This is a genomic window from Myroides odoratus, from assembly GCF_001549985.1.
GTDB classification, from domain to species: domain Bacteria; phylum Bacteroidota; class Bacteroidia; order Flavobacteriales; family Flavobacteriaceae; genus Flavobacterium; species Flavobacterium odoratum_A.
Genome location: NZ_LROZ01000007.1, coordinates 57,672 through 173,014, shown reverse-complemented (window position 1 = coordinate 173,014; position 115,343 = coordinate 57,672). Strand labels below are relative to the sequence as shown.

Genomic DNA, 115,343 nt, shown 5'->3' with positions numbered 1-115,343 from the left:
GAGGAGAACAGTCGTATAGTACGAATTTAGGATTAGCTATTATCAAGCGTTTAGAAGAACAAGAACAGGAAATTACAGTGGAAACGTGGGATTTGGTTCAACATCCACCACCGTTATATACCCCTGAGATGATTCAGAGCTTTTATATTGCCCCAGACCAACCTGCATATGATTCGATTCCAACATTAGCCTATGCCAATCGAGTAGTGGACAAGATCAAGCAAACAGATATCCTGGTGATAAGTACACCCACGTATAATTTTACTGTTTCGGCTCATTTAAAAGCGTGGTTAGATCAATTGGTTCGTGTAGGAGTAACGTATACGTATGACGAGGAGGGAAATCGAGTAGGACTGATTACACAGAAAAAGGTCTATTTGGCCATAGCGTCTGGGGGAATACAGCCAACAGGAATCGTTCCGGATTATTTAGCGGATTATTTGAAAGCTGTTTTGAAGATTTATGTTGGCATTACAGCTGTAGTGACCTACCGAATAGAAGGAACCGCTTTTCCTAATTTTACACCTGATTATACAGCCCTAGTAGAAAATTTTCAATAGGATAGGAGTACAAAAATAAGAGCTATTGCCTTTATGGGCGTAGCTCTTGTTTATTTTTTATTTTGGTGTTGAGTTAGTTCCGCTATCTTTTTGTGTACTACATTTTGCTCTGCAAGTGATTGGGGAAATTCCAATGCTTTTTGATACAAGTGAATTGCTTTGCTTGGATTAACTGTTGTATAGAGATACCCCAACAGCTCATAATAAAAACGGTTGTTGAGAAGTCCCAGTTTTTCAGCTTCTTTTATTCCTGCTGCAGCCCCGTATACTTGGGCAAAAGCAAAGGTGCGATTTAAGGCCGTTATAGGAGAGTATTCCACTAAGATTAATTGATTATATAACCCTAAGATAGAAGTCCATTTTGCAGGATTTTGCGTCGTATGCCAATAGGCAATAGCCGCTTCCAAATGGTATTTTGATGTTTCCTCTTGATTGGTCGCTTGTACGAGATAATAATTCCCTTTGTCTATTAGTGCTGTGTCCCAATCTGCTATTCGTTGTTGGTCAAATAAAACAAGTTCGCCCTGATGATTTATTCTTGCATCCAATCGCGAACTTTGATAGCAAAGTAAAGCAAGTAAAGCGTTGGTTTCTGCCGTATTAGTACTGTCATTTGCTGTAAGCATGACCGTTAATCGAAGGGCTTCATAACAAAGTTCTTTTCTGATAACCTGATTGTGGTTGGTAGAAAAATAACCTTCATTAAAAAAGAGGTATAGGGTTTTATGCACCTGAGGCAACCGCTGGGCAAGTTGAGTCGGTAAAAGCGCTTTAATTTCAAAATTACTGGCTCTTAACTGATTTTTTGCTCTGAAAAGTCGCTTCTTAATTGTTTCTTTTTGGGTCAGTAGTGCATTGGAGATTTCGTCTATACTGAATCCACATAAAATTTGTAGCGCTAAACAAAGCTGCCCTTCAACAGGGATGATGGGATCACAAATAGCAAAAATCATGGCCAATTGACTATCCGTACTAGTCGTTGAATCTAGTTCAATCAGTACATCCTCTTGATTTGTGTTTTGGCTTATCTGGCTTTTTACTTTTTGATCAAAAACAGCCTGATGTTTAAAGTAATCTTTGGTTTTGTTTTTGGCAACGGTATACAGCCAAGCTTCAGGATGTTGAGGTATTCCTTCCGAGGTCCATCGTTCAGTTGCTTTTAAAAAAGTATCACTGACAATATCTTCTGCTATTTCAATATGTGCTAAGCCAAAATGACGGCATAGTACAGCCGTCATCTTTGCATATTGTTCTCGAAATAGATTCGGAAGTAATTCCTGAACTTTTGTTGAATGATTCAAATTAGTTGCGTTTTAAAATTTCTCGTACTTCAATACTTCCTCCAATTTTGAAGATGGGATTTTCTTTAGCAATTTCAACGGCTTCTTCGATTGTTTCCGTTCGGATGACAATATAACCGCTTAAGAACTCTTTAATCTCTGTGTAAGGCCCATCGGATACAACTTGGTTTGCTTGAATGTGCTTTGCACTTTCTTTCGTAGGTAAAAGCGTATTGCCTTGGTCTACCAATTTGTTTTGTGCCGCAATGCTAGCGAGCCAATTCATGCGCTCTTGCACTTGTTCTGGAGAAGGTTTCGCATCAGCCACATCCTGTAATCTGAAAATAAGCATAAAATCTTTCATGGTCTTTTTATTTTAGTATTTACTCTAGGACGATTGAACCTTCCCAAAGGGGACACTAATTTTTATCGAAACACTAATTTAATCAAAAATAGAGGATATGGCGTGTCGCTATAAGGGAAAAATGTTGAAAACAACAACGTATAGCCCGTAGACCATACGTTGTGACAGAAAGCTGTATATTGAAACATCGTCAGTTACCTTAACGTGATTGCAAAAGCTGTAGCTAGTTCCATTCGAATGGCCTCTTGGATTGCATTAATCTCTTCGTTGAGTAACGTTCTTTCGTTTGATCGATAAGCGATACGGTAGGCCAAAGAGGTTTTACCTGTTTGAGTATACGTATCTACTAAGGTGATACTTTCAATTAAATCACGTCCCTTTTCTCGTATAATCTCACAAAGATTGTTGTATTCTATCCAGTTTTCTTCTCGGTTTGTCGCATAATCATGAACCCAGAAAGAGATATCTTTAAATACAGGAGGAAATTTAGAATACGCTTTAAATTTCACCAATCCATTTTTAAATTGAGAGAGGAAACGATCATCTTCGCTCCAGAAATAACGGATGTCGGGAATACCGCAGAAAGACATGACTAAACGATCCAAGCCTAAACCAAAAGCCCAACCTGTAGCCTCAATGTTACACTGCTTTAAAATATCGGCGTGTATGACTCCTGCGCCAAGTACTTCCATCCATTCCCCATCTTCCATAACTTCTATTTGTAAAGAAGGGGAGGTAAAAGGGAAGTAATCGTCCAAGAAGCGATAGGCTTTTCCAGGATATAAAAATTGAATTAACCCCAGTAGGGTTTGTTTTAAATCGACTAAAGCATCCGTTCCATGAGGGAGTATTTTTACCACTTCCATCTGGTGAAAGACAGGGTAATGTGTTTTATCAATGGTGTCTTTTCGATATACATCCCCAGTCACAATGAATTGATGATGTCCTTGCGTTAACAGCTGGTTCTGATGTGCTGAAGTTTGGGTGCGCAGGACAAAATTTTCATTGACGTAATAGGTATCATGGGGAGAACGCGCCGGATGATCCAGTGGAACCAATAGTTTATCAAAATTATCCTGTATAGATACAACCTCTTCCAAGTGATCAAACACGGTAAAATCGCTAAAGAAAGACTGAATCTTTTTCTTTAATAAATAAATGGGATGCGACGGATTGTTGTGAAGTTTTTTTCTTCTTTTTTCGTGAATTGGGTTCGAAATGTTGTTCATATGCATTGAATTTGAGTTTCAAATACAGGAATACTGCATTTGCTATTACAAGACACAAAAGTAGGTGCATTGAAACGATTATCTTGTTCATTTAGTTGACTGTTGTATTCATTTTTTACGATTTTAAATCCAAATTAAAGTGTTTCTCGTATTTTATGTTCTTTTATTTAGATATTTGTGTATGACATTATTCTTAAGTTTAGATCAACTTTACGCGTTACATGAGCTAGATTCATCCTTACAAGGAGAGGGGATGTTCCTGGTAGACCATACCGATGTACCCGTTAACCAATATGCCTATAGCAGACATCAATTTGAAGGTCTGTTGCTCGGTTTTGTATTAAAAGGAAGCATGAGGACACAAGTTCACTTTTCAGAATATGAAGTGAATCAAGGGGATGTCATACTCGCCTTGCCTCATGTAATGATTGACGTCAAAGCAGAAAGTGAAGATATTGAGATTATTACGATTGGGTTATCGATTAATTTGATTAGTTCCATTCCTCAGTTATGGGAATTTGTCAATAGTGATAAAGTGCGTTCCAATCCTTTACTTCATTTTCATTCAGAGCAACAAGAAGTACAAAGGGAGTTTCTGTTGTATCTACAGCGATTTTATCACGCTACTGCTAGTACCCAAAAGAATACCATTATCAGGTATCATCTGCTTGCGTTGATGCATATGATTATGGAAGCTCATGAAGGGCTAAGTAGCAGAGTAAATGCAATAAAAGATCGCAGTACAACGATTATAGATGAGTTTTACACATTGATTTCTAAACAGGCGATAGCACATCGAGATATCCATTTTTATGCAGAAAAATTGAACTTAACACCCTCTTATTTAACTACTTTATTGCGTAAAAAGACGGGTAAATCCGCATTGAAATGGATCAATCATATTGTCGTACTACAAGCAAAATCGTTATTAAGAACAACAGATTTATCAGTGAAAGAAGTAAGTAATCAGCTTAATTTTCAGGATCCCAGTTTGTTTTGTCGGTATTTTAAACAACATACAGGACTATCGCCTAATGGCTTTAGAAAGCAAGGATAGTTGTAGTGTTTACTAGAAAGTAGTAAGAGTTCAAGACTAAAAAAGAAGTTTGACTATTAGAGAGAAAAGTAAGAAGATGAGGTAGATTGCTGTACCCTATTTGAACCTAAAATAGGATACAGTCTAACTACGTATTGCTATATACCTCACCTGACATCATCGTTTTATAGTAGTGCGATTCCGTTCGTTTAAAACTTTCATAACTTCGAAAGCCACTAGCCAAAATAATATCCACTTCATTTAAGTTACTCTGGTCCAAGGTTTCTTTTAAATCCAAATACTCTTTAAATCTGCATTTATTGATAAATTGAGAGAAATTCATTTGATAGGTGGTATTGATAAAGGAAGACAGATAGGTTCTATTCGTCATTAAATCAGGCAACAGATCTGTAATTTTTAATTGAGGATTTAAAAATGGTTTTTCAGTAAAAAGATACTGTTCAAAGGTTGCTTTATCTATGACAACTTCTTTGTATTTTTTGGTTTCTACCTCATCAGAATCAAGGATAATATCTTCATAAACGAGATTGAAATTTTGGCTGAAAATATTGTAACATAAACTAATATTAAAAAACATAAATAGAAAGTTGGGAATCAATTGACCAAATAGCAAGCTGTTCTTCATATCGGGAATCAAGTAGAACAAAATAGGACCAGGGTATATCAAAATACTGATTAATAATATATTATACATCCAAGTCAAGGAGTTTTGACTGGTGTCTGAAGAATAATTACTAATGTGTTTTCGATATCTAAGGAGCCTGTAAAGCGCTAAAGACAAATACACTGTATTGTATATAATTCGAGTGATGATTCTACCATCATCAAAAAATAAGGCATTTTTGAGATTGATTTCATTCCCAGGTACTAAAGGCGTGTGAGGCATTACCCTAGAATAGATGATATAAGAGATACCAATCAAAAAGCAAATGACATAGTGGTAGTAACTAAATTTCTCATCTTTTTTCAATCTTGATAATTTAAATACAATATGATAAAAAATAATAGGCAGTAATAAAACGGATTGAAAATTCAAGCCTTTAAACCACCAGTATAGTTTTAAATCAAAGACATAAAAAAAGATAGTAACAAAGAAAATGATACTAACGATGTAAAAAGACATCAACGCGATGGATAATCTTTTCGTGAAAAAGTCTAACGAATGATCGTATACTTTTAGCGTAATCAAGACCAAACAAAATAAGGCCGAAAAAATCGATGCCGAAAAAGAAATCACTAAGAATAAGTATTCGAAATCCATAATTTTATTGATTTAGGTCTATTTTATTTTGATGAATGATTTGTTTGGATCTTTGGTAATGCCTATAGTTGGAAAAACCAGCGAGAAGGACTATTTCCTCAAGACCTAATTCAGGCTTGGTTTGAAGCAATTCTTCCACTTCTTTTAATCGCCATTGATTGATAAATTGGCTCACATTGGTATGAAACGTTACATTGATGAATTTGGAAATATACGTTCGATTAATACTAAAATGTTTGACCAAGTCATCCAGTTTAAAACTTTTGTTTAAATAGGGTTTATCTTTTGAAAAATAAGTGAGTATATCTTCTTGTGTCAGCAAGCTAGTTGCTTCTACGTAAGTATTGTCATAGGCAGATTCAACAGGTAAATTATCTATAGCTCCTTTGTTGTCAACTGTTACAATTTGTCCCGAAGGCAACATAACATTGGTTCGGTATTGACTAACTAATTTATTGACGATGTTTTTTTGTAATAGGTTATAGGTTACGACAATATGTTGTAACGGAATTAATAGGATAATGGCAATGTCAATAGATAGGATTTTATGATTATTGAATGTGAATAGGATGGAAAAGATGGTTCTCAAAACCAATAATAAATGAATCCAATTCAATTGGTTCGCATGAAACATCAAACCAAACTTTTCTCTGTTGTATTGATATAATCTCAACCAACATAAGCTAGTATAATAGATCATCGTTAAGGAGGTATAGATATAGAGGTAACGATAAAAGAAAGAGTACAGGTCTAAATCTTTATATCCTTTTGTAGAAAGCAATACATAGACCAAAATAATAGACATGATAAAGATGGCTAATGTTAGTTTATAGTGAAAGCGATTAAACGCTTCTTTACTTGGTAATATATAGCATATAAAATGATAGAATACAACTTGTGTAAGGTGAATCAACAAGAAAAAAACAGGCACAAGAAATAACCTACCTTTATAATGTTCTAAAGATATATTGGTGAGTAACCACATAAAAATCATCAAGAGATAGTATCCGCCGAGTGTCCAGCGAATTTTATTCTCTGTAGCAGATAAACTCTTGTGAAAAACAATGATAAAAATGATGCCGCAAGTCATTGCGGAAATCATGGGGATCGAAATCAATAAGTATTTTAGAAGATCCATCGTTTTAATATGATTAATCATTTAAATTAGTTCTAATTTAATAATTTATCGCCGTATAGGCAAGTAATTATGTAGGTTCTACAATAGTCTTTTTGGGGTCAAAATGCCATTGTTTTTCAATGAAATAAGATTGAAAAACAATGGTTCATCTGGTTGAATACAAGATGAGGAAGCCTGTTCTACAAACCGAAAGCGGGTAGAAAAGGTTAGGTGCTAACCCACAGATGCTATGGAGTTAGTGAAAAATTAAAATAAGGGGTGTTTTTTTATTGGATGGGATGGTATAATCCTTTACAGTGGAATATCTCAATAACGTCTTTAGCAGCAACTTTTAGTTTACTTGTTGGTGTAAGCTTCAATACCAAGTGATTTGCAGTAGGATCAAGGTGTACTAATTCGCTATGAACAAACCCTTTATCCTTGATAATCATGATATACGGTTGATTGAGCACTAAATTACTTCCCTCCACTTTTTTGCAAAAATAAAAACTCAACTTACTTTCTAGCTTAATTATATTGGCTTTAGGAAGTTGAATGATAATATCAAAATCAACATGCTGCGGAAAATAAACCTGAGGTAGATTGTTCCATTGAAAAGTAGGATTAAAATAGTATTCCCAATGATTGGTAAGATAAAGAAGAGGAATTTCTTTCAAATCTTCTTTTACGTTGAAGGTGTGGTAATTGTCATAAAATATTTCATTTAAATCAAGCTGATATTGTTCACACAAGCGTAATATTCTTTCGTATGGGATAGAATTGCGCATTTTCCAACTCGATAACGTATTGGCCTTGACATTAAATGCCTCGGCTAACTCCATTCCTTTTTTTATCCCTAATCGCAATTTGAGCTTTTCTAGTATGTTCTCTGTCGTAGTCAGTTCAAAAATCTTTTTCATAATCATCACTATATTAGAAACACAGGCTAAGCAGGTGTTTGATTCTACACAGCAAAAAAACACGCTATTTGAGAATAAAATACGTCAAAGCGTAAAAACCTATTTTCTTATTGTATATGCTGTTTTTAGCATCGTTCAAATCGGGGTAAATAAGTAAATTTTACTTTTTTTACATTTATTTAATTGATTTTAAATCAGTGTATTGGGTGTTAAAAATGGTAAATATTTAAACGTACCTGCTACAAAAGGATGACTGGATTTTTTTTGGATTTTGTCTGAATATGACGAACATTCAAGACTAGTTTTAGCGATTTTAAAGGATGGTTAGCTTTAGTATATGTGATTTTTTTTACACCTGGTCATCCTACTATAGGATAGCATGATTTTGGAGGTATTGGTTTATCCTGCTGTTGCTTGATTTTTGTTTGAACTAGTTTCTGTTCGGTTGTAAAAATGAAGATTATAAATTCGCATTTTTTCATTTCAAGAAGTTAGAGAAGGTGCTTAGAGTTCAATATTTGCCTTAATTGGCTCAATCCGGAATAAAAATTATTGTTTGTAAAACAGGTCAAATTCCCAGTGTTTAATGGAGACAAAATAATTTTACCTTTTATTATATCATCTGTCTGTTTGTTTTTACACTTTGTAAATCAATTCTTTAGGAGCCAACCTACATTTGCACTAGTCCAATACAGGAAATGCTAATAAGACATGGGTTTTGGATATCATTTTTTAATAATTAAAATATAAAATGTATGAAAAAAGTAACGGTAATGCTTGCTTTAGTAGGCTCTGTTTATGTAGTTAACGCACAAGTGGGAATAGGAACACCGAGACCTGCAGATGCATCACAATTAGAGATTAAAGCAGCAGATAAAGGAGTATTAATACCGAGAATAGCATTAACCTCTACTGCCGAATTTAGTCCTATTCAAGGAGCTGAGGTAGAGAGTCTTTTAGTATACAATACCAATACGACAACGGGTGAAAATGGTGTTGAACCAGGATTTTATTTTTGGGTAGAAAAAAGAGTAGGCGCTACTCCTGTTGAGGCTCATTGGGAGCGAATTGTAGATCAAATGACTTTGGATGAAGCTATTGGTAGTATTACGAATATACAAGGAGATATAACCAAAGTAATTGAATTGCTAACCAAAGTCTATCCTTCTAATAATTTAGTTGATCCAGCAGTAAGTGATGATACCTTAGGTGGAGGACTGATTTATACGCCTGGTCAAGAAGCAAATGGTGAAAATCCAGCAGTAGCACCTAAAATAGAATATGTATACTACGATGGGACCAACTATAGAACCAAAGATATTACCTCAGATTTGGTTACATTAATCAATGGGCATGAATCAAAAACAACTATTTTAGAATATCCTGCAAATGCCGCTAAATTCTACTATATAGCAGAAGAAACTATTATTGCAAACGGTGGAATAGTGCCAACTACACCTTTTGAAACAGATGGTACTACTTTGCGACCAGGTGTTGTATTTATTGATGTACCTGAATCAGTCATCCAAAATATTGAAACAATATTGGATGGAACGACAACGATACTAAAACCAGGGACAACTAATGAATATTATACGGTTGAAGAGATTATTAAACTAATAGCTTCAGAAGTTGAAGGAAATGTTATCTATAAAAATATTGGTGATGATACAGATCCAAATTGGGTTTTCCAATATTTCGATGGTACGCAATATGTGACTATTAATTTAGCCGATGTATTAGAAGCCTTAGAAACGAAAACACAAATAAAAAGAGCCGTTGCTGTAGCTGATAGAGATGATCTTAGTTATGAAGATAGCAGAACAGCACCTATAAAAGCTGACATTAAAAAGGGAGAAATTTACTATCAATATAGCGCAGAAGGTGGAGCTGTTGATTATATCAATGTAACAGCAGATATTTTGACTTCCATTACCAATAACGAAGAAATTCGCAATGAAATCAACGAGATTATAAATAACATCATTCGCCAAGGAGGAAACGTTTATTTTACTGAGACGGCTATTGCAGCGGCAGATAATGAGGGCGTTGAAGTTCCAGCAAATAGTTTATTTGTATTAAAAGAAGTAGGAGGAGTAGAAGTTAAAACACCGATTGATATTTCAGGAACTGTATTTCAAGTTATTGTCGACAATAGTGTGGCCATCAAAAAGATCTTAGGTGATAAAATTGTAAACAATACAGTAATTAATACAGGAAATCAAGAAAATGGAAAAGATATCTACCTCTATAAAGGAACAACTGATATTGAAGCAAATACTGCGGTAACTTCAGGAGTTACGATTGAAAATTTCCTTGATGGAATGACACAAGTTAGCGATATTATTAGCATTCGATTGGCTAAAAATGGAAACTATATTACAAGTAATGTAACCGATCTCACAATTAGTGGTGCTCAAGTCGATTTTTATATTGGAACGGGTAGTATGTATCATGCACTACCTGGTGGAACGTATCAAGTGGTGATTGAATTTACAGCTCAATAGGAACAACACCCATACATTTGCCTGTTTCTCATCAAGAGCAGGCAAGTGTTTAAACTAGAATGAATACGAACACGCTAATGCATCGATGATGAGGAAGTAATACTTCATTTGCATGCATTAGGGAAAAATAGAAAAGTATGCTAAATAGATGGTTACATTTGGTTTGCATTCTTTCTTCCTCTTGTGTCTTGGGACAAGTAGTCAATCAAGGCAGTTTATACATTTTACCTCATACAGAACTGTCCACGTATTTCAGCTTTGAAAACTTGCCTACGGCTCAGACTTTCAATAATGGTGTCTTTGTTGTACATCAGGATTTCATTAATCACGGACTGTATGACTATTTGAATGAGGGGAAAGAATTTGGAAAAACGATTTTTACTTCTGCTCAAAGACAACAGATAAAAGGAGCGGTTATCCCTAAATTTTATGATGTCGTTTTTGATAATACCTACCAAGGGATTGCCTTTGAGGTTTCATCTGGGCTGATTGCACAGGGAACGGTTGATTTTAATCGAGGAATTGTACGGCTGATGTCTTTGGATCAATCTTTTGTATTTGAAGATGGCGCTCAAGCTCAAAAGATGAGCAACCATAGTTATGTGGAAGGATATGTAGATAAAATAGGAAATACCCCCTTTGTGTTTCCTATTGGAGATCAGGGATTCTATAGAAATAGTACCATTTCTGGGCCCAAAAATAAGAAGGATGTGATTGCAAGTAGATATGTACGATCTGATTTGGGTTTTTTTACTACTCATCACCAAAAATCAGAGGAAATAGAAAGACTAAATACGCAAGAATATTGGGAGCTTCAAGGAAATAAAGGAACACAAAGTGATATCATTCTCTCCTTGGAGTGGAATGAGGATACAACACCACTGGAGATTATTCAAACAGCAGAAGAGAATTTAAGTATCCTACGTTGGGATATAAAAGAACAAGCCTGGGTAGATGAAGGCGGTGTAGTTGATATGGCAAACAAGCGCGTGACGACACCAACTAGGATTCGAGATTTCGGGTTCTTTACTTTAGGGACGGTCAAAAAAGATTGGATACTAGGAGGAGATGTAGTCATTTACAATCTCGTTACGCCTAATGGCGATGGGAAGAATGATTATTTTATCATTGAGAATATTCACCGCTATCCTAACAATAAAGTTGAGATTTTCAATCGTTGGGGAACTCGTGTTTATGAAGCAAAAGGATATGATCCCAAAGGCGACGGCAGTACCCAAGTATTTAGAGGGTATTCCGAAGGTAAGGCTACGCTAGATAGAGGCAGTAAATTACCAAGTGGTACGTACTACTATATTGTTACCTATGAACAGGTAGATGAGAAGGGCAGTCGTCTCATTAAAAAAGCAGCCAATCTGCACTTGGAGAACAATTAAAATTGCACAAATGAAAAGAAAAAAAATGCGAATAGGATCGATACTTCTTGTTTTAGGTCTACTCAACCTATCTCAAGCTGTTGCTCAACAAGATCCTCTTTATACCCAATATATGTATAATCCAGCCATTGTCAATCCAGCTTATGCAGCAAGTGTGAATCACTTGCAATTCTTCGGTTCTTATCGTACTCAATGGGTTGGACTTGATGGGGCACCTAAGACAGCTTATATATCAGCAACCACCCCATTAAATGATTCCGGTTTAGGAATGGGATTCCATTTCAAAAATGATCATTTAGGCGTGATGGATGAGAATCAATTAGCGATTGATGTAGCGTATACCGTGCAGGTAAATCAGGAATATAAATTAGCTTTTGGATTAAAGGGAAGTGGAGCTCTTTTGGATGTGAATTACGATAAACTAAGGATATACGATGGAACAGATCCTATGACAGCCACTAATATCTCTAGTGCGTTTGCTGGTAATGTAGGAGCAGGGGTATACTTCTATTCCGATATTGCTTATTTGGGATTATCCGTACCTAGGATTGTCTCAAGTAAAAAATACGATGACAATGCGTACCGCGTCTACAACGAAAAAGCTCATTTCTACTTGATGGGAGGTTATGTTTTTGATTTGAATTATTTTATCCAATTTAAGCCTGCCGCTTTGGTGAAGGTAAATCCATCTTCACCCCTACAAGTCGATCTGACCGCCAACTTTTGGTTCCATGAGAAATTTACGTTCGGTGCAGCCTATCGTTGGGATTCTTCTATCAGTGGTTTGGTTGGATTTCAGCTGAATAAAGGGCTATTTATCGGTTATACCTATGATGCAGATACTCGTTCACTATCCAACTATCACTCGGGTTCTCATGAAATTTTCATGAAGTTCGAATTATTTACTAACAATAGAAGAAAAGTAGCCCCTCGATTTTTCTAAATACAAACAATTATGGTTCAATATTTATATAAAAGTGTTTTGCTTTGTTTGTGTTTGACCAGTCTAAATAGCTTGGGACAAACGCGAAAGGAAAGAAAAGCAGATCACAATTTTGATACCTATGCTTATATAGAAGCCATCAAAGTTTATGAGAATATAGCAAATAAGGGATTTATAAATACCTCAATCTTAAGTAAACTAGGGGATTCTTACTATTTCAATGGCAAGTTGGTTGAAGCACATCAATGGTATGCTAAACTCTTCGAGGATGATTATCCAGCTAAAGACTTGGCTACGTTAGATAAAGAATATTATTATCGCTATGCTCAAACGCTCAAAGCTATTGGAGAGCCCGAGAAGGCAGATGCAATCTTACAAGAATTTGCATCAGTTGCAACGGCTGATTCACGCTCTATATTATTGCTCACCCATACGGAATTAGAACAGCAAACGATATCAGCCTCCCGTTTTGCAATGGCGAATCTAACAATCAATAGTCCATATTCAGATTATGGTGCTACGCTTTTAGATGATCAATTGATATTTACTTCTTCTCGTCCAAATGAAGAAGTACCGAGTAAAGTACATCCTTGGACTAACGAGCCATACACCCAATTGTATGCCACAACCCTAACAGCAGATGGAACTTTCACACCCCCCATAGTCTTTGCAAAAGAAATCGCTTCTAGCGAGCTAAATAGAGGAAGTGCTGTATTTATGCAAGAAGGAAAGCGGATGTATTTTACGAGTAATAATGGATTAATGACGGGAAGTAAACGCGCAAAATACGACAAAGAGGATACTGCTCTAGTAAAAATTTACCAAGCAACGAAACAGGCTAATGGGCATTGGGGTAATGTAGAAGAATTGCCTTTTAATATGGAAGGATACAATACCGCTCATCCTGCATTGACTCCAGATGGCAAGTGGATGTATTTTGTTTCAGATCGACCAGGGAGTGTAGGAGCATCGGATTTATTTCGCGTGGCTATATATGAATCAAATCGGTTTGGGGCTGTTGAGCATTTAGGAGATGCAATTAATACTGCAGGACGTGAAACGTTCCCCTTTATTTCAAAGGAATATAACTTGTATTTTTCAAGCGATGGACACCCTGGGTTTGGCGGATTGGATGTATACAAAGCAAAAATCAACCACGATGGACGTTTGGGTGTAGTTGTAAATGTAGGACCAGATCTCAATAGTTCGTTTGATGATTTTGGATTTTACATTGACAATGCATCAAACAAGGGTTTTGTATCTTCCAATAAAGAAGGAGGACAAGGAGGAGATGATGTGTATCTCATTGTAGAGAAACCGTGTATTCAACTTGTGATGGGAATTGTCTCAGATTTGGATACACAACAAGCCTTAGAAAAAGCAGAGGTACAGGTAATGGATACCATGCAACAACAAGTGAATCAGGTTAATACTGATGAAGAAGGCTATTATCGTTTGAATCAACTCCGCTGTGGGCAACACTATCGTATTCGCATAAGTAAAGCAGGCTATTTTACGAAAGAACTAACGCTAACAATAGATCGAAATCAACAACGACGCCTTGATATTGCATTGGAATCCAGTAATATAACAGTAGAATCAGGAGATGATTTATTCAAAAAATTAAAGTTAGAACCGATTTACTTCGATTTTGCTCAATTTGCTATTCGTCCAGATGCTCAAATAGAATTGATGAAAGTGGTAGACGTCTTGCAACAATTTCCCAACTTACATATTGAGATTCGCTCCCATACAGATAGTAGAGGAGATGATACGTATAATTTGATGTTATCCGAACGTCGAGCTCAAGCAACTAGACAATGGATTATAAAACAGGGAATTGACGCTACTCGATTGAAAGCTAAAGGTTATGGCGAAAGTCAATTGCTCAATGAGTGCAGCAATGGAATTCCTTGCGAGGAAAGTCAGCATCAACTCAACAGACGAAGTGAGTTTATTGTTGGGGAGTAAGGAGTACTGAAGAATAAAATAAATTTAAAAGAAAGAACACAATGAAAACGAAATATTGCACTATACCTCTAGTTGTACTACTCTTAGGAGTATCAACTACGTTGTTTGCACAAACGGGGATTAACACCAAGAAACCTTATGGCGTGTTTCATATTGATGGAGCGTCTAGCGTAGAAACTACTAATCCATTACAGGCCAAACCAACGATTCTGCAACAATCAGATGATTTTATTGTATTGGAATCTGGAAGTGTAGGCGTAGGAACGATTGAACCTCACGCGTCTGCTCTTTTGGAATTAAAATCGGATAAAAAAGGAATTTTAATTCCCAAAGTGACTTTGACTAATGCCACAGATGTTGAGACCGTCAAAGACCCAGAAAAAGGGTTGATGGTCTACAATAAAAAAACAACAAATGGCTTACAATATGAAGGTTTTGTGTATTGGGATGGAGCACAATGGAAAACTTTAGCAAATGACGTTTTAGCCCCACCAAAAGTGGCTACTTTACATTGTAATGAAGCAGTGTTATCACCTGCGGTATTGAAATCAGGAGTGCCTTATGTTGGGTATTTAACAATTCCTTATTCGCAGGGAAATGGAGCCACGTATGAAGAGGGAAGTCCATTGAGTTCTTTTGGAAATGGAGGGCTAGTGGCAACTTTAGAATCAGGGAAATTGGCTCAGGGAAATGGAAAACTAACGTATAAAGTAGTGGGAACTCCTACCAATGACGGCGGAGAAACAGGTAAGGCAATTTTTAGTCTTGATTTTGGTGAACAGCATTGTGTGGCATTAGTGGGAGAAGCTCCTGCTGGAAACGCAGGGGTTAAAACAGAAAAAATAGTTTATTCCGGTTCTCAGCCTGATCAGAATCAAGTAGTAACAATTGGACGATTCCAATTTCGATACGCTACTAGTAGCAACAACACCAGTGGTTGGGGACCACAAATTGCCTTAGCTAATTCTGTTTCTATGGGAGAAACGTATGAAATAGGGGTTGATAAACGTCAAGGGAATAGTGTTAATGTTAGTTTTTATACCAAAGAAGTTACTTTAACTAATAGAAATGATTTTAAATTCATGGGAACTAGTATGGGAGCAGGGGATGTTACAGGAGTATTTACGTATTATATTGGCGATATCGCCAATAAAACATTGTATAAAATAACCTTTTATCATACAGGACCTCGAGGTCGAGGAGGTGTATATGCTATTCTAGCTGAACAATATTATTAATTGATTCCCTTTTTTTCTTTTTCAAAAAGCATCAAATCATTTTGGTTTGATGCTTTTACTAATGGTACGAAAAGCCAAAAGATAAATGTCTTTTTTTACGAAATGCCCTGTTGTTTTTATCTTTTTTTAGGCTGAAAAACACAGACTTAATCAACTTTGTAGACTAAATAGTAGAAAAGAAGTTATGAAAAAAACACAATACATCGTTCAAGTAGTTCTATACCTATTTTTCGTTAGTAGCTATGCCCAAATAGGGATTAATACTCCTGCTCCAGATTTGTCTGCTGCATTGGATATTACGGCTACAGACAAAGGTTTTTTACCCCCAAGAATCGCCTTAAAAGGAATAAAGGATACTATAACCATTGTAAAACCTGCATCGGGTTTGTTCATTTATAATATAGCAACAACAACGAATGGGCAAGAGGCTGTAAACCCAGGATATTACTATTTTTCAGGTACTACATGGGTTAGAATTGGAAATACGGAAAATACGTGGAGTACACAAGGTAATTCAGGTATTAATGCTAGTAATCAATTTATAGGTACGCTAGATGATGCGGATCTTGTTTTTAAGCGAAATAAAATCAACATGGGGTTTCTGGCATCTGAAAATATAGCTTTTGGGCGTGAGGCACTTATGGCTTTAACAACAGGGAGACATAATGTTAGCCTTGGATCTTCTACCTTGACTAAAAATACAACCGGCTCATTCAATACTGCTGTAGGAAGTGGAACCTTAAGCCAAAATTTAACGTCTTATAATACCGCTATTGGTAATAATGCTTTACTGAGTCTTTCTTCTGGAGATGCGAATACCGCTGTGGGAAATGGAGCGGCTCAAAATTCGAGAAATGGTCGAATGAATACCTCCATGGGGCATAATGCCTATTATCATGGATATGCAGGCGGACACAATACCATGTTGGGCAGTTATGCCGGATTTAATAATTATTATGGCAATTACAATACCGTAGTAGGAGCAGAAGCAATGTACAACAATCAACACGGAAACTACAATGCCGTTTTAGGAAAAGGAGCTCTGTATCAACTAAAGCCATCAGCAGCCAATCAAGGAGATGCTAATGTGGCGGTAGGAAATGATGCTGGACTTAATTTAACTAAGGGGAATCAAAATATCTTTCTTGGTGCTCAAACGATAGCTAGTGATCCAGCAGGAGATAATCAATTGAACATCGGAAATAGTATTTATGGGGTAGATATCAATAAAGGCAATACGGCAAGGATTGGAGTCAATACGGCTCAACCGAATGAATCCGCTATTCTCGATTTAAGTAGCACAAATCGCGGATTTTTACCTCCTCGAATTGCTCTTAAAGGAACAGATGATCTAACGACGATTAAAACACCTGCTCAAGGCCTATTGATTTACAATACCGCACAAGTAGAGAAAGGAACATTTTCTGTTTCGGCAGGATACTATTATTTCGATGGACTTCATTGGGTTCCTTTTCGTTCAGAACAACAAGGGTGGGGAACGAGAGGAAATTCGGATACTGATGCAGAACAGGATTTTATGGGGACAGTTGACAATCAGGATGTTGTATTCAAAAGAGGCAATGTAAGAGCGGGATTATTGAGTTCGATTAATACCTATAATACCTCTTTTGGAGTCAACACCTATAAAGGAACGCCCAAAGGAAGTTATGTGGGGCGATGGAATACGGCTATCGGGTATGGTGCTTTATCTGGAAACAATGATGGAGGAAGGGTTACGGGACATGATAATACCGCAGTGGGAGCAAATAGTTTAAGTATAAATGATAATGGTAGAAATAATACCGCCGTTGGTTCGGAAGTGTTGAAATCAAATATGACAGGTAGTGACAATACAGCTCTTGGTTTTCAAGCGATGATTTCCAACCGCATTGGAGAGGAAAATGTGGCAGTAGGGCGAAGTGCTTTAAGTGGAAATAGCGAAGGGAGCCAAAATACTGCGGTAGGGTTTCACGCGTTGAATCAGAATATTTCAGGGAAGTTTAATACCGCAGTTGGGTATTTGTCAGGTGTAGAAAATGGCTATGGAATTATATATAATACAACAGCAATAGGAAGTCGAGCTAAAGTATACCGTTCCAATGTTATTCGCTTGGGCGATAAAGAAATTACCAGTATTTACGGTCAAGTGCCTTTTGGGAGTATTGCTGATGCTAGATCCATGAGCGAAAGCCAACCGTTGGAGTTAGGATTAAATTTCATTGAGCAATTAGAACCCTTAGAATACATCCGATTGACTAATAGAACAAGGAAAAAAGAATGGGGAGTTTTAGCGCAAGATATACAAGCCGTTTTAGAAACAATGGGGTATACCAATGCTGCACTCATCGAATCTGAGGGAAGTCAAGAGCAGCTTTTGCTCCTGCGATACAGTGAGTTAATAGCCCCCATGATTAAAGCTATTCAAGAACTCTCGGAAGAAAATAAAGAATTAACGAGACGATTGGAAGTCTTAGAAACACAACACTGATTCTTTAGTCGTACATGGAGTGATTTTTGTTGTAAGGAGTGAGACTATTCTTAAAAAAGAGGGGGAGAATGTAAATTTGCATTGTTTACTGTAGGCATAAAAATAGCGCTAAAGTATTTTAACTTTAGCGCTATTTATACTTCTAAAAGATAGGGGGCATCTTTTATTCTTCCGCATGTAAACCTATTTTATTTCCTTCACTATCTAAAATCATCGCGATATAGCCTACAGGGCCAAATAGCTGTTTGGGCTCTATAATTTGACCTCCAGCAGCTTCTACCTTATCGAGTACAAGTTGAATACTTGGGCTCGCATTGAGGTAGACAATTGTTCCGTGTTGTGAAGGTAGTGTAGTGGATTTTGCTAATACTCCCGTTACTCTTCCAGACGTAGCTTGGACAACGGTTGGATTAAAAGGAAAGAAAACACCTTCATTAGCTCCATCCCCTTGTTTGATCATGTCTATAGCCAAAATGGTTTCATAGAATTGTTGTGCTCGATCAAGATCTGTAACTGGAATTTCAAACCAAGTCAGTACATTGGTTTGTGAGTCAATTTTTTTTAGTTTCTGCATGTTGAATCATTTTTCAACAAAATAATACCATAGAAAGGAGATATACCTGTGACTAATGTCACATAATTCTGCGTTTTCTTATACGACTTAATGTTTCTCTTTTTACACCTAAAAAAGAAGCAAGTTGAGAGAGAGGGACTCGTTTTAAAAGCTCGGGTTTGGTCCTTTCTAAGTAAGCTAATCGCTCTTCAGTGGAATACAATTGGAAAACAGTAGATAATTCTTCTTGCTTGATGGCATACAAACGAATACAACATCTTCCTAGGGCTTCAATGGCTAAGGAATGTTTGGCAATGTCAAACAATTTTTCTTTATCAAAAATGATTGCGGTTAAGGGCTCAGTAGCAATAATATTAAAATTTGATTTTTGACCTGAGCCGAAACTACTGAGGTTGGTTGCTATTTCATCTTCAAAGTAAAAGAAGGTGTTTTTAATTTCCCCATCAATTTCATAATAGCTTTTGCATGAACCACTTTCAATATAAAATAAAGAATTACATACTTCTTCTTCTTTTAATAAGAATTCATTTTTCTTAAATACCTTTTTACTTAATGCAGGTTGAAGTAATTCCCAGTTTTCAGCAGTAAAGGGAGTTAGTGAACGAATGAAAGTTAAAATCTTAAGCATGGGGTTGTTTTTATTAGAGAGAAACAAATGTCTTTTATTTATTTTAGTAATCAAGCGTTTGCTTTCTCTTTTTTAAAATAAGTTCAATTTCCTGATGTATAGAGGAGATTTAAATCGTTGTTCAACGATTCATTATAGTATTGTTTTATACCTTTTATTCGTGGATATATAGGAAAAATAATAAAAGACCTAATTATCTTTGTTAGTGAGAACAAGTAAATAAATTATTTATTTACTTGTTTGAATTCTTTTTTGAAAGAATAAAGTCGCATTTGGTACGAGATAAATAGTGGGGACTACTAATAATGAAATTTCATTTTCAGTATTAGCAAAAAATCTTAAAAACGCGATGGCTCTATAGCATCAAAAAAGAAAACAACAAATAATTATTTTTATTCCTGCTGTTAGATGTACAATCAAACAGCAAACAAGTAGCTCAAAAGGCGCTCTTTAAAAAAAGAGTGCTTTTTGCATTCCTAAGGGATGTTAAGGAATGGTATAAGAAGGAAAATGCTGTGTGTGGATTGCGAAAAAAAGCAAGGTGATTTTTTGTGTTGACTAAAAAATCACCCTATTTTCTATCCTAGTAAAAGAGAGAAAAGCTATTCTGCCTTTAATTTGGCTAGTACTTCTTCCTTCTCATTTTTAAGTAGTAACGTAGTTGATTTAATTTCAAAAGAGGCACTATGGTTTAGTACATCAATAAACTTTTGTTCGATTTCAAGGTTTGGACATGCCATTTGTGTAGAAACTATTTGGCTAATAGTAAGCGTGTTATTCTTGCTTTCATAGCTTGCTCCAAATCCATTACATCCTAAATTTCCATTTACACTATGATCTGGATTAAACGTTAATTGAGGCTCCTTAGGAAAATCTTTATCTAATGTGATAGCCTGGTTGTTTAATTCCGTTAGTTTCCAAACAGTTCCTACAAGTGCAGTAGGGGTAACAGCAACTTGTTCTGTAGCCGTTTGATCTTGTGGTGTAGCTGTTTCTTTTTTACTGTTACAAGACACAGTAGCGATTGCCAAAGCAACGATTAAAGTGATTTTTTTCATATTTTTTTTACTAATGTACATATAATCGAGATTATTTAAGAATTATATGTGTTATTTTGACTGCAAAATTCATAAAAAAACACCTAGTCAAACAATGTATATATGCGAATTTTTATTACATATTAGGTGTGAGGGGGTGTGTGCTTTTCTATCTGTATTTAAAATTTTGTTGTATTTTTTCTTTTATTATGCTAATTGTTGTGTGTTATTACTACTTTTTTAGTGTTATTTTTGTATTTTAGTAATTTGTAAATTGAAAGAGTTACTACCATTTTATAAATTACGCTTTGTAATAGATTCGGTAAGAGAAAATTAGATGTTTTTGTGAATATGGATAAATTAATAGTAGAAGAATTTCACCATCGTGCGAATACTAGTTTATACATTAATTGTAGGAATCTTCATGAATTAATAGAAGAAAGGACAGCTACTATTTTTAGCCCTCATAAATTAAATTTCTTTTGTATTCAGTTGTATGTACAAGGAGAGGGAACATATGCCGTTGATTTTAATCCAATAGCAATTGGTGCCAAAAAGGCATTAGTAATTGCCAAAAATCAAATGGGACAATTTATCAAACCCGTAGACTATGAGGCTAAAGTGCTCATATTTACCGAAGACTTTTTTTGTATCGATGAACTTCACTTTCAATTTTTTTACACCACGAATCTCTTCACTTTATCGGAACGCTTAGCCTTGTTAGATGTAAACGAACATTTCAATGAATTAGTGTTGTTGTTTGATTTGATTCGAAGTGAATTAGATAAAAAGGATTATTTGAAAAAGCAACAAGTACTCAATAATTACCTATTTAATATTCTGTTACTTCTTGAAGAATGTATGGATCAGATGGAAGTAGAAAAACTGACGATCTCGAATGAAAGATACATTGTATCCACATTTAAAGCCTTAGTAAATAAAAAGTTAGATAAGAGCATGAGCGTAAAGGACTATGCCGCTGAGCTCAATTTAAATGTGAGAACCATCCAATATGCTTTTAAACATGTAGAAAACAGAACGCCTTATGATTGGATCTGCGAGCGAATAGTAATGGAAATAAAGCGATGCTTGCTCTATAAAAACATAACAGTCAATGAGATCTCCATTTTTTTAGGATTTAAAGAACCCAATCACTTAACGGTATTTTTTAAAAAACAAACGGGTACAACGCCCATCAAGTTTAAGAACAATTTCAAAAATTAGTTTTGATATTTTGTAGAAATAAGGGGTGTTTTCATAGAGATACTGACATACAATACTTCCAAGTTTCATTTTTTTTAGCCTTAAAGTGGAACAGATCTTTTTTTAATTCCTGCTTTTATAGTTCGATTTTTTCAATGCGATAGAAGTGAAAAAGCATGGAATTTACCCCATCTATTCTTTTGTTAATGATGGGTTCATTATAGGGTCATATGGCCTTTCGGTATCCAAAAAATCGTAATGATTCCCTAACAATTCAATAACCTTAAATTCTAGGTGTAAAATCAATTATTTCACTCCTTTACTAAACCAAACTTCTGATTAGTTTTGAGTGAACAAGAATTAAATAAGCGCCGATGTATTCAGTATCTGACTAGAGAATATACTGAAGAAGAACGAATTACTTTCGAAATAGATGTACTGTTTGATGAAGAGCTAAAAAGCACCTATGAAACATACAGTTTGTTGTGGAAAGCTTACCCGACCAATCGTGAAATTTGGCAGGAAGCCAAAGAGCAATCACAAAGAAAAAAACAGGTGAACTCTTGGTATATCCGAGTTGCTTGTACGATTTTGGTGCTGATTAGCAGTTTTATGATGACGTATTTACTGGTTCAACCTACTGTAAATCCAGCAGATGCTGAATATCGTATTTACACTAATGTTCCAGGAGTGCGTAAACAAATAACATTAGAAGATGGCAGCGTCGTTGTGCTTAATGGACAGGCGCGTTTGCAATACACACAAAATGACTCAATGCGCTTAGCTTGGTTAGAAGGCGAAGCCTTTTTTGATGTCGTTAAAAATGTAAATAAAAAATTCGTGGTTAAACACGAAGACTTAGCGATTGAAGTCGTGGGGACGCAATTCAGTGTCAATACCTTGGGGCAAGAGAAATGCGTAGCCTTGCTTTCTGGAAAAGTATTGGCCAAATTAGGCAATGGAGAACAACTATACCTCAAACCCAATGAGCAATTAGTATGGAATACAAGCCTAGGGGAAGTCAAGCGATTCAAAACCAATGCAGCACAACAAATGAGCTGGCGCAATGAAACGCTAATCTTTGACAATACCCCTTTAGCACAAGCCTTAATTCAAATCAATCAGTTTTACGGAGTCACTTTTGTGATTCAAGATCCTGTTTTTGCACAAAAGCGAATCACAGGAGTATTCGATCAAGTAACCCTAGAAGAATTCATACAAGCGCTAGCTTTTGTGGCCAACTGCACCATCACTTTAAACAATACCAACTATTTAATCGAACCTTATGCCCAATATCCTCTATCAAAAAAGCAGCCCTAAGCCAGAAGATGATCTGGTGTTGTTTCAAGAAATAGCGCAGGGAAATAGACTCGCTTTTGAACGGTTTTATGTTAAGTATTACCAGTATTTATGTCGTTTTGCTTTGAGTTATGAGAAAGACCTATACCTCGTTGAAGAAAAAGTATCAGATGTTTTTTACTATATCTGGCAAAAGAAAGAAGAGTTAAGTAAGATTGAAAATCCCAAAGTCTATGTTTTTACTATGACGAAGAATATGCTGTTTCAACAGAAGAAAATCACTAGAAAAACAATGCTAGACTTGGAATTTGAAACCGTAGAACACAAACATTATGTCTCCACGATTGAAGACGATATCATACAGTCTGAACAAGAGGCCGACTTGCGACAGGCGCTCCTGCATATCATAGATAAGATTCCGCCTAAATCAAGACGCATCTTTGAGATGAGTCGAATTGACGGATTGAAATACCAACAGATTGCAGATATTTTAGATCTATCCGTTAAGACCATTGAGAACCATATGCACATTGCTCTTAAGACAATCGCCCTGGCACTAACCCAAACAAATAAAACTAAATAACCTACACCATGATGAAAAAAAGCGTCTTGCTAGCCACCTTAACTTTAGCTAGTATAGCAACACAAGCCTCCTCTTTATCTGCCGTCCCAAACGAGCAATTACAGGGACAAGTAAAGAAAACGTCTAAATTAAAATTAACCCAAAATCAGGCAACGCTCAAACAAGTATTTGACCAAATAGAAGCGCAAACGCAGCAACACTTTGTCTATATTGCGGCTGATATTCCAGTAAGTAAAAGCTATGAATTTACAACAGAATATGATTCGCTAGAAACGTTACTTCATTATATTGAAGCAAAGGCCCAGGTATCTTTTCAGACGCAAGGGAATCAGATACTTGTGAAACCCAATACCCAAGTGCAAGAGCGAATCCTAGAATTTAAAGGAAAAGTAGTCGATCAAGATGGGCTTCCAATTATTGGCGCCAATGTACGCGATAAAGACAATGAATTCATCGCAGTAACAGATATAGATGGACAGTTTACGCTGACCGTAACTAAAGCGCCCATTACACTTTCTTTCTCCTTTATGGGATATAAAACCAAGGATTTGAGCTTTTCAAAAAACAACCTGAATATCTTAGTGAAGTTGGAAGAAGACAATCAAATGTTAAGCGAGATTGTTGTTACTGGACAAGGAGCCGATGTACAGAAAAAGCGCTTGGCAAATAATGTAACCGTAATCAAAGCGAGTGAATTAGAAAAAATCCCTGCACAACGGGTAGATCAATTACTCGCAACCAAGTTACCCAATGCACAAATCAACCTTACAGGTGGACAAGCGGGATCTACTTCGTTGATTCGTTCACGTGGTGTGAACTCTGCCTTTTTAAGTAGTACACCTATCATTTATGTGGATGGAGTACGCTTGGATAACAACAATACACGTGCTGCTCTTGGTGGTAGTGCACAAGGGGCTTCAATGAGTTCTATTGCGGATATCCCCATGGATAACATTGAGAAAATAGAGTTTATCAATGGAGGAGCAGCGACGACGTTATACGGATCGGATGCAGCCAATGGTGTTATTCAAATTTTTACCAAAAAGAGAGGAATGCCAGGAACCTATGTCAATGTATTTACAGAAATGGGGGTGGAAACACCAACGACAGATTTCTTGTATTTTGATCGTACGAAAGACTTGTTGTTTGAAAATGGATTTTATCAAAAATATCGCTTAAACCTCAATGGAGAATCAGATAGCGGCTTTGGTTATAATTTCTCAACAAGCTATCAAAATTCATCAGGAGTACAGATACACAAGCAAAATGAAAATCAAAAATTTGATTTAAGTTCAGGGTTTCATGCGAAGCTTTCAGATGATGTAACCTATGAAAGTTCATTCATGTATGTACACAACGCCTATAAACGAAATAGAAACGGAAACCAAGGAGGATATACAGGATTGTGGTTTGCAGAAGATGGAGCCTCTAAAATAACAGGACCTGGTTTTAAAAATCGCCTAAATGAACTGACAGAGGAGGAATTTGCAGTGATGAAAGAATTTGTGAATAATGCAGAGCGATTGCAAGACAACAACATTGTAGTGAATCGATTTACAACTTCTCAGCAATTCAAATATAATCCTTTAGAAAATCTATCTTTTAAATTAGTAGGAGGATTGGATTATCGTATTCAAGATCAAGAGAATATTGAAACCAATGAATACTTGACAGCAACGAAAGGGCAGTTGATTAAAGATCAAGGAAGTATTCAGAAAATACAGCGCAAATATCTAGGATTGACTGTGGAGTTCAATGGACAGCACAACATCAATGTTGGGGATTTCTCTTTCATTACAACAGTAGGAGGACAATTATTTAGAAATTCTGATAATCAAACGTTGATTGAAGGACGAAATATTCGAGATGGAGCCTATTCAATTTCAGAAGCGGCTATTCGCACTAGTGATGAATACATCAGTGAAGTATTAAACTATGGATTTTATCTTTCGGAAAACGTAGGATATAAAGATAAGTTGTTTTTGGATGTGGGGGTACGTGGGGACCGTAACCCTTCATTCGGAAAGAATATCGGGGTACAATACTATCCTAAAGTAGGGGTATCGTATATGATGTCACAAGAAAATTGGTTTGCCAATCCGGTTGTGAATACACTGCGCTTGAGAGGAAGTTATGGAGTAGCTGGTAATTTACCACCTGCTTATGCCAATGAAAAAACAGTTGCTTTTGATGGATACCTCGGTGAACAAGCCACGCGTTTTAGCCAACCTGGTAATGATGATTTACGCCCAGAGAAAACACATACGTGGGAAACAGGAGTTGACGCTTCATTTTGGAATAACCGCTTGACTTTATCTGTGGGGTATTATTACTCTAAAACCAAAGACGCCTTGTTCTATGTACCACCAGCACCTTCTAGTGGATATACGAAAAGTCAGTTGTACAATATAGGTGAGATTGAAAACAAAGGATTTGAGATGAACTTTGCGTTGGAAGTTGTGCAGACCCAAGACTGGAACGTTTCGCTTACAGGATCTGTCAATACCTTGAAAAACAAAGTATTAAGTACGGGTGGAGCACCTGCTTTTAATATCAATGGATTCAGTTCTAGAACATTACAAACAGTCGTAGAAGAGGGAAGACCAGTTGGATTTATCCGTGGAAACTATGGAGTAATAGGAGAGGATGGAACGTTAAAAGAAACTATTCCACAAGCGTATTTAGGAAGTACAATTCCAGAAGTATTTGGTAATATCGGCTTGAATTTACGCTATAAAAACTGGAGCTTATTTGCAAATGCCAATTACCAAACTGGAGGATATGCAGCCAATTGGGATGCCCAATTTAGATATAACTATGGAGCATCGGATGATTTTGTACCAAAAGAAGAAATCGATAAAAACGGAAGAACCAATTGGTTGAACCTAACCAATCGCTTTGTAGAAAAAACAGATTACCTCAAAATTAGAACCATTGGATTATCGTACTATTTAAGACCTTCTAATCCGAGTTTATATCAGTCTATCACCTTTGGATTTACTGTTGCGAATCCATTCAATTTTACTGCTTCATCTTTTGATCCTGAAGCGACAATCAGTGGTGCTGCTCAAGGTCAAGGAGGAGCATCAACAGGAGGAATTGCCTATGCAACGTACTCTGCACCAAGACAATTTTTAGGATCTATTAAAATTAATTTCTAAGTCGACCATCATGAAAAAAATAAGTATCGCTTTAAGTGTTGTTTTTACCTTAGCCCTAACAACAGTAAGTTGTGTGGATAATCCGTATGTAACCGAAGACAATTATTTGAATAAACCCAATGCAGGCCATAGCTGGATAATTGGATTGCAAAAACAAATGGCCTTAACGACCAATATTATTGTCATTAATGCCGAAATCACCTCTGACAATTACTTCAATAATTATACGCAATATTCGAAAGTATTTGATCAACCTCAAATTGATTATTTTGATCCCGATGTCAATAATTTACAAGCGAGTATCCAAGCATTGCGCGAAATGGCTACGTATGGTTTAGAAGTTGTTTTACCCAAAGATCCAACTTTGACCGAAACGGATATTGCCTTTATGAACTTCTGTAAAGGATATGCAAATCTATTAGGTGGAGAGCTGTTTTTGGGTTTACCTGAATCCAATTTAGGCCCAGTTATTACGGCTCAAGATATGTTGAAAAAAGCCATTGAACAGTTTACAAAAGCCTATGAATTAGAAACCAAAGCAGACACTAAAAATGCGTATGCTTTGTTTATCGCACGAGCCAATTACCGCTTGGGAAATAAAGCACAAGCGAAACAATATGCAGAGCTGGCTATCGCTACGCCAAATTTATTGTACAACATTCAGTTTGATGGTAAAAATAGCGTGCCTAATGAAATGCAAAATGCAACGTATGATGCATTGCCTAATCGCTTAGCTCCATTGCCTCGCTTAGATTACCTTGATCCGAAATTTTTCTCTGTGGGTACCCCACAAAATGACCAGAAATCATTAGCACTAGCCAAAGGGGAAGAAGGATATCTAATATTAGCCGAAATTGACTTAGCTGCGCAAGATATAGCAGGAAGTAAACACCACCTATATCAGCTTTTAGATTTGGTTGCTTCTCGTCCAACGGAATTAGTGGACGATAAAAGAGAAACGAGAAATGGAGGAATCCGTCCAGATTATCCCCTAAAAGAAGTAAAGGTTCGATTTGATGCCCAGTCGCCTGAAAAAGAAGGATATGTAGTCGATCGTCAAAAAGGAAAAGTATGGGTTAGTAAAGTATCGGGAACCAAAGTAACAAAGACTGACATTGAAGCAATTACTACCTCAGATGAGTTGTTGTATACGATTTATTTGTTGCGCCAAGAAATTTTCATTAGCGAGGGACGTCGTTTAGCTGATTTGGGAATTAAATTTCCTATTTCGCAAATTGAAGCGGGAAATAATGCCCATGTTTCTGCTGAATATACCAAAGCATTAATTCCTGACTTTATTCCTGCAAAGACAGGGATGGATGATTTTACAACGGATGCAACAACTGGAACTGTAACGATGAAATACGATATGAATAAGGTATTGGTTGCGCATAAGAATAGCCCGTATATCTTGCCTTTATTTAAATAATACCTAGACGATGAAGAAAGTAATTTTAAGTATAAGCTTGAGCTGTGTGTGGGTATGCACCAGCTGGGCACAAGAAATAAAACACGTAATCTTAGTGAGTATTGATGGATTCCGTCCTGAATTTTACCAAGAAGAACAATGGGGAACGCCTAATTTAAAACAAATGGCAAAAAAAGGAGTATCGGCGAAGGGAGTGCGCACTATTTTTCCTTCTGTTACCTATCCTTCCCATACGACCTTGTCTACAGGAACACTCCCACATAAGCACGGGGTGTATTACAACACAACAGTAGGTGAAAATGGTCAACCAGGCGAATGGATTTACGACAGTAAAGACATTAAAGTCCCTACAATTTGGGAAAAAGCCAAAGCCAAAGGATTGATTACAGCTTCAGTTTCTTGGCCGATTACGTTACACAATGCGTTTATTGACTACAATTTACCAGAAATATGGGATTTTGAACGCCCAATGGATCGCATTACCCCAACGAAACAATATGCAACACCTAAAGGTTTGTTTGATGAGGTTATGACCCAAGCCTTGGGGCAAATTCACTACAATCAGTTGAATTTGAGTAGTCTGGCAATGGATGAGAACTTAGGGCGTAGTGCTGCGTATCTCATCAAAACGTATAAACCCAATTTGCTAACCCTACATTTACCCAATACAGACGGCGCACAACACAGTGAGGGTAGAGAAGGAGAAGAAGTAGCACGTGCGATTGCAGGCGCAGATAAAGCGATAGGGAATATTTGGGATGCAGTGGTTCAGGCCGGATTAGAGAAGGAAACACTCTTACTTGTAACAGGAGATCACGGATTTGTATCTACAGATTTTAGTATTGCACCCAATATTTGGCTAAAAGAAGCGGGGCTATTGGATCGTGCTTTTTTCTTTTCGACAGGAGGAAGTGCTGTCTTACAAGTGAAAAATTCCAAAGATCAAAAGATTGTGGAAGAGGTGAGTCAACTCATCCACAAACTGCCAGTACGCTATCAAGCCATGTTTGAATGTATTGATGAATCCATGATTCGCGCTAGAGGAGGGGAAACAAAAGCGAAATTGGCCTTATCAGGAAAATTAGGCTATGCGTTTTCGAATCAATCAACGGGAGAAATCGTTACCCCAAGTAAAGGAGGAAAACACGGGTATTACCCTAATTTCCATGAGATTTATACTGGTTTTGTGGCGTATGGCCCAGGATTGAAAGCTGGATTAGTAATTGATCAACTGAATTTAGAAGATATTCCTGTACTAATTAGCAAGGTTTTGCAATTTGAAATGGAAGAAGCTGAAGGAATGTACTTGCCTCTTTTTGAATCAAAAAAATAAGAGAAGTAGTTGTATTTTAACTGGAAAAGAGTGGAGATGTAATCTTCACTCTTTTTTTTACGCGGTTTATATAACCGCGTATGGGGGAATATAAATCTGATACAAGAACGACGGAAAGTATTGGTTATAGATTAGTTGGAAGGTGAAAATGTTTCATCATTTATTTTATACCTTTAGCCTATTCTTATTAAACAAAGCATATGGCACTACAGAAAATTTTAGTGGTCGATGATGAAGAGAAATTGCGCAAGTTATTATCTCGTATTATTGAGTTGGAGGGTTTTGAAGTTTACCAAGCAGATAATCTAAAAGTTGCTGCCAAAAAATTGGCACAACAGCCAATTGATGTGGTATTATGCGATGTAAAGTTACCGGATGGGAATGGTGTTGCTTTTGTTGAACAAGTGAAGGTAAGTTATCCGGCAGTTGAGATTATATTATTAACGGCTTATGGCAATATTCCCGACGGAGTACAAGCAATTAAGAATGGAGCCTTTGATTATATCACCAAAGGCGATGATAACAATAAGATACTTCCCTTGTTGTATCGCGCATTAGAGCGAGTAGCCATCAACCGCAGTTTGGAGCAACATAAAATGGATAGCCTAGAAGAAACCAAAGGATTTGATCAAGTGATTGGCAAATCTCAAGCTTTTATGGCAGCAATGGATTTGGCAAAGCGCGTAGCTCCTACAAATGCAACGGTCTTGTTAACAGGAGAAACAGGCACAGGAAAAGAAGTTTTTGCTCAAGGGATACATCAAGCTAGTACAAGGGCTGCCCATAGTTTTGTAGCCATTAACTGCTCCGCGTTTAGTAAAGATTTATTGGAAAGTGAACTATTTGGACATAAAGCGGGGGCTTTTACCAATGCAATAAAAGATCAAAAAGGACTATTTGAAGAAGCACATCAGGGGACAATCTTCCTAGATGAAATAGGAGAAATACCCATCGAGCTCCAAGCAAAACTACTTCGCGTAGTAGAAACGGGAGAATTTTTAAAAATTGGAGAAACGAAGCCAACGAAAGTAGAGGTACGCATTATTGCAGCGACAAATCGAGACTTAGAGAAAGAAATAAAAGAAGGACACTTTAGAGAAGACCTATACTATCGTATTTCTGTATTTGAAATTGGCCTGCCTGCTTTAAGAGAACGAGTAGAAGATATTCCCTTGTTAGCTCTGCTTTTTTGCAAGCAATTTGCCCTAGCGCAACAAAGTCCAGTGCAGACAATCTCCAACGATGCTTTGGAAGCGATGAAACGGTATACATGGCCAGGTAATATTAGGGAATTGCGTAATGCGATGGAACGCGCCGTTATTTTGTGTATGCATACGGAACTACAAATTGATGATTTGCCTTATGAAGTGCAACAAAAATATCAACCTGCAAGGGAAGGCCTTTCCGCTTTAGATTTAGCTACGGTAGAAAAACTGCATATTCAAAAAGTACTGCAACACACCAACGGCAATAAAACCAAAACAGCTGAACTGTTGGGGATTGCCTTAACGACCTTATACCGAAAAATGACAGAATACAAACTGATTTAAGATTGAAATGATACTAGAAAAGCTCCCAATACGGGGGCTTTTTTTATTTATACTCGACTTTATTCTATCAAAACGATAGGGTGGAGCTACATAAACCCTATCGTTTTGATAGGGTTTCTTTTAATTGAATAACTGTTGTTTTTTGTAATAAATTGATTGTTAGTGTGTTGCATTGTTTTTTTGAAAGTTGGTATAACATTCGCATATACTTAGGCAAAATAATACATCATGAAAGCACTATATCCAGTACAACGCAGGCGTAGCCAAAAGACATTACATCATAAAGAGTGCGTACTTCACGCAATCATCCACAAGCTTATTTTAACTTAAAAACAAAACTATGAACATTTTAGCGTGTATCATTTTAGGCGTTGCGTGCTTTGTCTTGTTTTACAAAGCCATTCAGTTTTTAGATAATCTATAATTTACTAGACACATGAGTTTATTATTCATTATTGCTTTGGCAGTATTTGCCTATTTGTGTTATGTCCTACTCAAGCCGGAAAAGTTTTAAAAACTCCTTGAAAGAAGTAGGTCTAACACTACTCGTTTTTACGATGGTATACGGGATTGTATACCTCATTCATCAAATTTTATTATTAATTGATTAAGTAAAATGAATACAGAAATAATCGGAATCCTTGTCACCTTTTTGGTGGCCATTGGAATCTCAATTCCCTTAGGAAAATATATAGCAAAAGTTTATGTAGGCCAGCCTACTTTTTTAGATCGAATGATGTCACCCTTAGAGCGGTTTTTTTATTCGAGTAGTCGGATTAAACCAGAGGAGAACATGAATTGGAAGCAGCATTTAGTAGTCTTATTGACACTAAATGCTGTGTGGTTTGTCATAGCATTTGTTTTGTTGCTGACTCAAGGATCATTACCCCTCAACCCAGACCATAACCCTAGTATGTCGCCTGATTTAGCGTTTAATACAACCATCTCTTTCCTAGTAAACTGTAACTTACAACACTATGCAGGAGAAACAGGAGTAACGTATCTGGCTCAACTAGCGTTGATGTTCTTACAATTTGTAAGTGCAGCCACAGGTATGGCAGCTGCTGTAGTTGTATTTGAGGCATTTAGAAATAAAACAACAACCCTGTTGGGGAATTTCTATGTGTACTTTGTCAAATCAATTACGCGTATTTTATTGCCTTTGAGTGTTGTTGTGGCCGCTATCTTGATTTTTCAAGGTACTCCTATGACGTTTGAAGGTAAAGATACAATCACAACTTTAGAAGGACAACAGGTAGAAGTATCCCGCGGTCCTGCAGCAGCATTCATCGCTATTAAACACCTGGGAACAAATGGTGGTGGTTTCTTTGGAACGAATTCAGCACACCCTTTTGAGAATCCGACCTATTTGACCAATATGGTTGAGATGATAGCACAGTTGATTATTCCTCTAGCCATGATCTTTGCTTTTGGGTATTACATCAACCGCAAGCGATTTTCTTGGATGATGTTTGGGGTAATGACACTCGGGTTTTTGTGTTTGGCTATTCCAAACGTTTTAATGGAAGCCAATGGAAATCCTAATATTACAGCCATGGGCATCGACAATAGTTTGGGAGCTATGGAAGGAAAAGAAGTGCGAATCGGCGCTGCAGCTTCAGGATTTTGGAGCATTGTAACAACGGTTATTTCTACAGGATCCGTCAACTCCATGCACGATAGTACCATGCCGTTATCGGGAATGAATCAATTGCTAGCCATGATGATTAATGCTTTCTATGGTGGGGTAGGTGTCGGTATCTTAAATTTCTTTGTATTCATTGTATTAGCGGTGTTTATCAGTGGATTAATGGTCGGTAGAACTCCAGAGCTATTCGGTAAAAAGATTGAAGCAAAAGAAATGAAAATTGCGATGATTATCGCTTTAATACATCCATTGTTAATTTTAAGTAGTACCGCTTTAGGTGCGGCTTTTCCTGAATTTACAAAGGACACCTTAAACAACCCTTCCTTTCATGGATTTAGCGAAATACTCTATGAATATACGTCCTCAGCCGCAAACAATGGAAGTGGATTTGAAGGATTAGGAGATAATACACCTTGGTGGAACTTTTCTACGGGAATTATCTTATTGTTGGGGCGTTTCTTACCCATTATTGGACCCGTAGCCCTAGCTGGTTGCTTAGCACAAAAACGCTATGTACCAGAAAGTGCAGGAACACTAGCTACGGATACATCCACATTTGGAATGATTGTATTTACAGTTATTTTAATTGTGGCAGCCCTAGCGTTCTTCCCTGTGTTAACATTAGGTCCTATTGCAGATTATTTTACAATACTAAGTTTATAAAAAATGGCAATTCAACATAATCAAGCTCTTTTTCAAAAAGAGATCATAATAAAAGCTAGTAAAGAAGCTTTTAAGAAGTTAAATCCAAGAACCTTGTTTCGAAATCCAGTGATGTTTACCGTAGAAATCGGAACTATTATTATGCTTGGTGTTTGTATCTGGATTTTATTTGGAGAAGAAAATCAAGGTAGTTTGGGATACAATGTAATTTTATTTCTTTTGTTATTTATCACCCTATTGTTCGCCAATTTTGCAGAAGCAATTGCGGAAGCAAGAGGAAAGGCACAAGCAGATAGCTTGCGCAAAACAAGAGAGGAAACACCTGCTACCTTAGAAGATGGAACGAAAATCTCTTCTTCAAACCTGTTAAAAGGAATGGTGTATACCTGCGTAGCAGGAGATATCGTTCCAGCAGATGGCGAAATTATTGAAGGCTTAGCTACGATTGATGAAAGTGCGATAACAGGAGAAAGTGCACCAGTAATTAGAGAAGCAGGAGGAGATAATAGTGCGGTTACAGGCGGAACAAAAGTACTGTCTGATCGAATCAAAGTACAAGTAACTGCACAAGCAGGAGAGAGTTTTTTAGACAAAATGATTGCTTTAGTGGAAGGAGCAAACAGACAGAAATCACCCAATGAAATCGCCTTAACTATTTTATTGGCAGGTTTTACCTTGGTGTTTACCATTGTGATTATCACGCTAAAACCATTTGCTGATTTTGCGAATGTTGCCCTTAGTATTGGAGCATTGATTTCACTGTATGTCTGTTTAATTCCCACAACAATTGGTGGCCTGCTATCGGCAATTGGTATTGCTGGAATGGACAGAGCCTTGAGAGCGAATGTAATCACGAAAAGTGGTAAAGCAGTTGAAACAGCAGGAGATATTGATGTTTTATTGTTAGATAAAACGGGTACAATTACGATTGGAAACCGAAAAGCAACACATTTTCATCCAGCTCCAGATGTAGATCATAGTGTATTAGTAAAAGCTGCAGTATTGAGTTCCCTTCAAGATGCTACACCAGAAGGAAAATCAATCATTGAATTAGCTCGCATAGATCCCGCGGATTTTGTAGTCAACAACCCGCGTTTCATTTCCTTTACAGCAGAGACAAGAAGCTCTGGTATTGATTATGATGAAGTGCGCATTCGAAAGGGTGCTGTAGACGCAATTAAAAGTATTTGTATACAGGCAGGAAATGAATTTCCTTCCGCAATTGCAGATTGTGTGCGACAGGTAGCGGAAAATGGAGGAACGCCTTTGGTTGTTGCTCAGAATGAGCAAGTGTTAGGCGTTGTAGAATTGCAAGACGTTATTAAACCAGGAATTCAAGAACGCTTTGCGCGATTGAGAAAAATGGGAATCAAAACGGTAATGGTTACGGGAGATAATCCCATGACAGCAAAATACATCGCAACAGCTGCTGGGGTAGATGATTTTATTGCGGAAGCTAAACCCGAAGATAAGATGAACTACATCAAACGCGAACAAGCAGAAGGAAGATTGGTGGCGATGATGGGGGATGGTACCAATGATGCTCCAGCTTTGGCACAAGCGAATGTTGGGGTAGCGATGAATAGTGGAACGCAAGCAGCAAAAGAAGCGGGTAATATGGTAGACCTCGATAATGACCCTACCAAACTCATTGAAGTAGTAGAGATTGGTAAACAATTGTTGATGACTCGAGGTACCTTGACTACGTTTAGTATTGCCAATGACGTAGCGAAGTATTTTGCGATTATCCCTGCCTTATTTATTACTGCAATCCCCGCTTTGCAAGGTTTAAATATTATGCATTTATACAGCCCTGAGAGTGCAATACTGTCTGCTGTAATTTTTAACGCCATCATTATTCCATGTTTAATTCCGTTGGCCTTAAGAGGAGTAGCCTATAAACCAATTGGAGCCAGCGCTTTATTGCGTCGCAACTTATTAATTTATGGCTTAGGTGGAGTAATCGTGCCTTTTATCGGAATTAAGCTCATCGACCTTTTTGTCTCACTATTTATGTAATCAACAAATGAAAACAAATCTTATACCTTCTATTATATTGACAACCGTTTTATTCGTGTTGTTAGGAGGAATTTACCCAATTGTTTTATGGGGAATTGCTCAAGTTGCTCCAAATGCTGGAGAAGGATTTATTGTAGAATCCGATAAAGGAAAACAGTATATCAATATTGGTCAATCCTTTACTACAGAGGCATATTTCTGGTCGCGACCTTCTGCTGTCGATTACAATGCAGCAGGTTCTGGAGCAAGTAATAAAGCCGCTACGAATGCAGGATATCTTGCAGAAGTAGAGCAACGCATAACGGATTTTAGTACGCGAAACCCAACCGTTCAAAAAGAACAGATTCCCGTGGATTTGGTTACCGCTAGTGGTAGTGGATTAGATCCCCATATTTCTGTTCAGGCTGCACGTGTCCAAATAGCACGTGTTGCTGGACATAGAGGAATAGAAGTAAGTCGTTTGGAACAATTAGTTGCAGCACAAACACAGCATCCGTTATTAGGCATATTCGGACCACAAACGGTCAATGTTTTAGCACTGAATATGGCATTAGATGCTTTACAATAACATGAAAAAGAGATTTTCTTGGGTGGGTGCGCTCGTCATCAGCGCACTTGCTTTTTCATCCGTACAAGCGCAAGAAAGCAAATGGATGGACAACATCAAGGTGCAAGCCTATGGGGAGTTGTATTATATGTACGACTTCAATCAATCCAAATCAGGACAGTTGAACAATTTTTTGTATTCCTATAATCGGCATAATGAGGTAAACTTGAATTTTGGAATGGCCAAATTGAGCTATACCAAAGAAAGGGTGAGAGCTAATTTAGCTTTGATGGCGGGAACCTATGTAAAATCGAATTTAGCGAATGAACCCGATGGATTAAAAAATATATATGAAGCCAATGTAGGGGTGAAGTTATCAACTGCACATGCGCTGTGGTTAGATGTAGGGATTATGCCTTCACATATAGGATTTGAAAGTAATATTGGAGCCGATATCATGACCATGACTCGTAGTATAATGGCGGAGAATTCGCCCTATTTCTCATCGGCTGTAAAATTGTCGTATAGCACTCCCAATCAAAAGTGGTTTCTAGGGCTAAATATAATGAATGGATGGCAACGCATACAGCGTCCAGAAGGAAATTCAACACTAGCCGTAGGGCATCAATTGACCTATACACCTACTACCGCATGGACGTTTAATAGTAGCTCCTTTATAGGCAGTGATACGCCTGATGTGGAGCGAAAGATGCGTTATTTTCACAACTTATATGTTGCATATGAGTTGAATGAAGCGTTGAAGGTACTGGCTGGTTTTGATATAGGAGTGCAACAGAAGGAAAAACACAGTAATGCTTATAATACTTGGTATGCTCCATTGATTATGGGACAGTATAAACTAAGTGATGCTTGGCGCGTAGCGGCACGAGTAGAGTATTACAAGGATGAAAAAGAGGTAATTATACAGACAGATACAGCACATGGTTTTCAAACTTGGGGCTATTCAGTCAATGTGGATTATCAAATTACTGCAGAGGTGTTATGGAGAATAGAAGCCCGATCGTTCAGCAGTAAAGATGCGGTTTTTACTAGAAATGATAACGCCGTATCTGGACAAACGTTTATAGGAAGTGGTATTGCAATTCGTTTATAGATGGAAAGAGAAACGCGTCAAAGTGCAGAAGATTTTTTAGAACTTATTCGTCGTGCCAAACGAGGAAAGTTTAAAGTATATATTGGGATGAGTGCCGGTGTGGGTAAAACGTATCGCATGTTGATGGAAGCGAAAGATTTACAACGCAATGGCATTGATGTCAAGTTGGGGTTCATCGAAACACACAACCGCCAAGAGACCCATGCTCTTTTAAAAGGACTGCCAATTATTCCTAGAAAAGAGGTTTTTTATAAAGGTAAAATGGTGGAGGAATTAGATCTAGAAGCTATTTTGGATGAACGCCCTGAAATAGTTATTATTGATGAATTGGCGCATTCCAACATTGCAGGAAGTAAAAATGCAAAACGCTGGCAAGATGTAATGGAAATATTAGAGGCAGGTATCAATGTGATATCAGCCCTAAATATTCAACACATTGAAAGTTTAAATAGTGCAGTGAAAGACATTACGTCCATAGATGTCATGGAACGCGTCCCAGATAAAGTTTTACAAGAGGCAGATGAGGTCGTTAATATTGACCTGACGGCAAATGATCTAATTGAACGATTAAAAGAAGGAAAGATTTATCCACCCGATAAAGTACCGACGGCCTTGAAAAATTTCTTTACTTCATCTAATATTCTTCAATTGCGTGAGTTAGCTTTAAAAGAAGTAGCTTCACATGTGGAGAATAAGGTAGCTTCTGAAGTGAGTATGTCTGTGTCTGCTAAACCAAGTCGATTCATGGCTTGTATTAGTTCCAATGATAAACACGCAAAAAATGTAATTCGAAAAACAGCTCGTTTGGCCAGTTACCTCAATTCTAAATGGTATGTACTTTATGTACAAACACCGAAAGAACACCCAGATAAAATTGCCCTAGACAAGCAACGACATTTGATTAATAATTTTAAATTAGCTACTGAATTAGGGGCAGAAATTATTAAAAGTGAGCATCCTAATATTGCAAAGGCTATTATGGTACAGGTAGAACAACGACAGGTTACAACAATCTGTCTTGGAAAACCTCGATTGCGTTTATACCAGATTATTTTAGCCACTAATGTATTCAATCAGTTGTTAAAGAAGCTGGCTTCTTTACCTATTGATATTATAATTTTTTCAAAATGAGAATTAAAACAAAACTAACGTTAGGTTTAGGCCTTCTATTCACGCTAATTGTTTTTTTAGGGGGAATAGGGGCAGTATACATTCACTTTTTAAAGCTTGATACCCGTAATATCCTACACGACAATTACAATTCCCTGTTATATGCCAAGAGTATGTTACGGGCATTAGATAATTCGGGGGATGGTCGTTTGGTTCAATTTGAAGAACAATTGAAAAATCAAGAAGGGAATGCAACCGAAGTTGGTGAAAAAGAAATGAATAGCACGCTGCGCAACTATTTCGAAGCCTATAAAAAGAATGGACAACGCCAAGAGGATGTCATTCAAATAAGGGAATGGTTGATTGAGGTGATGGAGATGAATATGCAGGCGATTGCATTGAAGAGTGAATTAGCCAATAAGACGGCAGTGCAAGCAACAATATGGATTGCCATTGCTGGAATTGCCTGTTTTGTGATTGCTTTAGGGATGTTGATTAATCTGCCTTCTAATATTGCAGATCCCATTCAGAAGTTGACAGCCAGTATTAAACAAATTGCCCGTAACAACTATAAAGAACGCGTTTTTTTGGATAAAAACGATGAGTTTAGTGCATTGGCTCAATCTTTTAATACCATGGCGCAAAAGTTAGAAGAGTACAACAGCAGCCATCTAGCGAAATTGATGCATCAGAAAAAGAGAACTGAAGCATTAATCAATAATATGTCCGACGTTGTTATTGGTTTAGATGAGAATATGCAAGTGATGTTTGTCAATGAAGAAGCTTGTAAAGTGCTAGGATTAGAAGAAGATGAAATGGTTGGAAAAAATAGTAAGGATCTCGCATTGTACAATGATTTAATGCGAATGTTACTGAAGGAAATGAGTCTAGAACAAACAGATAAAGAACCACTCAAAATTATTCACAACGAGAAAGAAAATTATTTTGACAAGCAATTCCTACCTATTGAAATCACCCCCACAGGCGAAGAACACAAAGCGTTGGTAGGCTATGTTATTATCTTGAAAAACATTACCGAATTTAAAGAGCTTGATGCGGCAAAAACTCGATTTATCGCTACAGTTTCTCATGAATTTAAAACTCCTATATTTTCGATGAAAATGAGCTTGCAGTTGTTGAAAAATGAGCGAATAGGTGCTTTAAATGAAGAGCAAAATACGCTGATTGACAGTATTCAAGATGATGTAGGACGATTGTTGAAAATCACTTCAGAGTTATTGAATTTGACGCAAATAAAAAGCGGTAAGATTGCGATGAATAAAAAACTTTGTTCAGTTGGTGAGGTTGTACAAGACGCTGTAGAGGCCAATCATATTCAAGCCGAACAAAAAAGAATTAAGCTCGAAGTGAAACTTCCAGAAGTTTTAAAACCAGTTGAAATAGATGGAGAAAAAACAATCTGGGTATTGACCAATCTCATTTCCAATGCCATTAACTACTCCCATGAATCTTCAGTGGTACAAGTTAAGGTAGAACAATACGAATATGGAACCATAATTAAGGTAAAAGATGAAGGAATGGGGATTCCACCAGAATACTTAAACAAAGTATTCGATCGCTATTTTAGAGTACCAGGTACCCATAAAGAAGGTACAGGATTAGGCTTAGCTATTAGCAAAGAAATTATGGAAGCCCAACAAGGAACCATCACAGTACATAGTGAGTACGGGGTCGGAAGTGAATTTGTTTTAGTGGTATAAGGAAAAATAGCTAAATAATAAGAAAAGATGTAAAATTTACGCCGTTAAATAGTGTATATTTAAAAGATGAAAAATAAAATACAGGTAGCCTTAGCTTTTTTAGTACTTGCCCTCATTGGAGGTGCTGTTGTGCTGTATCAAAGATGGAATGCGGTAGCGGATGTAACCGTAACCAAACAGACCGAAAGTGATAAACAGTCAAAGAAAAAAGAGAAGAGCCCGTCTTTTATAGCGCTAAGTCAACTAATCGATCAATATGCTGCCCATACATTACAACAAGGAAATATAAATGCGTTGGCAATTGCTGTGTATAGAGATGGAGAAGTCTATCAGCAATATTATGGCGTATTAGATTCAGTAACAAACCAAAAACCAACACCGAATACGCTTTATGAAATTGCTTCCATATCGAAGGTCTTTTTGGGGTCAATTGTAGCAAAGGCTGTGGTGGAACAAAAGCTAAATCTACAGGATGATATCAGGCTCTATTTGCCAGGGGATTATGCTAATCTACAATATGAAGAAACGCCTATTACCATTCAAAATTTAGTGACTCATACGTTGGGATTTCAAAAGAAAGCACCGCCAAAGTTAGATCAGATTTATCACGGTGTAAGAAAGGGAGATTATCAAGCGAAAACCTTTGATTATACCATGACAGATTTGCTGCATGAATTAAAAATTGCAAAGCTAAATAAGAAACCAGGAACGGTATATGAATACAATTCGGTTGGTCCTGAATTGATGGCTTACATTATGGAACAAGTTTATCAAAAACCTTATAAAGAGATACTTCAAGATTTTTTAGATACGATTGATTTACAACATACTTATCTGTATGAATACGAGAAACATATAAAAGATTTAGCTGTTAGCTTTGATGAAGAAGGCAATGTTGCACCTTGGTTGAAAAATCCATTATTAGGAGGGTCTCATGGAATGATTAGCACATTGCCTGATTTGAGTACTTTCATGCAATTTCAACTAGAAAGCAATCATCCACTTATCGGAGAATCTTCTCGTTTACTATTTAAAGATGAACAAGAAGGAGATGATAAAGGTTATTTTTGGGATGTTGGATATGGGCAGAAGGAAGGAGCTTACCACGGCAAAACAGGAACATCAAATAGTGTGCAAAGTGGAATTTTAATTTGTCAAGATTCTAACTATGGTATGATTATCATCATGAATAATACCGCAGAAGCAGCCCAAGAGGATTGGATGGATTTATATAATCAAATAGAAACCGCCTTAATCGTATATCCCAAGCTGAATTAACAATAACAAAACCATGTTATTCTAACGGTAAACGATTGTTTCTATTGGAAATGACCAATAAGGAATGTATTTTTAGCATAAAAAACGAAGCATTTTGACTGATACTGTTAAGATTCAAAACTATAGCCACGCAAGTGAATTAGATGCTATAAGACATCCTTATTACTACATTTTGTTACTTGATGGAGACTTTGCGTTTACACTCGATGAGAAGCAATATCACTGTCAAGGAAAGACTATTTTATTTATGTCGCCTTTTCAGCAGTTGGAATGGTTAGAAGTTACTTTACATCGTGCAATCGTCTTGCGTTTTCACGGCGATTTTTACTGTATTGAATACCATAAAGAAGAAGTAGCTTGCAATGGAATTCTATTCAATAACATCTATCACGCTCCTTTTGTTAAGGTTTCAGATGCTTTTTTCGAAGAAATTCGTACACTATATACTAAAATTGAGGAGGTTGAGGATATCCGTCAATCGTATAATATATCCATTTTAAAATCTTATTTACAGCTGATTCTCGCCTTGGTGAATAGAGAAAAACAGCTCGAATTACACCAATGGGATTATCAATTGGAAGAAGATCTCCTCCAATTTAAACATCAGTTGGAACAATCTTTTGCCCAACATAAATCGGTGGTATACTATGCGGAATTAAATGGCATTTCCCTCGCTAGTTTTAGCAAGAAGATTAAAAAAATCTACGGTAAAACACTAACGCAATTGATTCAAGAACGAATCGTTTTGGAGGCGAAAAAACTCCTCCATTTAACAACAAAATCCATGAAGGAAATTGCCGCTGCTTTGGGGTTTGAAGATGAGTTTTATTTTAGTCGTTATTTTAAAAAAGCAGTAGGTGTATCCCCCAGTCGATTTCGCAAAGAAGTAGGTCTTTCTATCGTAGCAAAAAAGTCTAGGTAATAGCCTATTTTGTCCATGTTATCGGCGGAATTACCCGCGTATTTTTGGATAAAAAAACAAAATGAAACTACTTCAAATTGCTGCAGATTTACACAAACAATTTTTTAATGTATTGAGAATCGCTATCTGCCTCGTTATGGTATGGATTGGCGGTCTAAAAGGCTTCCAATATGAAGCGGATGGTATTGTGCCCTTTGTTGCTAATAGTCCTTGGATGAGTTTCTTCTACCAACACGCCAATGACCGTGTGCTGACAGAGGAAGGAAAGGAAGTAGCCGCCTATACGTTGCATAAAAATCCAGAGGGAAAAACAGTAAAACAAAATGTAGATTGGCATACACAAAATGGAACCTATCTTTTCTCATATGGATTGGGAATCGTAATTTGTGCGATTGGTATTTTGGTGTTCTTAGGAATATGGTCACCCAAAATAGGTATACTAGGTGCTATATTAACCGTAGGGATGTCTTTGGTTACACTTTCTTTTCTCTTAACGACTCCAGAAGTCTATGTACCTAATTTAGGAGGTGATTTTCCTACACCCAATTTTGGTTTTCCGTACTTATCCGGTGCAGGCCGATTGGTGCTCAAGGATGTCATCATGCTTGCAGGTGGTTTATTGCTAGTTTCGGATGGAGCAAGTAGAGTGCTGAAAGACAAACAGAAGGGTAAATAATAAAAAAGGAAACGAAGCTGATGGCTTCGTTTTTTGTTGTAGGTTGGCGAAGGTGAATACGGAGATGGTTATCGAGTGAAATAATAATCGCACAATATGATTTTGATGGGAATAAATTAAAGTATATTTGAATATACAGGTAAACGGAGGAATTGTTTTGCCTACGTGATTTAAAATAAAACGTTTGATATGATGAAACTTTATATATCATTTTTCTTCTTTTTCTTTTTAGCGAATGGCTTTGCGCAGGACCTTACCATGAAAGGACATGTCGTTAAAACTACCGCAAGTAAGAAAGAATATCAAGTATATGTGTCTTTACCTTCAAGTTACACCAAAGAAGACCAAACACGTTATCCTGTGCTGTTTGTATTAGATGCCTATTATGCTTATCCTTTAGTATATTCTTTTTCAAAATTATTAGAAGCTAGCCAAGAAATTGAGGACGTTATTATTGTTGCAATAGGAGATAAAGATCAAACAGAATACACTTGGTATAAAAGTAGAATGGTTGATTTTAGCCCATCGAATGATCCTCAGGTCGATCAAGAAATAGCAAATGGATTAGGTGTTTCTATCGCTGAGGTTACAACAGGTAAAGCCAATGAATTTTTACAAAGCATGCGAGAGGATATCCTTCCGTTTATTGATCTAACGTATAAAACAACGGGCGATAGAGGCATAGTAGGTCATTCGGTTGGGGGGCTTTTTGTTGTTTATAGTTTCATTCATGGACAAGATTTATTTAATAAATATGGAGTGAATAGTCCTTCGTTATTTTGGAATAACAGTGAGTTAATAAAAGACGTGGAGCTTGCTTTTCAAGCAAATAAAGATGTAAAAGCGAATATATTTGTTTCGTATGGGGCTTTAGAACCAGAACTCATCATCTCATCAACACAATCCTTTTTAAAGGTAATTGAACGCTATAGAGCAGAAAATCAACAGATGTCGATTACAACTAAAGTATTTGATGAAGAAACACATACTTCTGTCATTGGGGCATCGTTAACTCGAACATTGAAAACATTGTATGGTAAGAAATAGGGAGATAGTATTATCTTACTGTAAGGTTAGCTCTTGTAGATTGAAAAAATAAAGGACGAAATAAAGATAAACGTTGTTGATGTAATAATGCGATTAAATCTAGGAATACACAACTCAAATCAATATTTTTGCCCCCTTTTAAAATTAAAATAAATCCTATGAAATTACGATTTTTAGCATTTTTGCTAACGATTATGACTTTCATCAGTTGTGATGATCCGTTTAAAAGACAAGACTTTTATTTATCTAACCCAACAGCGCAAGAAATAAAAGTGTCAATTGATGACAAGGCGTATGTACTTGCACCTCAGAGTTATGAAGTACTGAAATTAGATGGAGGAATACACGAATTGACGTATAACAATCAAAAAACGTCATTCAACGTATTCAAACAAAACTCAGGAGGAATTATTAACCCAACATTAGAGCCTCACTATATTTATTCGATGGTGTATGCGACCGAAGGAAACTTTGATAAGTTTGGTGCTACGAGGAGAGAAGTGTGGATTGATGGGGTGAGTTATGAAGATAACATCAAATCGACCAATGCGCTATTCATCGATAACAACTTGTATCGATGTACCTATTTCTTGGGAGAAGCATACCCTGAAGAGCAAATTACGTATGATAAAAAAGCCATTGGAAATTTTTTCAATAAGTTTTTTACTAAGGCAGAGTTTATTGCGTTTTACGATGAAATGCTAGTGGACGAAGAAAAAGGTTTTTATCAGCAAAACCGCGTTGAAGGTGGGGAATGTACCATTACAGAACCCGATGGACTAGCATTAGTATTGCCTGATGTGGATCAAGCAGATGTTATTGCCTCGTATAAAAAAGAGATGGAATTGGTACAAGAATTCAAGACTTCAACCGATGCAAGTAGACAAAAAGCAATTCAAAAAGAATTGTTTGATTTAGCTATGAGTCGTTCAAAATTAGATATCAATTATAGTAAATTGACTACGGCACAAAATGAATCGATGAATGATTTTGTACACGCAAGTGGTAGAATCTCTGGGGCAGGGATAATTCAGTTGTAAATTCGAGTATAAAAGAATCGCTAAGGTTCAATTTGAATAATATAAAAAAAGCATGCTTTAGAAATGAAGCATGCTTTTTTTGTACAAAATGATATTCGAGGATATAGGAGAATGTTCGTTACTACTTTGTTCTTTATAAATAGTCTTTTTATTAGTATATAAATTTTAGAACTTGTTCAAATAATAGCTGTTAGGGTTTATATATAGAAATAGCATTGTTTAATTAAATATATCTTGATATTTGTTTGATTTGTTTTTATAAATTAAAATGTTAATTATATTAGTAGTTTAATTTATGAAATTATTATGAGAGGTCTTTTATGTAAGATTTTTCACTTTTTATCAAAAAAACGAGTTTAATAAAAATAACTATAAATGTACGAGATAAGACCTGAAACCCTAAAAACTTTTGTTGAGGATTCAAATATCAAACTCCCAAGATTTCAGAGAAAACAAACATGGGATAGTAAAAAGAACTTTGAATTATGTATTAGTATATTTAAAGAATATCCTGTTGGTGTGACGATTTTAAATGTTGAAAAAAATGATGTATCTACCACACGATGGCTTCTTGACGGAAGACAACGACGAAATGCATTAAGTCAGTTTTATAATGATCCTGAAAATGTATATGATTGGGCTAAAAAATATATTGGTTTTTCTAATTCAGACCAATTACATGAACTAGAAGAAAAATTCTGGAATAAAATATCTGAATATTTAGAAGATGAAGAATTTGATAAAGTTGATAATCAAATAAATTGGGAAGAATTAGATGAATTAGATGAAATTTCTAATGACTCTCAAGAGAATGAAGTATATGATAAAAGTTTGTCTGGATTGAATTTATTATTACATATAATTAAGTTAACTCATAATAAAACTAAAATATCTAATGGATTTACAAGACCTTTTGATTTTTCCGAATATACAATAAGTTTACCTTATTTCGATTCAGAAAGCGGTAATAAAAAATTAAATTCAAGAAAAGTAAAATCTTTCATAAAAGAGTTTAAAAATTATTGTAATGATGAAGGTTTAAATAATGCAGATCAAATAAGTTTTGAAAAATTTGTGTTTTATAGATTACAAGTAAAAACTGAACAAGCTGAAAAACTTAAACTAGTTCTAAAAAGAAATTGGGATAGTATTTATGAAAGAATTGATATTTTAGATAAAATAGTAACTTTATATACTAATTCAAAAATAGGATTGATTGAAGTAAAGGATTTAAAGTCTACTGATTCTCAAAAAATTTTTAATATAATAAATTCTAAAGGTACTACCCTTACGGCTGTTGAAATTTTGTCCGCCAAGCCTAGTTGGAATAAATTGATAAAATCTCCAACAGAAAAACAAAAAATTGCAACAAAAAATTTATACGAAACTATTTTGGTAAAGCATGAAGGGGTGGTTAAATGGGATTTAGCAGCAACCATATTGGAACGGTTAGATTTTGCTAAATTATTTTTTAAGAATTTTTCAGATAATAAAACTGATTTTGAAAAAAAATTGACTATTGGATTTAAATTATTGTCTGGAATTATAGAGAAAGGGGTAAAAAAAGAAGATATTGATTTATTGGGTAATAATTTAAAATTCAATTGGGAAATCCATTATGAAGAATTAATCAACGATTTGAATAGTGTACATAAAATTATATTAGGATCATCGTACTTTAAATTTTTAACTACATATAGGTTTACCCTAATGTCTCATCTAAGTGATGCAATAGCTTTAAATTTTACAATTTTGATGTATTTAGATTGGATACGAAAAGGTAAGCCAGTAGCTAATGAAAGTGCAAAACAGGTACAAAAAAATGCTTTTATTCTTTTAGATAGTTTAATTTTTGAATATGTGACACGACAATGGAGAGGATCAAGTGATGGTATTATTTCGAGAAATATTGTCAACTTTGATTTACAATTAGATATACTAAAACCTGTAGAAAAACAAAAATGGAAATTTTTAATTTCTGAAATATTAGAGGAGAATAAAATTTTGGGAGAGAATATTTCTAAAAGTATTTTGGAACCTATATTACTTCATTATTATGCTATGAAGGAATTACAAGCTCCTGAAACTAATTACTCCTTAGAAATTGATCATATTATACCTCAATCATTATTTAAATCATCCACGATTGAAAATAAAGATTATGTACAACATAATTTGTTTAATTTATGTGTGTTACCAAAAGATGAAAATATATCGAAAAGTAAGAAAAGACTTATTGAAATTACAGACTCATGGTTGAAAAATCAAATTACAAAGTTTACATTAATTGAAGATAATGATTTTGTAAAATATTCTGATTTAAAGAATTTAGAGGATTTAAAAGAACTTAGGGGAAATGATATAATTAAGGTATTTGAAGTGAATAGAGATAAGATATTATTAAATTAGTTTTAGTTAAGTGAAAGTAAAAATAATTATATCTATTACTCTTTCGTTTTCTCATTCAAACATCTAAAACAGCGACAAAGAGTATAAAGGTAAACTTTCCTTTCTGTATAAAGATGTTATAAAATTGAAAATTAAGAAGCTCTTAAAAACAAAGAATGGAATAGAAAAAAGTTAAAAAAACAGAAACTTTTTTAAAATAGCAACCCCAAGGTATTCGTGTTGATTGTGTTTGCATATTAAATAGTTGAAATAGAATAGTATAAGGTGATGATAAAGTGATAATGATAGCAAGAGGATAGAAGGTGATCTAATGCAAATCTGCTTTAATACGTACTTCAATATCCGCTGTATATCCTTCAATCTTATCTAATAGTTTTCTTTTCGAATCAAATAAGTAGAAAGTTAACGGTGCTAAGTACTATAGCAAACAACAGAAACTGCCTCCGTAATGAGGTAGTTTTTTATTTTGTATTCCATCAGCAGGAGATAAGAACATAATTCCAAAAATAACGGAGAGTATAGTGACAAAATAGAAATTGAATTCAACCAATTGTATTACTTTTGTTGTAGAATAGACGGAGTTCAAAGCGTATAAATAGGAGATATCATGGGAAGAAACACAGCTGCAAATCGCAAAGTAGTCAAAGATAAAATCGCGAAAAAGAAACAAAAAGAACAAGAGGCTGCAACAAAGCGAAAAGCACTTTTAAAGGAAATTGTCAACCAAATGGCAACTAAGAAATAGCCCTACTATGTTTAAAAAAATTGGTATAGAAACAAGGGGGGTATTGTGAACCGATTGGTTCTAAAAAAAAAGAACTTCATTTAGTAGAAAAATGACTGTGTAAAGGGTATCTTAGACCGATGGAGTAGGAGATGAAGCGAATTAAACGCAAACTAAATTTTTAAAGATAAATAGACCAATACCATGCGAGTTATATTTTTCCTGACACTATTTCTTGTAGTAACTTCTAGCTATAGTCAAAAAACAATTGAAATTGATCAAGATCGAATAATTGAGCTTTTCTATCAGAATCAAACAGCTCCTGTAGCAGGAAGTAGATTAGATTCAATTCTTCCATTACCAAATAAAATAGTTCGTATTAAGGGACGAAATGGAACATATACTTGGAAAGATACGTTTGAATTTCAACGGGTGTTCATTAATAAAGTAACAAAGGAAGAATTGGTTTTTAAAATTCAATTGAAAGAAATAGCAGAAATAGTAACCCTTGATGAAGTTAAACAGTTGAAACCTGTACTAGTTATTGATTGCCCTGCTGTAAAAATTGAGTGGGTGGAAGATCAGCAGTATTTTGAAAAATCGCTGGGATGTAATCGAGAAATAGAAGCAAAATTAAGTCAGATTCACTCCTATGGTATTTCAGATGAATTACATGCCTTTATACTGCAACTACCTTCAGGTACTTACTACAATGGGATGCAAGATCTTATCGTAGACCAACCGATTAGAGAGGAGGCTCAAAAATCGAAGATGTATAGAGAAATTGAGGCAGAGTTCCATAAAAATGAAATAGACCTTAGCAATCCTTTGGAACAACCTCTTGTTATCATTGATAATAAAAGAGTATACTTCGAGGAACTTAATCAACTCGAAGAGCAGGAATTTTTGTCTTCCATTGTTTTAAAAGGAGCCCAAGCTACTGCTATTTATGGTTCAAATGCAAGGAATGGTGTAATGATACTGAAGACAGCGTCTCGTGTAAATTAGAACATAGATGATGCCATCCGGTGTATCATAAATACTACAATTAAACGAAATTTCACCAAAAACTACTATAATCCATAATGTAAAAAATAGCCTATAACGCGGTGTTTTCTTGCGCTTGTGTCTCCCAAAACAAACACTAGAAACACCGTGAAATAAGCATAAATAATCTGTACGCTTGCTGTACCTTACAGCAGATGCGTATGTTGAAAAAGGAGTTGTTTCTACTGACTCAAGTATATATTAAATAATCGTATTGTAAATATTTGACAGCGTTTATTCGTGAATTATGACTGATTGTATAGCTAAAAAAATGTCAAATTATTTGAGGTCGAGACAGTGTGTGTGTTTTGATTTTAAAAGGCTAATATAAAGGGGGTTAAACATTATTTTCTAAAAGATACTGTTGGTTAAGCTTGCTCAAAAACTGCTTTTTGAGCAAGGCTAAACAAACAAAAAATGAGATATTTAATCTCTTACATTCTTATTATCTTGTTTACTAGTCAATAAATAAGGTAGAATCCCTTTATCTAACAGGCATGTAAGGGCTCTTTCACTATTGATACTATACAAGCAACAAAAATGAATTTAAAAAATTGCATTGAATAAGGTAAAAGAAAATATACACTCCATATACGTGCAATTTTCTCTTTGGATGTTGTATTGTCTTAGTCCGTTGGGAGAGGAGGATTAAGGTATGTTATAAACGCAATAGGGTATATTGCGATTTTCAGTCGTGTGGATAGTTCAGTTTATTAGCTGAACTATCGCAATACGTCTCGCTTTAACAAATATCCTTGGTTTTAGAGGTTTTCTTTTGGAAAAAAACAGGAAAGTTTTTATTTTTAGAGTGCAAAATCAAATGAAATAAAAACATTGAGTCTAAAAGCCATACGGTTTTTCGTCATACGAGTTGTTGCATAAGGTCATAGGACCCTTCTGCGAAATCAAGCAGGATTGCCTGCTCTTGTGTAATCAATACACGTGATAAACAAAACAGCTAACCTAATACCCATTGAGATGTGCTGGATGTTTCGAACGTTTGGACTTAGAGAGTTAACTAAGCAACAAGGTTTATTGAAACATACCTAAAAAAGTACTTATCGTATGCGTGTAACTAAAAGTACGAGAAGTTTAGATATGATCGTATAAATCAAAGCGAATGATAACAACCAAGTCTGTATTGATTATCGTTTTGCTAAGATATGAAAAAAAATAAAAACTCGGAATGTTTTCCGAAAAAAAAATGAATAAAAATTTACTATGTACAATAAGAATAGAAAAATCGTCGAGTTTATCAGGGATGAATGGTTAGTCAAACATTCTAATAATAGTCAGTTTGCACGGGATCATGGGATTGATGAAAAAATTGTGCGCTTAATTAAAGATGACAATACCTATTCGATTAGTTTAAACACACTGATTAAAATTTGTGACGCTAGAGGCTTATCCCTTCAAGATTTTTGTGGTTTAGCTCAAGTATAAGATAGAATGTTAAGTTCCAATAAAAAAAGCCTTCTGTTAAGAAGGCTTTTTGTTTTATGCGAGATTATTTTCTTTTGTATGTTACAGTAACAGGAAGTTTATCTCCTCTCATACTGATATCATATACTACGGTTAACTTTTGTTCTGTAACCGCTTGTATTTTTCTCGGTGTATGTCTAGGATCTTCACTAGTGAATGTAATTAGTTGATCTTTAATTACTCCTTGAACTGCTGGACTTACATCGCCTTTGCGCGTAGTTTCTACTAGTGTTGCTTTATCTTCTGTCAAAGTCATTACATCCTCAGTAACTGCATTTTCTCCACCAGGCATGTCTGAAAATTTATGTTTCATAGACGGACCATTAGGAATAGAATAGAATAAACTATCCGTTACCCACGTTCCTTCATAATCGCTTTTTTTGCGGATCACTGAGTTATCATCACTTGAACAACTGCTGATGGCAAATGGCAAAGCCAAAAAAGCACAAATAGCTACTAATTTTTTCATTTTGTCGAGTTATTAATTTTTTATTTCTGTTGGGTTAAAAGCCTTTGACGCTTTTATTGTATAGGTTGTCTTTTTCTTCGGTTGTCAGATTGCGTTTGTATTCTAACAAAGCAGATTCCCAATCTCCATATCCTGTATTTGGTAAAACAATGAATCGCTTACCAAATAACGCTTGGTTATTTTTTACATTTTGCAAACGTTCTTCTTGTGTTTTTTTATCAAAAGCAGTAGAGAAATCAGAAAGATTGTCGCCAAGAAGCAGTACAATTTCATGAGTTTCACTTAATTTCTGTCTTCTTGTTTCTTTGCTAGATTCCGTCGTGCGAACAATTAGGTGTTGATCATCAGCAAAAGGGTAGTTGTATTTCTTCAGATTCTTCATCGTACCTGCTTTGTCATTTTGCGTACGATTTGTAATATAGTACACTTCGATTCCCTTAGAAGCCGCGTAGTTGAAAAATTCTAAACTCCCTAATAAAGGCAAAGCTTCTCCTTTAGAAGTCCAAGCATTCCACGTTTCTTCGCTGAATACTTTTCCTTGACGTGCCATTTCAACAGCATAAGGAGAGTTGTCTAAAAACGTCTCGTCAATATCAGTTACAATTGCCAATGGCTTATCGAATTGTTGTGTTAAGATTTCATCTACTCTCAACGTAGCTATATTGAAGGCTTGCGCAGCTAGGGCTTGATATTCAGCTGCATTCTGTTGGAATACTGCCGCGTATAATTTGCCATTTACTTCAATATGGTGTAAAGGATTGGTTGTTGAAGTAACTTGACTTGAAGGAGTTGTTTTACATGCGGATAAAACAAGAAGTCCTGCAAGGAGGAAAGTTCTTTTTAACATATTCTAGTTTTACTGTTTATTATGTTGCAAAAGTACAACATAAAATTAGAATAGGAGAAATTATGTAGCGGAAGGTAAAAGGACAACCCATAAAAAAACCTTTCTACTTGGGGTAGAAAGGTTTTAAGTATAAATATTTAGTACTTACTCTTTGTATTCAGCTGCCTTTTCGTCAAATAAATCATCAACCGACCAATAGCGTTCACCTGTGTCGTAGTTGAACGTTAAAATCGTAGCACCAGCTTCAATCTCTGGTAGTTTTTGTGCAATGGCAGCCAACGAAGTTCCTGTTGAAATACCCGCTAAGATTCCCTCTTCTTTTGCCACGCGATTGGTATACTCAAAAGCTTCTTCTTTGTCAATGGTGATAATCCCGTCAAAAATAGCTGTATTCACTACTTTAGGAACGAATCCAGCTCCAATACCTTGTAAGGGGTGAGGGCCTGGTTGTCCACCACTTAATACAGGTGAATTTTTTGGTTCAACTGCGTATACTTTTAATTTAGGAAATTTCTCTTTCAATACTTCAGCTACTCCTGTAATATGTCCTCCAGTTCCCACTCCTGTAATGAAGTAATCAATACCTTCAGGGAAATCATTGATAATTTCTAAAGCCGTAGTTTTACGGTGAATTTCTGGGTTTGAAAAATTGTTAAATTGCTGTGGTACCCATGCATTTTCCATTTGCTCCGCTAATTCAGTAGCCTTGGCAACAGATCCTGCTGTTCCTAACTCTCTAGGAGTCAAAACGAATTTTGCCCCAAAAGCAGCCATTAATTTTCTACGCTCAATACTCATGGATTCGGGCATAACCAAAATTAATTGATATCCTTTAACAGCGCATACCATGGCTAACCCAACTCCCGTATTTCCTGAAGTAGGTTCAATAATCGTAGTATCTTTATTAATTAATCCTTTCGCTTCAGCATCTTCAATCATCGCTAACGCAATGCGATCTTTCAAACTTCCGCCTGGATTTTGCTTTTCTAACTTCATCCATACATTGAGATTAGAAGGGAAAAGTTTATTGATTTTTACATGTGGGGTACGCCCAATGGTGTCTAAAATGGTTTGTGCTTTCATATTTATTTTTTTTGTGTCGTTATATAATAAAATTGATAGGTTCTGGATATTTGTCTGTATACTTCGAATATACTTTACTCTTGCTGTAAATAATAGAATTTGGATCTACACTTTTGGTCAACCAAACGTTACCACCAATAACTGAATCATGTCCAATAATGGTATCGCCGCCTAAGATTGTCGCCCCAGAGTAAATAACCACATTGTCTTCAATATAAGGATGTCGACGCGTATTGGCTTTATCTTTAGAAACAGATATAGCACCTAATGTAACTCCTTGGTATATTTTTACATTGGTTCCAATAATACAAGTTTCTCCAATTACAATTCCCGTTCCGTGGTCAATGCAAAAGTGTGAACCAATAGAAGCGGCAGGGTGAATGTCAATTCCTGTTTTATTATGTGCGTACTCTGTCCAAATACGCGGAAGTAATCGCACGTTTTGTTGTTGCAATTGATGAGCAAAACGGTAGATGGCAATTGCGTAAAATCCTGGATAAGCAATGTGTACTTCTTGTAGGCAAGTTGCTGCTGGGTCATTCTCTAAAATAGCCGTTGCATCGGTATTTAATAATTGATAAATACTTGGCAAAGCTTCGAAAAAGTCATGCGCAATTTGATGCGAACGATCTTCTTGATTATTAATACTGAATAAAATGGAAATCATTTCATTCTTTAATGTATTTAGTCGAATATTAATTGCTTGTTCGGAGTGATATCTCTTATCTTCTAATTGAAATAAAAAATGAAAAAGTGTATCCGTAAACTGTTCCATTCTTTTTTTATCTAGAAAAGCATTGGTGCTTTCATTTTTATGCAGTAATTCTTGAATAAAATCCATTAGATATTAGATATTTATAGTTAAGAAATGATTGATTTCATGTTTGTTTTCAGCAGTAAGCTGCGTGGCTTTTACAGGAAGCTCATTGGCTCCCCAACCTGAAAGTGCTTCTAAAACAGGACGTAAGGATTGACCTTTTACACTCAATTGATATTCAATCGTCATGGGTGTTTCTGTAATAATGCGTTCAATGAGGTTTAGTTGTTCCAACATCTTCAATTCAGAGGTTAGCATTTTACTTCCAATTTTAGGTAAATAGTGTTGTATACTAGAGTAACGAGCCTTGTCCAAGTGAAATAAAGCGATTAATATAGGAATTCTCCATTTGCCACTAATACAATGAAGGGTATGTTGAATCGTTTGGAGATCTAAGGTAGTCATTTTAAGTTTCTTTTAGGAAAGTTACTTTCTTTATAGAAAGCTAATGTAAGCAAAAGTGCACAATCCACAAGGTGGTTAACGTTTTTTTAGTATATTTTTCTACTAAAAGTGACAAATTTTAGTTTTTATAGTATAATAAATATACTCATTGCGAATAATGAGTATCTTTTTGGGATAATAATTGTTAAAATCGAAGTAAGCGATGCAAGGTTTCAGTAAATTAATCTGTATCTTTGATTTAAGAAAAGTGAGGAGCGTTGCTTTAAACGCTCTGTAAAGAATGCATAGTTCTTTGTATGTTGTTTTGAAATAGAATTTATTTTTAAGATTTCTTTTGAGCGGCTACTTGTAAGGAATTTGGTTTTGTTGTTTTGTTGTTCTATTTCAAATGGTAAGTAACAAATACAAAGATACTATAATACAAGAGAGTGCCCACAAAATGGCACTCTCTATTATTTCTAAATGTAATCACTCGTTGCATCTCAAATGCAATAACGAGTACTTCTCTTCGAAAGGTTAACAATGCTATATTACGTTTCGCGCAAAAGCTCTATATTTAGTCCCCAACTTTTGCGCTTGATACGTAAAGCTGTTGACAGTTAACTGTAGATAGTCTAAGATAAGAAGAACCCATCCTTTGTTTTAGTTTTTTTGTAAAGTGGAGTAATACTTAGATAAGTAAGATATACAATTCCTTTGTATGATACTGTTCAATTAATTGATAGAAAGTGACTTCAAGTTGTTTCTATAGGCTTCTAACATATCTGCTTTTAAGATATAACCAAAATAGGCCTGATCCTTTTGCACCAATAAAAAGTCTGATTTTTTTAAATCAAAGCGATTAATAATGTGTTTTGTACTGTCATTGTATGAAACAGTAATCGGTTGTTCAATCAAATCGGTCAAGGGGGTAAATTTCGTTTGGAATGAACTAAACACAATTGGACGCACATGATTGAGGTTAATCACTCCCACGAGGATTTGATTTTCATCCACAACAGGAATAAACTCTTGCTGAGTTTGCGTGAAGATGGTTACTGCATCTTGGGTCGTTTGTGTTGACTTTAAAACGTGGATATCATTTCGGATGAAATCATGAGCATGAATGGTCGATAAAATATTCGCATCTTTATCAGAGGTAAAAACCAGGCCAGTTTCCGCAATAGATTTAATATCCATAGAGTATTTTTCCATGTGCTTGGCAATGGCAAAACTGATCGAAGAAACAATTAACAAAGGCACCATTAAACCATACCCACCAGTAATTTCCGCAATTAAGAAGATCCCAGTTAGCGGAGCATGAAATAAACCACTGATAACACCCGCCATTCCAACAACTGTAAAGTTGTGAATCGGCATGTCTTTCACTCCTAAAAGAGATAAGAATTTAGCAACTGTAAAACCAAGATAAGACCCTACAAATAGGGAAGGTGCAAAGTTTCCTCCATTTCCTCCACTTCCCATTGTCAATCCAACTGCAAACGTTTTAACTAAGGCAGCACCTGCAACAAAAAGGAGAAGAACCCATTCGTTGGTCGCAAAGTTTTTTAGCAATGTATTGTTGAGAATTGCTTCGGGTTGATCACCCGCTAGTATTTTTATACTTTCATACCCCTCACCAAAAAGGGTAGGGAAGAGGAAAATTAAAACCGCTAACATAGTCGCACCTATAAGTGCTTTTTTATAGACGTGATTAGTGAATTTAGAGATATAGGTTTCTGTTTTTCGGAACATACGGGCATGGTACACGCAGAATAATCCGGCAAGAATCCCTAAAATAATGTAATATCCAGTATTGAAGGTGTCGAATACCAATTGTTTCTTAAAGGAAAGTAATATATCTTCTTTGATGATTAAATCCGTTACAATAGTTCCTGTTGCAGAAGCAATCATAATGGGAATAAAAGCAGAAACAGTAATATCTGCCAATACAATCTCAATGGCAAAAAGTACACCTGCAATAGGTGCATTAAAAGCGGCAGAAATTCCCGCAGCTACTCCACAACCTAAAAGTAAAATACGGTCCTTGTAACTAAGTTTGTAATTTTGTGCAAAATTAGATCCAAAGGCCGCTCCTGTAATGGCAATTGGGGATTCTAACCCTAGTGATCCTCCCATACCTACAGTCAAGGAACTCGTAACAATCTGAGAGTACATTTGTTTTTTAGGCATCACTCCAGAGTGCTTTGCTACGGCAATCATAATTTGATAGGTCCCTTTTTCAATACTCCCATTTAAAAATTTTCGCACTACAAATACCGTCAATAGAATACCGATAATTGGCAAAATACTATTGGTATAAGGCAAGTGAGAAATGTTGTCAATATAGGTTGCAAATTTGAAGACGGCATGAGCAAATGACTTTAAAATAGTCACGGCTATTGCACTGGAAGCCCCTACTAATACACAGGATAAATATAAAAATTGGCGATCCGAGAGAATCGATTTTAAAAAAAATAAAATGCCTTCAGCATACCGAAAGGTTTGCCTGCCATAGTACGCAATACGTTTTTTATTCCAAATTTTCATCTTGCAAAAATAGCCTAAATAGTCGATAAAAGTGATCCTATGTCCAATATTTTTTTATACAAAAAATAGATTAAATAGCTGTAAAACGCGACGTTTGTTGAACGAAAATAACATGGTTTTCTAATTCTTTGAAAAATTGAGTGAAATCAGCCTCTAGTACCGCATAATGTTCTACCAATTCTCTTGTAGCGTAAGTCATTTTTGAGATTCCCTTCGTTCGTCTATCCATTTGAGCTAGAATATAGCCTAATCCTTCTACCGTTTCATAACACATAAACCAATTTTCTCGAATCATAATGGGTAAAAAGTTTTGAATTTTAGCGGGAAGCAGATCAAAATTGCGCTCTAAGGTATTGTAGAAATTAGCTGCATAAGTAGCTAAAGGAATATCATGATAGATAGCCCAATTCTTGGCGAGAAAATGATCGTAATACATATCAATAATAACTGCTGCATAATGACTGTAAGTAGGAACCAATATTTTTTTGTCCTTGCGCCAAATAGAATGGTTATCTGTATAGGTGTCAATCTCACGATGCAAAAGGATTCCGTGCTGGATGCCTTTTGGAAAATCTAAGTATTGCTTGCCACGAACACTGTCCGCAACAAAATTGCCAATGGCTTTTTGCTCGTCTTGTCCTGACAAATAAACATGTGCTAAAAAATTCATTCGATTGCTTTAAACTCAAATTTACAATTTTACCTTAGTATTTGAAAGTATAAGCGATTGAATTGTTTTATATTTGTTGGTAAAAAATTAGAAATATGACATTGATAAAATCAATTTCAGGAATACGAGGTACAATAGGAGGTAAAGTAGGTTTTAATTTAACCCCTATTGATGCAGTTAAATTTGCTTCTGCTTACGGAACATTCTTAAAAAACAATAGTGGTAAAGACCAATTAAAAGTAGTGATTGGTCGTGATGCACGTCTATCAGGTCCCATGATTCACAATTTAGTCATGCATACGTTAGTTGGATTGGGAATCGATGTGATTGATTTGGGGCTTTCTACAACACCAACAGTGGAAGTAGCAGTACCAATGGAAGGTGCAGATGGAGGTATTATCCTAACCGCATCACACAATCCTAAACAGTGGAATGCTTTAAAATTATTAAATGAGAAAGGTGAATTTTTAAGCGGAGCTGAAGGGGAAATCATTTTGGAAATCGCTGATCAAGATGCTTATGTCTTTGCAGAAGTAGATCGCCTAGGAAGCATTACCACGCGAAATGATTACATGGATATTCACATCGAAGAAATTTTAAAATTGAAATTAGTTGATGTCGAAGCAATTAAAAAACGTCAGTTTAAAGTAGTTGTAGATGGTGTTAACTCTTCAGGTGGTATCATTATTCCAGCCTTATTGAGAAAACTAGGGGTTGAAGTAGTGGAATTGTATTGTGATCCAACAGGACACTTTCCGCATAACCCAGAGCCATTAAAAGAACACTTACAAGATATTTGCGCTTTAGTAAAAGCAGAGCAGGCAGATTTGGGAATTGTTGTAGATCCAGATGTTGATCGCTTGGCTTTCATCTCGAATGATGGTGAAATGTTTGGAGAAGAATATACCTTAGTGGCTGTAGCGGATTATGTATTGAGTAAAACACCAGGAAATACGGTTTCAAATTTATCGTCTTCTCGTGCTTTGCGCGATGTAACAGTAAATAGAGGAGGAAATTATGCAGCAGCAGCAGTAGGAGAAGTGAATGTCGTAGAATTAATGAAAGCAACAAATGCTGTAATTGGGGGTGAAGGAAATGGAGGAATTATTTATCCAGAAATTCACTATGGACGTGATGCTTTAGTTGGAGTAGCGTTATTCTTAACCCATTTAGCTAATCAAACCTTATCTGTGGCTGAATTAAGAGCAACGTATCCTCAATACTATATGAGTAAAAATAAAATCGAATTGACACCTAAATTGAATGTTGATATGATTTTAGAATTGATTGCTGAAAATTATAAAAATCAAGAAGTTAGTACTATCGATGGAGTGAAAATAGACTTTCCAACGAGTTGGGTACACCTGAGAAAATCAAATACAGAACCTATTATTCGTATCTATACAGAAGCACCTTCTCAAGAGGATGCAGATGGTTTAGCTGCTCGTATGATGGAAGAATTACGCGTAATTGCTGGAATCTAATCGATACAAGAACTAAGAAAAGAAGAGCGATGTAGCCAATTAAATGTACATAATGGCAAAAATCAATCAGATATAAATGGATAAAAAAAGCGAAAGAATATTCTTTCGCTTTTTTTTATAAATCTAAGTTTTTAATGTCTCATCAGTTTCATCGCCTCATCAATCTATCTCATGGGTTTATATTTGTTTTCGTATTCGATGAATCTTCACTACGTTTCGATTTTCACTTCGTTTCGATTTTCATTTTGTTTCGATTTCATCGCCTCACCACCTCACCAATCTCACCATCTATCTCACCTATTTTATATTTGTTTTGGTGTTCGATGAATATATCTCACCTAGCATATATTTGTTTTGGTGTTCGATGAATCTTCACTACGTTTCGATTTTCACTACGTTCCGATTTTCACTACGTTTCGATTTCATCGTCTCATCGCCTCATTGTCTCACCAATCTCATCCATTTATTGAACAACAGCAGGTTGAATCGGTGTAGTACTATGTACAACAATAAAAGTAGAAATGGCATAGAATGCTTTATTATCTGGATTGTTGGCTGTCCAAGGTTCCAATTGATAGTTGAAATGCAACGTTTTGTTTTTCAACTCACCAGTAAGGTTATTGATATATGGAGGAACCACCATTCCTGGACACCAACCAGCACGATCGGGTTGCCAGTTTCCAGGTGCTTGATTGTTGATTGGATTATCAGCACAGCCAATAGGTCCCATATAGTGTTCAAAAGTATTGGCTCCCTCCAGTTGAATATGATGGGTTCTAAAACACCATTCTGCACATCCTCTACCACCAGCATCATTTGGGGTGGCATGTCCCCAACCCGAAATTGTTGTTCTGAAATAAGCCAGTTCGGTATTAGCAGGCAATTTTATGGTTCTAGCTAAATCGGTTACTTGTCCTGTTCCATAGGGTACACCATCAATAGAGGATTGATTGTATTGAAACAAAGGAACAACGGCTGAATATTGGTAAGCCGTTTCTCCATAGATGAAATCAAAATCAACGCTGTATACACGTCCTTTCGCTAACCAAGTTTCGGTGTATATTTTTAATTCTACATCACCTGTTAATAGTGACTTGAAATCGGTGACGTCAAATTCCCATCCTCTAGGTAATTTTTCAGACCCTACCCAATAAGGAGTGATAAAACGCCCAATTTCATACCATTCATTGGTCTTTTTGTTTTTTACATATACATTGGCAAAGCGATCCCATTCATCACATTCTTTATTTTGACATGGGTTTTGTACATACATTTTAATCGTCTGTACTTTTTCTATATCGGTTGGAAAAGTAAAGGTTCCTTCAGCACTTTGAGATAAACCATCACCAAACCCTACTTTGACATCTTTAAAAGTGGCATAATTAAAAGTTCCTGTTTTGGCGGGCTCTTCAATTACTGGACCATCATCATCAGGAGTTGGCTCTTCTTTTTTAGGAGAAGAATCATCCGAAGAACAAGCGGTGCCTAGCAGTAAACCGCAAACTAAAAAACTAAGTAATAAAATTTTTCTGCTCATTGTTTTTTGTTAAGTGTTATAAAAGTGTGAATATAGTTAAAAAAAACAAAAAATAGCACAGCGTGCAAAAATATATTTAAGGAATTAGAAGGAATTACACAGTCGTGAATTGTTATTTTTTATAACTTTAAACCTTACATTTTAATGATTTCAATATGACTTCCAATCCAAAACCGTTAATTCCTAATTCTATTTTGATACAATTGGGGTTTCTAATTTTAATCTTGTTTGTATTTTACTTATTGGCGAGTAATCTCGTTTTTTTTCTACCTGGTTTTTTAGGTGCCTTGTGCTTGGCAGTACTATTATTACCTCCTTATCGCTGGATGACACAGAAAAAAGGATGGAATAAGAATCTCTCTATTATAGCCTTGATGCTAGGGAGTAGTTTATTAGTTCTTGCTCCGTTGTACTTATTAATTCAGACGTTGACGGAAAAGGTCTTGGTGGTTTTACAAGATAAAGATAAAATTCAAGCTGGAATTGAATCGACGGTTCGCAGTTTGCGAGAGAGTTATAACATCGATATTTTCAATGAAAAAACAATTAGTAAAGCTACAGAGCTAGGAACACAAGCTTTCCAAGCTATTGTAAATACTTCTGTAAATAGCATAGTGGAAATTGGCGTAGCTTATTTGATGCTGTATTTTTTATTGAAGGAATATCAACAAATTCAAATTTGGTTAACACGCTATTTACCTATGCAAGCCAATAATAGGGATGAGTTGAAAGTAGATATGAAGCGCTTGGTTATTTCCAATAGTGTAGGAGTACCGCTAACTGCTTTTATTCAAGGTATTGTTGCATTTGTAGGGTATTTGATCTTTGGCGTAGAAGATGCTTTTGTGTTTTTTATTCTTACTGCTTTTGCTTCTTTGTTACCAGTTGTTGGTGCGGCTGTAATTTACGTTCCTTTAGTGGTTATGATGTTGGCTAATGGTCAACAGGGAAGTGCTATAGGTTTACTAATCTATTGCTTAGTAGTAGTGGGAACTTCAGATAATTTAATTCGATTTTTACTGCAAAAGAAAATGGCAGATGTCCATCCTTTAATTACTATTTTTGGTGTTATTGTTGGGGTGAATGTGTTTGGATTCATCGGAATTATATTTGGACCAATTTTGTTTTCTCTTTTTATGTGGTTAATCAAGATATACTATAGAGAATTTGTGGAGACAAATAAGGGTAAAATTATTGAAAAATAGAATATCATGCAGCTTATTTATATTCACGGTTACGGTTCGAATAAGGAGTCAAGAAAGTATATACTGTTAGAAAAACAATTCGCTACCTATCAAGCGAGTTGTTTAGAATGGACACCTGATACTGATTTTGATGCCTGGCTGAATCAAGGACAACAAGCAGTTGAACCGGAAGAAACACTACTTCTTATCGGCGATTCAACAGGGGCTAATTTTGCGTATCAATGGAAGGAAAAACGCAAGGCGCTCGGGCTTCAAACTATTCTTGTTTTGTTGAGCCCTTTGTTGAACTATGTACATCGACTGAACAAAGATTTAGTCTTTACAGCTAATTTGAAAAATAGCTTACTTGATATTTCCGCTCCAGAAGATGCCTTTCTTCTGATTGGAAAGCAAGATGAAACCTTAAACTTACAGGAGTTAAATCCATATCAATGCACCAATAGTGAGGTAATGTATATAGAGGATTCCCATCGCTTACCTTTATTTGAGCAATATTTACCACTTATTGCAGATTATGTAGAACGACAACGACTGATTTTAGCTAAATAAAAGGAAGAAACGATTGGTTTGAAGTATCTTTGTTTAGCTCAATTAAATGACCGTATTGGATTATGAATGGAAATACCTTTGGCAATTATTTTAGCCTAACGACTTTTGGCGAATCACATGGGGAAGCTTTGGGAGGCATCATTGATGGATGTCCTGCTGGCGTAGTGCTCGATATGCAGGCAATCCAAGAGGAAATGGATAGGCGAAAGCCTGGACAATCGACTTTGGTCACTCAGCGCAAAGAGGCGGATGAGGTTCGATTTTTATCGGGTATTTTTGAAGGAATCACAACGGGAACTCCTATTGGTTTTACCATTGAAAATACCAATTCCAAATCAAAAGATTACGAGCATATTAAACAAGCCTATAGACCTAGTCATGCAGATTATGTATACGATCAAAAATACGGAATACGAGATTATCGAGGAGGAGGAAGAAGTTCGGCTCGCGAAACTGCTTGTAGAGTCGTAGGAGGAGCAATTGCCAAGCAAATTTTAGCTCCCATGCAAATTACAGCCTATGTATCAGCGGTGGGAAATATTCGCGTTGAACAGCCTTATACCGCATTGGATTTCAAAATGATAGAATCGAATGTTGTGCGTTGTCCTGATTCAAAAGCCGCACAAGCCATGGAGAAACTAATTCGACAAGTAAAGAAAGAGGGAGATTCAGTAGGGGGAGTGATTACTTGTGTAATACAACAAGTTCCCGTTGGTTTAGGTGCTCCTGTTTTTGATAAATTAGATGCAGCATTAGCCAAAGCGATGTTGAGTATTAATGCAGTAAAAGGCGTAGAGTTTGGCAGCGGGTTTGCAGGAACACAACTTAGGGGAAGTCAACACAATGATATCTTATTGCCTGATGGTATTACTGCAACAAATCATGCAGGAGGAATTGTTGGGGGAATTAGCAACGGAATGGATATTTTTTTCAATGTTGCATTTAAACCAACAGCAACCATCATGAGAGATCAACCATCAATCAATGCTGCGAATGAAGTGGTAACGGTTGAGGGAAAAGGACGCCATGATGCTTGTGTATTACCTAGAGCTGTACCTATCGTGGAATCCATGGCTGCTTTGGTATTACTTGATATGCTTATTGAGCAATATGGAAGACAGGGATGGAAAAACTTTCAGAAGTTGTAATTTGTTAATTTGTAGGTTGTGAAGTTGTAGGTTGTTAAGTTGTAGGTTGTTAAGTTGTAGGTTGTGAAGTCGTTTAAATTCTCTTGCAGTACATAATTCTCTTTTTATACAAAAGATACAATGCACTAAAGCTTGACGAATTAAGCAAAAAAACAAAGCACAAAGAGCAAAAAAAAACTATTCCTGAAGCATATAACCCGTTCCTTTGATGGTGTGAATCAATTTACCTTGTGTTTCATCTATTTTATTTCGAATGTATGAAATGTAAACATCTACCACATTCGTATTAGTATCGTATTGAATTCCCCAAACTTGTTCTAAAATTTGTGTTCGCGAAATTACACGCCCTTTATTTTCTAATAAATACAACAGTAGTTTGTACTCTTTAGGGGATAAATCAATGATTTTCCCTGCTTGGGTGACCACGTGTTTTTCGGGATCCAATTGTAGATCTCCGCAATTGTAATACTTCGTTTTATTTTCGTAGTTGAATTTAGTTCGACGAGTTAAGGCATTGATACGCGATAACAATTCACTGAAGTGAAAAGGTTTGGTCAGATAATCATCAGCTCCGCCATCTAAAGCATCAATCTTATCGGTGGTGTCACTAAGCGCACTTAACATCAAAATTGGAGTGTAATCCTTCTTAAAACGAATCATTTTCGTAAGCTGAATTCCATCAATATCGGGAAGCATAATATCCATGAGAATTAAATCCCAATCTCCATTGAGGACGAGTTTTCTCGCCTCATCCCCAGAGGAAGCCAATTGTACATGCATTCCTTTTTCCTCTAATCCTTTGACTATGAATTCGCTAATTCGTTTGTCGTCTTCAACTAATAATATATTCACTACTTTGGGCTATTTGAATTTGATTTCATAAAATCAGAGACAAGATACGCTATTAATTTGCCAACTACATGATTATTGGTCGGATAATCCAAAGAAGGAGCTCCTTCGCAAATATGTAAATAGGCAACATTGGACGATTCTGCAAAGAAATGCAAGAATTGACGGGTGCGTTCTGCAGAAAAACCAGTTGGTGTAATTGCACTACTGGCAACTTGTGGAATCGCATCTAAATCAATTTCAATCCCGTAAAATCCACTGTCAATGTGTTTCTTTGCAAGTAGTAATTCATTGCTGAATGACTTCTCTTTGCGGATATTAATCTGCTCATATGTATTGTATTTGACGCGATCTGCATGCAATTTGATAGAACTGAACACACCTTTTGACGTGTAGTTTTCATGCAATCCAAAAACAAAGTAGTTTTTTAAAAAACCTTCTTCAAAAGCATAAGAAAATCCATTACCGCTATGTCTTCCTTCTAAAGGTCTAAAATCTGTATGGGCATCAAAGTTAATGGCATTGATTGCCTTCCCTTTAGCTAAAGCTGTACCTTTGATGTTTCCATAAGCATTGTTATGACCACCACCAATGACAATGGGAATTTTACCTGCCTTTACAATTTTGGCTATCAAGTGAGAAACCTCCTTATCAATCAGTTGTACAAGCTCAAAAAGACGTTTGCGATCAGCTTTGTTTGTAGGATCTAAATGTTGAGCTTCGGCTACTTCTGTAGTAAAATTAAGATGTCCAAGAATAGTTACCCAATAGCCTTTGTTGAATCGGTTGTGTTGAATATTCAAAAAAGTAGCAATAAACTTTTCCCAAGCACTAGCTGTTCCCATACGGCCGAAGTTAGCTTTTACACCAATATCTTCCGGAATACCTAAAACAACGTATTTGCTTTCATTTTGAGCAAGTTCTTTCTCCCAATCTAAGGGTTGTTGAATGACGTGAACGCGTTCTCCTAATTTTATTTCCCCGTTTCTTAAACTTGTCAATTCAAGTAGATGGTCTCTTGTAAAAATCGTTAGTTTAGTTTGTGTCATGTCGCGGTATTTTAAAGCTGCGTTTAATTAATTTTTATAAGGTTGAATTTGCCCATTTAAGATGACAGTACCGATGGGGTTACTGGCAAATGCGTAGGGTATTTCGTAAAAAGAATGTAGCGGTTTCGTGATAATTACACTTGCTTTTTTTCCTTTGGTAATACTACCATGGGTTGCACTAACCCCCATAGCATAAGCGCCATTGATGGTTGCTGCATTGATGGCTTCTTCTGGTGTTAGCTTCATCTTGATACAAGCTGTCGCTACCACAAAATTCATATTTCCTGAAGGTGTTGTGCCAGGATTGGAATCAGAAGCCAAAGCAAGTGGTAATCCTGCAGCTAACATTTTTTTTGCAGGGGTATAAGGAATAGAAATGAAGAACGAGCAAGTAGGTAAAGCAACAGGCATGGTTTTGCTGTTTTTTAATACTTCAATATCTTCATCGGTTACAATTTCTAAGTGATCAACAGAAAGAGCATCGTGTTTCACACAAGCGGCAATACCTTGGATAGCTGTAAATTGATTCACGTGAATTTTTGCGCGTAAACCATATTGTTTCCCTGCTTCCATGATACGCGTTGTTTCTTCCACAGAGAAATAGCCCGTTTCTAAAAAGGCATCAATGTATTCTGCTAAGTTTTCTTTGGCAATTGCCGGAATCATCTCGTTGACAATGAGGTCAATATAAGCAGTGTGATTGTCTTTGTATTCACTTGGAAAAGCATGAGCTCCTAAAAAGGTCGCTTTGATAGCAATTGGATAGTTTTTTTTTAAGCGTTTAATCACGCGTAACATTTTTAATTCAGATTCAACCGTCAAACCATAACCAGATTTGATTTCAACTGCTCCAGTTCCTTGTGCAATCACTTCTTCTACGCGAATTTTTGATTGCTCGTATAGGTCTGCTTCACTCGTTTCTTGCAGTTTTTTGGCTGAATTTAAAATCCCTCCACCGCGATTAAAAATTTCTTCATAACTCAAACCATTAATGCGATCGACAAATTCCAATGTTCGATTACCTGCATATACCAAGTGCGTGTGACTATCAACCCAAGTTGGCAACACAACACAACCTTGAGCATCAATTACTTCTTGAATAGTGTCATCTTCTTTTGGACAATCTGCCATTGGCCCATAATCCAAAATAAGTTCATCTTCAATCAGCAAAAAAGCATGGTCTATTTTAGGTAAGATTTTCATATCGCTACCCGAAATCATGTCGATAGAAGTTGCTCTTGTTTGTAGTAATTCTTTTATGTTTTTTATTAAAATTTTCATGGTTGTTCTTTATTTTTTTATGTAGCCCTAAAAGTACAGTTTAAAAATGTCATATATTTAAAACAAATTTACGAATGTGAGACGAGTTAAATATAGTAAAATAAGAAAACTTCAGCCAAATACTTTGGAATATTCTGGTTCTTTTCCAGATGTACCTATTTCTATGCAGTTGTTTGTCTATTCGGAAGATCACTTTGAAGAGTATAATGATTTAAGCCTGAAGGAAATAGAAGAAGTTTTAAAAAATTCAAGTGCAGATTCCATTAAATGGTTCAATTTGCACGGTTTACACGATATTGAACTATTACAAGAAATAGGGGAGTTCTTCCAAATCCAATCCTATATCATGGCAGAGATTTTAAACTTTGGACGCAGAACAAGGGTAGAGGATTTAGATGATACTCTTTTTTTTAGTTTGAAAGGGTTATTGCCTTATCAAAATGTAAATCAAGGCGTGGACATAGAACAGATTAGCTTTATTTTAAAATCCAACATACTTCTATCTTTTCAGGAAAAGAAAGGAGACTTTTTTCACATCATTCGAGAGCGAATTCGCAAGAAAATTGGACAAGTTCGCAAACGAGATACGGGCTATTTACTGTACTTATTGATTGATTCTCTAATGGAAAGTTTTTTTGTGACCTTAGATGTAGTAGAGGATAATGTCGAGCAGATTTTACTTGACGCAAGAGGAAGGTACCACCGAGATACACTCATTGGCATTGAGGAATATACGCAGGAATTAAATGATATGAAACGAGCCGTCATGCCAATGCGCGAAATTTTAAATAATGTGGGAACCCTGCACGACAAAAAACACACCCACATGATTATTAGTAAAGATAGTTTGGTTTTCTACGATCGATTACAATATAAAAGCATTGAAATTTTAGATCAAATTGAATACAGTCTCAAGAAATTGGATAGTGCAACCAACTATTATTTTTCTTCTCAAAGTAACCGAATGAATGAGATTATGAAGGTATTGACCATTGTGTCTGTTATTTTTATTCCACTGACGTTTATTGCTGGTGTATATGGGATGAACTTTGAGAATATGCCAGAACTCAAAATGGAAAATGGTTATTTCATTACCTTGATGGGGATGTTTTTGTTAGTCTTAAGCATGATTGCCTATTTTAAATGGAGAAGATGGTTTTAAATGCTAGCATATAAAAACAAAAGCCCAACGACTCTCGTTGGGCTTTTGCATAGGAAACAACATATAACTTAGATAAAGTATAAAACTTTATATAGTTCGATTTTAGGAGTCTGAAAAATACCGAAACAGCTGATTCTACTAGTGCTAAGTTGTATACTCGCTCACCTGTATTTTTCTTTCTCGAACAAATGTAGATAACCTTCTTCAGTTGAACTAATTTATTTTCTTAAAAAGTAATTAAAGATATGGTAAATCTAGGCGCTAATAGTTAAAAATAAAGGATGGTTTGTGGGTAATTATTGATTTTTTTTTAATTAAACTGTAATTTTATTGGTGTTGTTTTAATTATTAACTATAATGGTTTTTGGATAAATGAAAAATATGATAAATAAATACAGAAGACTTATTTATGCTAAATATTAAGATTATCTAGGGAAAACCTTGGCCTGACTAGCGATTAACAAGTGAAAGGAAGAAAAAAAGAAACACCAAAAGAGCTTTTTTTAGTGCTAAAATAAATACAGTTCAGGTTATACTCTTACTTTTGTATATTTAAAAAAAAGAGGAGGACAGCTTGAGAATGTATCGTAAATTTGAAGGCAGAATGCGGGAATTAATAGAGTATTCTTAGTAGAAAATACCAAAAAACATGTTTTATTTTTAAAATAGTGAAAAATAAAAAGTAAATGTATTTTATTTTTAATTATATTTGATTTGTTTATGTTAAAAACTAACAGAAGTGAATAAGAGTTTCTGTTTTTGTAAAAAATGAGTATTATGAAGAAAAGCTATTTTTTAGTTTTGGGGTTGTCTTTACTTGGCACTCAACAGTTTTATGCCCAAAGTATCCACGGAACATTCTATAATAAAGAAAACAATCAGGTTATAGAGGAAGCAAGAGTGTCTTTTTATAATGAAAAAGGGCAAAAAGTAATTGATATGCTAGTAGATCAAGAGGGAAAGTTCGAGATAAACAGTAAAAATATAGACAAGGTTCAAAAAATTGTAGGTACAGCAGAAGGCTTTAATTCAGCTGAAGTTGTTGTAAACAATATCTTGGACGATTTAGAAGTAAATTTCAACCTGACTAAAGAAATAGGATATCCTAGAAAATCACAAGAGACAGCAGGCCAAGGAACAATTTTATCGGCAGCAACGGCGAACAATATGTTGCCTTTCTTTATTCAATATGATTTTAATAGTTCCTATTTTACGGATGACAATAAAAGGGCTGCAGATGAATTATTGCGCTATATGCAAAAAAATACAACACAGGCAGTTGTGATTCGCTCTTATGTGGAAACAAGAAGTAACGAAAAGTACAATGCTTGGCTAGGCGAACGCAGAGCACAACGCGTGATTGATTATTTAGTAGAACATGGCGTAAGCCCAAGCCGATTGGTAAAAGATGTGGTGTACCTAGCTCAGAATCCAAAAAATAGAGCAGGAACAACGGGAACAGCTAAAGATTTTAGACGATGTGATTTCTTCATTCAATAAAAGATAAAACCGAGGTATATGGCCTCGGTTTTTTTTTAAGCTCGCGTGAATTTTAGGAATTGAAAATAGCGGGATATGTCGTAGTTTTTCTTATTTTTGGGGCCTAAATAACAACACACACTATGGAATTAAAGTATCAAGGAAAGACAAAAGATGTTTATAGCTTAGGAAATCATCAAGTACTTCTAAAATTTAAAGACGATGTAACTGGAACAGATGGCGTTTTTGACCCAGGAGCTAATACAGTAGGACTAACTATTGAAGGAGCGGGTAGAAGTGGATTGAAAATGACTAAATACTTCTTCGAATTAGCAAATGCTAAAAATATTCCAACTCACTATGTTGCTGCAGATTTAGACGAGGTTTCTATGGTTGTAAAAGAAGCTGTTCCTTTTGGAAAAGGATTAGAAGTAATTTGTAGATACCGTGCAGTAGGAAGTTTTTTCAGAAGATATAACGATTATTGTACAGAAGGACAAGCATTGGATAGCTTTGTTGAAATTACAATCAAAGATGATGAAAAAGGCGATCCCGTAATTTCAGAAGATACTTTGGCGATGTTGGGTATTTTATCGCATGAGGAATACAACATATTGAAAGAATTGACTAAAACAATTTGTTGGATGGTGAAAGAAGAGTTAGCAAAAAAAGAGTTGGAACTTTACGACATTAAATTAGAATTTGGTAGAGATAAAGCGACAAATGAAATCATTTTGATTGACGAAATTTCAGGTGGTAATATGAGAGTATACCAAGCTGGCCAATATGTTGCTCCATTAGATTTAGAGAAACTTTTTTTAAGTAACTTATAGGAAACAAAAAGGAGAAGCACAAGCTTCTCCTTTTTTTATGTAATTACTTTTTTCTCTACATAATCTGAATTCATCAATCGAAGGATTCCCATATAATCCATATGGAAGGAAATTGTATCTCCTACTTTGAGTTTTTCTGGATTAGCATCCAAATCGATAACCATCATATCAGAACTAGAACCCACCAATTGGTGTTTGGTATTAACAGGAAAAAAGTGATCCGTATCAATATCTAGTAAGCCTAAATCAATGATGGCTCTGAACTTGGTTACATCTTCCCATTCGGGATTGAATTCAATTTTTTCTCCTGTCATCGTAATTCCCGTTTCTCCACTAGGCATCATAGGTTTTTCATGCAGCTCAATAATTTCGGCATGCAGTTTAAAAATATGCTGTTCATATTCTTCATATTGACTACCGTCATAAGCATTGGTTCCCATGAAAAGGGTTTCACCAATTCGAAAGTGATTGATGGCTTTCGGTAGCTGATGATTGGCGATTAAGGGAAGCGTAACAGAAGCACCTCCCGAAATAAAAGGCAACTTTTTGTTGAATTTCAACTCTAATAGCTCCTTATAGAGGCTTAGCTGAATTAATTTGTCAGTGTTGGGTAAAACCCCATACATACAGGTTAAGTTCGTTCCTAAGCCAATAATTTCGATATGAGGTAAGCTGAATACTTTTTCATAAAAAGAAATCAAATCTTCGCGTAAAACGCCTTCTCTAAGCTCTCCTAGCTCAACCATAATCACAATTTTGTGTACTTTATCTTGCTTTTCCGCTTCTTTGGAAAGCAACTTAATGGTTTCTAACTCTGTATTGAAACTAATATCAGCATATTCAACAATTCCATCTATACTCCCATTGGGTGCAGGTTTGATGTAGATGGTTTCGATATCGGGATCAATGAGTTTGATGCTCTTGAGGTTAGAAACGCGAGAATCACAAATTTGCTTGGGTTTCAATTCTAGTACTTGTTCTAAGAACAAGGAGTTACCACAGAGCAATTTACCTACCACAGCCCAAGTAATACCTTCTGTCTGAAATAGATTTTCAAGCAGGTCAAAATTGTGCTTTAGTTTCGTTTTATTTAAGGTTATAAAAGCCATTACTTGTTGTTTAATCTCATTTCTATATACTTCTTTTCAAATCCTTTGCGCTCGTATAAATGTTGAGCAGGATTGTTAAAATCAACATGTAAGGCAATGGATCCAGTCAAGTCTTGTTTAAGGAAATCGATTAACTTTCCGCCAATACCTTTTCCTCTTTTCGATTGGTCTGTAGCAATATAGACTAAAATATGTTCAGGGATAAATCCTCTCATCAAGGTATTTAAAACAACTGTCATTCCCACGATATGCGCTTCTTCTTTTGCAATGAGAATCACACCGCCTGGTTTGTTGTCTTGACCTAGTGCATAAGCAAGCGCTTTGGCAATATCTTCTTTGGCATCTCCATACTGTTCGAGATGTTGAAATAAGAAGTTGGTGTATTGTTCTACTTCTGCTTGACTGACGGGACTGTCTGAATTCTTTTTTTCTATTTGAATCATAATGTGTGTTTTTGCAACTAAGTAGCCGTACACAGGTAAAAACCATTTCCATTATAAAAAATCAGCGGTAAAAAATAAAAACTGATGTATCGGATTGATGCGCTTATTAGCACATGCAATTAGGGTAGATGTACTTCTCCTGACGTACTACTTACAATAGTTGAAAATTGTAAAATAAAATGTTTAAACTATAAAATTACAAAAAAAGAGGGGTTCTTGCAAATTTTACAGAATTAATATTGATTTTATTCGTTTTAAATTGAGAATTATGCAAAAAAATAAGTCTATTAAAAACAGGCGGAACACTTGTTTTTAATAGGCTTAGTAGGGATTAGGAATCATCCTAAATATCTTTGCGGTACGTTTTGCGCTCTTTGTGAATCTCAGGATTAAAATGTTTCCATAATTGTTGAATTTTTACATTTTCAACAAGCAAAGGATTCGTTTCAATATGTTTGATTTTATGCTGGGTAAAACAAGCGTAAATCTCTTCAAATATAAGTGCTGTAATTCCTTTATTTCTATATTCTGGATCAATACCAATCAAATAGAATTCAGCACGATTATTGTGTTTCATTGCTTGTAACAAGTGAATGAATCCAAACGGAAATAATTTTCCTTTTGTCTTTTGAAAGGCTTTCGAGAATGAAGGCATGGTAATAGCAAAAGCAATCATCTTATTGTTTTCATCCATTACACAAGAAATAAAATCAGGATGTATGAACTGCAAGTATTTCTTTTTGTAATGTTCAATCTGAAAAGACTCGATGGGAACAAAACTCTGCAAGTCTGCATAGGTCTTGTTGAGTAGTGCAAACATTTCATCTACATGCGGCATAAGCTCCTTGATCGTGTTGAACACAAGAGGTTTAACTCCATATCGCTGTTGAATCATCTGCGACATTTTGGCGATTTTCTCTTTGTTAAAATTAGAAATGTCTAGGCTGTACTCCATCCATTCTGCTTCTGGTCTAAAACCCAATTGATTGAGGTGGGTAGGATAGTATTCATAATTATATAACCCAATCATCGTCGCTAAGCGATCAAATCCTTTGGTTAGCATCCCTGCCTTATCCATATTTGAAAATCCCATAGGTCCTTCCATATAGTGCATTTGGTTGGCTTTTCCAAATTTCTCAACCTCAGCTAGTAAAGCTTTACTCACTGCCAAATCATCAATGAAATCAAACCAGCCAAAGCGAACTTTAGGCTTACCCAAATCGTTAACTTCAGTCCAGTTAATGCAACAGGCAATACGACCTACCAGTTTATTGTTTTTATACGCAAGGAAAAAACGAACATCTACTGTTTTAAAAATATCATTGGAAGGATCAAAACTTTTTACTTCTTCTTTGATAATTGAAGGAACCCAATAAGGATTGTCTTTGTATAGGGTGAAAGGAAATTGGACAAATTCCTTCATTTCCTTTTTCGTACGAGCTTGCTTAATTTCAATCATTTCTTTCGCATTAAAATCTAAAATCACGCTAAAAATACTAAATATTCAAGCACCGTTTCGTATAAAACAGAGAGAAAAGTTTATAACACTAGTGTAAAAAAGCAACTTGTTTTTTTATTGTACGGAAATACTAAAAAAGAAAGAAAAAATAACTGTGGTTATTTGTGGTTTAATCTTTTCTATACCAGTCGTTTAATAGTGATGATGCTGTTGTGTTCGGCAGTGGTAGGCATTAAGCGTACGGAATAGCGATTTGGGTCAAATAAAGCTTTGAACTTTTGATTGCGGACTTCATCTTCAGGGGTAAGAATCATGGTATTAAAAATAATAAAGCCATTTACAGTTAATAATTGCTCCAAATGTTGTACAAAATAACCTTCAAATAGAAACGAAGGCATATGCGTGTCTTGAAAAATATCAATCACAAGTAAATCATATTGCTCTTGGCAACTTAAGACGTATTCAAAGGCATCCATTTGTACAATGTGATGGTTGACTTGGTATCGATCGAGATTAAAGTATTTTCGAGCAACATAAATCACTGCTTGATCTAGCTCTACACTGGTAATACTACCTGTAAAATTGATTTCATTACGAAGGAGATGAACTGTACTGCCAGCACCTAACCCCAAGTTAAGTACGCGTTGCATGGTTCTAATTTTCTGATAGCCAATGAATTTCAACCCTCTTTTAAATACTTGTTCTAATTGACCATAAGAATAATTGGTGTTCTCTGTATCTAAAACCAGTTGCCCGTTTTGCCACGTAATTTCTAACTTATGGTTGATTTTCGAGGTAATTTTCTTTAAGGGAATAGGAGTCAAGTAGCTTAACCATTTTTTTAGCATATATTTTCACATCAATTTATACAAAGATAAACGAAAAAAAAGGAAGGAGTTTAGAGTCAATTGGGATAAAGTTTAGAGAAAATAAAGAGGGTAACCTTTTGGGATACCCTCTTGTTCATTTTAAAACTAAAAAGTTTATTTATTTATCTCTACTTTTTTAGTGATATAATTATATTCTATTTCATAATCCAATTCTTTTGGTTGGCTATCGTTTAGATAATAAACAGAAGCTTTGATTGGATTATTGTTTTCATCATATTTATAATCTAGTTGATATGTATCTAAATAAGGCGTTTTATATTCTTTGATATTATTTGGAAATGTATAGGTCAGTGGAATAAAATTGATTCCTTCAAAGACGATACTTGTTAAATCAAAAGGTAAGCCTTTAAATGGGTTGTTTTTTGAATCATATTCAATTTGCTCTGACAATTCATTTTTATTATCTTGAATTTTTATTATCTGGTTTTTACTATTGTAGGTGTAGTCAAAGTTTAGATTCAGGGATTGAATTTCAGATTGAATGAATTGATGGGCATCGTTGTAGCTGAAAGTCTGCTCATATTTTTGATTTCCATCATTTGATTCAAGTTTGCTTACTCTATTATTTATATAGGTGAAGTTATAGGTATTGCGAAGCATTATATCACCTGTAATATCTAAGGTTTGTAATTGTTGTGCTTCGTTGAACTTAAAATTAAAAGCACCATTTGTTACGTTTTTTACCTTCTCATCTTGATAATAAGTAACCGTATAGGTCAAAGCGGATAAGGCAAGATTATCATCATATTTAAAATTGAAATCAATTTCATAATCAAGTACGGGAACAATTTGAGTTGTACCATCTTCATTTAATTCTTCATTACTCCAATAATAAGTGGACTTTACATGCGAAACTAGGTGTTTATCTTCAAAGTTTGGACCTTCTGGAGTTTTACTATTATCATCGGAACTACATCCAATAATGGTGAAAAATAAACTTGAAAGGGCAATAGTTTTAACTACTTTATTCATAATAATCATTTTTTAGACAAAGTTAGTTAATTTTAATTGGTGTTAAAATTTTTTTTACAAAAAATAAAAATTGTTAATAATTTAAATTATGTTTTATTACTTATTAAATTATACTCAGATTAAAATAGAGTAGAAAAATAGATTCTTTTAAAAACTAACTTCATTCGGTTTGCTATAATCTAATGGGGTTGTTTAAGTTTTCGATAAGATTAGCCAGAATAGTTAAGTGTTTCTGATTTATCCTTAAACCTGTTGAAAGCATGGAAATCTAACCTGCTGTTTTTGGGGCTATTTTAATAGGGTAAAGATATTTCGATTTTTGATTTGAACCAATTGTCGAAAGATGAATTCCTGGTTATTGTATTGTTGTTCGTTGTGCCCCTTGTACCACTGCGGTGTTGATTGCGGGTGTAGGAATGAGTATCTCCAGTTTAATTATACAACAAATTTGTCTCTCCAACAACAATGGCTACACTAGATGCTTGTAAAATGAGAATTTTATTTAGTATGATTCTCTTTTCCTCTGGAGGGATTGTGTTTAAAACGGTATGGCCCTTTGCCATAGTTTTAGCTGCTAGTGTTATTTTTCTGCGTTTAGCTAGTAAAATCAAAGGATAAATGATTAAATAGATTCTTACCTGTAGCATAAGTTAAGGAGAACATTATAATCATACAAAACAAAGACATAAACCTAAAGGATAAAAGAAAACACAGAGTGGTAAGTGCTTGTCTAAGTAAAAAGTGAGTTTTATATAAATTATGGAATTCAAATCAAATATGTTCGAATATTTAGGTTTTGTATACATTTTCTTTGAATTACTAAGGCTTTCTGATTTTTGAGGAAAGCTGTTGAAAATATGAGAATTGAGAAAAGGGTATTTAAAGAAAACAAACTGAGAATAGTTTTTTCAACTCCCTCGAGTTTTATATATTTGTTCTTATTTAATTTTATTCTAAATAAAAATAACGATTTTTATGATAAGAATTTCCTTAGTTCTTATACTGATAGTGCTCTCTTTTTTTTCCATTTTCGTTGGAGTAAAGGATATTTCGATTTTTGATTTGCATCAATTGTCGAAAGATGAATTGCTTGTTATAGTGGTCAGTCGTATCCCTCGAACCATTGCAGTATTGATAGCGGGTGTAGGAATGAGTATTTCCGGATTAATTGTACAACAAATCTCCTTGAATAAATTTGTCTCTCCAACAACGATGGGGACATTGGATGCCTGTAAGATGGGAATTTTATTTAGTATGATTCTCTTTCCCAATGGAGGTATTGTGTTTAAAACGGTATTGTCTTTTACCATTGCTTTAGCTGCTAGTATTGTGTTTTTGCGTTTAGCTAGTAAAATCAAAGTGCAAAATGTGATTTTTATCCCTTTAATAGGAATTGTATTCGGAAATATCCTCAGTGCAATTGCTACGTTTTTTGCATTCCGTTATAATCTCGTTCAGAATATGGATGGTTGGATGATGGGAGATTTCTCTTCTATCTTAAAAGGAAATTACGAAATTTTATACCTCGGTGTCTTGGTTGTAATTCTGTGTTACCTCTACGCCAATAAGTTTACTATTGTTGGATTAGGAGAAGACGCAGCAACAAGTTTAGGGCTAAACCCCAAACGCATCATGTATTTAGGTTTGGTATTCGTTTCTATTACTTCAACTGTAGTTGTACTGACGGCAGGAGTAATTCCTTTTTTAGGTTTGATTGTGCCCAATATTGTCAGTTTGATTTTTGGTGATAACCTCCGTAAAACGATTAGTTATACGGCTTTAGTCGGCGCTATCTTTTTGTTAGTTTGTGATTTACTTAGCCGCATGATCATTGCTCCTTATGAAGTGCCTATTGGGCTGACGGTTAGTATTGTTGGGGGAGTGGTGTTTTTATATCTAATTTTAAAAAAGACAAAACATGCCTAAAAATAAGTTAATCACGATATTACTCGTTTCGCTACTAATCAGCATTGCTATTTATATGTTCACGTTTACAGGAACAAAGCTAGATTACGTCTTGCCTCGTAGAGGATTCAAAGTATTGGCGATGTTGTTGGTGTCTTTTGCTATTGGTTATTCCTCTGTCATTTTTCAAACGATTACAGCCAACCGAATTTTAACTCCATCTATTATGGGCTTTGATTCTTTTTTCTTGCTGTTGCAGTCGGTGATTGTTTTATGGTATGGAGATCGCACGTTTCAAGTGCTGGGGTCGGAGTGGAATTTTGCTTTGTCTGTCGTTTTGATGATGGTGTTTGCCATGGTGATGTATTTCGCTGTCTTCAAGAGAGAAAGTAAGGGGTTGTATACCTTGCTTTTAGTCGGACTTTTAATCGGTACGCTATTTAAGAGTGGGGCTTCATTTATTATGTTGCTGATTGATCCCAATGAGTTCAGCATGATACAAAATGCCATGTTCGCTTCATTTGAACGCATTAATTTAAAGATTTTAGGTATCGCTGCAGTGATTTTAGTAGCAACAATGCTATATGGAATCCGTTATTTCAAACAGTTAGATGTAATTAGTTTAGGTCGTGATCACGCCATTAGCCTTGGTGTGAACTACCACAAAGTAGTACGAGCAAATTTAATCTTTATCTCTATTATGGTGGCTGTTTCCACTGCATTAGTAGGGCCTATTACATTTTTAGGTTTATTGGTTGCTAATTTAACCTATGAATTGGTGAAGAAAAACAACCACGCTTTAATCGTCTTTACCTGTTGTTTACTGACCTCCGTAACCGTTGTGGGGGCGCAGTATTTGGTAGAGCATTTGTTTAACATGACAACAACAGTAAGTATTATTATCAACTTCGTAGGAGGAGTGTATTTTATTTACTTGCTGTTAAAAAGTAATAAAGTATGATTCAAGTCAATCAAGTATCAAAATCATATGGTGAGAAACTGATTTTAAATCAGGTATGTGTAAGTTTCCCTAAAGGAAAGATTTCTTGTTTTATTGGAGGAAATGGTACGGGAAAAAGTACGTTACTATCGATTATTAGTCGCTTAGTTTCCCGAGATAAAGGAGAAATCAATTTGTTGAATAAAGAAGTATTAAGCTATACAAACGAAGATTTTGCTAAGCGTTTAGCCATCTTAAAACAAAGTAATAGCCCTAATATTCGATTGACAGTAAAAGAGTTAGTTTCATTTGGTCGTTTTCCGCATTCTAAGGGAAGACTCAAAAAAGAAGATCATCAGAAGATTGAGGAAAGTATCGCTTTTATGGGATTGAAAGATATTGAAAATCAATTTATTGATGAATTGAGTGGCGGACAGCGTCAACGTGCTTTTCTCGCTATGGTATTGGCGCAAGACACGGAGTATATTTTATTGGATGAACCGTTGAATAATTTAGACATGAAACACTCGGTCGAAATTATGAAAACCCTCCGTGAATTGGCAGATAAATACCAAAAAACCATTGTGATTGTCGTGCACGATATCAACTATGCCGCAGCATATGCCGATTATATCGCCGCAGTTAAAAACCATCAAATTCTGTATTTTGGACCCACCAACGAAGTGATTACAGAAGAAAAAATGAAGGATGTCTTTGATATCGATATGAAAATTATCGACAACGGAGACCACAAAATTTGTGTCTATTTTAAATAATTTATAAAAACATCGTTATGAGTAAATTTATGATTAGCTGCTTGGCAGCATCCGTTTTTTTATTTGTTTCTTGTAAAGAAACAAAAAATGAAGAGCAAAGTTCAGCTACTGAAACAGCAGTACTTACCGTGGATCACCTATCGGGTACTTCTGAAGTAAAAGTAAACCCTAAAAACCCTGTAGTATTGAGCTACGGTATTTTAGATACGTTTGATGAATTGGGAATCCCAGTGAAAGGAGTACCAGGTTCAAACTTACCAGCTTATTTAGAGAAATACAGCGCAGCGGAATATGATAATGTTGGGGGAATTAAAGAACCCAATGCTGAAAAAGTAAACGCAGCAGATACAGAATTAATCATTATTGCAGGTCGTACAGCCGCAATGTATGATGAGTTCAAAAAAATTGCACCAACAATCAATCTGGATGTAGATGCTAAAGATTATATGAATTCATTCAAAAACAATCAACGCATTATCGGTAAATTGTTTGGAAAAGAAGAACAAGTAGAACAAGAATTAAAAGACATCGATGCGCGTATTGCTAAAATTAAAAGCATTACAGAGAATTCAGATAAAAAAGGATTAATTGTTTTAGCGAACGAAGGTCGTATGAGTTCATACGGAAAAGGGTCTCGCTTTGGTATTATCCACGATGTTTTTGGTCTAAAACCAGCAGATGAAAACATCGAAGTTGCAACGCATGGTCAAGTGATTTCTAATGAGTTAATCAAAGAATTAAACCCAGATTATATCTTTGTGATTGACCGTGGAGCAGCCATTAAAAGAGCTACATTGAGTAAAGAAGAATTTGCAAATGCATTAGTACAACAAACGAATGCATACAAAAATGATAAAATCATTTTCTTAAACCCTGAAACATGGTATTTATCAGGTGGAGGACTAAAATCAATCAAAATGATGATTGACGAAGTAGAAAATGCTGTGACGAAATAAGTAAAGTTGTTGTTAATTTCAAACAGGTGAAAACGAGTGGGTACATACTAGTACTCGCTCGTTTTTTTTTTGCTCCTATTTTGTCTAAATGAAATGTTAAATCGTATTGTTTTTTATTTAAATTAGCAACTAAAATCAGCGAGTATTAACTTCTTTCATTGCTACTGTATCAACTTATGGACAATCAATTTTCAAACACCATTTTCAAGCGTTTATTTAAAGATGTACAAACGCTTTTAGCGATTGCGTACCTTGTTGCTGTTGCTATTGGAATGCTCTTCAATTACAAGAAGTTTATCTTATTCGATGTCAATATTTTCGATTATGCAGGTTTGTTTGATTTTTTAATTGCTCCTTTTGGCGATTTTACCATTACCTTGTTTACGCTTGGAACGATTTTACTGACGATTTTGATTTATCAATTTGATCTTTTTTGGCGTAAAAAACATCCCACTTCTTATGCGAAAATGATGTTTAATATGGATCAAACCAAATGGTATACTAGTCAAAAGTACAGTTTGGGATTACTACTCTTTGTTTTGTATATGTTTTTAGGAGCCGATCTTTATGCAAAACGCAATAAACGCGCAGTTGTACAAGAAAACCCCATTGCCATAACGTATGCAGACAATACACAAATACAAGGGATTTTAATCGGTAAAACGACAGATTACATCTTTTTGTTACAGCAAGAAGAAGTCAAAGTAATTCCCATGAATGCCCTGATTAAGGAAATCAAATTGAAATAGAAGCTAAGAGATTGAGGGGAATCTACCTAATTCTAGTGATTTTTTTAATTTTTATGCTCCAGTTGTTTTTTGCGAGATAGGTTCGCTTTATTTTTGACTGAAAATAAAGCTATGGCACATCGCATTTACCTCTACAATATAGACAGTGAAACCCATCAAGTAGTTGAAGGGAATTTAGGAGAATGGAATTATGTAATTCCTGATTTATTGTTACCCCTTTTATCGGCAAATGTACGAGCGAAAGGAAAGGCGTTGTATTTTGATAAAGAAGAAGGACTCAATCGATTGGCGAATTTCTATGATTTGTTGACCGAAACCTATCAACTACAAAATAAACAAGCATTTACGGAAGCTGTCACAGTTATGTTTGAATTTTTGTCTGATTTGCCTTATGATGCGTTTTATATGGATGCCAGTGATGTGTATACCATGAACGAAGAGAAACCAAAAGAACAGGCCAAACAATGGGTCGAAGAAATCCAACAAAAATGGGAACTTTATCAAAAGGCCATCGATACAAGCAATATAGGTGTATTAGATGATCTAATTCGCGCTTCTGGTTATACTTCTTTTCTGGAAGCTTTGGAACACGATTGGGTGCAATATGGGTTGGGGTATTGGGAAGAAAGTAGCGTAAAACAAACACGTAGTGTTGTCTTTCAGGAAGGTGATTTACAGGGATTAAAGGATAAAAATGGAAGGATTATTGCTCCTGCAATATACGATGTCATTTATGCATTTAGCGAGGCCTATGTAGCCGTAGTAGAAAAGGCAGGTAAATTTGGCTATATCAATGATCAAGGTCAACTGCTAGTGCCCCTGGAATATGAGGATGCTTTTGATGGTTATATCGTCAATCAAACCAAAGTAGGAATTGTTACTTTAAACGGCAAAATAGGATTACTGCATATTGATACCCAACAGTGGGGGATTCCACCCGACTATGAGGAAGTAGAGCAATTGTATGGTCCTTACTACAACGTTTTGCACGAAGGACAGTATCAATTACTCGATTACACTGGAAAACACATTATTGAAGAAACAAGTGCGACGGCATTTGAACTTGATTATCCCATCAAGTTTTTTGCAAAACAACCCCAAACATCAAAACGAAAATACTATACGATAACAGGGCAATATCTCGGTGCTTATCCCGAAGATGTATTGGAAGAATTGCCCTTGGGGTACTATTGGGTTAAACCGAATAAGTATCAAAAAAAGAATAGCGTAATCAATGCCACAGGAGATATCATGCTGACGGATATTGACCAACTCATGCTATTTTCAGCGTATACTTCATTTGCTTACAAAGTAGAGAAACAATGGAAGCTATTTGATTGCAAGGAACAAAAGAATGTACTCGTCGATACGGTAATCAATAAAATTCATGCCAACTATTTGTGTAATCATATGTATGATGCCTATGTCATTCAAACGGATGCAGGCTGTGGATTTTATCATACCGCATCCAACAGTTGGTTGATTGAACCACAGCAGGATAATCTAAAAATAGAACATGTAAACCAGTTGTTGCTGCAAGTGAAGCAAAAGCAGGGAATGCGTTATTATGATTATCAGACGCATACCTTAAGTGAATTGTATACGTATCTATGCGAGCCTATTGATCATCATACGCAGCGTTTGTGCTTGTTTGAAGGAACGACCATGTATTATCTGGATCTCGAAGGAAATCGCCAAGAGATTAGCAACGAACAAATGGGACAATTATACGAACAACGCTATAATTTGCGTGGTAAAGACTTAGCTTTTTTTAGCGCATTTTATGAAGCTTGGACCCAGCGAATGGGGGATCAGTATGAGGCGTATTTTGATGTGGATACGTTATATCGAAGAGGAATTGCCGCCAGAGATGAGGAAGATTGGACTTCAGCCATCAAGTATTTTTCGATTGGAGCAGAGCGCCAAGATCCGCGTATGTTGTACGAGTTAGGAGTAATCTATACCGATGAAAATACAGAGACAGCTATAGCGAAAGGAATTGCGTACTTAGAAGCAGCAGCGAAACAAGACTATGCCGATGCATGGAATACCATTGGCTATTTGTACCAAAATGGCATTGGCTATGCGTATGATTTTGAAGCGATGATTCAAGCGTATGAGAAAGCCGTTGAGTTAGGCTGTGTGTGGGCCAATAACAATTTAGGCGATTTGTATTTCTATGGACAACATGTCGTACAAGATTATGATAAGGCCTTGTCTTATTATGTATTAGCAGAAAAATATTATGGGAGTTATGCTCAAAACCTGATCGAAATACACTACCAGAGGAGTGATTTTGATCAAGTAGTAAAATACTTGAAGCGCAACAAATACCAACCGTATATTCATATTTATTATGGTATTCTATATGACCATGGGTATGGGGTCAAACAAAGCGAAAAGAAGGCAGTTGAACACTATGAGCAAGCCATTGAACATTCAAGTTATTTTTATGCCGTAGAGCGCCTATTATACTATTACAAAGCGCATCCTAAATTTCAAGATGCAACACAGTATCAACGAATTGTAGATTATGCAAGAACAAACGAAATAGAAATACCCTAAACAGAAAAAGAAAAGAGGATGCTTTTGGGCATCCTCTCCTTATAAGATGAAATAATCTTAGAACTGGCGAACCGTTTGTCTAATGGCTACTAATTTAGTCATTAAGTCTTCGAAGTAATCCAAGTGCAACATATTTGCACCGTCACTTTTTGCTTCTGCAGGGTTGAAGTGGGTTTCTAAGAAGATTCCATCTACGCCAACTGCAATTCCCGCTTTAGCTACAGTTTCAATTAAATCTGGGCGTCCCCCTGTTACACCGCTCGATTGATTGGGTTGTTGTAAAGAGTGAGTAATATCCAATACCGTTGAAGCAAATTGTTGCATAGCAGGAATTCCTCTGTAATCAACAATCATGTCTTGGTATCCAAACATGGTTCCACGATCTGTAACCATCACATTTTCATTGTGGCAATCCAATACCTTTTGTACTGCGTGTTTCATGCTCTCAGGACTCATAAATTGTCCTTTCTTCAAATTAATCACCTTACCTGTATTCGCTGCTGCAACGACTAAATCAGTCTGACGAACTAAGAAAGCAGGAATCTGTAAAATATCAACATATTCAGCGGCTAGAGCTGCATCAGAAGATTCGTGTATGTCTGTAACAGTTGGTACACCAAATTCTTTTCCCACTTTTGCTAGTATTTTTAATGCTTTTTCATCACCAATACCTGTAAAGCTATCAATTCTCGAACGATTTGCCTTTTTAAAAGACCCTTTAAATACGTAAGGAATTTGTAATTTATCCGTAACTTTTATAATGTGTTCTGCAATGCGCATGGCCATTTCTTCACTTTCAATGGCACATGGCCCAGCTAATAAAAAGAAATTATCAGCTTCTGTATTTTTTATTTGAGGTATATTTCTGATATCCATCGTGTTCTTGTATTAGAATTATTTTCGTTTTGTTTTGCCTTTTTGCTTTTTTACTTTAACCATTTCTGGCTTTTGTGCAGCGGCCTTTATTTGGTCGTAATTCTTTGTTTTTAAAAAGTAAGCAATTATAGTAGTAAAGATAATACCAAATGAGAGATTATTCATCACTCCATTTCTTAAAAATAAGTCAAAAGAAGCATTCTTCTGGGCTTCTTCCACAGTCATCTTAGCATCGTGAATCAATGCTTGCTCTAATGTTTCCATGAAATGTGGACTTACTTGATTGAAAGTAATGAATTGAACAATAGGAAAGAACAAGGTAATCATGATACACATGACTAATCCCGTTAGAAAGGCTTGTTGCCATTGCATGACATTGTCAAAATAGTCTTTCTTTTTTTGTCGAATTCCCAACCAGTAAAAAATAAAGAGTAAAAAACTAAACAGCATCTCGTGTAGTACCTCAAAACGCACCTTTTCAGTGTGGAATCCCATCGACTTTCCTATAAACATCCAAATTAGTGCAGCCAAGGTTGCCAAAGCAGCCCATTTGAATTCAATAGAGAATTTTTTCATTGTATTAGCTTAAAATATAATACTTCAAAAGTAAAGTTTTTATTTTATAGCTTAAAATATATTTTTTTCTAATTTTTTTTCTTAGATTTAATAGGAAGTATGGAAAAATAAAAAAAAATAACCACTATTTTGTAAATTAATATAGTGAAAAAAACAATTAGTTATGAAAACGCTTATTTTAATTCGACACGCAAAATCGTGTTGGGAGGCTATTACGGAAGATAAGAATAGACCTATCTCAAAAGATCGTGGAGTGCAAGATGCGCTTTTAGTTTCTCAGGCAATTGCTTCACTGTTACCAGATCGTTTTATTGTTTGGACAAGTACGGCTCAACGGGCAAAACAAACAGCCGCTCTTTTTTGTCAAAACTTAGATATCAATCCATCTTATGTCATTGAAAAAGAAGATATTTATACTTTCGACGTCAAGAAACTGGCCCGAACGATAAAAAAATGTGAAAATACACACAATGCGCTGATTATTTTCGGACATAATGATGCTATCACGGATTTTGTTAATAAATTTGGTATGGTTTCGATTGATAATGTGCCAACATCTGGAGTGGTTGTGATGGACTTCCCCCAAGATGATTGGAAAGAAATTAAAAACGGAACTGTAATAAGTAAAGTTTTTCCTAGAGATTTAAAATAAGCAATGAATACAACTACTGTAACACCTAAATATTATTATGTTGATCGTGAGAAAAGCTGGTTGGCTTTTAACGAAAGAGTTTTACAAGAAGCTGGAGATATCACAGTCCCTTTACTTGAACGCTTGCGTTTCATTGGGATTTTCTCTAATAATTTAGATGAGTTTTTCAGGGTGCGTTATGCCACGATTCGCCGTATGGTTTTAACGGGCGAAAGCAATCGTCGCCTGGGAAGTGGAGTAGTGGTCAAAGATTTGTTGACACAAATCACCAATCGCGTAATCGTCTTGCAAAGTGAGAGCTTGCGTATCCTTGCGGAAATTGAAAAACAATTAGAAGCAGAGAAAATTTTTATACTTAATGAAAATACAATCAATGACAAGCAAAAAGCCTTTGTCAAAGATTATTTCTTACATACACTCTCGCATGATTTAGTTACGGTCATCTTGAGTGATTTGGCTCCGTTTCCCTTGTTGAGAGATACACATGGGTACTTAGCTGTAAAATTAGAGGTAGATGAAGCCTTGCGTAGCAAGAGAAGTAAAGCAAATAAACGCGAAAAAGGAACGCGTTATGCTATTATTGAAATTCCCAATATCGTCAATCGATTTGTTGAATTACCCTCAGAAGACGATAAAAAATACATCATTCTAATTGACGATATTATTCGAGATAATCTAGCGTCCATCTTTGGAATTTTCGATTATAAAGCAGAAAAAGCGTTTATGATTAAAATTACGCGTGATGCAGAGTTGGGAGTAGATACGGACTTGCATAAGTCTTTCGTCGAAAAAATCTCTAGCGGTGTGAGAGACCGAAAAGAAGGTGAAATTGTTCGTTTCGTATACGATCAAGAAATGGATCAAGATTTGTTAGATTATTTGCTTGAAAATGTGGAGATTGAAATGAATGATAGTATCATCCCTGGAGGACGATACCACAACCGACGTGATTACATGAGTTTTCCAACCATGGGAAGATCCGATTTAACGTATCCCAAACAAATACCTGCAGCCGTGCGCGATTTGGATATGGAAGATAGTATCATTCAGCAATTGCAAAAGAAAGATTACTTGATTTATACGCCTTATCAGTCTTTTTCGTATCTGGTTCGACTCTTGCGTGAAGCAGCGTTGGATCCACAAGTATTGTCGATTAAGATTACGTTATATCGCTTGGCTAAGAACTCTCAGATTATTAGTTCTTTAATCAACGCGGTGAAAAACGGAAAAAAGGTTATTGCTCAAATTGAATTACAAGCGCGTTTTGATGAGGCTAGTAATATCTATTATTCTGAATTGATGCAATCGGAAGGGGTACAACTAATTTTTGGGGTAAAAGGACTCAAAGTACACAGTAAAATTTGTGTAATTGAGCGATTAGAAAATAAAAAAATTAAGCGATACGGTTTTATTTCTACAGGAAACTTCAATGAAAGTTCAGCAAAAATATATACGGATGTTACCTTGCTGACCTCGCATAATCAGATTATGAAAGATGTGTCTAAGGTATTTGAATTTTTGCAGGTAAATTACCGTGTACACAAGTATAAGCATTTATTAGTATCCCCTCATTATACTCGATCGGGATTCTATAAATTAATTGATCGAGAGATTCGCAATGCAAAGAATGGATTACCTGCTTACATCCGATTAAAAATGAATAGTTTGTCGGATTTGAGAATGGTAGATCGCTTGTATGAAGCGAGTAATGTAGGAGTAAAAGTACAATTGAATATTCGCGGAATTTGCTGTTTAGTACCTGGTATTCCTGGGATGAGTGAAAACATTGAAGCTATTAGTGTAGTGGATCGTTTCTTAGAGCATTCGCGTATTTATATTTTTGGAAATAACAACAACCCTGAAGTTTACATCTCGTCTGCAGATTTTATGACACGAAATTTAGATGAACGCGTGGAAGTAACTTGTCCTATTTACGATGATCGAATCAAGCAAGAATTGATTGAAACGTTTGAAATTGGATGGAAAGGAAACGTAAAAACGCGTATTCAATCGGGGGATTTATCCAACAAATACAGAGATAAAAATGGAGAAGCAGACTTCCAATCTCAAAAAGAAATGTACCGTTATTACAAAGACAAACTAAAAGGATAATTCATGTTGAAGATAAAGAAATATGCAGCAATCGACATCGGTTCTAATGCGATGCGTTTGTTAATCATGAATATTGTAGAGACCAAAGGACAAGATCCTGTTTTTAATAAGAGTTCACTGATTCGCGTTCCTATTCGATTGGGACAAGATGTATTTACACAAGGTGAAATTAGCAGTGAATCCAAGCAACGCATGATAGAAGCCATGCAAGCATTTTATCTCTTGATGCGTGTGAATAAAGTCGAGCGTTTTATGGCTTGTGCGACTAGTGCCATGCGAGAGGCAGATAATGGACAAGAAGTGGCAGAAGCTGTATTTGAAGCATCTAAGATTAAAATTAATATTATCGATGGCGAAAAAGAAGCGATGATTATTGCTTCAACTGATTTGAAAAACTACATTAATCAAACGAAGAATGTGATGTTTGTCGATGTAGGTGGGGGGAGTTCTGAATTTACCATTTTTAAAGAAGGAGTGCCATTGGCTTCTAAATCATTTCGCAATGGTACCGTTCGCTTATTAAACGATATGGTGTCTAAAAGTGTGTGGAATGATATCCAACAGTGGGTCAGAGAAGAAACCAAAGATCTTCATGATTTGATTGTCATCGGTTCAGGAGGAAATATCAATAAAGCCTTTAAAATGTCTGGGAAAAGCCAGGATAAACCCTTGTCATATAGTTATTTGAATCAGCAATTGACCAAATTGACAGAAATGACATATGACGAGCGTATTGCGATATTGGGATTAAATCCCGACCGTGCAGATGTAATCATTCCTGCGTTGCGCATTTATACGTTTGCCATGAAATCAAGTGGAGCAAAACAGATATACGTACCAAAAATTGGAGTTTCCGATGGAATCGTAAAAGCCATTTACTTTGGTAAAATTCCATTGGAATATCAAACGATCACGTATTAAGTACTCGATTGAAGTGCTTTTTTTAAAAAAGCTTAAAAATAAAAATGACGCAAAGTGTTCTTTAGAAGCTTTGTGTCATTTTTATTTTTACTATAATAGTACTTTTACTTCAAGAGGCATTGTAGCTTTCGGTTTATAGTTATACAAAGATTTAAACATCAAAGCGTTGATTAAACAATTTTTGCATATAATCTTGAAGGATCAGCGCATGGGTATGTTCCGTGTCTCGTGCAGCATACAAAAACGTAATAACAGGATAATCCTCCCATTTTTCAAGGTATGTTGGAATCAACTCATTGTGTTTGAGTTCCTGTAAATATTGGTAAGTAAAGGTTGGCCAATTTTCAACGATATGACCATAGGCTTTTCGAATTTCAGTAGTAGGGGTGATGTCCTTGGCCCATTCCTCAATTGCTGCATTTGCTTTGGAAATACCCCGTGGCCATAAACGATCAACCAAGACGCGATAACCATCAGATGCTGAAGGTTCTTCATAAATACGTTTAATTTTTAGCTGCGGTATCATATTGAAAATTAATTTACTTGCACGTTAGATTTTATCTTCTAAGGTACGATTATTCTTTGTGAAGTTTGTTTTTTGTGTGGTTTGTTTTGGTAGAACAAATGTCTATTCTGCCTATGTCATGCTGACGAAGGAAGCATCGCATCGGTCATTCACTCGTCTTTGCTCATTGTTCACCTAGGATTAGGAATGTAATAAATCTTATCGAATTACTATTTTGTTTGGGTATTCGATGAATCTTTACTGCGTTTCGATTTTCACTTTGTTTTGATTTTTTCTTTGTTGGGGACAAGCGGTTGTAGGGTGTACAGTTTGACTCATCACTCATCACTCATAACCCATTTAAAACTTCTCAATCGCCCCTAAGCCAAACAAGGCAAAATCGTATTTCACAGGATCAATAGGATCCAATTCACGCAAAGCCGTATCCAATTCCAAAAGTGCTTTGGCGTCGTTCTGTGTACGTTTTAGTATTCCCAGTTTACGCGCCATATTCCCTGAATGCACATCCAAAGGACAAGATAATTCACTAGGGGATACGCCTTTCCATAAACCAAAATCAACGCCTGCATTGTCTTGGCGCACCATCCACCTCAGGTACATATTAATGCGTTTTGCTGCCGACCCTTTGAGTGGATCCGAAATGTGTTTTTGTGTACGTGTTTGGTGTTGAATTTCAAAAAATAAAGTTTTAAATCGTGAAATTCGCTCCTGTAAAGGAAAGGAAGAATCGCTAAATACTTCTTCTAAACCACCATGATGGCGATAGATATGTTGTAAAGCCTGAATAAAAGTAGCGAAGTCTGTGCTGTTAAATGTACGGTGAACAAACCCAGCTAAAGCATCTAGATGATCTTCGTTGTGATTCATGATGAAATCATAGGGTGAATTGCCCATGAGGTCCATCATTTTATGCGCATTTTTGATGATCATTTTGCGATTACCCCAAGCGATGGTTGCACTTAAGAAACCAGCAATTTCAATATCTTCTTTTTGCGTATATAAATGAGGAATTTGTACAGGATCATCAACAATAAAAGAAGGGTTGTTGTACAACAGTACTTTTTCGTCTAAAAATTCTTTGAGTTCAGCTTTATTCATCAGACAAAGGTAGGAATTAAACCCAAAGGAAATCGTTGTTTTAAAGCGAATTCAAAAAAGCCAATAAATCCTCTCTTTCTTTTGTAGACAACTGTTTAAATTTATCTTTCGCGCGTTGTGCCTCTCCGCCGTGCCATAAAATAGCTTCTGTTAGATTTGCTGCTCGACCATCATGCAAGAACTGGGTATGCCCGTTGACTAAGTACTGAAAACCAATGCCCCAAAGTGGTCTTGTTTTCCATTCGCGCCCGTTGGCTAAAAAGTCTGGACGATTATCAGCTAAACCTTCTCCCATATCGTGCAATAACAAATCGGTATACGGGTAAATGGTTTGGTAGGCTAAGGCTTTGATTGGACTAGGGCCTGTTTTTTGTTTAGGGACATGGCATTTTGCACAATCAATTTCTTCAAAAATACGCGCACCATTTCTTACATTTTGATTGTCATGAAATCGAGAAGCTGGGACAGCCAAGGTTTGGGTATAAAAAGTTACCGCATTGACAAGGGCATTGGAAACTTCTATTCCAGCGTTCAATCCATCATCACCATTGGTTTGCCCATATCCCGTTTCATAAGGAAATACATAGTTGGTAATTCCCATGTCATTGTTGAAAGCAGCTGCACATTGCTCTAGGAGAGAGGCAGTATTGGCTTTCCATCCAAAGCGACCTAATTTTGTTTGTTTGGAAATTACATCGTAAACATAATTGGCTTTTCCGTAAATGCCATCTTGATTGGCATCGTTTGCATCAATTTGAGCCAGAATATCTTCTTCAGGAATGGCTTCGAGTAAACCCAAGCCAAATACGGGGGAACCAATACGAGGAGACAACAAGATATTGGCAGGAATAGGGATATACGATTCGACCAAACTATATTGTGGTTTGCGCAAAGTTATTTTCGTTCCATCAGCCAATTCTTCTACGATAGTGGAATAAGTAACCTGAAATTGTGCTTCAGGTTCAACACCAAATACGGCTTGATTTTGTATTTGTAATCCAAAACCCGGAACAGGAACGGGGCCTCCATGTTCTGTACTACCAGGTAGACTCACGCGCATGAAAAAACCACTTCTTGCGTTGAGGTTGGTAGGAAAGGGAGCCCTACCATCTTTGGGGTGACAAGAGATACAAGAAGAATTATTAAAAATCGGACCTAAACCACCATTTACTTTATTAGGAGGAGTCACATAAACAGATTCAAAAGTCAAGTCACCAGTTAGATGCAAAGCTAGATCAGCGGCTGATAAATTAGGAGCGGGAGTGCCATACGCATTACTTGTGTTGATAAAAACAGTAGTGTCTCCACCAGCTAATTGACGATCCAACAAAGAAGGAAGTTCTTCATAAGGCGTCGCATCGTCACTAGAACAAGAGATAAAAAAAGAAGAAATAAGAAGTACGTGAAGGAGTGAAAAATATTTCATTGTAAGAGGAAATCAGTAGGGTGTAGTACCGAAAAAGAATACACTGTTTAAGGTGTATTCTTTTTATTGGTTGGGTTAGTAAGATGAATTAAAGACTATTGATATAAGGTTTCAATTTAGACTCTAATAAAGTAGATAAATCATTCACAATGTTTTGCGCCTTGATTACCTCTGGTCTATGGCTGTAAATAGCTTCTGTAAATGTTCCAGGAATTGCTTCAATAGCTGTAATCGCTGCGGTGATTGCTGTTTTGATTTCTGTATCTAAAGCTTTGTTATCTCCGGCAACAATTTCGGATAATCCTTTAACCGATTTATTGTATTTGCCTAAATAGATGTTTTCAATACTTCTCATATTATCTGCGAAGTCTCTTTTAGAATTGTTGCTAAAACGAGACTCTTCTTTTTCTGGATAGGGAGTACTTCCTTCTGAGTTTAATGGATCTTCAATTTTACCCGTTCCTACTTCATCGGCAATGGTAATTAATCCATCGACAATTTCTTCTAATGCTGCGGCTTTTGAAGGGTATTTTGTCGAATTTATTCCCGCTGTATTGAATACGGCCGCATAATTTCCACCATCAACTTTCCATTGATCATACAGTAATTGGGTGTTTTGTTGTAAGTCTTCCGCAGCAGCTTTCAAGTATTCTTTTTGTCTAGCCGTAATATCGGCAGCTTTTTTCGAACCTGTTTCTCCCCATAATAAGAATTCAATCAAGTGAAAACCACGTGCTTCATTATTCGAACTAATTAAAGAAGCAGTAATCGCTTGGTTACTTCTCAAGATGTTGTTCATCGCTTCCACATCCACAGGCCAAGTGTCCATCGCAGGGTCAATTCCCTCTGTATCAACAGGACCATATAAGAACCCTTCTGATTGCTCCCAAGGTTTTCTAGTTTCAATCCACGCTTGTTTAGCTAATTCTAAATTTGCATCCGTAGAGCTAGTTGTAAAGTTGTTAATCGCCTTTCTCAAAGCATTGGCCTTGTCATTTAGATCGCGATAGGTTTCTGTCACAACACTTCCCGTTAAATCTGAAATTACAGTTGCGTATAAATCATCTTTTTTGGTATCTGTAGATGAGTCATCGTTGTTACTACAGTTCATCATCATGAAAGAAGTAGCAACTAATCCTAAAGCTAAAAATTTGTTTCTCATTATTTTATACTATTTATTTTTTATAATTAAAAGGTAAATCCAATTCCTGCAGAGAAGGTATTCTCTTTCTGTTTGTTTCCTGTATTTAAAGAAGTCACCGGATCAAAGTGATCTGAGCCTAGTCGTCTTGTTGCGTAATGCGCCTTAATTACGATTTGTGGATGAACAAACCAGTTGATCCCGCTAGTCCAAACACTTCTTTCCCAACGCGGTTTTCGAACCACGGCACCTTCGGTTTCATGCATCGTATCATAGTATTCGTAACGCACAAAAGGATAGAGTTTTTGTGCAGTTGTTTTGTTGAAAAAATGGAGTACTTCATATCCAATATCTCCAGAAAAACCAATCATGTTTTTTCCTACAGGTGTGCGTTTTACCCCTAAATTATTGGAGAGATTTGCATTTTTTCGACTGACAATATTGGAGTTTTCTACATTTCCATATAAGAAGACAGAGCTAAATTTTAAGTAATGCTCGTCATAGCTAACGTGAGCTTCTAAGATGCTGACATAGGCAGAAACATCCATGTCTCTTTTAGGTCTATTGGCTGCTGCATCGTTGATATAGGCAGAAACTCCTGCAAAAGTGTTTTTATTTGTACCAAATTTATAATCGAGTCTAGCAGAGTAGGCCAAGCTGTTACCAACGGCCATTTCAAATCGGGTTTGATGCCCTCTTTTTATCCAGTTTCTTGAGCTAAAACCTGTAGCATCTAATCCATTGGTGATGGAAACTTCATAGCTGAATCGATTTTTTAAGAAACTACCATAGAATTGAAGTCCGTTCTCATACCATCCCAGAGGAAGCATTTCATTTTCCATTTCTTGGCGATGCGTGGTGAAATACTGTGTTGGACGATCGAGATTTTGAGCCAAACTTAGGTGTAGTTTCATGCGTCCAACGCGAACATTGAAATAAGGACGAATTTTAAAATCAATGTGAATCTGCTCTAATTTTACTTCTCCTCCAGATTCGATTTCTTTCTCATATTCACCAAATTCCTCCTGTGTATCTAGTTCTATGGTAGAACCCGTTCCACCGTGTTCATATTCGATTTCAGTTTTTAAGCTAATCCAATCATTGAAGCGATAGCCTAAATATAAATTTAATCGTTCAGCATCAAATTTGTTCTTGATGTTTGGATCAGTGTCATAACGCCCATAGTTATAATAATTAACCGCACCATAGCCACTTAGTGTAAAGTTGTTTAAGCTGACTAATTTTTTCTTGTCCTCTTTGAGCTCTTCGAGGATTTCCTTTTTTAATTCTTCTTTGAGTTGTTGAAGTGGAATAGCGTCTTTGTCTTGAGCTTGGGCTTGCGTCAGGCAACAATGTAAGGCCAAACAAACCAGTAATCTTGTTTTCATAAAGTGGTTATGAGGTGAATAAATTCAGTAAATTTTGATGCAAATATATATTTATTTAGATTTATTAAAAATAAAATATAAGATTTTTTTAACTTTGTTTTTAAATTTCATAAGAGGCTTTTGTGATATAAAAATTGTTTTTATGGCTAATTTTTGATATTATTTATAATTATTTAAGAAATAAATTTATTATATATAAAAAATGAGGTTTTATTTTTTGAATTTGATTTAAAATTTGTGCTAAAAAATAGAGCTAAAAGAGATGGAATAGGCCTAAAAAGGACTTGATTCGTCCTTTTGAAGTAAAATTTTAACTTATTTGTTTTTATTTGGTCTAAATAAATATATATTTGCCTTCGAAATTAAGATATCCTTCACGGGGTATTGGCTTATAGTTAACAAATAAGTGCAGCAATACTTCCTTGTCCTTGTTTCATAAAAAATAGCGGATTTGAGTTTTTTCTTTAGATGATAGAAGAGAGGTAATGAAGTGAAAGTGAAACAGGTACTATTGGATCGTATAGAATTGAAAATATAACCCCAAAATAAAAATGAAAAATTTATATGTACTCTGTGCTTTTGTATTGACCCAATTGTGCGTAGGTCAAACATTTAATGAAGCTTTAAAAAAGGCAACTACGGAAGATAAAACCATTTTACTAGTCTTTGCTGGATCAGATTGGTGTGCCCCTTGTATTAAATTAGAAAAAGAAATTTTTCAATCTGCACTTTTTGAAGCAGAGAAGAAGAATTGGGTGTTATACAAGGCTGATTTTTTAAAGAAATCAAAGCTACCCGCTGAGGTTAAGAAAGAGAATGGGCAGTTGGCCGATCAGTATAACCAAGAGGGCTACTTTCCTTTGGTTGTTGTGTTGAATTCTACGGGAAAAGTACTGGGAAAATTGAGTTATTCAAAAGATACACCTGCGGCCTATATTAAAAAATTGCACGCATTCATCCAATAAAATTAAAACGGTTTACCATCCACTTTTCTTCATTCCCTTTACTATGTCTTCTATTTTTAGTCGAGCGTTTTTCCTTATGGGATGTAATTTCGATCTGACTATAGTCGCTGATCAGTTAGAAGCAGCTGATGCTCTAATTGATAAGGCTATAGCCGAAATGAAACGCATAGAGTGTCTACTTTCTGAGTGGATGCCTGAAACCCCTGTTTCCATTGTCAATGCTCATGCTGGTATACAGCCTGTTTATGTTCCTGAAGAGCTGTTGGAATTAACGGCCCGTGCGTTGAATTTTTCCAAGCTTACTACTGGTGCTTTTGATATTACAATGGCAGGGTTGAATCAGATTTGGAGGTATGATGGTACCATGAAAAAGGTGCCTTCTACTGCGGAATTAAAAGCGGCTATTCAGCATGTGGGCTATGGAAATATCCAATTGGATCGGGAGAATCAAACGCTTTTTTTAACACAAAAAAAGATGAAAATAGGGTTTGGTTCCATTGGAAAAGCCTATGCAGCGGATTGTGCAAAAGTCTTTTTAATGCAGCAAGGCGTGCAGGCAGGAATCGTTAATGCCTCAGGGGATATGGCGGCTTGGGGAACTCAACCCGATGGAAAACCTTGGTCGGTTGGCATTGTAAATCCCTTAAATAAAGCAAAGGTTTTCGCTACGTTTCCTTTAGAAAATGGCGCTGTCGTCACTTCGGGGACATATGAAAAATACGCTCTCATCGGCGATAAAAAGTACTCGCATATTATTGATCCTCGTACAGGAATGCCCACAACAGAAATAGCAAGTGTTACTGTTTTTGCTCCTAAAGCGGAACTGGCTAACGGAATCTCAACATCTATTGCCGTAATGGGAATTGAAACGGGCTTGCACTTCATCAACCAAATTCCCAGTGCCAGTTGTGTTATCGTTGATCATAAAGCCAATCTATTCACCTCAAATAACATTAAAACCAATACGATTTAACAATGAGAAAACTATTTTACATGGGATGTTTGATCTTGCTTCTCCCGTCCTGTCAGACGGTCAAAGAATACGAGAAGCAATACATCAATGATCCTGATATGGTATTAAGCGCACATACGTGTGAGCGCTATGAAACGAATTTTCAGGTATACAGAGAAGGAGCCTCGGGTGCTAATGGAGGTAAAACGGGTGGTGGTTGTGGATGTAATTAAATAATAAACAATGAAAAAACGACTCATTACTTTAATGTCTTTAACCTGTGTTTCAGGATTGCTATCTGCACAAGAACACAACACAACCCCGCCCAGCTATAAAAAGAAAGTCTTGGAAACAACAGAGCTCGACTTTTTAGGTAGTTATTATGATCAAAAAGGAAAGCATTCGGCTGTAAATGGCGGAATGGGGACTGAAGAGCTGGATAATTACGCTGGAAATATGATTTTATCTATTCCCGTGCGTTTGGATGGAGTACTGTCTTTTGATGTGGGATTTTCAGCTTATACTTCAGCGTCTTCAAGTAATATTAACCCCTTTATGAGTAGACAGATTACTCAAGTAAATGCTACGGGGGCTTCTACAGGTGCTACTTCAGTTGAAAGTACTAAAACACTACAATATGGTAGCCCTTGGTATGCCTCTACAGGGCCTTCTCGCAAAGATGTATTGTACAATTTAGGAGCGAATTACAGCCATAGTTCGGATGATCGAAATACCATTTTTACGGTTCATGCTGCTGTTGCAAGAGAGTTTGATTATGAATCCATTGGTGTGGGAGTGGGGGTTACAAAGCTATTCAATGAAAAGAATACAGAAGTAGGGATAAAAGCCAATGCTTATTTTGATACGTGGAAGCCATTTTATCCTACTGAATTAGATGAATATCATACCTATGGAACCAACTTCCAAAATGCAGGTTATTTTGCTAATGTGGAAATCTATGACCAAAATGGAAATGTATCTACTAAATATTTACCTGATCGATTTGTCGCTTTTGATGATTATAAACGCAATTCCTATGCGGTTTCATTATTCGCTACACAAATCGTAACAGAAAAAATGCAATTCGCTGTATTTGCTGATGTTTTATATCAAAAGGGATTGCTATCCACGCCTTATCACCGCATCTATTTTGCAGATAAACCCGCTTATTATATAGGTACACCAAATTATATTCCACTGTATAATTCTCCGCAAAACACAGAAGTATATCGCTTAGCAGATGATATTGAACGCCTCCCAGATACCCGTTTTAAATTACCGATTGGTATGCGTTTGAATTATTACATCAACAATTGGTTAACCCTACGCAGTTATTACCGTTTTTATACGGATGACTGGGAACTGCGATCGCATACCATTAGTTTAGAATTGCCAGTAAAAATATCGGAACGCATTACGCTATTTCCTCTGTATCGTTTCTATACGCAAAGTAAAACTAAATATTTTGCTCCCTTTGGTCAACATACTACCAAGCAAAAATATTATACCTCTGATTACGATTTATCTGCCTTTGATAGTCATCAGTATGGAGGTGGTTTGGTTTACAACAACCCTTTTAGCAAAGCAGCGATTGGAGGTTTTGCCTTGAAAAATTTTGAAATCAGGTACAACTACTATGATAGAAACGATGGGCTAAGTGCGAATATCGTAAGCGTTGGATTAAAATTTGTACAATAAATTTAGAAGAGATGAAAAGAGCAGGAAGTTTAGCTATCGCGGCCCTATTCCTTTTTTTACTAGGATGTAATAAAAATGACGATTCCTCAGATATGCCTAAAGAAGATCTTATAGGAATTTGGAGATTGAGAGAAAGAATAGAAAATGATCGTTTGATTACGTTGGGAATTTGTGATCTCAAAGAAGTTTATGTATTCGGAACGCATCAATACTCCCATGAAACCTATAGTCAAGAACGTGTGAAATACAAGGCTTTAGGAGTGTCAAGTACAAACTCAAGAAGTAGTCTTTTTGGGAGTGATGATGATTATTATACTGAAATTGACAATACCATCAACTGCAAATCGAATGGAGTGGTTCTGGGAACGTGGACGAAAATTGGAGGTGATACGTATCAATTGAAAGGGACAAATACCACAGAAAATAAAACGGTTGAGGTGTTTTTTAGTGCAGATAAAAAAACCTTTTATCTCGAGCAAGAAACCCATGTAGGAGGTAAAACGTATAGCAGTTATGGGGTCTATAAGAAACAATAAAATAATCCAATAATCTCAAGAGCATTAAAGGAATTGAAAGGTTTGATGCCAAAATGATAGTAGAAGTGCTATGAAGCACGCATAATTATAATTATTTTAAACACACACACTATGAGTTTTAAAAAAGCAGGACTATTGAATGTCCTAATGTTACTGTTTATTATGGTAACTAGTTGTAGTAAAGGAGATGATAACACAGTAGATCCGGATACTACTCCCACAGCAAAATTACCTACTTTGAGGTTAACGGCTAGTCCGAAGGACGCTTTTGTAAATGAGGATATCACTTTTAAAGTGGTTGATGAAAATGGAAATGTCGTAACAGATGCGAAGCTTTTCGTCAATGAACAAGCATTAAATGCTACTACTTTTTCGTCAAAAACAGCAGCTAATTTTAAAGTTTATGCCCAAAAAGCAGGGTTTAAAACGAGTAATACGGTCGAGATTCGCTTCTTAGACAAGGAGGATGTTGATGCAGTGGTAACTGGAAAGTGGAAGTTTATTCCATCCACAGTGGAAACTATTTTTGAATTCAAAAAAGACATGAATTTTACGTATAAACAAGGAAGTGTAGAAAAAACAGGAACCTATACAGTAAAGGGAAATAGAGTACAATTGACCTTGGTTGAGGGAAATGCTCAAGACGATGACTATGGGGTAATTACTATTGCGAACTATACTGCTAATTTACTAGATGTGGAACTGATTATCAAAGATGGTTTTAAAAATGGTAAAATAGGACAATTGGAGCGTGTAGTAGAGGTGGATCCAGGAACTGGTGGTGGAGACGATGATGACGATGATGACAATCATGTGAATATCAACCTACAAATGTTCTATGGCGAATGGAGAGGGTATGAAGATAATAACACAGAATATGTGATCAAAATGAAGTTCAAATCGGACAAGATGGAGGCGGAAGCTAAGAATATGGGGAAATACAACCCGGTATTGTACCTTGTAGATGAAATGCGTTATTATAGTTTGTATAATTCAAGTACCTTGCTTCTTGAGGATAAGCACAGAACAATGAAGTATTACTTTAAAGTATCGAGCTATACCAATAGAGAAATTGTAGGAACTTTATACTTAGATAGCATGATTTCAAGTAATGGTATCAAATTGACATTGCAAAAGAAATAAACGGCTTTGTACGTGGATATAAAAAAGGGTAACTCATTTGAGTTACCCTTTTTGTATTTTGTATCATCAAGGCTATGAATGACTAGTCATCAAACCATCGGTCATGATGAGTTTTCGGTCGGCCATATCCGCTAATTCCTCATTGTGCGTTACAATAACAAAGGTTTGACCAAATTCTTCTCTCAATTGGAAGAAGAGTTTATGTAAATTCTCTGCGGTTTTAGTATCTAAATTACCCGATGGCTCATCAGCGAAGATTACCTTGGGCTTATTAATCAAGGCTCTAGCAACGGCAACACGTTGTTGTTCTCCTCCGGATAGTTCTGAAGGAAAATGGTGTGATCGATGCGATACACCTAAATAGTCCAATAATTTTTTGGCTTCTTGTTCCGTTTCTTTTTTCTCTCTTCCTGCAATAAATGCTGGAATACATACGTTTTCCAAGGCATTAAACTCCGGAAGTAGTTGATGAAATTGAAAGATGAACCCCAAGTTTAAATTTCGGAAAGTAGAAATTTCTTTGTCTTTCAGTTGTAAAACATCTGTATTATTGATGACAAGAGAACTATTGGGTTGAATAGTAGGTTTATCCAATGTCCCTAAAATTTGAAGTAAGGTCGTTTTCCCAGCACCAGATGCACCCACAATAGAGATGATTTCTCGCTCTTTGATGTGGATATCAACTCCTTTTAAAACTTCTAACTGGTCATAGGATTTTCTAATATTCGTCGCTCGTATCATAATACTGTCTTTGATCGATTACAAAATAACAATGTTTTACTTCAATTAAAAATTAAAAAAGGAAAAATATTTCAAATGATTATTGACTTCCAATGATAATTAATAACTTAGACCTAATAAAAAGAAGTAGTAAAGCATAAAATAGATGAAAAAAGCAATAGTAGCAGGGGGATGTTTCTGGTGTACAGAAGCGGTATTTAAAAGTTTAAAAGGTGTAATCGACGCAGTTCCAGGGTATATTGGAGGAACAAAAGTGAATCCTACCTATGAGGAAGTTTGCACTGGAGAAACAGGACATGCAGAAGCCATTGAGATTACCTATAACGAACATGAGATTAGTTATACCGAATTGTTGGAAATCTTTTTTGCAACACATAATCCGACGACCTTAAATCGACAAGGAGAGGATGTGGGGACGCAATACAGAAGTGAGATTTTTTATGTGGATGAAGGACAAAAACAAGCGGCTTTAGAATATATTGGAATTTTAAATGACGAAAAGGTTTTTGATCAGCCTATTGTTACACAGGTGAGTCCGGCTTCTACTTTTTATGTGGCTGAAGACTATCACAAAAACTACTTTGAGCGCAAAGGAACAGAAAATCCATATTGTCAGATGGTTGTAAAACCGAAAGTTGAAAAATTTAAAAAGAATTACGCTTCTAAATTAAAATAAACTAATTTATGCAAGAGCAACAAACACAATCAAATTCACTGAAAACAAGACAGTTGATTATCGGACTATTCCTTGATTTACTCGGGATGGCAAGCTATTTGATTCCTGGTTTAGGAGAATTTAGCGATGTGATTTGGGCCCCGATTTCTGCTTTTATTTTAGCAAAAATGTACCCTGGTAAAGTGGGGAAAGTAGGAGCATTGGTCAATTTTGTTGAAGAATTATCCCCAGGATTGGATATCATTCCGACCTTTACCTTAACTTGGGTGTATACCTATTATTTTCAGAAGAAAAGTTTCTAATAAATATTGTTTTTTATTTTGTTAAAATCATAAATTTTTCTTAACTTTAAAGTGCTTCCAACACAAAGCTTGGAGGTGGAAAAGCATTGATTAACTATAAACCATATTTTTTATGAGAAACTTATTTGTGATTATTTGTAGCGTTTTTCTACTCGTTAGTTGTAAAGAAACAAAAAACAGTAGAGCGTTGGGGGATGAGAATGCAGGAAAGACTTTAATAGGTTGGTATTACTATAATTTAGGAGAAGAAAAGTATGACGATTTGAAACAATATCTCGACGAAGATTTCTTTAAAACAACGACAGAAGCGGAGTTTTACGGTAAATTAAAGCAGAGACAAGTGGAACTTGGTCATATCATTAAAGCTGTTTTTAAAGAAGGTGATATGACGGAGGAAAACAAAAAAGAAAAAATTAAAGAATTCGAATTTGAATATGATGTTCAATACGAAAAAAAAGCAGCAGTTGAAAAATTCCATTTGATCAAAAGAGGGGATGAATTCAAAATTGCTAAGATTGATTTCTAGAATTAGCACAACATAATATAACACACGAGTTGGTGTAAAAAGAGAAGTTTGGAATAAACTTCTCTTTTTTTGTTTGGGATAAGGACATTAAATATTCCAACACAGGCAAAGCGTATGTACAGAGAAAACTGTACATTTGTTAGCATACTAAAAGTAAACCGCTGATAGGTTCAGCAGATAGGAATAATGCCTATTGATACTCCCAAGGGAGAAAACAATACTACAAAAATTCATATTCGAAAAATAGGAGCTAAAAGAGCAAAGCATGAAGTACTTATATCTTTTTATTATCTTGTTATTATTGATCATCGTTGGGATCTTGTTGTATTTTTTATTACAATACAACAAGCAGCGAGTTGCTTTTGAAAAAGAAAAGGATTTATTTGATACTAAAATCAAATACCTTCAATTAGAAAATTTAGAGTCGAGGTTGGATCCACATTTGTTCAAAAATATTTTAAACTCTATTCAATCACACGCTTATCAGACGTATTATGCCTTGGATAAGATGGCAGGTGTATTGGATTACATTTTATATGATAGTCAACGTAAATTAGTAACGTTAAAAGAAGAACACGAATTTGCTTTGCGTTTGATTGATATTAACAAAATTAAATTGAATCCTCTTTTTCGCTTAGATGTTCGCTCGAATATTGGAGAAGTAGAGGCACTCTATGGCGAAGATTTAGTGGCTCCTTTAATTTGTGTAGAGTTGATAGAAAATGCCTTTAAACATGCGGATTTAACGGGGAATGATGCGTTTATTACCATTCTATTTAAGTTGAAAAACGGACAGTTTGATTTAGTTGTTTCAAATAAAAAATCCTCAAAGGGTTCACTGAGAAAAGAAAAAGGAGGATATGGTTTATCCGCATTGCGAGAGCGTTTGCATTTGATTTACGGTCCTTATTATAAATTAGAAAAATCAGAAGACGAGCAAGTACACTCGATGCATTTAAAAATTAATTTGTATGATTTCAAAGCTAAAATGTATACTCTTAGATGATGAGTTACTGGGATTAAAATACCTGAAGATGCTATGTGAACAAATTCCCGAAATTGAAATAGTGAAAGTATTTGATGATCCCACACAATTTTTGGAAGAAGCTCCTTCTTTGGATTTCGAATTGGCGATTCTCGATATCAATATGCCGGGCATGGATGGATTGAGTGTTGCTCAATTGCTGACCAATAAAGGGATTGTATTTGTTACCGCTTATAAGGAATATGCATTAGAAGCCTTTGAGGTAGATGCAATTGATTACATCGCTAAACCCATAAAAAAAGAGCGCTTGCAACGCGCAATTCAAAAGGCAATGCGCCAGTTGAAACCCATAGAACAAAATACGTCGTTGACAATCAATTCCAACAAAGGCAAAGCCATTTTGCAGTTTGATGATATTCTCTATATCAAAACATGTGAAAATGATGGTCGTGATAAAGAAATTATACTAGAAGGTGAGCAACAGTTAATTGCTAAGAATATTGCATTAGACAAATTGGTGGAGGTATTGCCTGCTCATAAGTTTTGTCGCATTAATAAGCGCGAAATAATAGCATTAAAGATTGTGCGTTTTTTCGGTCATGATTTGATCACCACCCAGCTATTTACAGAGCAAGGAAAGCCCCTCGAATTGACTTTAGGAGTGACGTTTAAAACAGATTTCCTAGACAAGATATAATTTCATTACAAGAATTTCGCGTTTCATTACAAGAAAGCTTGGTTTGAACTCAGGCCTTGATTTTCGAAGGTATAAATTTCAGAGTTTTGTCTCTGAAATCGAAAACCTTAATCATCATGTCAAAATATAGGAATTCCCTACTTTACGTTTCAATTATTGGTGGATGTACGGCTCTTATTTATTGGGTAGTTACACAAGGATCAAAATTGGAAGTGAATACAAAAGCAGTTGTTTCAGATAATACTGCTTGGGAAAATTTTCTTCAAACTTTAGTACATAATTTAGAAAGTCCCTTAGCTTTACTGTTAGCTCAAATTGTTACGATCGTTTTAGTTGCGAGAGTATTTGGATGGATTTGTAAAAAAATTGGACAACCTTCTGTAATTGGGGAGATTATCGCCGGTATTGCTTTAGGTCCCTCCTTAGTAGGAACTTATTTTCCAGAGTTCTCAGCCGTTATGTTTCCTACACAATCTTTGGGGAATTTGAGTTTCTTGAGTCAAATTGGTTTAATTCTCTTCATGTTTGTGATTGGAATGGAACTAGATCTCAAGATTTTAAAAAATAAAGCGCATGATGCTGTTTTAATTAGTCATGCGAGTATTGTGATTCCCTTTGCTTTAGGAATGGCATTGGCCTACTATATATTCGAATCGTTTGCACCAGATGGTGTTGATTTTCTCTCGTTTGGACTTTTCTTGGGGATTTCCATGAGTATTACCGCCTTTCCTGTATTGGCGCGGATTGTGCAAGAAAGAGGTTTACAGAAAACGCGAATAGGTACTATTGTAATCACTTGTGCAGCAGCGGATGATATTACTGCATGGTGTTTGTTAGCTGCGGTAATTGCTATTGTGCAAGCAGGAAGTTTTGTGAGCTCCCTTTATATTATTGCGTTAGCTATTATTTATGTCATCGTGATGTTAAAGTTGGTGCGTCCCTTTTTGGCGCGAATTGCCAAATATCAAGGAAGTAGTAAATTACTATCGAAAGGAACGGTTGCAATCTTTTTATTGACGTTGATTATCTCTGCCTATTGTACAGAAGTAATTGGTATTCACGCCTTATTTGGTGCATTTATGACTGGTGCTATCATGCCAGATAATATGAAGTTTAGAACGATTTTCATCGAAAAAGTAGAAGATGTAGCTGTTGTTTTATTCTTGCCTTTGTTCTTTGTTTATACAGGATTACGTACAGAAATAGGCTTGTTAAATGAACCTTATCTATGGGAAATAACGGGGCTTATTATCCTTGTCGCTACGGTTGGTAAGTTTGTAGGAAGTGCCATAACAGCCAAGTTCGTCGGCATAAATTGGCGAGATAGCTTGACAATTGGAGCGCTGATGAATACCCGAGGTTTAATGGAACTCATCGTCTTGAATATTGGTTTTGACCTGGGGGTAATGACAGGAGAAGTATTTGCGATGATGGTGATTATGGCGTTAGCTACAACTTTTATGACAGGACCTTTATTGGATTTAATTGCGAAGATCTTCGGACCACTTGGAGATGAACCACAACACAAAGGCGTAATTATTGGAAAGTATCAAGTGTTCTTGTTCTTTGAGAATAAACTGAGTTTAGCTCCCTTGATGAAGTTAGCCAATGCTTTTACTGGAAAATCAAGTGTGGATACCCGTATTACAGCTATGCATATGATTGATAGCCAAGAGTTAAATTCCTTTAATACCCAAGATTATGAAGAGGAAATCTTTGAAGCAGTACAAGAACAAGCAACAGAAATGGATCAAGAGGTTCAAACCTATTATAAAGTATCCAATGACATTGAAAGTGATGTAGTAGGTATGGTTCACCAAGAGACTTGTGATTTACTACTGATTGAAATGGGGTATTCCATTTATCGCGGATCTGTATTGGGAAATATCCTTGGTTTTACGACGCGTATCATCAATCCGGATGTATTGCTGAACAAAGTAACAGGTAGAGAAAAATTGTTTGAGAATTCATGGTTTAATGCACGCACACAGCAAATCATGAATCGAACAAAAGTACCATTAGGAATCTTGATTAATAAGGATTTTCAAAAATTAGAGCATGTATTTTTGCCTATTTTCAGCAAAGGAGATCTAAAATTATTGTCCTATGCACAGAAGATGATTCGCAATAATGATGTACAAGTTTCGATTTTAGATGCCACAGGAGAGCTAGAAAATCATACCGAGTTTAAAGAAAATATCAGACTTATCGAACAGTATAAGCCGAATCACATACGCATTGTTAGTAACAAAGTAGTATCTAAGGAATTCATAGAAGAATTTGATTTGATGCTCATTACGTTAGATAGTTGGAAAAAATTGATTGAAACGAGAAGTATCTGGTTGAATCATGCTCCATCTATGCTTTTGATGCAGTCGTTATAACTATTTAGTTATGTTGTTTTATATTAATTTGCAGAACCTCAGGCTGAAAAGCTTGAGGTTTATTTTTTGGTAGAATCATAGTCTTGTGTGCCCGATAAACTAGCTCCATCGTTTTTATTGAGTTTCATAAAAACAGCGCTCGATAAAATGGTTAAAATACCCATGACTAGAAAAGTATAATTAAATACGGCTGTAGGATGTTCGGGTGTGTCAATTGTACTTCCTTGGAAGAGTTGTAAAAACATAGCCGAAATTGAAATTCCCAAACTAATAGCCAATTGTTGAGTAACCGAGAGTAAACTATTCCCATCACTGGATGTTGAATTGTCTAAATCCGCGAGGGAAATGGTATTCATAGAGGTAAATTGTACAGCGTTAAAAGCACCGTTAAACACCATCAATACAATAATGATATAGAATGGTGTTTCTTGATTGACAAAGAAAAATAGACTGATGAGAATACCCGTTGCAATCGTATTAAATACCAAGGTCTTTTTGTAGCCAAATCGCTTCACAATTGGAATGACAAAGTTTCTAGAAATTAGATTGGATAATGCTTGTGGTATCATCATCAAACCAGCATAAAAAGCGGAATATCCAAAGCCTAACTGCAAGAGTAGTGGAATCATTAAGGGCATTCCTCCAATACCAAATCGCGTAACCAAGTTACCAATCAACCCAATATTTAACGTCTTGATTTTAAACAAATTTAGCTTGATGAGGGGGTGAGTACTTCTTTTGGCATAGACGATATAGGCTACGATAAGCAATAAGGCTAAAACCAATAAGCCAACCAGTTGGAAAACAGATAAAGTAGGGGAGTTCCAGCGTTCAATTACTAAGGTTAAGAGCGTCAATCCACCGCTAAAAAAAATCCATCCAATTACGTCGAATCGCTCAACCTTGTTGGTGAAATTAGGAATAATAGAGCGGGCTAGGATGATGGCAATGATCCCTACGGGTAAATTGATTAAGAAAATCCAATGCCACGATAATTTTTCAACTAAAAATCCTCCTGCGGTAGGCCCAAGCATCGGACCAATTAAGGCAGGAATCGTAATGAAATTTATAATTTTTAAAAGCTGATCTTTGGGATAGGCATAGAGAAGAGTTAATCGAGCAACAGGAACCATCATAGAACCGCCAATTGCTTGAAATATACGGGCAATGATCAATTCATTTAAAGTATTGGATAAGGCGCAAAACAGAGAACCCAATGTGAATAACGCAACAGCTAATATAAAAATTCGCTTGGTTCCAAATCGATCGGCAAGCCAACCACTTAGTGGAATCAATAAAGCTACGGTTAAGGTATAGGAAACAATAATACTTTGCATCTCGAGGGGAGATTCTCCTAAACTTTTAGCGATAGAAGGAAGCCCTGTATTTAAAATTGTACCATCTAAAGCTTGCATAAAAATAGCTAAAGCGCCTAAATAGGGAAGGTATTTTTGAATCTTAGGGTCTTGTATTATTCCAGCTTTCATTAAAAAAATATGTTATAACCTATAAAAGCTTGAAGTTACCATTTTCCATTTAGCTTGGCAATAATTCTTAGAAGTTTTATGATTTAAGGGCAATTCCGTTTAGGCTAAAAACGCTCTGAGTTCTTAGAGGGAATGACAAGCAAAAGCAAAATTGTAAGGTTATTATTGTTCAATCCAATTGGCAAGCATTTGTCTACCAGCGGGGGTCATATAGGATTCGGGATGGAATTGAATTCCTCTTACATTTTTTGTTTTATGGGCAAAAGCCATAATAATCTCATCATTGCTTTTCGCAGTAATCTCAAGTGTCTCAGGGAAGTTCTGTGAAGATAAAGCCCAAGAATGATACAATCCAATTGGGGTTTGGTCAGGGATATGGTTAAAAAGCAAATCAGGGGTAAGGAGCTGTAAAAAACGCGTTTGTCCATGGAAGACTTGCGCTATATTATACAGTTCTGCTCCATAGTATTCTCCAATTGCTTGATGACCTAAACAAACACCAAGAATGGGTTTTGTATGCTCATAACGAGCAATAATCTCAAAAAGAATGGGATAGGCACGAGGTACATCTGGACCAGGTGATAAAACCAACTGATCATAGGCCGCTAAATCATCTAGTTGCACTTGATCACTTTGCACAATATGGATATTGCAACGTGGATGCTCATCAAAAATTTGATACAAATTGTAAGTAAACGAATCTCGGTTATCGATAATTATAATTTCCTTCTTTTGGCTCATAAACAATTTGTACCTTTGACCTTCAATTTAGATTAGACTATGGGCCTCAAAGATACGATTATCTCAAGTATGAATGCATTGGGAAAGGAGAGAAAATCTTTTTTATTTTTTGTGGATTACAAAGGAGAAAAGGGACAGGTTATTCCTTTAGATGAGGTTGATGCTGAGGAAATTTTATTCGCCTTTAGTGGAGTAACTAATCAAGAACCTCAACCAACGTGTAAGAAGCTTGAACTTCATGCTTATCCGCTCTCTTTTGAAACCTATCAAGGTCGATTTAATCAAGTAATTGAACAGATTCAAAAAGGCAATACCTATTTGACAAATCTAACTGTTTCAACACCTATTGAAATAAATGGAAGCTTAAAAGATGTTTTTTATTCAAGCAAAGCGAAATACAAGCTTTGGGTAAAAGATCAAATGATTTGTTTTTCTCCCGAAATTTTCATTCAAATCAAAGAAAATCGCATCTATTCTTTTCCGATGAAAGGGACGATTGATGCTACAATTCCACAAGCAGAAACCGTAATTCTCCAAGATGAAAAGGAAACAGCAGAACATTATACGATTGTTGATTTAATTCGCAACGATTTGAATATAGTGGCTAAAAAAGTGGGAGTAGATCGTTTTCGCTATTTAGATAAACTTCAAACCACCAAAGGTGAGTTGTTGCAAATGAGCTCACAAATCAGTGGTGATTTGGAAGAAGGATGGCAAGAAAAAATTGGAGATATTTTAAATCAGTTGTTACCTGCAGGGTCTATTACTGGGTCTCCTAAAGAAAAAACGGTAGCCATTATTGAAGCAGTAGAGGAATATGACCGTGAGTATTATACTGGTGTTTGTGGACTTTTTACTGGAGATTCACTAGATACAGCTGTGATGATTCGCTTTATCGAACAGCAAGGCCAACAACTGTATTATAAAAGTGGAGGAGGAATTACTTTTAGTAGCGATGCTCAGAAAGAATACCAAGAGATTTTGCAAAAAATATACATTCCATTCTAGGTTAAAGAACAAGCAAATTGAATTAAAAAAGTGTGTCATTTGCATGCAATAGGCTCAATTTTGTTTTAGTAGTAAAAGATAAAATTAAGGAAGAATTTCATTTTCAAACCGTTAAAAAAATTTGATTCTTTCGGCGTGTTAAAAAGAGTTAAGCTAAAACGTAAATTTAAATCTCGTCTTATATTTGATACGATTTATGAAACGTATCCTAACCCATATTTTCTTTGTTTTATTCCTCCTTCTTATAGGGGGAGCTAAAGTATTGGGGCAAGAGGTAAACACTAGATCCGCTGCACTTAGCAAGGCAAAGATTGAAGTTGAACATCTTGGAAAAGAAAAAGGAACATTCACTCAAAAAAATGTTGAAGAATACAAGCAAGATTCTCTTTTTTCTAGTGTCGAAATAGATGAAGGAGATTCCCAAGTTCAAGACCAACAAGATTCTCTTGTATTTACTTCTGCTTTAGTAAAAGTAGGAGGATATTTACTTTCCTTGTACTTCATTCTTTTTGCTATTAAAAAACGCCGTACTTCTTATGTGGCGTCTATACAATTATTTGATTATAAATACATTGTGTATCGTGTGTTGAGAATTTGATTCTTTTAGATTCCAACGTATTCCTATAAATTGCCTAGCACTTTTGTAGGCAATTTCTGTCAAGGTTTTTTTTTAGACTTTGATTTTTAAATCAAATTAATTAGCAAAATGTAAGATATGAAAACAGTAGTTTATATTGTTTCTCTAAGTGCTGTAATGGGGTTATTTAGCTGTAATACCTCAAAACAGGAAAAAGAAGAGGTTAAGGATTATCCAACTACAACTCCCTTAGTGATGGATACAGTGGTAACCAAAGAGTATGTCTCTCAAATTAAATCCGTAAAAAACATTGAAATTCGCACCCAAGAAAAAGGGTATTTAGAAGCGATATTGGTCGATGAAGGCCAGTATATCACCCAAGGTCAATTGTTATTTCGAATTCGTCCTCAATTGCATGAGGCTGAGTTGGATAAATCAAAAGCAGAAGTAGCAGAAGCCCAAATTGAGGTAGAAAATGTAGAAAACTTAACGCGTAATAATATTGTTTCTACCAATGAGAAAGCTGTCGCTCTAGCGCGTTTACAAAAGGCAAAAGCCGAAATGAAATTGGCGCAAATACACTTGAGCTATACCGAAATTAGAGCACCCTTTTCGGGATATGTTGGGCATTTAGCTAAACGCTTAGGTAGTCTATTAGACGAAGGAGAGCTGTTGACAACCTTATCGGATAATACAGCGATGTATGCCTATTTTAATGTATCCGAAGTGGAATATTTAAACTATAAAACAAGTCCTCAAAAACAAGAAAGTGAAACGGTAGAGTTGGTGATGGCGAATAGTAAAGTCTTGCCTTTTAAAGGGAAAATAGAAACGATAGAAGGAGAATTTAACAATGAAACAGGAAATATTGCTTTTCGTGCAAAATTTCCTAATCCGGACCAATTACTTCGCAATGGTGAAACGGGCAAGGTACGCTTATCTATTCCTTTAGCACAGGCGTTAATTCTTCCACAAAAAGCAACCTTTGAACGACAAGGACAGAAATTTGTATTTGTTGTAAATAAAGAAGGGGTAATACAAGCGAAAGAAATTGAGGTAAGTTATGAGTTGCCAGATATCTATGTGCTTGATTCCAATAGCCTTTCTGCAAAAGATCAGGTGTTACTTGAAGGAATTCAAAGAGTAAAAGAGGGCGACCACATTCATGCCAAGGCTCAAAATCCTAAAGAAGTATTGAGAACCCTGCATTTAAGTGCAGATTAATTGAGTATTAAGTAATTCATTGAATCAAGATGTTTAAACTATTTATTCGCAGACCCGTGCTGTCGATTGTTATTTCGTTGATTATTGTATTCTTAGGGGTACTATCGCTGTTGAAATTACCTGTAACTCAATTTCCCTCAATTTCTCCTCCTAAGGTTAATATCACGGCAGAATATCCAGGAGCCAATGGAGAATTATTGATTAAGTCTGTGATTATCCCTTTAGAAAGAGCACTTAATGGGGTACCTGGAATGAAATATATGGAGTCGAATGCTGGAAATGATGGGGAAGCCTCTATTCAAGTGATTTTTGAATTGGGTACAGATCCTAACTTAGCCGCTGTCAATGTACAAAATCGCGTTTCTTCAGCAATTAATAAATTACCTCCTTTAGTGGTACGTGAAGGGGTCAAAATTACAAGAGAAGAATCCAATATGTTGATGTATTTAAACTTGTATAGTGACGATGCCAAAGCCGACCAGAAATTTCTATACAATTATGCTGATATTAATATCTTATCAGAATTAAAAAGAGTTAATGGAGTAGGAGTAGCCGATATTTTAGGAAACAGGGAGTATGCAATGCGTATTTGGCTAAAACCGGATCGTATGACTGCACTTCATATCTCTGCTCAAGAAGTGATGGAGGCTTTACAAGAACAAAGTATAGAAGCTTCACCAGGGCGTATTGGAGAAAGCTCAGGGAAAAGAGCAGAAGCATTTGAATATGTTCTAAAATATTCCGGGCGTTTTAATACAGAAAAAGAGTATGGAGCTATTATTTTGAGATCAACGCCAGAAGGAGAAATTCTTCGTTTGAAAGATGTAGCTGATATCGAGTTTGGAAGTACGATGTATGATATCTATTCTAATTTGAATGGTAAGCCTTCTGCCGCTATTGTCATCAAACAATCCTTTGGAAGTAATGCAAGTGAGGTCATCAATCAGGTGAAACATTTAATGACAGAGTTACAAGAGGATTTCCCTAAAGGAATGCATTATGAAATCAGTTATGATGTATCTTCTTTTTTAGATGCTTCAATGGAGAAAGTTGTACATACTTTACTAGAAGCTTTTGTTTTAGTCAGTGTGGTTGTCTTCGTTTTTTTAGGCGATTGGCGATCGACTTTAATTCCAACGTTAGCAGTTCCTGTTTCTTTAATTGGAACGTTTGCTATGATGAGCGTATTTGGGATTACGCTAAATCTAATTTCTCTCTTTGCGTTGGTCATGGCGATTGGTGTTGTTGTCGATGATGCCATTGTTGTGATTGAGGCAGTACACGCCAAGATGGAAGTGGAGCACCTCTCTCCGTATCGGGCAACGCAAGAAGCGATGAAAGAAATTAGCGGAGCGATTATCGCTATTACTTGTGTTATGGCAGCCGTATTTATTCCTATCGCCTTTATGAGTGGCCCTGTAGGGATTTTTTATCGTCAGTTTTCAATTACCATGGCAACCGCTATTGTTTTATCTGGAGTAGTGGCCTTGACGTTAACACCCGCTCTATGTGCGATGATTTTGAGAAATAACCACGGAAAAGAAAGAAAAAGAACGCTATTGAATCACTTTTTAGACGGGTTTAATCGTTTGTTTACTCGAGGTGCTTATCGCTATAAAAGTATACTCAATAAAACCGCAAGTAGAAGAGTATTGACGTTTGGTATGTTGGCTATTTTCTGTGGCGCTATTTACTTGTTGAATATGAAATTGCCAACGGGATTTATTCCAAATGAAGATCAAGGAATGTTTTATGCAATCATTCAAACTTCTCCTGGTGCAACTTTAGAGCGCACCAATGAAGTTGCTGCTCAACTGCAGAAATTAGCTCAAGAGATTGAGGGCGTAAAGTCTGTCTCTTCTTTAGCAGGGTATGAAATCCTGACCGAAGGAACGAGCGCGAATACAGGATCGTGTTTGATTAATTTAAAACGCTGGGAAGAGCGTGAAAAATCAGCACAAGAGATTATTGAAGAATTAGAAGAAAAATCTAAAACCTTGACTGGAGCTACAATCGAATTTTTCCAACCTCCTGCTGTACCAGGGTATGGAGCTGCAGGTGGATTTGAGTTGAGGCTCTTAGATAAAATGGGAAGTGGAGATTATAAGCAGATGGAAAAGGTGAGCAAGGAGTTTGTCGTTGCTTTGAGTAAACGCCCAGAAATCAGTTCTGTATTTACCTTTTATAGTGCGAGTTTTCCTCAGTACTTATTGAAAATTGACAATGATAAAGCAGAACAAAAAGGGGTATCTATTGCACAAGCGATGGATAACTTATCAACATTAATAGGAAGTGATTATGAAACTAGTTTTATCAAATTTGATCGACCTTATAAAGTTATGGTTCAATCTGCACCAGAATATAGAGCTTTGCCTCAAGATGTATTGAATATGTTTGTGAAAAATGATCGAGGTGAAATGGTTCCTTATTCTGCTTTCTTGACGATGGAAAAAGTATATGGACTGTCAGAATATACGCGTTTTAATATGTACAATGCAGCTGAAATCAGTGGAGCTCCTGCACAAGGATACAGTAGTGGAGCTGCGATAAAAGCCATTCAAGAGGTAGCAAAAGAAACATTACCGCATGGGTATGGAATTGATTGGGCAGGTATCTCAAAAGATGAAGTATCCAGAGGAAATGAAGCCGCTGTTATTTTCGCAATTTGTTTGGGATTTGTATATCTTATTTTGGCCGCACAGTATGAGAGTTTTATTCTTCCTTTACCTGTTATTTTATCGCTACCTGCAGGTATTTTTGGCGCCTATTTTTGTTTGAGTATCTTGGGATTAGAGAATAATATCTATGCACAAGTTGCACTCGTGATGTTGATTGGTTTACTAGGTAAAAATGCAGTGTTAATAGTGGAATTTGCTCTGTTTATGCATCGACAGGGACACAGCGTTTTAAAGTCTGCGGTAGAAGGTGCTGCATTGCGTTTTCGTCCTATATTAATGACTTCTTTTGCCTTTATTGCAGGATTAATTCCCTTGGCATTAGCTAGTGGTCCCGGAGCAATTGGCAATAGAACCATTGGAACGGCAGCCGCAGGAGGAATGTTAATCGGTACGCTGTTTGGTTTAGTTGTCGTACCTGGACTCTACTACATTTTTGGGACAATAGCGGAGAAAACAAAACTAACACATTACGAAGATGAATCTACTATTTACGAATACATTGAAAAAGATGAATAAATCGATTTTATATCAAGTAGGTTTTTTAACCTGGATTAGTTTGAGTTTGTGGAGCTGCAAAGCCCCGCAAGCTACGCTTACTGAGGATAGTAAAATGAAACTTCCCCTAGCTTATAGCGAAGAAAACGATACACTCAATTCGGGTTTAGCCCCTTGGAGACAATTTTTTACTGATCCACATTTAACGGCTTTAATTGAAGAGGGACTAAAAAATAACCAAGAGTTATTGATTACCCTTCAGGAGATTGAAGTGGCCAAAAATGACGTTTTACGTCAAAAAGGGAAATTAGCACCTAAAGTAGGAGCTAGCCTTGGGGCAGGTCTTGAAAAGGTAGGTCGCTATACAAGTCAAGGAGCCGGTGATGCTGGAACTGAAATAGAAAAAGGAGTTAAAGTACCTGAAAATATCGGAGACTTTTCAGGGCAACTCTCTGCTTCTTGGGAAATTGATATGTGGGGAAAGCTCCATCATGCCAAAGAAGCTGCTGTTAAGCGTTATTTAGGAACAGTAGAAGGAAAAAATAAGGTGCTGTCAGTCTTAATTGCGGAAATAGCAACTTCTTATTATGAATTGTTGGCGTTGGACAATCAATTAGATTTAACCTTGCAATATATTGAATTACAGAAGAAAGCATTAGAGATTGTCATTGTTCAAAAACAAGCCGCTCGCGGTACTGAGTTAGGAGTTAAAAAATTTGAAGGCGAACTCTTGAAAGCGCAGAGTTTAGAGTTTAGTATTCGACAAGAAATAACAGAAACAGAGAATAGAATTAATGTGCTATTGGGGCGTTATCCTCAACCTATAATTCGCGAAAAGGAGCTGTTTATGGATTTAGTGCCAACCGCAATAAAAACTGGAATTCCAAGTCAATTACTATCGAATCGCCCCGATATTAAACAAGCAGAATTAGAGTTAGAAGCTGCTCAATTGGACGTGAAAGTGGCACAAGCTGAATTTTATCCTTCGCTGGAAATTTCTGCTGCTGTGGGGTTGAATGCATTTAAACCTTCTTATTTGGTTAAACTTCCTGAATCTGCGATGTACTCAATAGTCGGGGAATTAGCAGCGCCTTTAATTAATAAAAGTGCGATAAAAGCTGAGTTTAATACAGCGAATGCCCGTCAGATACAAGCGTTGTATGAATATGATAAAACGTTGTTGAATGCTTATTTTGATGTAGCCAATCAAATGGCCAATATTGAAAATATACAACACACCTTCGAATATAAAAAGAAAGAAACTCAAGCGTTATCTGAGGCAGTGGGTATTGCTAATGAGTTGTTTAAATCATCAAGAGCTGATTACTTAGAAGTATTAATGACGCAGAGGGAAGCGATGGATGCTAAAATTGAATTGATTGAAGCTAAGAGTAAACAGTTAATCGGTGTCGTGGATATTTATAAGAGTTTAGGAGGGGGATGGAAGTAGAGGAACGTTGAAATATCACTCATCGTCTGGGTTAATAATTGTATTAAAAAAAGGAGCTTTTTTAAAGCTCCTTTTTTATTATAGATATAAATTGAATCGAAAAGTACGAATACTGCGCTATTAGATTTCAAGGGTTGTAAAGAATTGTTGCAGTTGTTGAACTGTCACTCGATCTAGTACTAAATTGTACTTTTTCTCTTGTTTATTTTGAATGGTGTAAGCAAAAACAAGAGGATGTAAGAAATCATATAAAGACTTTAACCTAGGTGCTTCTTTGTCTTCTGCATACAAAGCTAAGTGAACCAATGTGTGGATGCTATTGGTTTTAGGTAGATAATGCAAGCGATGAAGAATGTAAATTTGCAATTTAACGGTTAGACAAGTATACAGATGATGGGTAGTCATAAACGTATCGCCTTGCGGATTTTTAAAATGGTGCTGAATGGTTTGATTAATCTGTGCTAAACGCCCTTGATAAGGTTGCATAAAATCATTGTAATCCTTCATATTACTCTTGTACCAATGAATATGAGGATAATAATCACTCGCGTAAATTCTGTTTCTAGATTGAATCACGGATTTAAAAAAAGAAGAAAATTCATACACATACTCTTGAATATAAAAACGAG

At 35.9% G+C, this 115,343-nt stretch carries 101 protein-coding genes (2 of these 101 cut by a window edge); 64 read left to right on the top strand and 37 right to left on the bottom strand.

Annotation, left to right across the window (positions count from 1 at the left end; genetic code table 11):
- Positions 1–560: the 3' portion of an FMN-dependent NADH-azoreductase gene (locus AWV75_RS09890; RefSeq protein ID WP_060874202.1), read on the top strand. 34 nt of this gene lie to the left of the window's left edge; the window shows 560 of its 594 coding nt (coding positions 35–594); its start codon lies off the left edge, out of view; it ends in the stop codon at positions 558–560.
- 50 nt (positions 561–610) lie between these two features.
- Here AWV75_RS09890 and AWV75_RS09885 read toward each other — a convergent pair whose 3' ends face one another.
- The 3 genes from AWV75_RS09885 to srmL form a co-directional block, all read right to left on the bottom strand.
- The gene (locus AWV75_RS09885) at positions 611–1,861 is read right to left on the bottom strand and encodes an RNA polymerase sigma factor (RefSeq protein WP_082711063.1); all 1,251 of its coding nucleotides are present in this window, start codon (positions 1,859–1,861) and stop codon (positions 611–613) included.
- Position 1,862: 1 nt separating this feature from the next.
- Positions 1,863–2,204 (bottom strand): YciI family protein, encoded by a 342-nt coding sequence (locus AWV75_RS09880; RefSeq protein WP_060874201.1) that lies wholly within the window; start codon positions 2,202–2,204, stop codon positions 1,863–1,865.
- A 194-nt stretch (positions 2,205–2,398) separates the two neighbouring features.
- The gene (gene srmL / locus AWV75_RS09875) at positions 2,399–3,433 is read right to left on the bottom strand and encodes a PheS-related mystery ligase SrmL (protein ID WP_060874200.1); all 1,035 of its coding nucleotides are present in this window, start codon (positions 3,431–3,433) and stop codon (positions 2,399–2,401) included.
- Between the two features lie 181 nt (positions 3,434–3,614).
- Here srmL and AWV75_RS09870 point away from each other — a divergent pair, with 181 nt between their 5' ends.
- Positions 3,615–4,490: an AraC family transcriptional regulator gene (locus tag AWV75_RS09870; RefSeq protein ID WP_060874199.1), complete on the top strand. Its 876-nt coding sequence runs from the start codon at positions 3,615–3,617 to the stop codon at positions 4,488–4,490.
- A gap of 127 nt (positions 4,491–4,617) precedes the next feature.
- Here the strand turns inward: AWV75_RS09870 and AWV75_RS09865 are convergent, their stop codons facing one another.
- From AWV75_RS09865 to AWV75_RS09855, 3 genes are all read right to left on the bottom strand, one after another.
- Entirely contained in the window at positions 4,618–5,751 is a 1,134-nt protein-coding gene (locus tag AWV75_RS09865; RefSeq protein WP_060874198.1) for a hypothetical protein, read from the bottom strand.
- A gap of 4 nt (positions 5,752–5,755) precedes the next feature.
- Entirely contained in the window at positions 5,756–6,910 is a 1,155-nt protein-coding gene (locus tag AWV75_RS09860; protein ID WP_060874197.1) for a helix-turn-helix domain-containing protein, read from the bottom strand.
- A gap of 245 nt (positions 6,911–7,155) precedes the next feature.
- Positions 7,156–7,788 (bottom strand): helix-turn-helix domain-containing protein, encoded by a 633-nt coding sequence (locus tag AWV75_RS09855; RefSeq protein WP_060874196.1) that lies wholly within the window; start codon positions 7,786–7,788, stop codon positions 7,156–7,158.
- Positions 7,789–8,543: 755 nt separating this feature from the next.
- Here AWV75_RS09855 and AWV75_RS09850 point away from each other — a divergent pair.
- From AWV75_RS09850 to AWV75_RS09825, 6 genes are all read left to right on the top strand, one after another.
- Complete coding sequence (locus AWV75_RS09850; RefSeq protein WP_060874195.1) at positions 8,544–10,295, top strand: hypothetical protein; 1,752 nt, start codon at positions 8,544–8,546, stop codon at positions 10,293–10,295.
- A gap of 137 nt (positions 10,296–10,432) precedes the next feature.
- On the top strand, positions 10,433–11,689 hold the full coding sequence (locus AWV75_RS09845) for a gliding motility-associated C-terminal domain-containing protein (RefSeq protein WP_060874194.1): 1,257 nt from the start codon (positions 10,433–10,435) through the stop codon (positions 11,687–11,689).
- A gap of 10 nt (positions 11,690–11,699) precedes the next feature.
- The gene (locus AWV75_RS09840) at positions 11,700–12,632 is read left to right on the top strand and encodes a PorP/SprF family type IX secretion system membrane protein (RefSeq protein ID WP_060874193.1); all 933 of its coding nucleotides are present in this window, start codon (positions 11,700–11,702) and stop codon (positions 12,630–12,632) included.
- A 12-nt stretch (positions 12,633–12,644) separates the two neighbouring features.
- Positions 12,645–14,603, top strand: coding sequence for an OmpA family protein (locus AWV75_RS09835; protein WP_060874192.1), 1,959 nt, complete (start codon positions 12,645–12,647; stop codon positions 14,601–14,603).
- A gap of 41 nt (positions 14,604–14,644) precedes the next feature.
- Positions 14,645–15,841 (top strand): hypothetical protein, encoded by a 1,197-nt coding sequence (locus AWV75_RS09830; protein ID WP_060874191.1) that lies wholly within the window; start codon positions 14,645–14,647, stop codon positions 15,839–15,841.
- Between the two features lie 184 nt (positions 15,842–16,025).
- On the top strand, positions 16,026–18,329 hold the full coding sequence (locus AWV75_RS09825; protein WP_060874190.1) for a hypothetical protein: 2,304 nt from the start codon (positions 16,026–16,028) through the stop codon (positions 18,327–18,329).
- A 163-nt stretch (positions 18,330–18,492) separates the two neighbouring features.
- Here the strand turns inward: AWV75_RS09825 and AWV75_RS09820 are convergent, their stop codons facing one another.
- The 3 genes from AWV75_RS09820 to AWV75_RS09810 form a co-directional block, all read right to left on the bottom strand.
- Positions 18,493–18,903 (bottom strand): VOC family protein, encoded by a 411-nt coding sequence (locus AWV75_RS09820; protein ID WP_060874189.1) that lies wholly within the window; start codon positions 18,901–18,903, stop codon positions 18,493–18,495.
- 58 nt (positions 18,904–18,961) lie between these two features.
- Positions 18,962–19,531, bottom strand: a complete 570-nt coding sequence (locus tag AWV75_RS09815) for a Crp/Fnr family transcriptional regulator (protein ID WP_060874188.1) — start codon at positions 19,529–19,531, stop codon at positions 18,962–18,964.
- Positions 19,532–20,133: 602 nt separating this feature from the next.
- Positions 20,134–20,589: an META domain-containing protein gene (locus AWV75_RS09810; RefSeq protein ID WP_231738083.1), complete on the bottom strand. Its 456-nt coding sequence runs from the start codon at positions 20,587–20,589 to the stop codon at positions 20,134–20,136.
- A 330-nt stretch (positions 20,590–20,919) separates the two neighbouring features.
- Between AWV75_RS09810 and AWV75_RS09805 the strand changes: the two genes are divergently transcribed.
- The 23 genes from AWV75_RS09805 (at position 20,920) to AWV75_RS09700 (ending at position 50,534) form a co-directional block, all read left to right on the top strand.
- Positions 20,920–21,792: a helix-turn-helix domain-containing protein gene (locus tag AWV75_RS09805; protein WP_060874186.1), complete on the top strand. Its 873-nt coding sequence runs from the start codon at positions 20,920–20,922 to the stop codon at positions 21,790–21,792.
- A gap of 324 nt (positions 21,793–22,116) precedes the next feature.
- Complete coding sequence (locus tag AWV75_RS09800) at positions 22,117–23,091, top strand: FecR family protein (protein WP_060874185.1); 975 nt, start codon at positions 22,117–22,119, stop codon at positions 23,089–23,091.
- Positions 23,057–23,653: a sigma-70 family RNA polymerase sigma factor gene (locus AWV75_RS09795; protein WP_060874184.1), complete on the top strand. Its 597-nt coding sequence runs from the start codon at positions 23,057–23,059 to the stop codon at positions 23,651–23,653. The genes AWV75_RS09800 and AWV75_RS09795 overlap by 35 nt, the downstream gene beginning before the upstream one ends.
- Positions 23,654–23,661: 8 nt before the next feature.
- Complete coding sequence (locus AWV75_RS09790) at positions 23,662–26,814, top strand: TonB-dependent receptor domain-containing protein (RefSeq protein ID WP_060874183.1); 3,153 nt, start codon at positions 23,662–23,664, stop codon at positions 26,812–26,814.
- 10 nt (positions 26,815–26,824) lie between these two features.
- Positions 26,825–28,243, top strand: a complete 1,419-nt coding sequence (locus tag AWV75_RS09785; RefSeq protein ID WP_060874182.1) for a hypothetical protein — start codon at positions 26,825–26,827, stop codon at positions 28,241–28,243.
- 10 nt (positions 28,244–28,253) lie between these two features.
- Complete coding sequence (locus AWV75_RS09780) at positions 28,254–29,576, top strand: alkaline phosphatase family protein (RefSeq protein ID WP_060874181.1); 1,323 nt, start codon at positions 28,254–28,256, stop codon at positions 29,574–29,576.
- A 200-nt stretch (positions 29,577–29,776) separates the two neighbouring features.
- Positions 29,777–31,126, top strand: coding sequence for a sigma-54-dependent transcriptional regulator (locus AWV75_RS09775; protein WP_060874180.1), 1,350 nt, complete (start codon positions 29,777–29,779; stop codon positions 31,124–31,126).
- A 436-nt stretch (positions 31,127–31,562) separates the two neighbouring features.
- Positions 31,563–31,640: a K(+)-transporting ATPase subunit F gene (gene kdpF / locus AWV75_RS19280; RefSeq protein ID WP_082711064.1), complete on the top strand. Its 78-nt coding sequence runs from the start codon at positions 31,563–31,565 to the stop codon at positions 31,638–31,640.
- A 102-nt stretch (positions 31,641–31,742) separates the two neighbouring features.
- Entirely contained in the window at positions 31,743–33,437 is a 1,695-nt protein-coding gene (kdpA, locus tag AWV75_RS09770; protein ID WP_060874179.1) for a potassium-transporting ATPase subunit KdpA, read from the top strand.
- A gap of 3 nt (positions 33,438–33,440) precedes the next feature.
- Positions 33,441–35,456 (top strand): potassium-transporting ATPase subunit KdpB, encoded by a 2,016-nt coding sequence (kdpB, locus tag AWV75_RS09765; protein ID WP_060874178.1) that lies wholly within the window; start codon positions 33,441–33,443, stop codon positions 35,454–35,456.
- A 7-nt stretch (positions 35,457–35,463) separates the two neighbouring features.
- On the top strand, positions 35,464–36,024 hold the full coding sequence (gene kdpC / locus AWV75_RS09760) for a potassium-transporting ATPase subunit KdpC (protein WP_060874177.1): 561 nt from the start codon (positions 35,464–35,466) through the stop codon (positions 36,022–36,024).
- A gap of 1 nt (position 36,025) precedes the next feature.
- On the top strand, positions 36,026–37,117 hold the full coding sequence (locus tag AWV75_RS09755; protein ID WP_060874176.1) for a porin: 1,092 nt from the start codon (positions 36,026–36,028) through the stop codon (positions 37,115–37,117).
- Positions 37,118–38,248 carry a histidine kinase gene (locus tag AWV75_RS09750; protein ID WP_060874175.1) on the top strand — a complete coding sequence of 377 codons (1,131 nt, stop codon included), beginning with the start codon at positions 37,118–37,120 and terminating at the stop codon, positions 38,246–38,248. It abuts the gene before it with no gap.
- Complete coding sequence (locus tag AWV75_RS09745) at positions 38,245–39,948, top strand: sensor histidine kinase (RefSeq protein WP_060874174.1); 1,704 nt, start codon at positions 38,245–38,247, stop codon at positions 39,946–39,948. Before AWV75_RS09750 ends, AWV75_RS09745 begins: the two co-directional genes overlap by 4 nt.
- Before the next feature lie 66 nt (positions 39,949–40,014).
- On the top strand, positions 40,015–41,226 hold the full coding sequence (locus AWV75_RS09740) for a serine hydrolase domain-containing protein (RefSeq protein WP_060874173.1): 1,212 nt from the start codon (positions 40,015–40,017) through the stop codon (positions 41,224–41,226).
- Between the two features lie 94 nt (positions 41,227–41,320).
- Complete coding sequence (locus AWV75_RS09735; RefSeq protein ID WP_060874172.1) at positions 41,321–42,148, top strand: helix-turn-helix domain-containing protein; 828 nt, start codon at positions 41,321–41,323, stop codon at positions 42,146–42,148.
- Positions 42,149–42,209: 61 nt separating this feature from the next.
- Positions 42,210–42,824 (top strand): DUF417 family protein, encoded by a 615-nt coding sequence (locus AWV75_RS09730; RefSeq protein WP_060874171.1) that lies wholly within the window; start codon positions 42,210–42,212, stop codon positions 42,822–42,824.
- Positions 42,825–43,013: 189 nt separating this feature from the next.
- The gene (locus AWV75_RS09725; protein ID WP_082711060.1) at positions 43,014–43,871 is read left to right on the top strand and encodes an alpha/beta hydrolase; all 858 of its coding nucleotides are present in this window, start codon (positions 43,014–43,016) and stop codon (positions 43,869–43,871) included.
- 158 nt (positions 43,872–44,029) lie between these two features.
- Positions 44,030–44,911, top strand: coding sequence for a hypothetical protein (locus tag AWV75_RS09715; protein WP_060874168.1), 882 nt, complete (start codon positions 44,030–44,032; stop codon positions 44,909–44,911).
- Positions 44,912–45,286: 375 nt separating this feature from the next.
- A complete protein-coding gene (locus AWV75_RS09710; protein ID WP_060874167.1) occupies positions 45,287–47,320 on the top strand; it encodes a DUF262 domain-containing protein in 2,034 nt (677 codons plus the stop codon).
- Between the two features lie 607 nt (positions 47,321–47,927).
- Entirely contained in the window at positions 47,928–48,065 is a 138-nt protein-coding gene (locus AWV75_RS18885; protein ID WP_197429576.1) for a hypothetical protein, read from the top strand.
- Between the two features lie 183 nt (positions 48,066–48,248).
- On the top strand, positions 48,249–49,052 hold the full coding sequence (locus AWV75_RS09705; protein WP_060874166.1) for a hypothetical protein: 804 nt from the start codon (positions 48,249–48,251) through the stop codon (positions 49,050–49,052).
- Between the two features lie 1,260 nt (positions 49,053–50,312).
- Positions 50,313–50,534, top strand: coding sequence for a helix-turn-helix domain-containing protein (locus AWV75_RS09700; protein ID WP_060874165.1), 222 nt, complete (start codon positions 50,313–50,315; stop codon positions 50,532–50,534).
- A 64-nt stretch (positions 50,535–50,598) separates the two neighbouring features.
- Here AWV75_RS09700 and AWV75_RS09695 read toward each other — a convergent pair whose 3' ends face one another.
- The 7 genes from AWV75_RS09695 to AWV75_RS09665 all read right to left on the bottom strand — a co-directional run bounded on the left by AWV75_RS09695 (position 50,599) and on the right by AWV75_RS09665 (position 57,393).
- Positions 50,599–51,042, bottom strand: a complete 444-nt coding sequence (locus AWV75_RS09695; protein ID WP_060874164.1) for a hypothetical protein — start codon at positions 51,040–51,042, stop codon at positions 50,599–50,601.
- Between the two features lie 34 nt (positions 51,043–51,076).
- On the bottom strand, positions 51,077–51,889 hold the full coding sequence (locus AWV75_RS09690) for a 5'-nucleotidase, lipoprotein e(P4) family (protein WP_060874163.1): 813 nt from the start codon (positions 51,887–51,889) through the stop codon (positions 51,077–51,079).
- A 144-nt stretch (positions 51,890–52,033) separates the two neighbouring features.
- Positions 52,034–52,972 carry a cysteine synthase A gene (gene cysK, locus AWV75_RS09685; protein WP_060874162.1) on the bottom strand — a complete coding sequence of 313 codons (939 nt, stop codon included), beginning with the start codon at positions 52,970–52,972 and terminating at the stop codon, positions 52,034–52,036.
- 19 nt (positions 52,973–52,991) lie between these two features.
- A complete protein-coding gene (locus AWV75_RS09680) occupies positions 52,992–53,813 on the bottom strand; it encodes a serine O-acetyltransferase (protein WP_060874161.1) in 822 nt (273 codons plus the stop codon).
- A 6-nt stretch (positions 53,814–53,819) separates the two neighbouring features.
- A complete protein-coding gene (locus AWV75_RS09675; RefSeq protein WP_060874160.1) occupies positions 53,820–54,194 on the bottom strand; it encodes a winged helix-turn-helix transcriptional regulator in 375 nt (124 codons plus the stop codon).
- A gap of 714 nt (positions 54,195–54,908) precedes the next feature.
- Entirely contained in the window at positions 54,909–56,723 is a 1,815-nt protein-coding gene (locus AWV75_RS09670; RefSeq protein ID WP_060874159.1) for a chloride channel protein, read from the bottom strand.
- Between the two features lie 70 nt (positions 56,724–56,793).
- Positions 56,794–57,393 carry an ACP phosphodiesterase gene (locus tag AWV75_RS09665; protein WP_060874158.1) on the bottom strand — a complete coding sequence of 200 codons (600 nt, stop codon included), beginning with the start codon at positions 57,391–57,393 and terminating at the stop codon, positions 56,794–56,796.
- A gap of 95 nt (positions 57,394–57,488) precedes the next feature.
- Here AWV75_RS09665 and glmM point away from each other — a divergent pair, with 95 nt between their 5' ends.
- Positions 57,489–58,877, top strand: coding sequence for a phosphoglucosamine mutase (glmM, locus tag AWV75_RS09660; protein WP_060874157.1), 1,389 nt, complete (start codon positions 57,489–57,491; stop codon positions 58,875–58,877).
- Positions 58,878–59,340: 463 nt separating this feature from the next.
- Here glmM and AWV75_RS09655 read toward each other — a convergent pair whose 3' ends face one another.
- Complete coding sequence (locus tag AWV75_RS09655; protein ID WP_060874156.1) at positions 59,341–60,414, bottom strand: peptide-N-glycosidase F-related protein; 1,074 nt, start codon at positions 60,412–60,414, stop codon at positions 59,341–59,343.
- 155 nt (positions 60,415–60,569) lie between these two features.
- Between AWV75_RS09655 and AWV75_RS09650 the strand changes: the two genes are divergently transcribed.
- The 3 genes from AWV75_RS09650 (at position 60,570) to aroC (ending at position 63,316) form a co-directional block, all read left to right on the top strand.
- The gene (locus tag AWV75_RS09650; RefSeq protein ID WP_060874155.1) at positions 60,570–61,619 is read left to right on the top strand and encodes an AI-2E family transporter; all 1,050 of its coding nucleotides are present in this window, start codon (positions 60,570–60,572) and stop codon (positions 61,617–61,619) included.
- Positions 61,620–61,625: 6 nt separating this feature from the next.
- Positions 61,626–62,168, top strand: a complete 543-nt coding sequence (locus AWV75_RS09645) for a hypothetical protein (protein ID WP_060874154.1) — start codon at positions 61,626–61,628, stop codon at positions 62,166–62,168.
- A 62-nt stretch (positions 62,169–62,230) separates the two neighbouring features.
- Positions 62,231–63,316, top strand: a complete 1,086-nt coding sequence (gene aroC / locus AWV75_RS09640; RefSeq protein ID WP_060874153.1) for a chorismate synthase — start codon at positions 62,231–62,233, stop codon at positions 63,314–63,316.
- Positions 63,317–63,493: 177 nt separating this feature from the next.
- On the opposite strand, the gene AWV75_RS09635 is transcribed toward aroC, so the two are convergent.
- The 3 genes from AWV75_RS09635 to hutI are packed head-to-tail and all read right to left on the bottom strand — an operon-like array spanning position 63,494 to position 66,495.
- Positions 63,494–64,168: a response regulator transcription factor gene (locus AWV75_RS09635; protein WP_060874152.1), complete on the bottom strand. Its 675-nt coding sequence runs from the start codon at positions 64,166–64,168 to the stop codon at positions 63,494–63,496.
- Positions 64,168–65,214: a formimidoylglutamase gene (locus AWV75_RS09630; RefSeq protein WP_060874151.1), complete on the bottom strand. Its 1,047-nt coding sequence runs from the start codon at positions 65,212–65,214 to the stop codon at positions 64,168–64,170. The genes AWV75_RS09635 and AWV75_RS09630 overlap by 1 nt, the downstream gene beginning before the upstream one ends.
- A 27-nt stretch (positions 65,215–65,241) precedes the next feature.
- Complete coding sequence (hutI, locus tag AWV75_RS09625; protein ID WP_060874150.1) at positions 65,242–66,495, bottom strand: imidazolonepropionase; 1,254 nt, start codon at positions 66,493–66,495, stop codon at positions 65,242–65,244.
- Positions 66,496–66,571: 76 nt separating this feature from the next.
- Between hutI and corA the strand changes: the two genes are divergently transcribed.
- The 3 genes from corA to AWV75_RS09610 all read left to right on the top strand — a co-directional run bounded on the left by corA (position 66,572) and on the right by AWV75_RS09610 (position 69,969).
- On the top strand, positions 66,572–67,657 hold the full coding sequence (gene corA / locus AWV75_RS09620) for a magnesium/cobalt transporter CorA (RefSeq protein ID WP_060874149.1): 1,086 nt from the start codon (positions 66,572–66,574) through the stop codon (positions 67,655–67,657).
- Positions 67,658–68,434: 777 nt separating this feature from the next.
- Positions 68,435–69,157 carry an OmpA family protein gene (locus tag AWV75_RS09615; protein WP_060874227.1) on the top strand — a complete coding sequence of 241 codons (723 nt, stop codon included), beginning with the start codon at positions 68,435–68,437 and terminating at the stop codon, positions 69,155–69,157.
- Positions 69,158–69,279: 122 nt separating this feature from the next.
- A complete protein-coding gene (locus AWV75_RS09610; RefSeq protein ID WP_060874148.1) occupies positions 69,280–69,969 on the top strand; it encodes a phosphoribosylaminoimidazolesuccinocarboxamide synthase in 690 nt (229 codons plus the stop codon).
- 35 nt (positions 69,970–70,004) lie between these two features.
- Here the strand turns inward: AWV75_RS09610 and AWV75_RS09605 are convergent, their stop codons facing one another.
- The 6 genes from AWV75_RS09605 to AWV75_RS18880 form a co-directional block, all read right to left on the bottom strand.
- Entirely contained in the window at positions 70,005–71,078 is a 1,074-nt protein-coding gene (locus tag AWV75_RS09605; protein WP_060874147.1) for an alanine racemase, read from the bottom strand.
- Positions 71,078–71,521, bottom strand: coding sequence for a GNAT family N-acetyltransferase (locus AWV75_RS09600; protein ID WP_060874146.1), 444 nt, complete (start codon positions 71,519–71,521; stop codon positions 71,078–71,080). Before AWV75_RS09600 ends, AWV75_RS09605 begins: the two co-directional genes overlap by 1 nt.
- A 343-nt stretch (positions 71,522–71,864) precedes the next feature.
- The gene (locus AWV75_RS09595; RefSeq protein ID WP_060874226.1) at positions 71,865–72,980 is read right to left on the bottom strand and encodes a GNAT family N-acetyltransferase; all 1,116 of its coding nucleotides are present in this window, start codon (positions 72,978–72,980) and stop codon (positions 71,865–71,867) included.
- Between the two features lie 179 nt (positions 72,981–73,159).
- Positions 73,160–73,828 (bottom strand): spermidine synthase, encoded by a 669-nt coding sequence (locus AWV75_RS09590; protein ID WP_060874145.1) that lies wholly within the window; start codon positions 73,826–73,828, stop codon positions 73,160–73,162.
- Positions 73,829–73,963: 135 nt separating this feature from the next.
- Positions 73,964–74,842 carry a hypothetical protein gene (locus AWV75_RS09585; RefSeq protein ID WP_060874144.1) on the bottom strand — a complete coding sequence of 293 codons (879 nt, stop codon included), beginning with the start codon at positions 74,840–74,842 and terminating at the stop codon, positions 73,964–73,966.
- A 431-nt stretch (positions 74,843–75,273) separates the two neighbouring features.
- Positions 75,274–75,489 carry a hypothetical protein gene (locus tag AWV75_RS18880; protein ID WP_060874143.1) on the bottom strand — a complete coding sequence of 72 codons (216 nt, stop codon included), beginning with the start codon at positions 75,487–75,489 and terminating at the stop codon, positions 75,274–75,276.
- A 328-nt stretch (positions 75,490–75,817) separates the two neighbouring features.
- On the opposite strand from AWV75_RS18880, the gene AWV75_RS09575 reads away from it, so the two are divergent.
- The 6 genes from AWV75_RS09575 to AWV75_RS09550 all read left to right on the top strand — a co-directional run bounded on the left by AWV75_RS09575 (position 75,818) and on the right by AWV75_RS09550 (position 82,733).
- Positions 75,818–76,768, top strand: coding sequence for an ABC transporter permease (locus tag AWV75_RS09575; protein ID WP_060874142.1), 951 nt, complete (start codon positions 75,818–75,820; stop codon positions 76,766–76,768).
- Entirely contained in the window at positions 76,761–77,708 is a 948-nt protein-coding gene (locus AWV75_RS09570; protein WP_060874141.1) for an iron chelate uptake ABC transporter family permease subunit, read from the top strand. Before AWV75_RS09575 ends, AWV75_RS09570 begins: the two co-directional genes overlap by 8 nt.
- Positions 77,705–78,463 carry an iron ABC transporter ATP-binding protein gene (locus AWV75_RS09565; protein ID WP_002985279.1) on the top strand — a complete coding sequence of 253 codons (759 nt, stop codon included), beginning with the start codon at positions 77,705–77,707 and terminating at the stop codon, positions 78,461–78,463. The genes AWV75_RS09570 and AWV75_RS09565 overlap by 4 nt, the downstream gene beginning before the upstream one ends.
- A gap of 17 nt (positions 78,464–78,480) precedes the next feature.
- Positions 78,481–79,419, top strand: coding sequence for a siderophore ABC transporter substrate-binding protein (locus AWV75_RS09560; protein ID WP_060874140.1), 939 nt, complete (start codon positions 78,481–78,483; stop codon positions 79,417–79,419).
- A 176-nt stretch (positions 79,420–79,595) separates the two neighbouring features.
- Complete coding sequence (locus tag AWV75_RS09555) at positions 79,596–80,168, top strand: hypothetical protein (RefSeq protein WP_060874139.1); 573 nt, start codon at positions 79,596–79,598, stop codon at positions 80,166–80,168.
- 111 nt (positions 80,169–80,279) lie between these two features.
- Positions 80,280–82,733: an SEL1-like repeat protein gene (locus tag AWV75_RS09550; RefSeq protein ID WP_060874138.1), complete on the top strand. Its 2,454-nt coding sequence runs from the start codon at positions 80,280–80,282 to the stop codon at positions 82,731–82,733.
- A gap of 57 nt (positions 82,734–82,790) precedes the next feature.
- On the opposite strand, the gene kdsA is transcribed toward AWV75_RS09550, so the two are convergent.
- Both kdsA and AWV75_RS09540 read right to left on the bottom strand, forming a co-directional pair.
- A complete protein-coding gene (gene kdsA, locus AWV75_RS09545) occupies positions 82,791–83,609 on the bottom strand; it encodes a 3-deoxy-8-phosphooctulonate synthase (protein WP_060874137.1) in 819 nt (272 codons plus the stop codon).
- 18 nt (positions 83,610–83,627) lie between these two features.
- Positions 83,628–84,185: a DUF4199 domain-containing protein gene (locus tag AWV75_RS09540; protein WP_060874136.1), complete on the bottom strand. Its 558-nt coding sequence runs from the start codon at positions 84,183–84,185 to the stop codon at positions 83,628–83,630.
- Between the two features lie 163 nt (positions 84,186–84,348).
- On the opposite strand from AWV75_RS09540, the gene AWV75_RS09535 reads away from it, so the two are divergent.
- From AWV75_RS09535 to AWV75_RS09525, 3 genes are read left to right on the top strand one after another with little or no spacing between them, the layout of a single operon-like run.
- Positions 84,349–84,837, top strand: a complete 489-nt coding sequence (locus AWV75_RS09535) for a SixA phosphatase family protein (RefSeq protein WP_060874135.1) — start codon at positions 84,349–84,351, stop codon at positions 84,835–84,837.
- A 3-nt stretch (positions 84,838–84,840) separates the two neighbouring features.
- Entirely contained in the window at positions 84,841–86,949 is a 2,109-nt protein-coding gene (ppk1, locus tag AWV75_RS09530) for a polyphosphate kinase 1 (RefSeq protein ID WP_060874134.1), read from the top strand.
- Between the two features lie 3 nt (positions 86,950–86,952).
- Positions 86,953–87,870: a Ppx/GppA phosphatase family protein gene (locus AWV75_RS09525; RefSeq protein WP_060874133.1), complete on the top strand. Its 918-nt coding sequence runs from the start codon at positions 86,953–86,955 to the stop codon at positions 87,868–87,870.
- 151 nt (positions 87,871–88,021) lie between these two features.
- On the opposite strand, the gene AWV75_RS09520 is transcribed toward AWV75_RS09525, so the two are convergent.
- From AWV75_RS09520 to AWV75_RS09500, 5 genes are all read right to left on the bottom strand, one after another.
- A complete protein-coding gene (locus AWV75_RS09520; RefSeq protein ID WP_060874132.1) occupies positions 88,022–88,396 on the bottom strand; it encodes a DUF488 domain-containing protein in 375 nt (124 codons plus the stop codon).
- Positions 88,397–88,735: 339 nt separating this feature from the next.
- A complete protein-coding gene (locus AWV75_RS09515; protein ID WP_060874131.1) occupies positions 88,736–89,494 on the bottom strand; it encodes a TIGR02757 family protein in 759 nt (252 codons plus the stop codon).
- A 40-nt stretch (positions 89,495–89,534) separates the two neighbouring features.
- A complete protein-coding gene (locus AWV75_RS09510) occupies positions 89,535–90,920 on the bottom strand; it encodes a di-heme oxidoreductase family protein (protein WP_060874130.1) in 1,386 nt (461 codons plus the stop codon).
- 88 nt (positions 90,921–91,008) lie between these two features.
- Positions 91,009–92,082 carry an imelysin family protein gene (locus AWV75_RS09505; protein ID WP_060874129.1) on the bottom strand — a complete coding sequence of 358 codons (1,074 nt, stop codon included), beginning with the start codon at positions 92,080–92,082 and terminating at the stop codon, positions 91,009–91,011.
- A gap of 26 nt (positions 92,083–92,108) precedes the next feature.
- The gene (locus AWV75_RS09500) at positions 92,109–93,449 is read right to left on the bottom strand and encodes a hypothetical protein (RefSeq protein WP_060874128.1); all 1,341 of its coding nucleotides are present in this window, start codon (positions 93,447–93,449) and stop codon (positions 92,109–92,111) included.
- Positions 93,450–94,000: 551 nt separating this feature from the next.
- Between AWV75_RS09500 and AWV75_RS09495 the strand changes: the two genes are divergently transcribed.
- From AWV75_RS09495 to AWV75_RS09470, 6 genes are all read left to right on the top strand, one after another.
- Positions 94,001–94,414 (top strand): thioredoxin family protein, encoded by a 414-nt coding sequence (locus tag AWV75_RS09495; protein WP_060874127.1) that lies wholly within the window; start codon positions 94,001–94,003, stop codon positions 94,412–94,414.
- Positions 94,415–94,457: 43 nt separating this feature from the next.
- Positions 94,458–95,387, top strand: coding sequence for an FAD:protein FMN transferase (locus tag AWV75_RS09490; protein ID WP_060874126.1), 930 nt, complete (start codon positions 94,458–94,460; stop codon positions 95,385–95,387).
- 2 nt (positions 95,388–95,389) lie between these two features.
- Entirely contained in the window at positions 95,390–95,599 is a 210-nt protein-coding gene (locus tag AWV75_RS09485) for a DUF4266 domain-containing protein (RefSeq protein WP_231738081.1), read from the top strand.
- Positions 95,600–95,609: 10 nt separating this feature from the next.
- A complete protein-coding gene (locus tag AWV75_RS09480) occupies positions 95,610–97,064 on the top strand; it encodes a DUF3570 domain-containing protein (protein ID WP_060874124.1) in 1,455 nt (484 codons plus the stop codon).
- A gap of 11 nt (positions 97,065–97,075) precedes the next feature.
- Complete coding sequence (locus AWV75_RS09475) at positions 97,076–97,600, top strand: hypothetical protein (protein WP_060874123.1); 525 nt, start codon at positions 97,076–97,078, stop codon at positions 97,598–97,600.
- A gap of 111 nt (positions 97,601–97,711) precedes the next feature.
- On the top strand, positions 97,712–98,743 hold the full coding sequence (locus tag AWV75_RS09470) for a hypothetical protein (RefSeq protein ID WP_060874122.1): 1,032 nt from the start codon (positions 97,712–97,714) through the stop codon (positions 98,741–98,743).
- Between the two features lie 72 nt (positions 98,744–98,815).
- Here AWV75_RS09470 and AWV75_RS09465 read toward each other — a convergent pair whose 3' ends face one another.
- Complete coding sequence (locus AWV75_RS09465; protein WP_060874121.1) at positions 98,816–99,484, bottom strand: ABC transporter ATP-binding protein; 669 nt, start codon at positions 99,482–99,484, stop codon at positions 98,816–98,818.
- 145 nt (positions 99,485–99,629) lie between these two features.
- On the opposite strand from AWV75_RS09465, the gene msrA reads away from it, so the two are divergent.
- From msrA to AWV75_RS09435, 6 genes are all read left to right on the top strand, one after another.
- Positions 99,630–100,160 carry a peptide-methionine (S)-S-oxide reductase MsrA gene (msrA, locus tag AWV75_RS09460; protein ID WP_060874120.1) on the top strand — a complete coding sequence of 177 codons (531 nt, stop codon included), beginning with the start codon at positions 99,630–99,632 and terminating at the stop codon, positions 100,158–100,160.
- An 8-nt stretch (positions 100,161–100,168) separates the two neighbouring features.
- Entirely contained in the window at positions 100,169–100,462 is a 294-nt protein-coding gene (locus AWV75_RS09455) for a hypothetical protein (protein ID WP_060874119.1), read from the top strand.
- A gap of 112 nt (positions 100,463–100,574) precedes the next feature.
- The gene (locus AWV75_RS09450; RefSeq protein WP_060874118.1) at positions 100,575–100,988 is read left to right on the top strand and encodes a hypothetical protein; all 414 of its coding nucleotides are present in this window, start codon (positions 100,575–100,577) and stop codon (positions 100,986–100,988) included.
- 265 nt (positions 100,989–101,253) lie between these two features.
- Positions 101,254–101,994 carry a sensor histidine kinase gene (locus AWV75_RS09445; protein ID WP_002985225.1) on the top strand — a complete coding sequence of 247 codons (741 nt, stop codon included), beginning with the start codon at positions 101,254–101,256 and terminating at the stop codon, positions 101,992–101,994.
- The gene (locus AWV75_RS09440) at positions 101,960–102,670 is read left to right on the top strand and encodes a LytR/AlgR family response regulator transcription factor (protein WP_060874117.1); all 711 of its coding nucleotides are present in this window, start codon (positions 101,960–101,962) and stop codon (positions 102,668–102,670) included. The genes AWV75_RS09445 and AWV75_RS09440 overlap by 35 nt, the downstream gene beginning before the upstream one ends.
- A gap of 116 nt (positions 102,671–102,786) precedes the next feature.
- Positions 102,787–105,054, top strand: a complete 2,268-nt coding sequence (locus tag AWV75_RS09435) for a cation:proton antiporter (RefSeq protein ID WP_060874116.1) — start codon at positions 102,787–102,789, stop codon at positions 105,052–105,054.
- Positions 105,055–105,113: 59 nt separating this feature from the next.
- Here AWV75_RS09435 and mdtD read toward each other — a convergent pair whose 3' ends face one another.
- Together mdtD and AWV75_RS09425 are read right to left on the bottom strand one after the other, a co-directional pair.
- A complete protein-coding gene (gene mdtD / locus AWV75_RS09430) occupies positions 105,114–106,541 on the bottom strand; it encodes a multidrug transporter subunit MdtD (RefSeq protein ID WP_060874115.1) in 1,428 nt (475 codons plus the stop codon).
- A 162-nt stretch (positions 106,542–106,703) separates the two neighbouring features.
- Complete coding sequence (locus AWV75_RS09425) at positions 106,704–107,282, bottom strand: anthranilate synthase component II (protein ID WP_060874114.1); 579 nt, start codon at positions 107,280–107,282, stop codon at positions 106,704–106,706.
- A 39-nt stretch (positions 107,283–107,321) separates the two neighbouring features.
- Between AWV75_RS09425 and AWV75_RS09420 the strand changes: the two genes are divergently transcribed.
- From AWV75_RS09420 to AWV75_RS09400, 5 genes are all read left to right on the top strand, one after another.
- Positions 107,322–108,290, top strand: coding sequence for an aminodeoxychorismate synthase component I (locus tag AWV75_RS09420; RefSeq protein ID WP_060874113.1), 969 nt, complete (start codon positions 107,322–107,324; stop codon positions 108,288–108,290).
- A 196-nt stretch (positions 108,291–108,486) separates the two neighbouring features.
- Complete coding sequence (locus AWV75_RS09415) at positions 108,487–108,888, top strand: hypothetical protein (protein WP_060874112.1); 402 nt, start codon at positions 108,487–108,489, stop codon at positions 108,886–108,888.
- A 117-nt stretch (positions 108,889–109,005) separates the two neighbouring features.
- Positions 109,006–110,091 carry an efflux RND transporter periplasmic adaptor subunit gene (locus AWV75_RS09410; RefSeq protein ID WP_060874111.1) on the top strand — a complete coding sequence of 362 codons (1,086 nt, stop codon included), beginning with the start codon at positions 109,006–109,008 and terminating at the stop codon, positions 110,089–110,091.
- A gap of 29 nt (positions 110,092–110,120) precedes the next feature.
- Entirely contained in the window at positions 110,121–113,285 is a 3,165-nt protein-coding gene (locus AWV75_RS09405) for an efflux RND transporter permease subunit (protein WP_060874110.1), read from the top strand.
- On the top strand, positions 113,245–114,714 hold the full coding sequence (locus AWV75_RS09400; protein ID WP_060874109.1) for an efflux transporter outer membrane subunit: 1,470 nt from the start codon (positions 113,245–113,247) through the stop codon (positions 114,712–114,714). The genes AWV75_RS09405 and AWV75_RS09400 overlap by 41 nt, the downstream gene beginning before the upstream one ends.
- Positions 114,715–114,834: 120 nt before the next feature.
- On the opposite strand, the gene AWV75_RS09395 is transcribed toward AWV75_RS09400, so the two are convergent.
- Positions 114,835–115,343: the end of a hypothetical protein gene (locus AWV75_RS09395; RefSeq protein WP_060874108.1), read on the bottom strand. The gene runs 1,015 nt beyond the window's last position; only the last 509 of its 1,524 coding nucleotides appear in the window; the start codon falls outside the window, past its right edge; its stop codon occupies positions 114,835–114,837.

Excerpts from the sequence above, each read along its gene's own strand:
- AWV75_RS09500 (WP_060874128.1), bottom strand. The coding sequence starts at position 93,449 with ATGAAAACAAGATTACTGGTTTGTTTGGCCTTACATTGTTGCCTGACG.
- AWV75_RS09855 (WP_060874196.1), bottom strand. The coding sequence starts at position 7,788 with ATGAAAAAGATTTTTGAACTGACTACGACAGAGAACATACTAGAAAAG.
- AWV75_RS09445 (WP_002985225.1), top strand. The coding sequence starts at position 101,254 with ATGAAGTACTTATATCTTTTTATTATCTTGTTATTATTGATCATCGTT.
- aroC (WP_060874153.1), top strand. The coding sequence starts at position 62,231 with ATGAATGGAAATACCTTTGGCAATTATTTTAGCCTAACGACTTTTGGC.
- AWV75_RS18880 (WP_060874143.1), bottom strand. The coding sequence starts at position 75,489 with ATGCTACAGGTAAGAATCTATTTAATCATTTATCCTTTGATTTTACTA.
- AWV75_RS09550 (WP_060874138.1), top strand. The coding sequence starts at position 80,280 with ATGGCACATCGCATTTACCTCTACAATATAGACAGTGAAACCCATCAA.
- AWV75_RS09405 (WP_060874110.1), top strand. The coding sequence starts at position 110,121 with ATGTTTAAACTATTTATTCGCAGACCCGTGCTGTCGATTGTTATTTCG.
- AWV75_RS09600 (WP_060874146.1), bottom strand. The coding sequence starts at position 71,521 with ATGATTCAAATAGAAAAAAAGAATTCAGACAGTCCCGTCAGTCAAGCA.
- AWV75_RS09835 (WP_060874192.1), top strand. The coding sequence starts at position 12,645 with ATGGTTCAATATTTATATAAAAGTGTTTTGCTTTGTTTGTGTTTGACC.
- AWV75_RS09605 (WP_060874147.1), bottom strand. The coding sequence starts at position 71,078 with ATGGCTTTTATAACCTTAAATAAAACGAAACTAAAGCACAATTTTGAC.
- AWV75_RS09865 (WP_060874198.1), bottom strand. The coding sequence starts at position 5,751 with ATGGATTTCGAATACTTATTCTTAGTGATTTCTTTTTCGGCATCGATT.
- AWV75_RS09750 (WP_060874175.1), top strand. The coding sequence starts at position 37,118 with ATGGAAAGAGAAACGCGTCAAAGTGCAGAAGATTTTTTAGAACTTATT.
- AWV75_RS09680 (WP_060874161.1), bottom strand. The coding sequence starts at position 53,813 with ATGGATTTTATTCAAGAATTACTGCATAAAAATGAAAGCACCAATGCT.
- AWV75_RS09780 (WP_060874181.1), top strand. The coding sequence starts at position 28,254 with ATGAAGAAAGTAATTTTAAGTATAAGCTTGAGCTGTGTGTGGGTATGC.
- AWV75_RS09565 (WP_002985279.1), top strand. The coding sequence starts at position 77,705 with ATGATTCAAGTCAATCAAGTATCAAAATCATATGGTGAGAAACTGATT.
- AWV75_RS09520 (WP_060874132.1), bottom strand. The coding sequence starts at position 88,396 with ATGATACCGCAGCTAAAAATTAAACGTATTTATGAAGAACCTTCAGCA.
- AWV75_RS09725 (WP_082711060.1), top strand. The coding sequence starts at position 43,014 with ATGATGAAACTTTATATATCATTTTTCTTCTTTTTCTTTTTAGCGAAT.
- AWV75_RS09665 (WP_060874158.1), bottom strand. The coding sequence starts at position 57,393 with ATGAATTTTTTAGCACATGTTTATTTGTCAGGACAAGACGAGCAAAAA.
- kdpC (WP_060874177.1), top strand. The coding sequence starts at position 35,464 with ATGAAAACAAATCTTATACCTTCTATTATATTGACAACCGTTTTATTC.
- AWV75_RS09655 (WP_060874156.1), bottom strand. The coding sequence starts at position 60,414 with ATGAGCAGAAAAATTTTATTACTTAGTTTTTTAGTTTGCGGTTTACTG.
- cysK (WP_060874162.1), bottom strand. The coding sequence starts at position 52,972 with ATGAAAGCACAAACCATTTTAGACACCATTGGGCGTACCCCACATGTA.
- AWV75_RS09650 (WP_060874155.1), top strand. The coding sequence starts at position 60,570 with ATGACTTCCAATCCAAAACCGTTAATTCCTAATTCTATTTTGATACAA.
- AWV75_RS09410 (WP_060874111.1), top strand. The coding sequence starts at position 109,006 with ATGAAAACAGTAGTTTATATTGTTTCTCTAAGTGCTGTAATGGGGTTA.
- kdpA (WP_060874179.1), top strand. The coding sequence starts at position 31,743 with ATGAATACAGAAATAATCGGAATCCTTGTCACCTTTTTGGTGGCCATT.
- glmM (WP_060874157.1), top strand. The coding sequence starts at position 57,489 with ATGACATTGATAAAATCAATTTCAGGAATACGAGGTACAATAGGAGGT.
- kdpB (WP_060874178.1), top strand. The coding sequence starts at position 33,441 with ATGGCAATTCAACATAATCAAGCTCTTTTTCAAAAAGAGATCATAATA.
- AWV75_RS09815 (WP_060874188.1), bottom strand. The coding sequence starts at position 19,531 with ATGCTTAAGATTTTAACTTTCATTCGTTCACTAACTCCCTTTACTGCT.
- AWV75_RS09480 (WP_060874124.1), top strand. The coding sequence starts at position 95,610 with ATGAAAAAACGACTCATTACTTTAATGTCTTTAACCTGTGTTTCAGGA.
- AWV75_RS09810 (WP_231738083.1), bottom strand. The coding sequence starts at position 20,589 with ATGAAAAAAATCACTTTAATCGTTGCTTTGGCAATCGCTACTGTGTCT.
- AWV75_RS09490 (WP_060874126.1), top strand. The coding sequence starts at position 94,458 with ATGTCTTCTATTTTTAGTCGAGCGTTTTTCCTTATGGGATGTAATTTC.
- AWV75_RS09570 (WP_060874141.1), top strand. The coding sequence starts at position 76,761 with ATGCCTAAAAATAAGTTAATCACGATATTACTCGTTTCGCTACTAATC.
- AWV75_RS09440 (WP_060874117.1), top strand. The coding sequence starts at position 101,960 with ATGATTTCAAAGCTAAAATGTATACTCTTAGATGATGAGTTACTGGGA.
- AWV75_RS09425 (WP_060874114.1), bottom strand. The coding sequence starts at position 107,282 with ATGAGCCAAAAGAAGGAAATTATAATTATCGATAACCGAGATTCGTTT.
- AWV75_RS09400 (WP_060874109.1), top strand. The coding sequence starts at position 113,245 with ATGAATCTACTATTTACGAATACATTGAAAAAGATGAATAAATCGATT.
- AWV75_RS09470 (WP_060874122.1), top strand. The coding sequence starts at position 97,712 with ATGAGTTTTAAAAAAGCAGGACTATTGAATGTCCTAATGTTACTGTTT.
- AWV75_RS09610 (WP_060874148.1), top strand. The coding sequence starts at position 69,280 with ATGGAATTAAAGTATCAAGGAAAGACAAAAGATGTTTATAGCTTAGGA.
- AWV75_RS09690 (WP_060874163.1), bottom strand. The coding sequence starts at position 51,889 with ATGTTAAAAAGAACTTTCCTCCTTGCAGGACTTCTTGTTTTATCCGCA.
- AWV75_RS09505 (WP_060874129.1), bottom strand. The coding sequence starts at position 92,082 with ATGAGAAACAAATTTTTAGCTTTAGGATTAGTTGCTACTTCTTTCATG.
- AWV75_RS09675 (WP_060874160.1), bottom strand. The coding sequence starts at position 54,194 with ATGACTACCTTAGATCTCCAAACGATTCAACATACCCTTCATTGTATT.
- kdsA (WP_060874137.1), bottom strand. The coding sequence starts at position 83,609 with ATGGATATCAGAAATATACCTCAAATAAAAAATACAGAAGCTGATAAT.
- AWV75_RS09455 (WP_060874119.1), top strand. The coding sequence starts at position 100,169 with ATGCAAGAGCAACAAACACAATCAAATTCACTGAAAACAAGACAGTTG.
- AWV75_RS09585 (WP_060874144.1), bottom strand. The coding sequence starts at position 74,842 with ATGAATAAAGTAGTTAAAACTATTGCCCTTTCAAGTTTATTTTTCACC.
- AWV75_RS09745 (WP_060874174.1), top strand. The coding sequence starts at position 38,245 with ATGAGAATTAAAACAAAACTAACGTTAGGTTTAGGCCTTCTATTCACG.
- AWV75_RS09535 (WP_060874135.1), top strand. The coding sequence starts at position 84,349 with ATGAAAACGCTTATTTTAATTCGACACGCAAAATCGTGTTGGGAGGCT.
- AWV75_RS09860 (WP_060874197.1), bottom strand. The coding sequence starts at position 6,910 with ATGATTAATCATATTAAAACGATGGATCTTCTAAAATACTTATTGATT.
- AWV75_RS09850 (WP_060874195.1), top strand. The coding sequence starts at position 8,544 with ATGAAAAAAGTAACGGTAATGCTTGCTTTAGTAGGCTCTGTTTATGTA.
- AWV75_RS09795 (WP_060874184.1), top strand. The coding sequence starts at position 23,057 with ATGCCCAATATCCTCTATCAAAAAAGCAGCCCTAAGCCAGAAGATGAT.
- AWV75_RS09575 (WP_060874142.1), top strand. The coding sequence starts at position 75,818 with ATGATAAGAATTTCCTTAGTTCTTATACTGATAGTGCTCTCTTTTTTT.
- AWV75_RS09805 (WP_060874186.1), top strand. The coding sequence starts at position 20,920 with ATGGATAAATTAATAGTAGAAGAATTTCACCATCGTGCGAATACTAGT.
- ppk1 (WP_060874134.1), top strand. The coding sequence starts at position 84,841 with ATGAATACAACTACTGTAACACCTAAATATTATTATGTTGATCGTGAG.
- AWV75_RS09540 (WP_060874136.1), bottom strand. The coding sequence starts at position 84,185 with ATGAAAAAATTCTCTATTGAATTCAAATGGGCTGCTTTGGCAACCTTG.
- AWV75_RS09515 (WP_060874131.1), bottom strand. The coding sequence starts at position 89,494 with ATGAATAAAGCTGAACTCAAAGAATTTTTAGACGAAAAAGTACTGTTG.
- AWV75_RS09595 (WP_060874226.1), bottom strand. The coding sequence starts at position 72,980 with ATGATTGAAATTAAGCAAGCTCGTACGAAAAAGGAAATGAAGGAATTT.
- AWV75_RS09670 (WP_060874159.1), bottom strand. The coding sequence starts at position 56,723 with ATGAAAATTTGGAATAAAAAACGTATTGCGTACTATGGCAGGCAAACC.
- kdpF (WP_082711064.1), top strand. The coding sequence starts at position 31,563 with ATGAGTTTATTATTCATTATTGCTTTGGCAGTATTTGCCTATTTGTGT.
- AWV75_RS09630 (WP_060874151.1), bottom strand. The coding sequence starts at position 65,214 with ATGACACAAACTAAACTAACGATTTTTACAAGAGACCATCTACTTGAA.
- AWV75_RS09645 (WP_060874154.1), top strand. The coding sequence starts at position 61,626 with ATGCAGCTTATTTATATTCACGGTTACGGTTCGAATAAGGAGTCAAGA.
- AWV75_RS09705 (WP_060874166.1), top strand. The coding sequence starts at position 48,249 with ATGCGAGTTATATTTTTCCTGACACTATTTCTTGTAGTAACTTCTAGC.
- AWV75_RS09615 (WP_060874227.1), top strand. The coding sequence starts at position 68,435 with ATGAAGAAAAGCTATTTTTTAGTTTTGGGGTTGTCTTTACTTGGCACT.
- AWV75_RS09755 (WP_060874176.1), top strand. The coding sequence starts at position 36,026 with ATGAAAAAGAGATTTTCTTGGGTGGGTGCGCTCGTCATCAGCGCACTT.
- AWV75_RS09495 (WP_060874127.1), top strand. The coding sequence starts at position 94,001 with ATGAAAAATTTATATGTACTCTGTGCTTTTGTATTGACCCAATTGTGC.
- AWV75_RS09790 (WP_060874183.1), top strand. The coding sequence starts at position 23,662 with ATGATGAAAAAAAGCGTCTTGCTAGCCACCTTAACTTTAGCTAGTATA.
- AWV75_RS09435 (WP_060874116.1), top strand. The coding sequence starts at position 102,787 with ATGTCAAAATATAGGAATTCCCTACTTTACGTTTCAATTATTGGTGGA.
- AWV75_RS09870 (WP_060874199.1), top strand. The coding sequence starts at position 3,615 with ATGACATTATTCTTAAGTTTAGATCAACTTTACGCGTTACATGAGCTA.
- AWV75_RS09730 (WP_060874171.1), top strand. The coding sequence starts at position 42,210 with ATGAAACTACTTCAAATTGCTGCAGATTTACACAAACAATTTTTTAAT.
- AWV75_RS09715 (WP_060874168.1), top strand. The coding sequence starts at position 44,030 with ATGAAATTACGATTTTTAGCATTTTTGCTAACGATTATGACTTTCATC.
- AWV75_RS09845 (WP_060874194.1), top strand. The coding sequence starts at position 10,433 with ATGCTAAATAGATGGTTACATTTGGTTTGCATTCTTTCTTCCTCTTGT.
- AWV75_RS09785 (WP_060874182.1), top strand. The coding sequence starts at position 26,825 with ATGAAAAAAATAAGTATCGCTTTAAGTGTTGTTTTTACCTTAGCCCTA.
- AWV75_RS09420 (WP_060874113.1), top strand. The coding sequence starts at position 107,322 with ATGGGCCTCAAAGATACGATTATCTCAAGTATGAATGCATTGGGAAAG.
- AWV75_RS09590 (WP_060874145.1), bottom strand. The coding sequence starts at position 73,828 with ATGCTAAAAAAATGGTTAAGCTACTTGACTCCTATTCCCTTAAAGAAA.
- AWV75_RS09475 (WP_060874123.1), top strand. The coding sequence starts at position 97,076 with ATGAAAAGAGCAGGAAGTTTAGCTATCGCGGCCCTATTCCTTTTTTTA.
- AWV75_RS09710 (WP_060874167.1), top strand. The coding sequence starts at position 45,287 with ATGTACGAGATAAGACCTGAAACCCTAAAAACTTTTGTTGAGGATTCA.
- srmL (WP_060874200.1), bottom strand. The coding sequence starts at position 3,433 with ATGAACAACATTTCGAACCCAATTCACGAAAAAAGAAGAAAAAAACTT.
- mdtD (WP_060874115.1), bottom strand. The coding sequence starts at position 106,541 with ATGAAAGCTGGAATAATACAAGACCCTAAGATTCAAAAATACCTTCCC.
- AWV75_RS09560 (WP_060874140.1), top strand. The coding sequence starts at position 78,481 with ATGAGTAAATTTATGATTAGCTGCTTGGCAGCATCCGTTTTTTTATTT.
- AWV75_RS09450 (WP_060874118.1), top strand. The coding sequence starts at position 100,575 with ATGAGAAACTTATTTGTGATTATTTGTAGCGTTTTTCTACTCGTTAGT.
- hutI (WP_060874150.1), bottom strand. The coding sequence starts at position 66,495 with ATGAAAATTTTAATAAAAAACATAAAAGAATTACTACAAACAAGAGCA.
- AWV75_RS09485 (WP_231738081.1), top strand. The coding sequence starts at position 95,390 with ATGAGAAAACTATTTTACATGGGATGTTTGATCTTGCTTCTCCCGTCC.
- AWV75_RS09510 (WP_060874130.1), bottom strand. The coding sequence starts at position 90,920 with ATGAAATATTTTTCACTCCTTCACGTACTTCTTATTTCTTCTTTTTTT.
- AWV75_RS09825 (WP_060874190.1), top strand. The coding sequence starts at position 16,026 with ATGAAAAAAACACAATACATCGTTCAAGTAGTTCTATACCTATTTTTC.
- AWV75_RS09555 (WP_060874139.1), top strand. The coding sequence starts at position 79,596 with ATGGACAATCAATTTTCAAACACCATTTTCAAGCGTTTATTTAAAGAT.
- AWV75_RS09830 (WP_060874191.1), top strand. The coding sequence starts at position 14,645 with ATGAAAACGAAATATTGCACTATACCTCTAGTTGTACTACTCTTAGGA.
- AWV75_RS09840 (WP_060874193.1), top strand. The coding sequence starts at position 11,700 with ATGAAAAGAAAAAAAATGCGAATAGGATCGATACTTCTTGTTTTAGGT.
- AWV75_RS09775 (WP_060874180.1), top strand. The coding sequence starts at position 29,777 with ATGGCACTACAGAAAATTTTAGTGGTCGATGATGAAGAGAAATTGCGC.
- AWV75_RS09415 (WP_060874112.1), top strand. The coding sequence starts at position 108,487 with ATGAAACGTATCCTAACCCATATTTTCTTTGTTTTATTCCTCCTTCTT.
- AWV75_RS09820 (WP_060874189.1), bottom strand. The coding sequence starts at position 18,903 with ATGCAGAAACTAAAAAAAATTGACTCACAAACCAATGTACTGACTTGG.
- AWV75_RS09700 (WP_060874165.1), top strand. The coding sequence starts at position 50,313 with ATGTACAATAAGAATAGAAAAATCGTCGAGTTTATCAGGGATGAATGG.
- AWV75_RS09880 (WP_060874201.1), bottom strand. The coding sequence starts at position 2,204 with ATGAAAGATTTTATGCTTATTTTCAGATTACAGGATGTGGCTGATGCG.
- AWV75_RS18885 (WP_197429576.1), top strand. The coding sequence starts at position 47,928 with ATGGGAAGAAACACAGCTGCAAATCGCAAAGTAGTCAAAGATAAAATC.
- msrA (WP_060874120.1), top strand. The coding sequence starts at position 99,630 with ATGAAAAAAGCAATAGTAGCAGGGGGATGTTTCTGGTGTACAGAAGCG.
- AWV75_RS09695 (WP_060874164.1), bottom strand. The coding sequence starts at position 51,042 with ATGAAAAAATTAGTAGCTATTTGTGCTTTTTTGGCTTTGCCATTTGCC.
- AWV75_RS09465 (WP_060874121.1), bottom strand. The coding sequence starts at position 99,484 with ATGATACGAGCGACGAATATTAGAAAATCCTATGACCAGTTAGAAGTT.
- AWV75_RS09525 (WP_060874133.1), top strand. The coding sequence starts at position 86,953 with ATGTTGAAGATAAAGAAATATGCAGCAATCGACATCGGTTCTAATGCG.
- AWV75_RS09740 (WP_060874173.1), top strand. The coding sequence starts at position 40,015 with ATGAAAAATAAAATACAGGTAGCCTTAGCTTTTTTAGTACTTGCCCTC.